This window comes from Streptomyces sp. R-07, assembly GCF_049913175.1.
Classification (GTDB): Bacteria; Actinomycetota; Actinomycetes; order Streptomycetales; family Streptomycetaceae; genus Streptomyces.
In genome coordinates this window covers 8,477,496-8,590,855 of record NZ_CP183978.1, presented here as the reverse complement: position 1 = coordinate 8,590,855, position 113,360 = coordinate 8,477,496, and the positions used below count along the sequence as shown (strand labels likewise).

The window sequence follows — 113,360 nt, the reverse complement described above, 5'->3', positions numbered from 1 at the left end:
AGCTGGGCACTTGGCGGCAACGGAAAGGGTAACCGCCCAGGACCAGGTGGGTCGAACAGCACAAGGACGTCCTCGCCGATGCCTACCAGGGGCTCCGGCTGGCGTGTGCCCGAGCTCCTCGACCGGGCCCGGGCCGCCGACGACCTTGTGGTTCGACTCGGTGAGCCGGGTCCCCCTCGGCCACTGGGCCGACCGCCGGATCACGCTCCTCGGAGACGCCGCCTCGTCGGTGTCCCTGTTCGGTGACGGCTCCGCCCTCGCCATGGCGGGCGCCCGTACGCTCGCCGAGGAGCCGGCCGCCGAACCCGCGGGCCACGAGGCGGCGTTCGCCCGCTACGAGGCCCGGCACCGCACGCTCGTCGGCCCCCGGCAGAACAACGTCGCCTCCGCAGGCGGTCGGCTCGGATCCGCCGGGCGGCCGCGGGCCGGTCCGCTACGCCGCCGCCAGCGCCAGGGTCGGTGACTGGCGGGCGGCGCGGACCGCCGGGTACAGGCCCGCCACCGTGCCGATCGCGAGGGTTGCGACGAAGCCGGCCCCGGCCGCCCAGGGCGGGACCACCCACGGCAGTCCGCCCGTGGACGCGTACACGGCCGTCGCCGCCGCGCCCAGGGCCACGCCGGCGATGCCGCCGAGGCCCGACAGCATCAGGGACTCCGTCACGAACTGGATCCGGATCTGGCCTCGCGTCGCGCCGAGCGAGCGGCGCAGCCCGATCTCGTGACGCCGCTCCAGGACCGAGATGATCATGGTGTTGGCGACGCCGACACCGCCCACGAGCAGGGCGATCCCGCCGAGCCCGAGGAGCAGCGTGGAGAACGCGCCCTCCGTCGCCGCCTTCGCCTTGAGTACCTCGGAAGGGTCGCTCACGGACACGTTCTGCGGGTTCTGCGGGTCGATCGTCGGAGCGAGGAGCCGCTGGACCTGCCGGACGGAGGCGTCCGTGGACTGCTCGTACACTGCGGTCGGATGTCCGTCGAAGCCGAGCAGCCGCTGGGCACTCTCCCAGCCGACCAGCGCCGAGCGCTCGATCTCGGGGGCGAGCGGCAGGGGGTCGAGGATGCCGACGACGGTGAAGTACCGGTCGTCGATCCAGACCTGCCGGCCAGGCCGGTCGATGCCCAGCCGTTCCGCGGCGACGTGCCCGAGCACCACGGAGGGGTAGCGGCCGTTGGCGGCGTTCAGCCAGGTGCCGGACGCCGTCGTGCCGCGCAGCACGTCGAGCAGCCCCACGGTCGCCGCCTTCACGGCGATGCCGCCGGTCTCCGCTTCCGGGATCATCTGCGAGCGCCGTACCGTGCGTCGGAGGTCCCCGCTCGCGCCGGCCTCCTCCACGCCCTCGATGCGGCCGACCATGCCGACGGCGTCCTTGGGCAGCTTCACCTCCTGTCCGCTGAACATCCCCTCTCCGGGCCTGGCGACCAGCATGTTCGTGCCGAGGCCGTCGAGCCGCTGGAGCAACTGCGCCTGGCTGGAGGCCGAGATGCCCACGACCGCGATCATCGTGGCGATGCCGATGGCGATCCCGAGCGCTGACAGCACCACCCGCACGGGCCGGCTGCGAAGCCCGGCCGAGCCGACGTGCAGGACGTCGCGCGGGGCGAGCCGGCGGGCTTTGAGTGCGACGGCTTGCCGGTCGGCCGCCTGATACGTCCTCCGCTTGCGCCTGCCGGGCATCAGACCACGACCTTTCCCTGGGCGGAGTCCGCGACGACCTTGCCGTCGCGGATCCGGACCGTTCTCGGCAGGCGCTGCGCGATCTCGGTGTCGTGGGTGATGACCGCGATCGTCGCGCCCTCCTGGTGGAGGGTGTGCAGCAGTTCCATGACCGCCTCGCCCGACGCCGTGTCCAGAGCGCCGGTCGGCTCGTCGGCGAGCAGCAGGTCGGGCTGTCCGACGACCGCGCGGGCGATGGCGACGCGCTGCTTCTGACCGCCGGACAGCTCGTGCGGCCGGTGCCCCATACGGTCGGCGAGGCCGACCCGGGCCAGTGCCTCGGCGGCCAGCTTGCGGCGGCGGGCCCGGGGCAGGCCGGAGTAGAGCAGTCCCTCGGCGACGTTGTCCACGGCGGTGACGCCCGGGGACAGGTGGAAGGCCTGGAAGACGAAGCCGATGTGGCGGGCGCGCAGGGCGGAGAGCCGCCGGTCGGTGAGAGCGGCGACGTCGTGACCGGCGATCGCGACCGTGCCGGCGGTCGGCCGGTCGAGGGTGCCGACGATGTGGAGCAGGGTTGACTTGCCGGAGCCTGAGGGGCCGACGATGCCGACGAGTTCGCCCTCGCCGATCGTGAGGCCGACGCCGTCGAGTGCGCGGACGCCTCCTGCGTACTCCTTGACGACGCCTCTGAGCTCGACGACGGGCACCCGGGAGGGGGCAGCACGGTGGACCGGGCCCTGGGTCGGGCCGGGGTCCTCGATGGATTGCACGGTGCCGGTCATCAGGACGGCACCCCGACCTTCATGCCTTCGCGCAGCCCGTCGCCGCTGATCTCGACCCTGCCCTGTGCGAACATGCCCAGTTCGACCCTGACGTCCCTCGCCGCTCCGTTCTCGACGACCTGGACGCCGAATCCGCCGTCGGGGAGGGCGAGCAGGGCGTTGACGGGTACGGAGAGGACGTCCTGGCGGGTCTGGCCGGTGAGCTCGACGGTGACCGGGGACTGGTCGACGCCCTCGGCCTCGGCCGGGTCGTCGAAGGAGACCGTGATGTCGATCTTCGGGGTCTTGTCCTGCGGATCGTCACCCGCCGTCGCGGTCTTGCCGACCGCCGACACCTTCCCCGGCAGCCGCGTGCCGTCCGGAAGCGTGACCTGGACCCGGGTCCCGGTCTTCGCCGATCCGGCCTCCGAGGCCGACAGCCTGAAGCTCACGACCCGCTCGGAGCCGGTCACCGTGAGGACCGGGGAGCCGGGTGTCACGCGGTCTCCGGGAGCGATCCGGTCCCCGCCGCCCGAGCCCGTACCGGAATCGGAGCCCGCTTCCTTGACCCGTACCGCGCTGCCCGCGAAGACGATCCGGTCCGGGCCCATGCTGCCGGTCTGCTTCAGGTCGTGGGACTTCTGCCAGCGCTTGACCGCCGCGGCGGTCTTCGCCGTGTACTGCTCGTCGACGTCGAAGCCGGTGTACCCGAGGGCGGCGAGGTTCTCCTCCAGCTGCCGTACGTCCTTGCCCTTGTCGCCGGTCTTGAGGGTCCGGTACATGGGCTCGGCCCCGTACATCAGCCGGACGGCCTCGCCGTCGACCTCGAAGAGCCGCTCGTCCCGCTTCACGACGGAGCCGGACGGGGCGAGCCAGGTGAGGGTGCCGCCGGGGCCGCCCGCGTTGATCTTCCGTTCCCCTAGGTGGCCGAGCGTGCCGTCCTGCTGGGAGCTGTCGGCGAGGTCGCCCCGGGTGACGGGAGCCGTGGCGGGCGGCAGCCCCTTGGCGTCGGCGCGGCCGGGCGAGGGCTTCTCCGGGGCCGCCAGGGCGGTGACGGCGACGCCGCCGCCCGCGATGGCGACGACCGTGAGGAGGGCGAGCCCGAGTCGGCGCCGCCCCAGCGGCCGCCGCTCGCCCGTCCGCGGGTCCGCTGCCCCGCCGCTCATCGGGCGACGCCTTCGCACGCCTTGGCAGCCTTCTCGAACTTCTCCTTCTGCGCGCCCTGCGGTATGGGCATGGCCTGCTGTGCTCCGCCGTCGAACTTCGGGTCGGGCATGTTGAAGCCGTTCTCGCGCATGCACTTCGCGTACGCGAGGGCCTTGTCCTTGTCGGCCTGTGTCGGCTCCTTGCCGAACCCGGCGCCGCCGGCCTTGCTCGCGCACGCCTTGAACGCCTTCTCCATCTTCTCCTTCGACATGCCGTCGCCGCCGATGGTGAGTCCCACGCCGTTCTCGCCCGGCTTGGGCTCGGGCACGTCGAGACCGTGTTCACGCAGGCACTTGCGGTGCTCGAAGGCCTGGTCGGCCTTCTTGCCCTCCTCGTTCACGCTCCCGTCGTTCCCGCCCGGGGCAGAGCCCGAGCAGGCGGTGGCGAAGAGGGCGAGGGCCGCGGCCAGGGAGGGGGCGGCGGCCGTCCGGATGATCCGTCGAATCGTCATGCCGGAGACGGTGCCGCGGAGGGATGTTTCGCTTCTCTCAACGGTTTCGTTTACATCGGCGAAAGGTCCTCTTCGGATAGACAAGGGCCATGCGCGTACTGGTGGTGGAGGACGAGGCGTTCCTCGCGGAGATGATCGCCGAGGGGCTGCGCCGGGCGGCGCTCGCCGTGGACGTGGCGGCGGACGGTCTGGAGGCTCTGCGGAAGCTGCAGCTCGGGGAGTACGACGTCGTCGTCCTGGACCGTGACCTGCCCGGGTTGCACGGCGACGACGTGTGCCGCCGGGTGGTCGAGCAGCGGCTCATGACCCGGGTCCTGATGCTGACGGCGGCCGGCACCGTACGGGACCGGGTCGAGGGCCTCGGCCTGGGCGCCGACGACTACCTGACCAAACCCTTCGCGTACGACGAACTCCTCGCCCGGGTCCTGGCCCTCGGCCGGCGCGCCAGGCCCGCGCTGCCGCCCGTTCTTGAGCGGCGCGGGATCGTCCTGGACACCGCCCGCCGCCAGGCCGGCCGCGATGGCCGGCACCTGCACCTCTCGCCCAAGGAGTTCGGGGTCCTGGAGGCCCTGCTGCGGGCCGAGGGTGCGGTGGTGAGCGGCGAGGACCTGATCGAGCAGGTCTGGGAGGAGCACACCAGCTACCGCACCAACGCGGTACGGGTGACGCTCAGCAAGCTGCGGGCCAAGCTCGGCGAGCCACCGGTGGTGGAGACGGTCCCCGGCGCCGGATACCGGATCGCTTCGTGAACGGCGTACGGAAGCTCCTCGCGTCTCTGCAGCTGCACACACGCCCGCCACGGACGCCGGCCCTCGGCGCACGACCCGGCCGCATGCTGCCGTTCCGCAGCGAACGGGCCCGGCTGACGGCCCTCTACACCGGGCTGCTCGTGCTCGCCGGGGCCCTCCTCACGGGAGTCGTGTACGTGCTCGTGCAGGAGGGCATGTACTCGTCGATCAGCATGGCCGTCACCACGGCCGTGCCGGCGCGGCGGCTGGAACAACTGCCGTCCCCCTGGCCGACCGCCTTCGCCACCGGGATGCCGAGCGCCGCACCCGCGAGCCCCGCACCGAGCGCGGGCACCGTCGTCCCTAGCGAAGCCCTGGCGATCACACGGACGATGAGCGACGCGGCCGAGTCCGCCGCCCTCGACCGGCTTCTCACCGTCTCGGTGACCGTCCTCGTCTGCTACGCGGTTCTGTCGGTCGCGCTCGCCTGGTGGACGGCGGGCCGGGTACTCCGGCCGATCGCCGTCATCACCGACACCGCCCGCCGCCTCTCCGGCGAGAACCTCCACGAAAGGATCGCCCTCGACGCGCCGCCCGGCGAACTCAAACGACTCGCCGACACCTTCGACGGCATGCTCGGCCGCATGGAACGGCTCGTCTCCGCCCAGCAGCGGTTCGCCGCGAACGCGGCGCACGAGCTGCGCACCCCCCTGGCCGTGCAGCGGGCGGCCGCGGAAATCGGGCTCGCCGGCGATCCGTCCCCGCAGCGGGTGGCACGCATGCGGTCGAAGCTGATCGAGGTCGCGGACACCAGCGAGCGGATCATCGAGGGGCTGCTGCTGCTCGCCGCCTCCGAACAGGGCCTCAAGGAACGTCGCAGGGTCGCGGTGGACGAGCTCGCCCGGCGGGTTGCGGCCGGGCTGGCCGACGAGGCGGCGGAGCGGGGCGTGCACGTCACCGTCCGAGCCCTCCCGCTGTCCATCGAGGGGGATCCGGTGCTCCTGGAGCGTCTCCTGCACAACCTGGTCGCGAACGCGGTGCGGCACAACGTCCCGCAGGGACGGGTCGACGTGCGCACCGGCCCGGACATCGGCGTCGAAGTGAGCAACACCGGGCCGGTCGTGCCATCCGACACAGTCTCGCTGCTCTTCGAGCCCTTCCGCCGACTGAACGAACGCACCCACGCGCCCGGGGAGGGCACGGACCTGGGCCTGTCCATCGTCGACGCCGTCGCCCGGGCACACGGAGCCAAGGCAACAGCATCAGCCAACCCGGAAGAAGGCGGCCTGACAGTGCGGGTGGTGTTCTAACGGGCCGCCGGTGCCGGCCACCGCGCCGGGCCGGACATCCCCGCCCGGCCCCGCTGACCGGATCACGCGTGGACTCAGGCCCCCGTACGGCATCCCGAAGACGCCGTCTCGACGGGGTCTGCGTGTTTCCCCTGCTGTCGCACCGCCTTGTTCAGCGTGCGGTTGGTGTCGCGCTCCTTCTCGGTCCGGAGGTCTTCGCCCTGCACGGGTCCTGGCCGAGGTTCGCGGTCAGGACCTGTCGCCCCCTCCCACCGCCGGGAATCACCAGGGCGCGTGGCTGTTCGTGGGCCATGCCGCCGCTCGTCCCTGACCCGCGTCGGCCGTTCACCCGAGTCCTGACGAGAACGGCCTGGTCTTGGGTGTGCCGTGGATGGCGTAGTGTTGTGCCTACCGACGCGGGGTGGAGCAGCTCGGTAGCTCGCTGGGCTCATAACCCAGAGGTCGCAGGTTCAAATCCTGTCCCCGCTACTGAAGTGGCATGAGGCCCGGATCCTATGGATCCGGGCCTCATCCGTGCTGCGGCGCCCGGGCCAGGCGGCACTGCTGACGGTGGTCGGCACCCCGGCCGACAAGACAGGGCGGCGGATCGTGGGCTCGTACCGCTCTCGCCCAGGGTGTGCAGGTGTCGGTGACACCGGCATGAGTCCATCAGAGGTTGATCGACTGGGACATCGAGGCCAGGGCCCGTGCCGCACCATCCCCACCACCTCGGTGCGCAGGGATGGCACCTGGCGCACATTGATCACGGCTGGTGATCTCCATGTGACACGTTGTCAGTGGTGGGTGCTTTCATAGGCCGGTCGCGCGGGGAGGCGTGACTCGATTGATGGGGGACCCGGCCGTGCCCGTGATCGAGCAGTACGTGAAGTCCGACGGGACCGTGGTCAGGGAGCACACGCGCCTCCCGGCAGGCGCCCGGCGGCAGACGGCGATCGCAGGGGTGATCGTCGCGGCGGTGTTCCTGTTCGGCGGCGGCAACACGACCTCCGGCGCGGGTCCCCAGCCGGGACAGAACCGGTTACCCCGGCCGCAATCGACGGTGGTCTATCCGATCAAGTGGCCGGGATGGGAGAAGCCGGCGGTCCGCCCCGCGCCGACCGTCTCGTATCCCATCGTCTTCCCCACCGCGGAGAGCGGCCGATGAGCCGCCGCCCGGCCCGGCGCCGTCGCAGGACCAAGGGCCAGATCGACGCCTGGCTCCTCGCATGCGTGGCGCTGGTGTCCGTGAGCCTGGTCATGGCGCTGGTGTCGTGGCTGGCCGCGCACCCCTGGGTCGTCCTTCTGGGGCTGCGGGTCGCGGCGGCCGCCGGTGCGCTCTGGCTGCACCGGCGGCAGGAAGCCGCGCGTTGGGAACGAGTTCGCGCACAGAGCCTGCGGTCTGCGGTCGAGCACCTCGACGGCTTCCACCGCACCCAGTTCGAGTACGCCGTTCGTGATCTGATGCGCCGCGACGGCTGCCCGGACGCCCGGCAGGTCGGCGGACGCGGTGACAACGGCGCCGACGTCAAGGCCACCGACCCGTTCGGGCGGCGCTGGGTGATCCAGTGCAAGCACCGCAAGGCGGGCTGGTCCGGTTCCGCCGTCGGCACCCCCCGACCTCCAGGTCCTCAACGGCACCGGACGCCAGATCCAGGGCGGCGATGTCCTCGTCATGCTCACCAACGGCCGCTTCTCCCGCCCCGCCCTCGACTTCGCCACGTCCCAACGCCTGCATCTGGTGGACCGCCACCTGCTCGTCCAGTGGGCCGCCGGCTCCACTCCTCTCTGGGAGTTGCTGCGGGCCGTACGACCACCGCGTCGACCCACCTCACTGTCCTGAAGTCAGCGCCAGCCCTCGAGCGCGCCGAAGGGGCGGTGCTCGCAGTGGAATCGGGTGTAGAGCGTGCCCCACGGCCCATAACCCTCATGCACATCCCGCCAGGACGTCCCGGTCCGAAACCAAGGAGGAGTTCCCCGCATGACCGACGAAACCACCGACTTCGCCACCGTCGGCACCGACTTCGCCAGCGTCGGCATCGACTACGCCGCCTACAACGAGGGCGGGCGCGGGCGGCTGCGGCATGAGATCGTGACGCGACGCGTCCTGGAGGAGCTCGGCGACGAGCCGGCCCGCGTCCTGGACGTCGGCTGTGGTGACGGCGAGATGGTCCTGCGCCTTGCCGCGGCCGGCCACCGCATCATCGGGACCGACGTCTCCTCCGACATGCTCAAGCGCGCGGAGGAGAAGGTGGCCGCGGCCGGCCTCGACGACCGCGTCAGACTCATCGAGGCCGACATCTACGAGCTGCTCTTCGAGAGCGAGGCCTTCGATGCGGTGTGCTGCCACGGCGTCGTGATGTACCTGCCCGACTCCGCCGAGCCCATCGCCAACCTCGCCCGGCTCGTCGCGCCCGGCGGCATCCTCAGCGTCCTGACGAAGAACGCCCTCTCCGTCGGAGTGCGCGAGGCCCTGCGGGGCGATTACGACTCGGCGCTGGCGCAGATCGAGAGCGGCCGGACGGCGAGCATGGGCAACCTCGGCATGGTCACCCGCGGCGACACTCCCGAGCGCCTGGACCAGCTCGCCCGTGACAACGGCCTGACCCCGCTGCCGTGGCAAGGCGTACGGATCTTCCACGACCACCTCGGGAAGGATTGGCGGCCGGAGGAGGACGTCTTCAACAGGGCGCTGGCCGTGGAGCGAGCCGCCTCCATCCGCAGCCCCTACCGGGAGCTCGGCCGTCTCGTGCACGTGGTCGCCCGCCGCGAGGGGACCACGTGAGCAGGCTGCCTGTCAGGCCTACGAGACGCCTGCCGCGCTGTGGATCCGCTCGGAGGACCGCCCGCTCCGGACGACCGAGCGGCTGCGGGCCCCCGCCCTTCGCACTGCCGTACGACTCGCTCACGGCGACATGCAGATGGCAGTCCCCGCCCGCCGACTCGTACCGCGTGTACTGACTCGCGACGAGGCGATCGTGCGCCGCGCCCCTGAGCCTTCTTCACCGATCGCAGCCCGGCGCCTGGTGAAGCAAGGGCTGGAGGGACTGACCAGCATGCCGCAGCGACGCTCTCCTCAGGCGCCTGCCCGCCCCACGCGGGTCGTGCTCCTCGATCGTCGGCGTTTCGGCCAAGCGGCCCCATCGTCGTCCTCTTGTGCCGCAAGGGTCGGTGCACCCACCACGAACGCGCATGCGCGCTGCCACGGGATTCGCACAGCGTCCGAAACACATGTGTTCGACCTGGCCGACCTGGTCGTTGAGCCCGATGAGACCAAAGCCACTTCCTCCCGGAGAACGCCATGCACCCCACCCATCCTGGTGAATTCGCTTCCCAGGCACCGTGCTGTCCCCAGTCCATCTGGTCCGACGGCCTCGGGCCGCCTGCCGTGTCCACCCCTCCCTCCACCCGACCGCGCGGATAGCCGAGTTGGCTGCGCCGCCCATCAGCCCTCCCCATGCCCGCTTCCTCAGCCCGCGAGGTTCTGACATGCCACCCTCTCTCCCTCACATTCGCGCCCTGGTCACCGCCTACTTGGATCGACGCCCCGGTGAACGGGACGGCCTCGAGGAACTCCTGGCCGCACTGGACGCCGACGCCGGCCCCGACGCGGATCCGACGAGCCGCTCCACCGTGCCCGGACACATCACCTGCAGCGCGATGGTGATCGACCGTGACCGGCGGGTCCTGCACGTTCGACACAAGGCGACCGGAGGAAAGGTGCTAGCCCCCGGCGGGCACGCCGAGGCCGACGACCGGACGCTGCTCGCCACGGCTCTTCGAGAAGTCGGGGAGGAGGCCGGTATCCCCGCTTCCTCCCTCGTTCTGACCTCGGAGTTCGGGGACCGGCCGATCGACATCGACGTCCACGACATCGGCCCCGACCCGGTGAAGGGCGAACCCGCCCATCGCCACTACGACTTCCGCTTCGTCTTCCACCTCGCCGACAACGCGCCCGCGCTCTCCCTACAGGCCGAGGAGGTCACGGGCGCGGTCTGGCTGCCGTTCGACGAGGTCTCCTCCCCCACGCTGCGGGCCAAGCTCTCCGACTCCGGCCTGGACGGCGTGATCGTGCCGCTCAACGCCTCGGCGATCATCCACGACGGCCACGGCCGCTACCTCCTGCACCTGCGCGACGCGAAACCGGACGTCTGGGCGCCGGGATGCTGGGATCTGCCCGGCGGCGGCCGGGAACCCGAGGACGCGACCCTGCTCGACACGGTCCGGCGCGAGCTGCGGGAGGAGGCCGGCCTCACCGTTGCGGGCCTGGAGCCGTACAGCGTCGAGAGCGTCACCGGCACCGCCGGGACCCGCGTGCCGATCCAGCTCTACACAGGCCGCTGGAACGGAGACCCGGCGAGACTTCCCCTCACCGAGGGCGTGATGCTCGCATGGGTCGAGCCCGAGAAGTTCCCCTTCATGACCATGCTGCCGTCGACCAGGTCGTTGCTGGAGCGACACGCGGCCGAGCACCCCGCACTGCCGGGCGGCGCCCGCGGGGTCGGGCCCGCCTCGGCGCAAGCGCCCTCCGGGACCGTACTGAACGTGGTCGGCGTCCACCTCTACCTGGAGCGCGACGGCATGGTGCTGCTGGGGCAGCGGCATCCGGACTCCGCGTACGCGGGCGGTTTCTGGCACGCCCTCGCGGGGCACTGCGAGGCGGAAGCGGCGACCGCGTGCCTCGTGCGGGAGGCGCATGAGGAGGCCGGCCTGGTGATCGACCCGGCCCAGGTCGAGCTCGTCCACATCGTGCACATGGTGGACCGGCCCGGCGACCAGCCCCGCATCGGGCTGTTCTTCCGCGCCCGCCACTGGGAGGGCACACCCGAGCTCCGCGAGCCGGACAAGTGTGTCCGCTGGGCGTGGTGGAACGCCAAGGACCTGCCCGAGCCGATCGTCCCCTACACCCGGGCGGCGATCGAGGGCATCCAGGCCGGGCGCACCTACACCGAACTCGGGTGGGCACGGTGAACGGCTTCGACACCACCGGCCTCACCTACGCTGCCCACCCGGACATCGCGCGCCGGCGACTGCGCCACGACCCGGTCACCCGCCTGGCCGGCCTCATCGCTCCCGGCGGGCAGCTGAGCATCCTCGCCGAGAACCGCCGGCCCATGGGTGCGTGCGAGGCCCTGCGCAGCGACCGCCCGACCGCGTACCGGCTCGTCGAGTACGTGAGATGTCGGCCGGCTGCTGCGGTCCGCTCGGCCCGCCGCCTGACCACCACGCCGACGCCCGCTCCGCCACCAGCGAAGAATGCCCCTCATGTCCCTTGACCTCCACGCAGCGACGAGCCGTCAGCGCGCCGACATGGTCGACCGGCTCAAGGCCGATGGCATCCTGACCGACCCACTGCTGCGCGACGCCCTGCTCCGCGTGCCCCGCGAGGCCCTGCTCCCTCACGCATACGTACGGGTCAGCGGCCCAGGAGCGGACCTGATCGACTGTCGCCTCCTCGACGGCTCCCACCCCGAAGACCAGGAGGCGTGGCTCGAGCTGATCCACAGCGACGAGTCGATCCTGTTGCAGCCCGACGGCGATCCGCTTGACGCGCTCCCCCGCGGGCCGGTGACCGGCGGCCACATGACCTCCATGTCCACCTACACCCCCGCCACCATCGAAGTCCTTCAAGCCCTGGGACTCGCCCAGGGCCACCGCTACCTGGAGCTGGGGCCTGGCCCCGGGGTCTCCCTCGCACTCGCCGCCGCCGTCACCGGGCCTGGGCGCGCCATCGGCGTGGAGCGAGACCGGCACATGGCGGCCTTCGCTCAGCGGAACCTCGACAGGCTCGGACTCGGCGCGGCCGTTGTCGAGGACGACGCGCTCCAAGGGCACCAGGTCGGGTCGTTCAGGCCGAGCGAGGACGGCGGGCGGTGCTTCTTCTTCACGAGCAGGTGCGGGTCGCGTCCGGCCAGGCGCCAGGAGAAGGAGGGGTTCTGGAGTGCGAGTGCGTGCTGGACCAGCTCGGCGACCTGGTCGTGGTTGAAGAGCAGGTGCGGCGGGAGGTCGATGCGTATCTCCTAGAGAAGATCCGCGTGCCCAGGCCAGGGCCGGACAGGCCCCGCAAGGGGCCAAACAGTCTCGCGGCCGACAAGGCCTACAGCAACGGGCCGTGCCGCGATGACCTCCGGCGGCGCGGTATCCCGGCGCACGATTCCGGAGAAGACCGACAGCCAGGCCGCCCGCCTGCGCAAAGGCTCACATGGTGGACGCCCGACCGGCTTCGACGAGGACCGCTACAAGAATCGCAACACCGTCGAGCGGGCGATCAACCGCCTGAAGCAGTCCCGGGCCGTCGCCACCCGCTACGACAAGCGCGGCTACGTCTACCTCGGCACCGCGACCGCGGCAGCCCTCACCATCTGGCTACGAACTTGATCGGCCGGACAAGCCCTAGGGCGTGTATCGGAAGCGGATCATGCGCATAGGGTGTCGGCATGTCGCTGAGCCACATAGCCCTCTCGTCCGGTCGTTCGATCGAACTCACCGAGCTGCGGATGTCTACGACCTATGGGGGGATGCTGGAGGGCTATCCGTGCCAGCGCGTCAACGACATGAAGGTCAGCGGCCTCCTGCGACAGGCCGAGCATGCGTTCTCCTTCGCGCCAGTTCATCTCGTTCCGCCCTCCCGCGAGTACCCGGACCAGACCGCCGGCGCCTTCGGCCCCGTTGAGGTGCTGCCTTCCGTGGCTTGCATCGGTGTTTTCGGCTCTACAGCGGTCGATCCTGAACTCGACGCAGTGCTGCACCGCTCCGCTCTCATCGTGGCCTGGTTCCAGGCCACCCCGGATGTCCCGTCGGGCGAGAACGCTGATCTTGCTCTTCGCAGCATTCGCTGGGAAGAGCTGGCCCAGGACTACGAGCTCTAGGGACACGTGCTGATCACAGCCACTCGTTGATGGCCGCTACGAGGACAGTGGCCTCATAGCGGACCGCGAGCTTGTCGTAGCGGGTGGCCACGGCCCGGCGCCTCTCGAGCCGGTTGATCCCGCACTCGACCGCGTGGCGCTCGCGGTAGTCGGCCGGGTCGAAGTGCGGTGGTCGGCCGCCGCAGGAGCCGAGCTTCTGGCGGTTGCGTGCCTGGTCGGCCTTGTCGGGGATGGTGCAGCGGATTCCGCGGCGGCGCAGGTAGGCGCGGTTTCTACGGGAGGCGTACGCCTTGTCCGCGCGGACTCGGTTGGGGCGGACGCGTGGCCGACCCGGCCCGATGCGGGGCACGCGGACCTTCTCCAGCACGGGTTCGAACTGCGGCGAGTCCCCGCGCTGCCCGGCCGTAATCACGATCGACATGGGCCGCTGACCTTGCTCGACGGCCAGGTGCAACTTGGTGGTGAACCCGCCGCGCGAGCGTCCCAGTCCGTGATCTCCGGGCTCGGTGAACACACCGCCCGGCGGTTCCTTCTGCAGATCACCCTGCTTGCGGGCCCCGGCCGCATGCTGATGAGCGCGGCACACCGTGGAGTCGACGCTCAGGTCCCACGTGATCGCACCCTTCGCGTCCGCCAGAGATTGTAGCCGCGTGAAGATTCTGTGCCAGATGCCGTCCCGCTGCCACCGGCGGAACAGGTCATAGATCCGACCCCACGGTCCGTACTCGACGGGCACGTCCCGCCACGGAACACCGGTCCGGACCCTGAACCGTATGCCGTCGATCAGCCGTCGCCGAGGCCAGACGGGCGGCCGCCCCGGCTTCCTCTCCTTCGGCAACAACGGCTCCAGCACCGCCCACTCTTCGTCCGTGAGATCTCCCCGCCCCATGAACCGTGATCATCCAACGCTCAAGATCCACTTTCGACACAAGCCCTAGTACTCCGGGATCGACCGGCGCGCGGGTGCCTGCGCCCCGCCGAGAGCGAACATCCTTGGATCCGGGCCATGTTGTGTGAAAGCTGGGAGAGACACATCCCTGACCCCGGAGGCCTCCTTGAGCGCCGAGCACACGAACACCCTGTACGAGGCCGTGGGCGGCGCAGGTGCGCTGCGTCGGCTCTCCGAGACGTTCTACGAGGGGGTCCTCGCCGATCCCCTCCTCGCACCCGTCTTCGCCGACTTCACCTCCACCCATGTGGAGCACGTCGCCGTGTGGCTGGCCGAGGTCTTCTCGGGACCTGCCGGGTTCACTGCGGAGCACGGCGGGCACCAGGCCCTGCTCCGTGCCCATCTCGGGCTCGGGATCACGGAGGAACAGCGGCAGCGCTGGATGGAGTTGATGACGGCGGCTGTGGAGAAGGAGCTGCCGGACGACGCCCTGCTGCGCCGCCGGGTGATGGAGTACTTCGACTGGGGCACGCGGATCGCCAAGGACGTCTCGGCCTCGGCCCCGGGTACCGACCTCGGCGACCCCGGCCCCACCCCGCGCTGGGGCTGGGACGGGCTGGCCTGACCCCGACACCGGACCAGAGCTCCGGCTCGGGCTCCGGTTCAATGGGCCTTCTTCACGGCCGGGCTTCTTCGGCTTCGGCATCTCGTACATGGCTGTCTCGCCCCCCCCCACGCCGGAGCCGTCTCGCCGCAGCGCTCGTGAGTTATGGGTCGCGGACTTCTCCGGCGCGGCCATCGGGCCGACGACCTGTGCCTCCCTGCCCGGGGGCCAGGGCGTCACCGCCTGTACCGCTGTGCCACTGCCATGAAGGCGGCCTTGGGTTCCCAGTCCATGTCGGGGTAGGTCTGACCCCGGCGCCCTTCGAGGAGCTTGACGATCCCCAGGCCGGCTCGGTCCAAGTCGTCCCTGGGGTCGCCGTCCGGGCGGTGCGGGTAGCCGGGCAGGGCGAACAAGAACACGAACGCGCTGTCCACACCCTCGCTCTCGAAGATCTCCAGCAGTTCGCTCAGGTACGCGGCCTGGCCGGCTTCGTCGCGCTCGTACATGCCGTTCAGCCGTACGGGGGCCTTGGTCTGCGGGTCGTACTCGACCACTTCCAGCACCCGTCCCCCGCGGTCTCCCGCGCCGCGGTAGGCCGCGGTGCCGAATCCGGTGATGGCGAGCGGCTTCGGGCCCTGGGCCAGGGTGCGTACCGCGTCCCGGAAGCGGTCGGCGACCTCGGCGGAGCGGATCAGTTCGAACGTCACGATGTCGAAGGGGGTCCAGTCGACCTGCTCGAACTGGATGGACGCGTAGGTGAGTTTGCCCTGGAAGCGTTCGCGGACCGTGGCCGCGGCGTCGCGGAGGAACGCGTTGATACGCGAGCCGAGTTCGCGGATCGCTTCGGCTCGCCGTTCGGGTCGGCTCATCAGCTGCTCGACCCGTTCCTCGGGAGTGTGTCCGGGCAGGAATCCGCGGTTCATCACGCTCAGCTCGACGCCTGCGACGAACACGACCGTGGCCCCCTGCCGCCGGAGCCGTTCCGCTCGCTCGGCGCAGTCGCGGAAGAGCGTGAGGATCTGCTGCGGATCCAGTTCCAGCGGGTAGGGCGAGAACCAGATCTCCAGGCCGAGTTCGGCGGCGGCACTGGCTGCGAGCTCCAGTCGGTCGGGGTCACCGCCGATGATCTGGACCGCGTTGCAGTGCAGGTCGTCGCGGATGACGGCGAGCTCGCGCCGGACCACGGCGGGGTCGAAGTGCTCGCGGGATGTTCGGCCGTGGACGACGAATCCGGTGTCGTAGGTCATTCCTCTTGCTCGCATGGTGATGTCCTCCCTGTCGTTCCGCGCCCCTGGGAGGGGGCCGAGGCTGACAGGAAAAGTGCGTGCACGCAAGTTTGCGTGCACGCAGTTCTGTGTGGAACGCTGGCACCGTGACGACACCACCACCAGGGCTGCGGGAGCGGAAGAAGCAGGCCACGCGTGAGGCGCTGCGCGAGGCTGCGCTGCGTCTGGCCGTGGAGCGCGGACCGGACCAGGTACGAGTCGAGGACATCGCCGAGGCGGCCGGGGTCTCGCCGCGCACGTACAACAACTACTTCGCCAGCCGTGAGCAGGCGATCGTCTCCGCTGTCACCGCGGACCGGGAGGCGCGGATCGTGGCGGCGGTCGCGGCCCGGCCCGCGGGAGTGCGCCTGGCCGACGCCGTCACCGAAGCGGTGGTCGAGCAGTACACGAACACCGGCGAGCACGGACACCAGGCGCTGCTGCTGATCACGACCCGTACCGCCCTGCGCGAGGCGTTCCTCGATGCCACCGCCGGCATCGAGCCCCCTCTCACGGCGGTGATCGCCGAACGCCTGGGTGACGCCGGAGCGCCCACCGCCCGCGTTCTCGCGGCGAGCGTGGCCGCGGCGGTTCGCATCGCGCTGGAAGGCTGGCTCCGGCCGGCCGGGAACGGGCCGGCCGCCGGGGGCCTCGGCGCCGGAGGGCTGGTCGTGCCCTCCGGCTCACTGCCCGACCAGCTCCGCGCGGCGCTGGCCCCGCTCGCCCCGGCGTTCGACGCGGCCGAGCGACGCCCCCAGCCGTGAAGTCGGCCCGACTACGGCATCCGCTGGACAAGTAGTTGCTCCGGAACGTGCCGTTGCGTCCGGCCGTCGTCATCCTCATCCCGATCAGCCGATTCGACTTCGGCATGGAGGACGCCGCGCCAAGTCGCGCTCCGCGGCTGGAGTACGAGGTGCCGTGCGGCCGGCACAGCGCTGTGGGTGACGTCAGGGGCCGGCGCTTCAGCATGACCGCGCGGGGGTCGAATGCAGCGGGCGCTGGACGCGCGGCTTCGAGTGGGGCGCGCTGTCGTACGTCATCGGGTACCGGCTCCGACGGGGGTCCGCCCCGCCCCGGGGGGCCACAACGGCGGGGCGGGCGGATGCTGGGTGGGGTCAGGCGCCGATGCCGATGGAGGAGGCGTGGGCGTAGGCGTTGCAGTCGGAGTCGAGGTCGCTGATGACGTCGTCCCAGATCTCGTCCCCCGTGTCCTGGTCCTGCGCAGCCCACGCGCCGACGAGGTCGCCCCAGACGTAGCGGACCGTGATGGACCTCTGCTGGAGGCCAGGGCGGGAGCGTTCGGCTGGGACCTGGCTCCGGTCGACGGGGTAGACCTCCATCCGGCGGCCGCTCCCGTCGTTGTCGAGGTGCCGCTTGAGCCAGCCGGAGCGGACCACGTCTCCTGCCGCCGGATCCAGTTCGCATGGACGATGCGGGGTTGAACCCTCTGAGGTGACCCCGTCCTCAGCCGGACCGCGCCCGACCAGATGTTCTGGATGCCGCGAGACGCTGTACGAGCACCCCGCCCCGGCACGATGAGACCCTGCCCCCCCCTGCCCCGGACCGCGGGCGGGGCCGTCAGTGAGCGGGCGGGACGGTGATCTCGGGGGCGGTCCAGCTGCCGAGGAGCTCCAGTGCCCGGGCGGTGTCGGAGCCGGGTTCCACGCTGTAGACGCACAAGGTCTGCTCGGCGTCGCCCGGCACCTGGAACGACTCGTACGAGAATTCGAGCTCACCCACCACCGGATGGACGTACCGCTTGGCGCCATGAGTGCGGCGCAGCACCCTGTGGTCGTTCCACCACGCGGAGAACTCCGGGCAGGATAGGGTGAGTTCGCCGACCAGATCGGCCAGACGGCGGTCGCCCGGGTAGCGGCCGGCCTCCAGCCGCAGGACGGCCACCGTCTCCGCCGCGATCCTCTCCCACTCCCCGACCCGTTCGCGGGCCTCAGGGTCCAGGAGGTAGTAGCGGGCGAGGTTGCGCCGAGTGGCCGGCAGGGCCTCGAAGTCGGTGAGAACCGCCCGGGCCAGGTGGTTGGCCGCCAGCACGTCGGTCCGGCGCCCCAAGATGAACGCCGGTACATGCCGCAGCGTCTCCAGCATCAGATACAGACCCGGACGCACCCGCTGGGGCCGGCCCGGGCTGCGGCGTGCCGCACGCGGCTCGGGCAGCAGCAGATCGGTGAGATGCTCACGCTCGGACGCGTCCAGCTGGAGGGCCTGGGCCAAGGCCGCGACGACCTCGCTCGAAGGGCTGCCGGCCCGGCCCTGTTCCAGGCGGGTGTAGTACTCGGTACTCACCCCCGCCAGGCGCGCGACCTCGTCCCGGCGCAGACCCGGCACACGGCGCACCCGCCCGTCGACGGGAAGCCCGGCCCGGTCGGGACTGATCGCGGCCCGGCGGCCACGGAGAAAACCGGCGATCTCTTTGCTGCGGTCCATGACCCCAGTGTGGAACAACGCCCACCCCGCCCGAAGCCGCCAAGGTAGCCCTGCCAGTACCAGCCGGAGCAGGGCCAGCTTCAAAGCCCTTCCGGGTACGGCGGGCTGGTGTGCTTGAGCCGTGCCCGGAACACCGGACGGCACGAACCCACACACCATTCACTTCCCCCGGAGGGAACCGCCATCATGTCCACACAGCACACCGCCAAGACGCTTCAGGGCCGCATCGCCGTCATCACCGGAGCCTCCAGCGGCATCGGCGAGGCAACCGCCGAGAAGCTCGCCGACCTCGGAGCCCAGGTCGTCGTCATCGCCCGCCGCGCCGAACGGCTCACGGACCTGGTCGCCCGGATCCAGAAGAACGGCGGCAGCGCCCTGGCCATCGCCGCCGACGTCACCGACAAGGCGGCCGTACGGGCCGCGGCCGACCGCGTCGAAACCGAACTCGGCGGCGCGGACCTCCTCCTGAACAACGCCGGCGTCATGCTCCCCGCCCCCATCGAAGAGCTCGCCACCGACCAGTGGCAGCACCAGATCGACCTGAACATCACCGGCCTGATGAACATCACCGCCGCTTTCACCCCGCAGCTCGTCAGGGCCGCCCGGGAGCGCGGCGTGGCCGACCTGATCAACACCTCCTCCATCGCCGCCCAGAACATCTTCCCCACCTTCGCCGTCTACTCCGCCACCAAGGCGTACGTCACCCACCTCTCCCGCCATCTGCGTACGGAACTGGGCCCGAAGAACGTACGTGTGGCGGCGATCGAGCCGGGCATCGTCGGCACCGAACTGCAGAGCCACGTCACGGACGAGGGCGCGCAGACATGGCTGACCGATTCGAAGAACACGATGGAGTGGCTGACCGCACAGGACATCGCCGACACCATCGGCTTCCTGGCCTCCCTGCCGCCGCGGGTCAACCTCCAGCAGGTCACCATCATGCCGACCCGCCAGCTGAGCTGACCCCGCGACCGTGAAACCCCGAACGCGACGGCCAGGAAGCCGGGCAGGGGGACCACAATCTCCGTCTCTGACGGAGAACGGGCCGGCGTCGAGCGCGCCCTGAAGGCGCAGGCGGCCGCGGAGTAGACCCGTACGGAGAAGGCGAAGGGCCCCGGACGTGTCCGGGGCCCTTCGCCTTCTTCTCGTCAACGGTCGCGTCAGCCCAGGGCCTTCATCCACTGCCAGCCGCCGGTGCCGATGGTGACCGGTGTGCCGAGCCCGGTGGAAGTGCCCGGCAGGAACTCCAGGTTCTCGGCAGTGCCCGCAGTCCGGGTCGTCCACAGGTCGGGCGTACCGTCGCCGGTCACGTCGCCGGCCGTCACAGCCAAGCGGCGGTCGGCCGGCGGAAGCGGCCCGGCGTCGAGGGTGCGGGGCGTGGCGAGTTCCAGGGCCCCGTTGGAGCGGTACTCCTTGAGCTCACCGGTGGCGCGGTCGCGCGCCCACAGGTCGGCGCGGCGGTCGTGGTCGACGTCGCCGGGGAGGAGTACGTCGTACCCCGCCCACTCCGCCTTGCCGATCTGGACGGCGGCGCGCGGGGCGAAGGTGGGCGCGCCGTCGACGGCCGCCCCGCCTCGGTGCAGCCACAGCCCGGTGACGCTCCTGACCACGACGTCCGGCAGTCCGTCGCCGTCCACGTCGCCGGCGGCGAGCGGGGTGGCGTTCGTCCAGCCGGTGGGCCGGCCGCCCATGGCGATACGGGTGCCCAGCTCGCCGCTGCCCGTGTTGGGGTAGACCCAGAGGGTGTCCCCGATCTTCGCGAGGACGTCCTCGCGACCGTCGCCGGTCCAGTCGCCGCGATGGCTGATCACCGCGTCGGCCCAGCCGCCGGTGCCGATCTGGCGCTGGACTCCGAGGCTGCCGCCTCCGGTCCCGGAGTACAGCCGCAGGTTGCCGTCGTCCTTGGCGGCCAGCAGGTCGGGGCGGCCGTCGCCGGTGAGGTCTCCGCCGGCGCCCGAGCCCGCCCGGGTCTCGGGGTACGCGGCGGCGCGCAGCAGCTTGTGGTCGGAGAGCCCGGGTTCGATCGCGTCGGCGCGTACGGTGTGGAAGTCGCGGGCGCTGAGGAAGACGTGGTCGAACTTCACGCCCTCGGCGGTGGTCGGCTCGCCGGAGTGGCAGGTGGACGCGCCGGCCTGGAGACACTCGGCAGTGAAGTGGTCGATGTCGTTCTCGTCGGCCTCGGCGAACGGGCCGGTGCCGGGCAGACCGTCGCGTATCGGGTTGAGCATCGGGTCGTAGGTCGGTCCGGGGCCCGCGTTGAGGTCGCCGCCGAGGATCACCGGGATCCCGGCCGCCCACGTGTCGATCTTGGCCATCACCTGGGACGAACCGTTGTCCGGAACGATGTACTGGGCGAGGTGCGTGGTGCAGAGCAGGGTGGTGCGGCCGTCGACGGGTGCGCGGGCGCACAGCACCGAGCGGGCTTCCTTGTCGGCGGGCACATCCAGCTGGGCCGTGTACTTCTGGACGGCCGGGGCCTTGACGAACAGGCCCTGGCCGAAGCTGGTGTCGGTGGTGGACCAGTGGGCGCAGCCCGTGGTGGTGGGCTTGGTGCTCGCCCACACGGCGGTGTAGCCGTGGCCGGCCAGCTCGGTGCGCAGGGCGTCGTACTGCCCGGAGCACAGCTCCTGGAGCATGACGGCGTCCGCGTCCCAGGCCAGGACCTCGTCGCGGACCTTCGCGGTCCAGTCGGGGAGTTCCAGCTTGCTCTGGCAGGTGGAGGACTGGCCGCAGACGTTGTACGTGATCGTGCGCACCGGCGGCGCGGTGGCCGGGTCCACGGTGTCGGCCGCGGCCACGGTCACCGTGCCGGCGAGCAGCGCGAGGACGGCGGTGAGCCTAACTCCCCAGCGCAGGGCGGTTCTTCGAAGACGGGTCATTCGGATCAGCGTACTGAGGCGTTTTCAGCGTTGCCTCTCCAGGTGAGGGCGGCTTGGGTGATGACGGTCATGCGGTCGGGGCTGATGCGTGATCTGCGGAAGATCTGCCACGACTTCAGCCGTGCCATGCCGCGTTCGACCGCTGCCCGCGCCGTGGCCAAGGCCCGGTTGACGGTGCGCAGGGCCAGGGTGAGATCGCCGCCCGGTGGGCCTTTGAGGCCGGTGGCGACCCAGGGGCCGGCGCCCTGGTAGGTGCGGTCGGCGAGGCTGGGGACGCCCTGGCATGCGCAGATCCTGATGATGTGGTGGGTGCGGGCCGCTTCAGGTCATCGGTGCGGGCCGCGTCAGGTCGTCGGTGCGGCCCGGCAGCGCGGGCGAGATCCACAGCATCTCGCCCGCAGGATCGGTGATGAACTGGACGTTCACGCCGTGCCGCCGGTGCTTGGCTGGGTAATCGACCTGACTGTCGCCGACGTACCGCGACGCGGTCGCATTCGGCGCAGTTGTTCTGACCGTCCGCCGGGGCCGGTCACCCCTGTCCCGGCGGACGCCGTCGGGACGGTCGCCCCGCCCGCCTTGCCAACGCGCACGGGTCCTTCCCGCCCCACGTGGTCGCGAGGGCGGCAACTGCGCCCGGGGCGTGAGCACCCCGGACGGACCCGGACCAGTGCCTCGCCCTCCCGCACGCGCTGGAGGACGAGGACGTCCGGGTGGCGCCAGGTCGGGTCAGAGGATCTTGTCGTAGATGCCCCAGCCCCAGCCGATCTGCCTGCGGGTCGGCGACGGGACAAGGCCGCCGCCGGCGCGGTCCACACCTTCGTAGAGCCAGAGGTAGCCCTGTGCGTCGCGGGCGAGGAAGTCGCTCTCGGAGGAGCCGCTGAGCTGCCCAGCGAGCGCGATGCGGTCGTAGACGTTCCAGCCGCCGCCCACCCGCACGCGCGGTGCGTACTCAAGCCCCGGGAAGTCGCCTCCCGGTATCGGGTAGTCGAAGCCGTACGACCACAGCACGCCGGCCCCGTCACGCGCCACGGCGGTGAGATCGCTCCAGTTCCCCACGAGGGCGGTGTAGGCGTTCCAGCCGCCGCCGATGTTCTGGCGGGGGTCGAAGGGCGCCCGGGGGGCGTCGTGGCCGGTGGCGTTGTAGTGCCAGAGGACGCCCGCCTTGTCCCGGGCCACGAGGCCGCCGGCGCGGCTGGTGATCGCCGTGTACGTGTTCCAGCCGCCGCCCACGCGGACGCGCGGCTTGAAGGGGGCGTCCGGGTTGCCGGAGCCCTTGTAGAACCAGAGGACACCGGCCTTGTCCCGGGCCACGAGGTCGCCCTCGCCTGCCGCCGTCCGGTGCGTGAGGGTCGTGATCGAGGTGTAGGCGTTCCAGCCACCGCCGATGCGCTCGCGGGCCTTGAGCGGCATGTCGGGGCGGCCCGTGCTCTCGTACTGCCAGAGCACGCCGGCCTTGTCGCGGGCGAGGACCGTGGTCCGCCGGTAGTTCTCAGGGGTGCCCTCGGCGAAGCGGAAGGCGACGGGTCCGCTGCCGATGACGGCCCCGGCCCCGTCGGTCACTCGAGGGTGGGTGTCAGGTTTCCCATCACGGCGGCACGGCTGTCGGCGTCGACCCGGATGTCGTAAGTGAGCGTCGTGGCGGCCTCGGCGGCCGGGAACACGACCTCGTTGCCCGGGCTGTCCCACGGACAGGGCCAGAAGACACCGCCGTTGACGGCACAGGTCGGGGTGACGGGTTCGTAGGCCGGCGTGTCGAAGTCGGGAAGCTCCCATGTCGGCTGCGGCAAGAGCAGCCGCGCCTTGACGGGGCCGGTGAGGCCCGCCGGGAGCGTGACCCTGATCCGGGTCGTGACCGCCCCTTCCTCGCCGGAGGGCACCACCAGCGGGCCGCCCTCCTGGACGATCGTCGCGGTCCCCATCGCCGCCATGGCCGTCAGAGGCGCGGCGACGGCCGCCGTCCCGCCCAACACCGCGGGTGCGAAACCGACGGCCAGAGCCGTCGCGATCGCCAGAGTCACACGCTTGCCCGTCACGAATCTCCCCAGGAGCCTTGTGGACGTGAGGGGGAGCGAACGCGCTCCCCCGGACATCCGGGTCACCTCTTGGACCCTCGAACGGCCCGGAGGGTTGTGCCCGGAGGGTTGTGCCCGGACGTGGATCCGGCCGTCGCCGGGTCAGAGGATCGTGTCGTAGATGCCCCAGCCCCCAAGCGCCGCACCAAGATGCGCGCCGGAGCGGGTGAAGGTCGTTGACCGCATCGGGCTGACTGCCACACTGAGCGGTTCAGCGTGGCCAGTGATCGGGTGACGCCGGTCAGGTCGAGGTGAGGGCCGCAATGCACAAGGCTCCCATGCCGTTGGTGGAGGTGTTCGCAGTCTCAACCCATCGGCACAGGGGACCTGTTGGTCCCCCATCCCGCCGCACTCGACCTGCCTCATGCTCTGGTCGAGTGGGTATCCCTGCTCATCGTTACCCGTGAGGGTGACCGGCGCTGCAAGCTGCCGCCTGGTCTATCTTCGCCGCCACGACACGCTCACGCAGATCGCGGCCGGCTTCGGCATATCTGTCGGCACCGCCCACACCACTGCCGGATTCGGACGAGCTCGCCGAGAGCGGAGCCGTCGCCCTCCCCGACGGCAGAAACCACGTCTTCGCGCGCATGCAGACCTGGAAAACCCTCCGAGACGGCCGCCTCAAAAGTCACGGCGTCCATCCCGCCACGCTCGACATCGCCCGGATGCATAGCCTCGCCCTCGCCGGTAAGACCGGCGGCGGCCACAGGGCGGCCAAGCACGCCCGAGAGACCTGCAGATCATTTACGGGACAACGCTTGGGCCCCACACTCGAGTGGCGTCAGCCTCAGGCCCGCGAGACCATGACAGTTGAGGGGTTCAGCGCGCTCGCCTGGGGGATTCAGAGCACTCGACGCTTTGGAGCATCGCCATGAACGCCAAGTCGGGATGTGGGCCGCAAAGCGACCCCGAGTTCTTCGACGCACTGAACAGGCTGTTCGCCCAGTACCCCGAAGCGGCCGACAAGTACGCGATCAAATGCATGACCATGGAGCTCGACATCCTGAAGATCGACTTCAGGAAGCAGGAAGGCGTGTCCCACATCGAAGACGGCCGCATCATCACGGAATACGTCGACCGAGACCCCACACGAAGCGGCAGCTGCTGCGGATGGCGGCACGGCGAATGCATCCTGAAGTGCGACCCCCCGCCGCTATGACAACCACATCAGGGCTGTCCCGTAAATGATCTCTGGGTCGTCTCGGGCTGTCAGGCCGCGGTACGGTCCACCGCCGATCCGGCGAGGGCAGTCCGGTGCCCGGGCAGCCACCGCCGGCGATCGTGAGGGTCTTCCCGATGGCATCCCTGGCGCCTGATTCCTCCCATGCCTTGCAGTCGTTGCGGTTTGCGGCGAGTGGCCGGTCGGCCACCACGATCAGGCGGGTGTCGGCGTCGATGACGACCTGATGGTTGGTGGAGTAGCGGGCATCGGGCCGAGATGGTCGTTGATCCGATCCGCCGCCGGCTTGGACACCCTGAACAGCGGCGCGAGCTGGCGCGTGGTCAGGTTCGTTCGCCAGTAGGCCGAGACCAGCAATGCCCGGTCCTCCAGTGGAAGGCTCCACGGCGCGCCCTTGCGGACCGTGTCAGCGACCCTGGCGGCGCAACACCGTCACCAGCTTCCCGAAGGCGCGCGGGCTCAGCCCGAGAACGGCGCCTTCAGTACCTGTCCGGCCCCGGTTTGCGGCGGGTCACCAGCACGAACGCGGGTCTGGTACGTGCTCTGGCGAGTGCCGGTCCTCTCCCCTGCCCAGGCCGGTCCGGACCAGGAAGCCGGGGTCCGCTTCCCATGTCGGGGCAGCGATGTGCACCCGCTGGGTGCCGGGGACGCCCACCTCGACGAGGACTCCGTCGCGGAACATCCACAGACCGAACAGGTCGTCGTCCTCGTCGTGCAGCATGACCTGCACGCAGGCGGGGTCGTTCCACGGCAGGGACTCCAGGTCCTTGAGGACACCGCGGCGCCGGTTCCATCGCTCGAACTCGATGTACCAGCCCCCTACAAACCAGAGGATCTGCACGAAGCAGCCGTGCCAGGTGCGGGCCTCCTCCGGCCGCGTCAGCGGCTCCATCACCTCGTCCTCGTATCGTGCCGACACGATGACCTGCGCCATTCTGCTCATGCCCACATGTCACACCGTGCCGGGTGCCGAGGGCAATCGGGTTGGGGCCCAGCCGTCGGGGCTCCTTCCGTACGCGGAGTTCGCCGCCCACGACTTGCCCGAGAGGTCACGTTCGGAGCCGGATGGTGAGGGCTGCGACGGTCGCGGTGCCGAGGCACCCCGGTCCGCACCCGGTGAAGAATCCCGTTGCCCACCTGCAGGTGATCACGCCACCGGCCGCAACGCCTGTTACCGACTGGCGGGAACGGCCGCAGTCGTTCCCACTCTGCATCACTCAGTTCACCCCGCCCCATGTCCACCTGAAGCGACGCGTGGCCGGAGCAGTCACGTGATCGACCTGGAGTGGCTGGGGCCGATCAGGGGATCACTACTCAGGCGGGCCGCTGACCGACTGACCGATCTGCTCCGCCAGCCAGGAAGCGTGCCGTTCCTCGGACCCGTCGCGATTCCTACGGCGTACGTGGACGAGGACGGTGAGGTGGTCGGAGCGCTGGTCGAGGCCTTGAGTTCGGCAGTTGAACAGCAAAGAGACCCGGGCGTTGTTGGCTTCGCCGCGGATGTCACGGTCCGGTACGTCGGGCCAGATCAAGCTGGACCACCAGATCTCGCCGACGTTCGGGCCCACCAAGGCAGCGAAGTCCTCCTCGACACTGCCCACGGGCCGGTAGTCCATCGACGCCCAGAGCGGCAGGTGCGAGGAGAGGAGTCCCGATCGGTGGAAAGCTCGGGCGCGTGGACTCCGCCGTGCAATCCCGTCGGGTCGGAAGGATCTCGCGCCCACTCCTCGACATCCGTTTTCCGGAACCATGCACCCGGCAGCGCCTCGCGTATCCGCAACCCTTCCGGGACGGTGCACAGCTCGACGCCCAGGGACACCTCCGCGTCCTGCCGGTCGCCCACTGCCACAAGCTGACGCGCCACGTGCAGCGCCAGTACCGGGTCGGTTGTGCGGAAGATCGGGTACGCGATGGGGTTGGACGGTTCACCGGGCAGGTGTTCCACAGCTCCCCCGGCCGTGATCAATTCCAATACCGCGCGTTGCTCGTCGGGAGTCCGCGCGGAGCACTCGCCGCCGAACAGCTTCTCGTAGGCGCTGCCATGGACCGCGCTCTGCCGGGGCAGCCGGCGGACCTCACCGACCGGCGGCCACGGCGACGATCGCCCGCACCTGGGCGATGATGTCGAGTCGGTTCCGTACGAACTCCGCGTCTGTGACCGTGCCCGTCGCCGGGTTGGTGTTTCCCGGGGCGAACTCTAGGACCGGCGTGTGCACATGACCGCCCGGCAGCCTTGTCAAGCCGAGGCGGTCGCGCAGCAGAGTGGCCCGGTAGGCGACCTCGTTGGAAAGGTAGTTCCCGCCCCCGCCCGCCCGGGCGACGGAGCCGGGCGTCGGCCCGCCGGGGCGGACCACGGGCGTGTCCGACCCAGTCGGCAGTTCGGTGACCGAAGTGTTGTCGTACACCGGGAAACGGCCGGTGGACGCCGCCGTGATCGCCGCGTACGGAAGGGTGGTCGACGTCCACTGGGGTTGCGTGGCCGGATCGGTGACGGGCACCGTCTCCGTACGGGACAGGTTCTCGTTGTCGGGGAAGCCGCCGCGCCAGGCTCCGTTGGTCCGCTCGATGTCGAAGCGGCCGGGCCTGCCCTGGCTCACTGTGGTGAAGAGGTCCACCTCCGGCAGGTGCGGCCGCAGGGTCCGCTCGACCGTGCCGTCGGCGAAATCCTGCCAGCGCACGGGGAAGACGGCCGTCTCGACCCGGGCGAGGGAGCCGTCGGAGGTGCGCAGCCAGGTGCCGTCCAAGGCAAGCGCGGTGGCACCGGACGGGTTGCTGGTCCGGGTGTCCCGGTCGAGCGTGAACGGGTCGAAGCCGGTCAGCAGGATCCGCTTCACACCCTTTCCGGCCGGGTAGCGTATCGAGTCCTGGCCGCGTGAGGAGCGTTCGAGCCGGTCGAACAGTCGGGCCCGGCCCTCATCGGTGATCGCGAACCCGGGCTGCCAGGCGCGTAGCTCACGGGTGAGCGCGAGTCGCGACCAGTACAGGGGGCGGTCGTCGTCCCGCGAGAGGTCGCCGCCCGCGTCTCCCCGACCCTGCGCCCTGTCCACGGCCCGCCTCCAGAGCCCCGATCCGTACCGGCCGACCGTCCGCTCGGCCGCGGCGAAGGAGTCGGCGCCGGCGAGGGCGTCGGCGAACTCCGGTGCCAGGGAGGCGAATCCACTGCGCCGCAAGATCTCCTGGGGTGCGGCCCGGTCGAGCCGGAGCTCCTCGACGGAGGCGGTGGTCGTCCCAACCGCTGAGGCGGGCGGGGTCGCCAGGACCAGGGAGGCGGCGGCGAGAGGAAGGGTGAGGGCGCTACGTATCGAGGGCACCGGAGTCCTTTCGTACGAACATGGCGTTCCGTCAGAAGTGGACCGTCACAAAGGAATCCATGCTACGACGCAGTCGTCATGCCCGAGGGGAGTTCCACGACTGGCCTGTCGAAGTCCCCGTCGCTACAGGTCAAAGGAGCGAGGGTGAACCGCCTCGCTCCGCAGTGGACCTAGCCTGACCGCTCGGCGACTGACCCCAGGTCCGTGATCCTCTCCCCGCGCCTGCCCGGCGGGTCACCACCTCGCCGACATCGTGCTCAGGTCCACTGCTCGGACGGCTTGACGCCCGGCAGCGGCTTGCCGATCAGGGCGAGAGGGACGAAGAAGTTGACCTGTCCGATGGCCAGGGCGAGGGTCGTGAGCGCCTTCTCGTCGTAGACGGCGGCGGCCCTCGCGTACAGCTCGTCGGAGACCCGCTCGGCCCCGGGCGCGGCGGGCTGGAGCACGGCCTCCACGAGTGCCAGGGCGACGGCCTCCTCCTCGGTGAAGTACGCGGCGTCCTGCCACGAGGCGACGGCGGTGATCCGCTCCTCGGAGACCCCGTCCTTGCGGAGGCTCTCCGTGTGCATGACGGTCAGGTACGTGTTCCCGACGATCTGTCCGGCGCGCAGCTGGAGAAGGTCGATCGTGGTCTTCGGCACCGAGCCGTTCCCCGTGGCCTTGTACAGCGCCCCGGCTACGGCCCCGAGCTCGGGTACGAGGCGGACGGGGTTGGACAGGCGGGAGGTGTTGGTGGCCTTCATGGTGGTGTCCCTTCGGCGTGTTCTTCGCGGTCCGTCGTGGTTCGTTGCGGTCTGTCGTGGTCCGTCGCGGTCCCTCGTGGTCCGTCGCGGTCCCTCGTGGTCTTTCGATGCACTGACGGAGCCCGAGGGACGTGTGTGACAGCCTCGCCGCACCTTTTTCCTCGGCGCGCCGCCGCTGACGTCCACCGAACGCGATCCGTGCGTGGATCGCCCTGCGGGGCGGGCGACGGGGCCGAGCCGCCGGCCCCGTGCCGAGCACCGCCACTGGCGTGCCAAGGGCGACGGACAGCCGCGCCCCGTGCCGCGCTGGGCACCTCCCGCGGACGTGCTCGAGGGCTGGTACGACGGGCGTCTTGTCGCCTCGCCCGTCGGTGGCCATCGACGAGTGGCGGTGATCAGCGGCCGGCACCGACGCAACCTGGCGCTCGGTTACGAGCCGCCCGCCGACGCGTTCGTGCCGGCTCCCCCGATGCGCAGGCCCGGCCGAGGGCCGAGGTCCGGGACGGGCGCCGGACCGCGCGGGCCGGGACGACAGCGGGCCCTCACCATGCCAGACTTGATACAGGGGAGACGCACGAGCGAGGGCCGTGACCGGCCCCCAACGGCTCCCTCCTCCCCCCAGCACACCCGCCTTCGCCCGGCACGCCGCCGGCGTGCTCCCGGCTGCCACAGGGAGGAAAGCTGTGATGACCACCACCAACAACCGCGTCAAGCGCGGACTCCCGCCACGGGCCAGCACCACCATGGACCTGGGTAACGACCACGCACTGCAGATCCTCGACTTCCCCTCCGGAATGCGGGCCATCGTGGAAGGCGGACGATCCGTCGCCCAACTCCCCGCCACCACCGGCGACATCGCGGCCCCTCCCGACGCAGGAACACACTCGGTCGGCGAACGCGAGGGCTACAGCGAAGCAGCCATCCGCACCACTGACGAACAGATCTGGTTCAAGAACAACTTCTGCAACGGCGCCCAGGCCTGCGTCCAGGGCTGGGACTGGGCCATCTGCGGCACCGACCACGCCGTCGGCTACGGAACCGGAATCGCGATGGTCGGATCAGAAGGCACCCGCAACGCCACCCTCTTCGTCGACGTCTGGGAGTGCATCTGCGTCGGCCCCTTCTGCGTAGGCGGCCACGAGTGCTTCTGGGTGGAGAACTGGCACGGCGCCGTCGTCCCCGGACACTGGCTCTCCGTCGGCACCAACGCCCCCGATCGCAAATGGCTCCGCTGGCGGCTCGAAGGAGCCGGAGGCGACACCCAGGTCAGCCTCGCCGCCAAGTACTGACCCCACCAAGTCATCGACTGCCGCAACGCCGTCGCAGCTTCATCCAGGAGGCGACGTCGGCCGTCGTCGAGGAGGCGACGTCGGCCGTCGTCCCCGCGCGCCCGAACCCACCTCGCGCCAGTCCTCCGGGTCTTCGTCCGTTCCGTCCCGCCCGCCCCTGATCACGTGGCGGACCGTGCCCTCCGGGCACGAGGGACGATGGGGACGGAAAGACGGAGCACGAGGGCAGGAGCTTCCATGGCGAAGCGCGTTCATCAACCCCGCGAAGACGCGGAGTTCGATTTCATCCTCAGGATGAGCGGAGTCCCTGTCCTCGCGTACTTCACCGGGACTTGGCCCAAGGCGATCGAGGCCTGCCGGGCGATGGACCTCGTCGTGGGTGGCGTCGCCGACGAGTACACGGGCCGTCTGACGTCCGTCCGCGCCGACATCACGCGCTGTCCGGCCGCAACCCGGCGATACGGGATCACCGGAGCCCCGTCCTACGTCCTGCTGAAGGACGGGGAGGCGGTGGCGCACGGGTCGGGCCCCATGACCACCGCCGAAGTCGGAGCGTTCCTCGACAGCCACCTCTGACACCCCCTGCAGTGGGTCCGGCAAGGACGGCCCGGGTTTCAGCCCTTCGCCCGCCCCGCGATGCCGTCCAGGACCCGGTCGAGCCCCCACGCGTACTGCTCGTCGGAGACGAACCGCGCGATCGTGTCCGCCGCCTCGGCCGTACGGGGGTAGCGGTCGGCGGGGACGGCGCGGAGCTGCTCCCGGCGGGTCGCCACCCGCTCGACGATCGGTGGGGCCGGTGCGGGTGAGGGGAGTTCCGCGGCTTCCAGGGCGATCGCTCCGAGGACCTGGACGATCAGCAGGTACGAGGCACGGGCCGCCTCCGTCGGATCGAGGCCGGCGTCCGCGAGGACCGCGAGGAGGGCCTCTCCGAGCGCGAGGGCGTGAGGGCCGTCCATCGGGCCGGATAGCAGCAGGTGAACCGCTCCCGGGTGGGCGAGCAGGCGGTGCCGCAGATCGGCGGCGAGCGCGTGGATACGGTCCCGCCACGGCGTGTCGCGGACGGTGAGGGCCGCGAGGTCGGTCTCGCCGAGCAGGTGCTCGACGACCGCGCCCACCACTGCGGCACGGTCCGGGAAGTACGTGTAGACCGCGTTCGGCGCGAGTCCCAGTTCGGCGGCGATCCCCCGGATGCTCACCGCCTCGGCGCCACGGGCGCCGAGCAGCCGCATGGCCGCCGCGACGACCTCGCCCTCGCGGACCGCCCGCTTCCGGCCCCTCTTCGCCGGCGACGCGTCCTGTGCCATCCGTACGCCTCCTCACCTGTCCCGACTCGAAACCTTGACGAGCCATTTTTGCACGGCGTACATTAATTGCACAGCGTACAGAAATTGGAGGCGGTCCTCATGCACGTCCCCTCGCCCGTCCCCACCCGCGGCCCCGAGCGCCCCGCCCTGCGTGTCTGGATCCGTTGGACGGCCGGGTTCCTGGCGTTCCCGATCGCCGGGCTCGCCGGCCGCGCGGCGGCCGGTCCGGTCGACGACGCGATGAGCGCCCTGGCCGGCGGGGTCGTGACCGGGGCCGTGATCGGCGCCGGGCAGGCGCTCGTCTCCTCCGGCCGGCTGGACCCGGCGCGATGGTCGGCGGCCACCGCCACCGGCAGCGGACTCGGGCTCCTGCTGGGTGCCGCTCTGGTCGACTACCGGACCGACCTCGGTTCACTGGCGTTCATGGGCGCCGTCGAGGGCGTCCTGCTCGGTACCGCCCAGGCCTGCGCCCTCCCGCACACCGCGCGCCTACCGTGGCTCTGGGCGGTGGCGATGCCGGTCCTGTGGGCGGCGGGCTGGACGGTGACCACGCTCGCCGGCGTCGGCGTGGAGGCGCGGTTCACCGTCTTCGGCGCCACCGGCGCCCTCACCTTCTCCGCCCTCTCCGGCATCCTGCTCCACAGACTCCTGCCCGCCAGTCCCCCCGGCCGGACCACCGGCCCGGACTCCCCACGCGAGGTCGACGCATGAAGCACACCACCACCCCCCGTCACGTGATCTTCGGCTCCGGCGCCGTGGGTACGGCCGTCGCCGAGGCACTGGTCCGCCAGGGCGAGTCCGTCCGTGTCGTCAACCGCTCCGGCCGCGCGGACGTCCCCGACGGTGTCGAGGTGGCCGCCGGCGACGCGGCCGACCCCGCGTTCACCACCGCGGTCGCGGCCGGCGCGGCCGTCGTCTACCAAGCGCTCAACCCCGCCTACCACCGCTGGCAGCAGGAGTTCCCCGCACTCCAGGCCGGCGTACTCGCCGCCGCCGAGGCCACCGGCGCCCGCATGGTCTCGATGGACAACGTCTACAGCTACGGCGAGCCCGGGGGCCGCCCGTTCACCGAGGAGACCCCCGACGCCGCGACCACGCGCAAGGGCCGCCTCCGCGGCCGGATGACCCAGGACCTGCTCGCCGCGCACAAGGCCGGTCGCGTGGAGGTCGCGATCGGCCGCGCCTCCGACTACTTCGGGCCTCGCGGCGGCGCCCAGTCCAACCTCGGCGACCTGGTCTTCCCCGCCCTCCTCGCCGGCCGGACCGCCACCGTCCTCGGCGACCCCGACCAGCCCCACACGTACACCTTCATCCCCGACATCGGCGAAGCACTCGCCCTCCTCGGCCGCCACCCCGACGCCGCGGGCCGCGTCTGGCACCTCCCCAACGACCCGCACACCCGCACCACCCGCGAACTCATCGGCCTCGCCCACCACGCCACCGGCCGCCCCGGCGCCCCCCGGCTGCGCCGGATGCCGACAGCGGCCCTGTACACGATGGGCGCGTTCAACCGGACCGTGCGCGAACTCATCGAAATGCAGTACGAGTTCGCGGAGCCGTTCGTCGTCGACTCCAGCCTCATCCGCGACCGCCTCGGCGCCGAGGCCACCCCGGCCGAAGAGGCGCTCGACCGGACCGTCGCCGCCTACCGCGCCCTCGGAAAGTGAACTCCCCCTCCGGTGGGTCGGCCTCCTCAAGGGGGATCGCGCAGCTGGAACCCGGTTCTGATGCACTCGGCACCCAGGCGTAGCCGTGGGCGGCCGCCACGCGCGTGGCGTGCTGACGGTCATGGAGCTCCGGTGGGGGCCCGACGGAACAGGCGGGCCCGCCCTCGCATGCGAGGGTGGGCCGTTGCCGCAGGCCGTGCGCGGGCACGGATGCGGGGGTCGTTCCGAGCGCTACCGGTTGCCGGACGCGGACACAGGTCAGTGGACGCCGAGGTAGGCGAACTCCGGGCCCTCCTCCCAACCCGCGTCCGAGCAGGAACCGGTGAAGATCGTTCCGTACACGGCCGGAACGCCGGTCGTCGCGCAGTGGGAACTGAAGCCGGAGCCACCGCCGGAGAAGTTCCCGGCTCCGACGCCGTCGTGGGCGAGCGCGGCACCGGCACCGCCGAGCAGAATTCCCACGGCCAGGACAGACGCGGCAAGAGAACGCATGACTACTCCTCAAGTGTGCGAATGACGTGCCAGAAAGTGACCGTCGCACGGTCAAACGGCATATGTAGCCGCGAGACACGGCGTCTCACTCCAATGCCGGACAGCGGATCACGGTGCCCGCGGAGGCGCAGAAACGATGCTCTCCAGTGGCCCGTTGAGAATCTTCCTCACCGCAGTGACCTGGCGTTCGCCAGCCGCTGAGGCCACTCCCAGCTCCTCGACCAATACGGCGGTCAGGGTGCGTCGCCCTGCCAGTCCCAGCGGTTGCGCTCGCCCGAGCGCGGCTCGTACAGGGCTCGGCCGCCGGGGCCGAACCGGCCGATGTCGGTCATCAGCGCGACACCGGTCTTCTCGTCCGCCGTCCAGCCGGTGACGTCGAGGAGGAGACCGTCCAGCGGCCCACCCACCAGCTCGGCGTAGACGTGGCCGGGCTTCGGGCCCGGGTCGGGATCTTCGTGGTCGCTGCCGTACACCCGGCCGCGCATCAACTGCTCGTCACCGTTCACTGGTCCAGCCTCCCAGCCACCACTGACAGTCGCCGGGCCGCGGGCGGGCTGGGGGCGGGCCCCCCGGGCCGGGAGCGTCGGGTCCCCCAGAGGGCGGCGGGCGGCTCGCGGCGGTGCCGCGTCCGTCGCCCGGGGAAGCGGTGCCGGAGGACTGCGGGCTTCAGGTGGCGGTGGGCCAGGTCCGCAGCAGGGCGGCGATCCTCCCGGCAGTGCAGGCGGGGTCGAGGAGCAGATCCCTCAGGGCGATGGCGTCCTGGCGGGCGGGCGTGACGGGGATTCCGGCGGCCACGAGGTACATGACGCCGGTAGCGGCGGCGACGGCAAGATTGGAGCGCTCCAGCCAGCGACACCGGCCCAGGGTGTGCACCAGGGCGGCGGCTTTGGCGTAGGGACCGTCGTAGACGGGCTCCTCGAACAGTTCCGCCCGGTGGCGGGCGACGGCCGAGATCGGAACGCCGTAGTCGTCGGGGGACGGGTCATTCGCTCCGGCGACCTCGGCGACCTGCAGGATCCAGGGAACGTCGATATGCAGTTCCATCAGGCCGCGTGTGCTCCCCGGGGCGTCTGCTCGCCTTCCTCGGCCTCGTCGAAGACCGTCTGGTGTTCTGCCAGGAAGCGGGCGGCAGCGTCCACCGCGCGGGCGCGCAGGCCGCTGGCGTCGTCCTGCACCAGCCGGGCCAGGTAGTCCCCGACGCTGAGCCCCAGGTCCGCGGCGCGCTTCTTCGCGAGCTCCGCGACGTCCTCGTCCACGCGCGCACCCAGCTGTGTCTTCGCCATACGAGGCATGGTAACAGCCGTTACCATGCCTGCCAAGGCTTCGAAGCCCAGAGCTGGGAGACCACTCCAGTCGGCTCGAGCGGTGCTCTGTCGTCGCGCTCCCCGCGGCCTGGAGCCGCACGCCCGGCGGTGGCGGATCCTGCCCTCGCGGCACAGCTGCTCCGGCCGGCCTCATGCAAGGGAGGCGATACGGGCACCCCGCCTCGGGCCCGCGCCGCCACGTGCCCGACCCGGCCACGTCATCGGCGCCAAGGGCTACAGCCGCTTTCTGCGCGTCGTCGCGGGTGGCCGGGTCCGAGAGAGTCCTTTGGAGAGGAACTTCACCTCCGGGAAGGCCGTGCTGGGGCCGTCGAGCAGGTGCCCACCACGATGCCGCAGGTGCCGGTCGAAGAAGGGGGCGTGGTCCGGTGGGCCCGGGCAGCACGAGTCGAGACGCGCCGGAGGCGGTCGCAACCGCCCACGCCTGGCGCGCTGCGCTGAGCGGCACGGCGCTCCCGACCCCCGCCGCCAGCGCGGCCGTGAGCATGCGACGGCGCGTCAGGTCCATGCGGGTGGTCGATGTGTTGGTCACGTGTCCTCCCCGGAGATTCTTTGACGGTGTTCGGCGTCCGGCTGCTCGGGGTTGCTCTCCGGACGCCGGTGGGCGCCGCTCACGGCTCACCACGGCGTGCCGGCGTCCGGATCAGGACTCCGTGGTCGAGCCGCCTTGTTCGATCTGGTGGATGAGTCGTTTGAGCTGGGTGACCTCGTCCTGCAGTGCCCGGGAGCCGGGCGGGGTGAGGGAAATCCAAGTGCGGGCCCGTTTGCCCTCGTAGCCCTTCTCGATGTCGATCAGTCCGGCCTTCTCCAGGACGGTCAGGTGCTGGCTGAGATTCCCGGCGGTGAGTCCGAGCGCCGTGCGCAGGAAGCCGAACTCGACGCGGCGCGCCTGGTGGGCGACCGTGAGGATGCCGAGGCGGACGCGCTGATGGACCACGTCGTCGAGGCCGGTGACGGGGTGCGGATCAGGCTGATCGGTCATGATGCGCTGCGCCGCGGCAGTTCGGCCAGGGCGAATCCGACGGCGCCGAGCAGGAGGAGCGCGCCGGGGACCGCGAAGTGGGGCAGGGCGGGCCAGGGAGAGTCGACGGACATCCCTGCCCAGCCGCTGGTGAGCGGCACCAGCTCGACGGCCAGGTACGCCGCGGTGAGCAGCAGCAGGGCAAGGCTGCGCTCCACCCAGGACAACACCAGCAGTGGCAGCCCGACGGCCATGGCGTTCCCGGCGAGTCGTTCGATGAACTGCGTCACTCCGGAGGCCGGATCGAGGTGCAGGCCCCAGAAGTCGATCTGGTCGCCGGGCTGCGCCACTCCCTGCCGGAGGCTCCAGTACGCGGTGGCGCTCGCCATGCCGACCAGGACGATCCCCGTGAGGATGTACGGCCGGATCCGGGTGCCTACGCCGCGCTTGCGGGAACGGCGGACGTAGAAGAACGCCGTGGCGGCGTAGGCCAGGGCCAGGCCGACGGGCCAGTAGACCGGCGAGCCCTGCCTGATCAGGGTGCACCCGGTGCCTGCCGCAGGAGCGGTCACCGGACAGGGAACGGTCTCGACCGTCAAGGTGAAGTGGCTGACCAGGATTCCGCCCAGGGTGAGCAGGCCGAGCAGCAGGAGGGGAAACCAGGTGCCGCGCTGGGCGGCACGGACCTTGCGGGTCAAGTCGCCCAGGTCGGCGAGGACTTCATGGGGCGTGCCCGGCGAGGGCATCGATGTGTCTGCCATGACGGCAGCTTTGCATCACAAACTAGTTGTGGCAAGAGAGTGGGCGGGTCGGCTACCCCATGCCGGGTGTGGCCCCGAGGTCCCGCAGGCTCCTGCTTGACGTGACGGGACGGGAAACTTAACTTCTCGGGACCGAGTACCTGGAGTACGCCATGAGGCCCCTTGTCCGCACCGCAGCGCTGAACGGCTACGTCGAGCTGAGCCGCTCGCTCGGCGTCGACCCTCAGGTGCTGATGAAGCGCGTGGGGCTGGACACCGCGGACCTCGCCGTCCAGGACCGATGGATATCCGGCACGGCCGCGGTCCAGCTCCTGGAGCTCTCCGCGGCCGCGTCACACCACGACGACTTCGGCCTGCGCATGGCGGAGCTCCGCCGCTTCTCCAATCTCGGCCCCCTCAGCCTGGTCGTCCGCGAGGAGCCCGACGTACGCAGTGCGCTGGGACTGCTGCTCCGGCACGAGCACATGTACAACGAGCTCCTGCACACGCGACTGTCGGAGCGGAACGGTCTGGCCACCCTCAAAGTCGACCTGAGACTCGGCGACACGATGCCGGCCCGGCAGGCGACGGAGCTGGTCGTGGGCGCCTTCACCCGCATTCTCCGGGGATTCCGTGACGCGCGGTGGCAGCCGCTCTCCGTCTGGTTCGCCCACCGGGCTCCGGCGGACCCCGGCAGGCATCGCCGCCTGTTCGGCCCCGGCCTCGAGTTCGACCGCGAGTTCAACGGCATGGTCTTCTACGCCGACGACCTCGACGCCCCCAACGCCATGGCGGACCCGCAGCTCCGGAACTACGCCCGGCAGTACTTCGACACCATCGCCGCGACCCCCCGGGACACCTCGGTGGTGGACCGGGTGCGCGAGCTCATCGAGGCCCTGCTGCCGACCGGCAGATGCTCGATCGAGCAGGTCGCCCGCAGCCTCGGTGTCGACCGGCGCACCGTCCACCGCCACCTGGCGCTCTCGGGAGAGACGTTCTCGTCACTGCTCAACGCCACGCGGATGCGGCTCGCGGAGCAGGTCGTGGCCAGTCCCCGCCGTTCACTCACGGAGATCTCCGACCTCCTGGGCTTCTCGTCCCTGAGCGCGTTCTCCCGGTGGTTCCGCGAGCAGTTCGGGCGCAGCCCGAGGGAGTGGCGCAAGGAGAAGGGCCAGGAGCAGGAGCAGGACTCCGGCCGGGGCTGACGCCCACGGCAGGACGACGGTCGGCCGGCGCCTCTGCCGCAGGGCCCGCTGTCCCGAAATGACAAGTCCCCCGTCACCACGGGTCAAGCAGCCGCGTTCACCCGCCTCTACTTTGGCTGCACCGCCTACAAGGTGGTCGCCCCCCGGAGGGGAAGCCGGGCCGCTCCCCCGCAGCACGCTCCCCTCCGGGCCGGTCGATCACGACCGGGCCTGTGCGCCCGACGTCACCGACGTTCACGACGTACTCGACGTTCCCCCCGACCCGCTCCAGCCCCTGGCGCCCGAATGCTCCGACATCACGGACGTCGGTGGTCACGGTGGGTCGTCACCCGCACACGAAGGAGAAGGACCGTGCATTTCCACGACGACTCGCTCTTCCCCGAGAACCAGGACAAGCTGGTCATCCAGGCTGCCCCGTACGGGCCGGAGTGGCTGCCCGGCGACGCCGACGACCTGCCCCTGACCATGGACGAGCACGTCCAGGCGGCCGTCGACTGCTACAACGCCGGCGCCACGGTGCTCCACATCCACGTGCGCGAGCTCGACGGCAAGGGCTCCAAGCGGATGTCCATGTTCAACGAACTCCTCGGCCGACTGCGCGAGGCCGTGCCGGACATGGTCCTGCAGATCGGCGGGTCGATCTCCTTCGCACCCGAGGGCGAGGGCGCCGACGCGAAGTGGCTCAGCTACGACACCCGCCACATGCTGGCCGACCTCACCCCCGCGCCGGACCAGGTGACCATCGCGATCAACACCAGCCAGATGAACATCGTCGAGATCATGACGGACGAGGACCTGGAGGGCACTTCGATCGCGAAGCCGGAGTACTACCGGGCCTACCGGGACATGGTCGTCGAGGCCGGCCCGGATTTCTACCTCGAACACCTCAGGCGCCTCAAGGAGAGTGGCATCCAGCCGCACTTCCAGCTCGCCACCATGGCCCAGTTGGAGACGGTCGAGCGGCTCATCCGCGCCGGCGTCCACACCGGGCCCCTCGTCCTCAACTACGTGGCGATCGGCGGCGGTTTCGCCGGACGGCACCCCGCCGATCTGATCGAGTTCATCCGCCGCGTCCCGGACGGTGCGGTCCTCACCATCGAGAGCTCCATGCGCGCGGTGGCGCCGATGAACGCGATCGCCATCGCCCTCGGGGTGCACGTCCGGGTGGGCAACGAGGACAACCTGTGGCGGCGCAAGGGCGAGCGGATGTCGTCCGTGGAGCAGGTCGAGCAGATGGTCCGGATCGCGGACGCCGTAGGACGCGACATCGCGACCGGTCCGGAGGCCAGGGAGATCTACAAGATCGGCGAGTCCTACGCCGACGCCGACGAGACCCTCGGCCGTCTCGGCATGGTCCCGAACCGCGTGCCCGGCCGGCGCGGCTTCATGCTGCGCGACCTCGAGAGCTGACCCGGCAACCGCCGCCGTAGCCGAGAATTCCCACCCACGAGCATCCGGAGCAAACCCGTGGCACACGCCGTCCGCTTCTACGAGACCGGTGACCCCGACGTCCTGACATGGGAGGAGGTCACCGTCGGCGACCCCGGTCCGGGCGAGGTGCGCATCCGGCACGTCGCCGTCGGCCTCAACTTCGCCGACACCTACTTCCGTACCGGTCTCTACCCGGTCCGGCTGCCCGACGGCATCGGCGTCGAGGCGTCCGGCGTGGTCGAAGCCGTCGGCGAGGGCGTCACCCACGTCACCGAGGGCGATCGCGTGACCTACACCGGCAGCCCGCTGGGCGCCTACTCCACCGAGCGGGTCATGCCCGCCTCACACCTGATCAAGCTGCCTGACGAGATCAGCTGCGAGACCGCCGCCGCCATGACCATGCGCGGGCTGACCACGGCGTACCTGCTGCGCCGGATCCACCCGCTGAAGGCGGGTGACACGGTGCTGCTCCACGCGGCGGCGGGGGGCGTCGGCCTGATCGTCTCGCAGTGGGCCAGGCTGCTCGGCGTCACCGTGATCGGAACGGTCTCCAGCGAGGAGAAGGCAGAGATCGCCCGGGCCCACGGGTGCGAGAACATCGTCTACTACCGGCGCGAGAACGTGGCCGAGCGGGTGCGGGAGCTGACCGACGGTACCGGAGTGCCGGTCGTCTTCGACAGCGTCGGCAAGGACACCTTCGCCGGCTCGCTGGCCTCGCTCCAGCGCCGGGGTCTGCTGGTCTGCTTCGGCACCGCGTCCGGACCCGTGCCGCCGATCGACGCCATGCGACTCGCCGTCAGCGGCTCCCTGTTCGTCACCCGCCCCGCTCTGGCGGACTACATCGCCGACCCCGCGGAGCGGGACGCCCTGGCAGGCGAACTGTTCGGCCACGTCGCCTCCGGACGCATCAAGATCGAGATCAACCAGCGCTACTCGCTCAAGGACGCGGCCCAGGCGCATCGCGATCTGGAAGCCGGACGGACGACGGGATCCTCCGTCTTCCTCGTCTGAGCGCCCCACGAGGTACCGGGACCGACCTTCATACCCACAGTCGCCTTCACCCGAGAAGCCACCTTCACACCAGGAGTGTGCGCCTTGCCCCAGACCCTCCGCCCCGGCGAACCCGCTCCCGATCCGGTGCGCCCCGGCGTGCTCCGCGCCTCGATCGAGGTCGAGCCGCTGACCTGCATCCTCGGCGCCGAGATCTCCGGCGTGAGCCTCGCCGACGCCGCCCTTGACGACGACCTCTTCGCCGAGATCAAGAGCCTGTTGCTGCGGTACAAGGTCCTGTTCCTGCGCGACCAGGACATCACCCGCGCCGAACACGTCGCCTTCGCTAGGCGTTTCGGCGAGCTGGAGGACCACCCCGTCGCCGGAAGCGATCCCGACCACCCGGGTCTGGTCCGTATCTACAAGGACCTGGACAGTCCCGCCGAGCACTACGAGAACGCGCTGCACGCCGACGGGACCTGGCGCGAGAACCCGTCCATGGGGGCCGTGCTGCGCTGCGTCGAGTCGCCTCCGGTGGGCGGCGACACGATCTGGGTCGACATGGTCGAGGCGTACAAGCGCCTCCCCGAGCACATCAGGGCACAGATCGAGGACCTGCGCGCCCGGCACAGCATCGAGGCGACCTTCGGCGCGATCCTGCCGGAGGAGGAGCGCCACGCGCTGAAGGCCCGGTTCCCGGACGCCGAGCACCCGGTGGTCCGCACCCACCCCGAGACCGGCGAGAAGATCCTCTTCGTCAACGCCTTCACGACGCACTTCGTCAACTTCCACACGCCCCAGAACGTGCGCTTCGGCCAGGACTACGCGCCCGGGGCGAACCTCCTGCTGAACCATCTGATCAGCCAGGCCGCGGTCCCCGAGTACCAGGTCCGCTTCCGCTGGCGGAAGAACAGCGTGGCCATCTGGGACAACCGCTCCACCCAGCACTACGCCGTCCAGGACTACTGGCCCGCCGTCCGCAAGATGGAGCGCGCGGGAATCGTCGGCGACAGACCGTTCTGACCCCTTTCCTCCAGAAGCAGTCGAGGTGATGACAATGGAGTTTCACACCACTGCGGACGCCGCCCCGGGGGCCACGGCCTCCTCGGGGTGGCCGGTGTCCCGACGCTACGCCTGGGTGGTCTTCGCGCTGAGCTTCGGACTCCTGCTGTCCGACTACATGTCCCGGCAGGTGCTCAACGCCGTCTTCCCGATACTGAAGGCCGAATGGCTGCTGTCCGACGCCAGACTGGGTTCGCTCAGCGGCATCGTGGCACTGATGGTCGGCCTCCTCGCCTTCCCCCTCTCGCTGGTGGCCGACCGCTGGGGCAGGGTGAAGTCCCTGGTCGTCGCCGCCATGATGTGGAGCCTGGCGACCCTGGGCTGCGCGGTGGCAGCGAGCTACGGCCAGATGTTCCTCGGCCGACTCGTCGTGGGCATAGGTGAGGCGGCCTACGGAAGCGTCGGCATCGCCGTCGTGTTGAGCGTCTTCCCCGTCGCGATGCGGGCCACCCTCTCCGGCGCCTTCATCGCGGGAGGTGCCTTCGGCTCGGTCCTGGGTGTGGCGATCGGCGGCGCCGTCGCCCAGCAGTTCGGCTGGCGCTGGGCGTTCGGCGTGATGGGCGTCTTCGGGCTGGTGCTCGCCCTGCTCTACGCGGTCGTGGTCACGGAGAGGAGACTGACGCCGCGGGGGCAGTCGGCCGGCACCGGCGACAGCAGCGGCTCACACGGTCGGCTCAAGAGCCTCCTGCCCCGCCTGTTCTCCTCCGTGTCCGTGGTCAGCGCCTACGTCGGCAGCGGACTGCAGCTGTTCGTCGCCGGCTCGCTCATCGCCTGGCTGCCCAGCTACTTCAATCGCTACTACGACATGCCGCCCGCGAAGGCCGGGGCGACCGCGGGCCTCTTCGCCCTGGTCATCGGAGTCGGCATGATCCTCGGCGGGATCGCGTCGGATCGGCTCAGCCGGCGGTTCCCGGTCCGGAAGTGGGCTGTCGCCATCACCTGCAGCCTGGGATCCCTGGTCCTTCTGGTGATCACGTTCCGCCTGCCGTCCGGTCCGGTGCAGCTTCTGGTCCTGGCACTGGGGACCTTGCTGTGCGCGGGAACGGCCGGACCGGGGGCGGCCATGGTGGCGAACCTGACGCCGGCGGCCGTCGCCGCGACGGCGTTCGCCACCCTCACCCTTGCCCAGAGCCTGCTCGGACTCGCCCCCGGCCCGGCCGTCACGGGGCTCCTGGCGGACCGCATCGGACTGCTCCACGCGCTCCAGCTCGTCCCACTCGTGGCGATCGGGGCCACGGCGGCCTTCCTGATCGGCCGCCACTGGTACGAACGCGATCTGCGCCGCCTCATCGGACCCACCCCGGCGGCGGAGCCCGAGCAACCATCGGAGGTGTCCGTATGACCACGCCCCCGCGGCCCACGGTCGTGATCGTCCCCGGCATGCGCGACCACGTCGAGGACCACTGGCAGACCCTGCTGGCTCAGCGGCTCATCGAAGGCGGCCGCACCGTCCGTACCGTTCCACCACCGGTGGAGAACCGTCTGTTCCGCGACGCCCACGTCGCCCTCCTGGACGAGGTCATCGCCCAGACCACGGGACCCGTCGTGTTGGTCGCCCATAGTGCGGGCTGCATCACCACGGTGCAGTGGGCCCGATGGCACGACGCCGACGTCCGTGGCGCCCTGCTGGCCGCGCCCCCGGACTTCGACACACCCCTCCCGGCCGGCTACCCCACCCCGGGCGAACTGAAGAAGTCCGGCTGGACCCCGGTGCCTCGCGGCCCCCTCCCCTTCCCCAGCGTTGTCGCGGCCAGTTCGACCGATCCGCTCGCCTCCCTGGAGCGCGTCGCGGACCTGGCCCGGAACTGGGGCAGCCGCCTGGTCGAACTCGGTGACGTCGGGCACCTCAACCCCGCCTCGGGCCACGGCCCATGGCCCGGGGCCGAGGAACTCGTCGAGGCGCTCGACCACGGCTGGTGCCGTTCGGCACCGAAACCGGCCCCATAGACCGCAGGCCCTCCCGCCCACCACGCAGCCCCCGGAAAGGCACTGATGAACACCGACACCGACCTGTTGTGGTCACCCGGTCGCCGCGAGCTGGAGGACTCCAACATCGCGTGCTTCATGACGTGGCTGGAGGAGGTCCGGGGGCTGCGCTTCGCCGACTACGCCGAGCTGTGGCGGTGGAGCTCCACCGACCTGCCCGGATTCTGGTCGGCGGTGTGGGAGTTCTACGGCCTCGACGCCGTGACCCGCTACGACGAGGTGCTGGCCGACGCGTCGATGCCGGGCGCCTCCTGGTTTCCGGGCGCACGGCTGAACTTCGCCGAGCGGTGCCTGGCCCGGGCCACGGATGCGCGTCCGGCGCTGGTCGCCGTGACGGAGGGCGGCACGCCCGTCGAGATCTCGTGGGAACGGTTGCGCCGAGAGGTCACCGACGTCGCGGGGGCTCTGCGAAGGATGGGGGTGGGGCCTGGTGACTGCGTCGCGGGATATCTGACCAACCTCCCCCAGGCGGTGGTGGCGCTCCTGGCCACCGCCGCCGTCGGCGCCGTATGGACGGCATGCTCACCCGACTTCGGCACGCCCAGTGTGCTCGCCAGACTCGGGCAGGCCCGTCCGACGGTCCTGGTGGCGGCCGACGGCTACCGTCACGGGGGCAAGGAGTACGACAAGCGCCCGGCGGTCGCCGAACTCCTGGACGGCCTGCCGACCGTCCGTCATCTCCTGGTCGTCGAGCATCTCTTCCCGACTCCGGCCGCAGCGTGGTCGGCGCAGGCCGACGTCGATCAGCACGCCTGGTCCGAGCTACCGTCCGCCGAGGAACCGCTCGTCTTCGCCGACGTACCGTTCGACCATCCGCTGTGGATCCTGTGGTCGTCAGGCACCACCGGTGTGCCCAAGGGCATCGTGCAGGGCCACGGCGGCATCGTCGTGGAATTGCTCAAGGCGCTCGGGCTCGGTGCCGACCTGCGTCCCGAGGACCGCTACCTGTTCCTCACCTCCACGAGCTGGATGGTCTGGAACTTCCTCGTCGGCGGCCTGCTCCACGGCAGCACGGTCGTCCTCTACGACGGCAGCCCCACCTTCCCCGACGTCAACGGCGCCTGGCGCGTCGCCGAGCAGACACGGGCGACGATGGTCGGGGTGGGCGCGGCCTACCTCGCGGCCGTGGAGAAGTCCGGCGCCCATCCCGCCGCCGAGTCCGACCTCGGCGCGCTGCGCTCCATCCTCCAGACCGGCTCCGCCCTGGCCCCGAGCACGTGGCGCTGGGTCCACGACCGCCTCGCCCCCGGGGTCCGGCTGCAGTCCATCTGCGGCGGGACCGACATCTGCTCCGTACTGGCCGGCGGCTCCCCGCTGCTGCCGGTACGGGTCGGCCGGATCCAGGGCCCCGCCCTCGGCGTCGCGCTCGCGTCATGGGACGACGCCGGGGAACCCCTCAGCGGCGAACAGGGTGAGCTGGTGGTGACCGCCCCGCTGCCGTCCATGCCGCTCCGCTTCGTCGACGACCCCGACGGCGCCCGCTACCGTGCCAGCTACTTCGACACCTACCCGGGAGTCTGGCGGCACGGCGACTGGGTCACGATCCACCCGGACCTGTCGGTCGTCGTCTCCGGCCGCTCGGACTCCACCCTCAACCGCATGGGCGTACGGATGGGCTCGGCCGACATCTACGCCGTCGTCGAGCAGCTCCCCGAGGTCGCGGACAGCCTCGTCGTCGGGGTGGAACGGGAGGACGGCGGCTACTTCATGCCCCTGTTCGTCGTGCCCGCCGAAGGCTCGGAGCTCGCCGACGGCCTGCGCGAACGGATCGCCGCCGCCATCCGCCACCGCCTGTCCCCGCGCCATGTGCCCGACGTGATCGTGCCGGTTCCCGCCGTGCCGCGCACCCTGACCGGCAAGAAGCTCGAAGTCCCCGTCAAGCGCATCCTGCAGGGTGCGCGCATCGCCGACGTCAGCAGTGAGGGTTCCGTCACCCATTTCGAACTACTCGCCTGGTTCGCCGACTTCGCGGCCCGGACGGCCCACCAGGGCGCCGGCCGGTAGGCGCAGGACGAACCCGCGGGCGCGCCGGCGGTCGGCGGTCGGCGGTCGGCGGTCGGCGGTCGGCGGTCGGCGGTCGGCGGTCGGCGGGATGCGCTCGGCGGTATGCGCTCGGCGGGCGGCAGCCACGGCCCGGCTGTGCCGAGCGCGTCCACCACCGGGCCGTACGGGAACGACTCTCCGTGAACTCGGCCAGTAGCTTCTCGGTGGCGTCGGACATGTGCACACGTCGCCCAGGCGGGTCGTTCTCGTAGAGTGGCTTGCCGCTACCAGCCAGGGGGAATCAGACGTGACCGAAGCCGCTCAGGACACCGGTGCGGCGAGCGCTGCTCGCAACACGCCTGCTCGGATCAGCATCTGGGTCGCCCTGATGGGAGCCGGTCTGATCGCGGGCGTCTTCCTGACGCCGATGTTCTGGCTGCTGTACGGCGGGTTGTACACGTTCCTGGTGTTCGCGTCCGGGGTTGTCGCAATCCCCGCCGGGCACCTCGGCCGCCGTCGAGGCAAGCAGCTGGGCGGCCGCGACCGCGGCATCGCGCTGCTCGGGATCGTGACCGGTTGGATCCTGATCCTCTTCAGTCTGCTGCTGGTCCTGGCCTACGCGGGACTCCTGGCAGGGCTGGCGTACCTCGCCGACTCCACTTCCTGAGCCGCCCCGCTTCCTCGGCGTCCTGCTCGTGCGGATTCGCCGTTGACGTCGTGCTGCCTCCCGGGGACGGGTCATGCGCCTCCGGGCCGCCCTGACGGCGAGCGTGGAACTACGGGCAGGCCTTCAGCCGGACGAGGCGGTCCCGCGCCTGGGTGCGGACCGCCTCGTGCCGTCACGAGCCCGCACCTGGGTGCGGGACCGCCCCGGTCACCCCTGGCCACGCGTACCGCCTGGCCCCGCTCCCCCAGTCCCCCAGTCCCCCAGTCCCCCAGTCCCCCAGCAGAGCCTCGCCCACGCAGAGCTGTCCCATATGCACTATTTGCCCATCACTGGACGTGAGACAGAACACTCTCCGTAAGGCATTGCGCATGGGTCGGGCGGCCCCGGGCAGGCGGCTGAACCGCCGGTACTTCCGGCAGGGGGACTCAAAGGAACGAAGGGCCGTACACGACGTGACCGCAGCACAACAGACCATCCATGTCGGCGGCGAGTGGCGCTCAGCCCTCTCCGGCGCCACGCGCGACCTCATCGATCCCGTCGACGCGACCGCCTTCGCGGTGGTGGCGGAGGGCGGTGTCCAGGACACCGACGACGCCGTGGCCGCGGCACGAGCCGCGTTCGACGACGGCGCCTGGCCTCGTACGCCGGCTCCCGAGCGGGCCGCTCTGCTGCGACGGGTCGCCGCCCTGCTCGAGCGCGATCGGGAGCGGATCGGCGCCCTGGAGAGCCAGGACGCCGGCAAGACGCTGGAGGAGGGCCGCATCGACGTCGACTGTGTCCGCGACGCCTTCCTGTACTTCGCCGACCTCGTGGCGAACGAGGACGGCGGACGCGTCGTCGACGCCGGTTCGGACGAGATCCGCAGTGTCGTCGTGTACGAGCCGGTCGGGGTCTGCGCCCTGATCACGCCGTGGAACTACCCGCTGCTCCAGGCCAGCTGGAAGATCGCGCCCGCCCTCGCCGCAGGCAACACCTTCGTCATCAAGCCCAGCGAGATCACCCCGCTGAGCACCGTCGTCCTGGTCGAACTGCTGCTGGAGGCCGGACTGCCGCTCGGCGCGGCCAACATCGTCACGGGCCCCGGCGGCACCGTCGGCGCCCGGCTCGCCGAGCACCCCGACGTCGACCTCGTCTCGTTCACGGGCGGTCTCGTCAGCGGCACGAAGGTCGCCAGGGCGGCCGCCGACAGCGTGAAGAAGGTCGCCCTGGAACTGGGCGGAAAGAACCCCAACGTCGTGTTCGCCGACGCCTGTTCGACGCCCGAGGGCTTCGACACCGCCGTCGACCAAGCACTGAACGCCGCCTTCATCCACAGCGGCCAGGTCTGCTCCGCGGGCTCCCGCCTCATCGTCGAGGAGTCGCTGCGCGAGCGTTTCGTCGCCGAACTCGCCCGCCGGGCCGGGCACATCCGGCTGGGCCGCGGCACCGACGAGGGCGTCGAGTGCGGTCCGCTGGTCTCCGCGGCCCAGTTGGCGCGGACCGAGGAGTACGTCGCCTCCGCCCTCGACGAGGGCGCGGTGCTGCGCGCGGGCGGCGAGCGGCCGGCCGGTCCCGGCTACTTCTACCGGCCCACGGTCCTGGACCGGTGCCACCGCCGTATGCGGGTCGTCCGCGAGGAGGTCTTCGGCCCCGTCCTGACCGTGGAGACCTTCCGTACTGAGGAAGAGGCCGTGGCCCTCGCCAACGACACCGAGTACGGCCTCGCCGGAGCGGTGTGGAGCTCCGACGAGGACCGTGCCCGACGCGTCGCGGCCCGGCTGCGCCACGGCACCGTCTGGATCAACGACTTCCACCCCTATCTGCCCCAGGCGGAATGGGGCGGCTTCGGCAAGTCCGGCATCGGCCGGGAGCTGGGCCCGAGCGGCCTCGCCGAGTACCGCGAGGCCAAGCACATCTACCAGAACCTCGCTCCGCGCCCCGTGCGCTGGTTCGCGGGCGAGACGCTGAAGGAGCAGGCGTGAACGACCAGCACGTGTACGACTACGTCGTCGTCGGCGGCGGCACGGCGGGCTCGGTGATCGCCTCCCGGCTGACCGAGGACCCGAACGTCAGCGTCGCCGTCATCGAGGGCGGTCCCAGCGACGTCGGCCGCGACGACGTCCTCACCCTGCGCCGCTGGATGGGCCTGCTCGGCGGCGAGCTGGACTACGACTACCCCACCACCGAACAGCCCCGGGGCAACTCGTACATCCGGCACAGCCGGGCACGCGTGCTGGGCGGCTGCTCCTCGCACAACACCCTCATCGCGTTCAAGCCCCTTCCCTCCGACTGGGACGAGTGGGCCGAGGCGGGTGCCGAGGGCTGGGACGCGGCGGCCATGGACCCCTACTTCGCCCGGCTGCGCAACAACATCGTCCCCGTCGACGAGGCCGACCGGAACGCGATCGCCCGGGACTTCGTCGACGCGGCGCAGACCGCGCTCGGAGTTCCGCGCGTCGAGGGCTTCAACCAGCGGCCCTTCCACGAAGGCGTCGGCTTCTTCGACCTCGCCTACCACCCGGAGAACAACAAGCGGTCGTCCGCGTCCGTCGCCTATCTCCACCCGTTCCTGGACCGGCCGAACCTGCACATCGCCCTGGAGACCTGGGCGTTCCGGCTGGAGTTCGAGGGCACCCGCGCCACCGGTGTGCACATCCGCACCAAGGAGGGAACGGAGCACGTCGTACGCGCCCGGCGTGAGGTCCTCGTGTGTGCGGGCGCCGTGGACACCCCGCGCCTGCTGCTGCACTCCGGCATCGGGCCGCGCGCCGACCTGGAGAAGCTCGGCATACCCGTCGTGCACGACCTGCCGGGCGTGGGCGAGAACCTGCTCGACCACCCCGAGTCGGTCATCGTGTGGGAGACGCACGGTCCGATCCCGGAGAACTCCGCCATGGACTCCGACGCCGGGCTGTTCGTCCGCCGGGACCCGGAGTCCGAGGGGCCGGACCTGATGTTCCACTTCTACCAGATCCCCTTCACCGACAACCCCGAGCGCCTGGGCTACGAACGGCCCGCGCACGGAGTGTCGATGACCCCCAACATCCCCAAGCCGCGCAGCCGCGGCAGGCTCTATCTGACGAGCGCCGACCCCGAGGACAAACCCGCGCTCGACTTCCGGTACTTCACCGACGAGGACGACTACGACGGCCGGACCCTCGTGGACGGTATCCGCGTCGCCCGGCAGATCGCGGCGAGCGAACCGCTGGCCGGCTGGCTGAAGCGCGAGGTGTGCCCGGGCCCGGAGGTCACCTCCGACGAGGAACTCAGCGCGTACGCCCGTCATGTCGCGCACACCGTCTACCACCCGGCCGGAACCTGCCGGATGGGGGCCGCCGACGACGAACTCGCCGTCGTCGCGCCCGATCTGAGGATCCGGGGCCTGGACGGCATCCGGATCGCCGACGCGTCCGTCTTCCCGACCATGACCGCCGTCAACCCGATGATCGGCGTGCTCATGGTCGGCGAGAAATGCGCCGACCTGCTGGGAGGCACCACACGATGACCACTACGCCGCACACCACATCGCCGCGGGACCCGGCGGAATCCGTCTTCTCCGTACGTGACCTGTGGAAGGTCTTCGGCCCGAAGGCCGAACGCGTGCCCGCCGACCCGGAGCTCGGAGCGCTCGACGCGACCGAGCTGCGCGAGCGCACCGGCTGCACCGCCGCCGTCCGCGACGTCTCCTTCGACGTCCGCAAGGGCGAGGTCTTCGTCGTGATGGGCCTCTCCGGCTCGGGCAAGTCCACGCTCGTACGCTGCCTGACCCGGCTCATCGAGCCGACCTCGGGCACGATCACCATCGACGGCGAGGACGTCCTGTCCATGGACTCCGGACGGCTCCGCGAGCTGCGCCGGCACCGGGCGGCGATGGTCTTCCAGCACTTCGGGCTGCTGCCGCACCGCTCCGTGCTCGACAACGTCGCCTACGGTCTGGAGATCCAGGGCGTGGGCCGCGGCGAACGGCGCGAGCGGGCGGCGGAGTTCGTCGCGAAGGTCGGCCTTGACGGCATGGAACACCGCAGGCCGAGCCAGCTCTCGGGCGGTCAGCAACAGCGGGTCGGACTGGCCCGCGCGCTCGCCGTCGATCCCGAAGTCCTGTTGTTCGACGAGCCGTTCAGCGCGCTGGACCCGCTCATCCGACGGGACATGCAGGAGGAGGTCGTACGCCTGCACCAGGAGGAGGGACGCACGATGGTCTTCATCACGCACGACCTCAGCGAGGCCCTGAAGCTCGGCGACCGCATCGCGCTGATGCGCGACGGCCGCATCGTGCAGCTCGGGACGCCCGAGGAGATCGTGGGCGCGCCCGCCGACGACTACGTCAGGGACTTCGTCCGGGACGTGCCGCGCGAACAGGTGCTGACCGTCCGCTCGGCGATGCGTCCCGCGCTCGCGGACGAGTACGGCGCCGGGCCCTCGCTCGCGCCGACCGCCACCGTCCACGAGGCGATCGAGGCCGTCGCCCGTACCGGAGCGAACGCCCGGATCGTCGAGGACGGCCGGTGCCTCGGTGTGGTCGACCACGCGGGACTCCTCGGTGTCGTCGCCGGGGTCCCGGTCACGACAGGAAAGGCGGTGGCCTGATGTACGCCCATACGACCTGGCCGCCGCCGGGCGGCACGACCCGCGCCGCCGCCGGGGGAACGCGCCGCACCGGACACGGCCCGGAGTGCCTCGTCGGCCCGCGGCCGGCCCGTGACGCCGGCCGCGGCTCGGCGGGGCCGGCCCACCGGGGAACAGGGGTCTCCGCCCGCCCCGTGGCGCGGACCCGCGGCATGAGCGGGTGGGGTCGATGACCGCCACTGTCACCCCCGCCTCTCCCAGCCCTTCCTCCCCCGGCGCGGCGCCCGGCGTCCTGCGCGTGTTCGTGGGCCACCGCGGTCGGCTGCTCGGCGCCGGCACGGCCGTCGCGCTCGTCCTCGGAGCCGTACTGCTCGGCGGCGGCAGCTGGCCGGCGTCGCTCGTCGCCGATGTGTCCGGGCCGCTCGACCGCGTCGGCGACTGGATCGTCGACAACCGTGACGGCCACCCGCTGTTCCTCTACTTCCTCGGCCACATCAGCAACGCCGTGGTCGTCTCCGTCCGCGCCGTGTACCTCGTCCTGCTGGCTCTCGGCTGGGCCGGCGTCACCGCCGCCGCGGGTCTGGTGGCCTGGCGGGTCGCGGGCGTCCGGCTCGCGCTGACCTCCGTCGCCGCCATCGCCGCATGCGGACTGCTCGGCATGTGGGTGCCCACCCTGCAGACCCTCGCCCTGATGGTCGTCGCCGTCGCCGCGTCCGTGCTGCTCGGTGGGCTCCTCGGGCTCGCCGCCGGCCTGTCCGGCCGCATGCACCGGATCCTTCGTCCGGTCCTCGACACCATGCAGGTGCTGCCGGCCTTCGCGTACCTCCTGCCCGTCGTCCTGGTCTTCGGCATCGGGGTACCCGCGGCCGTCCTCGCCACCGTCGTCTACGCCGCCCCGCCCATGGCCCGTCTCACCGCGCTCGGACTGCGCGGCGCGGACGCCGGTGTCATGGAGGCCGTCGCCTCCCTCGGTGCCACCGGCAGGCAGCGGCTGCTGACGGCCCGGCTGCCACTGGCCCGCAAGGAGCTGCTGCTCGGCCTCAGTCAGTCGATCATGATGGCCCTCGGCATGGCAGTGATCGCGTCCGTCATCGGCGCGGGCGGCCTCGGCGACCGCGTCTACCAGGCGCTGGCCTCCGTCGACGTCGGAGCCGCGCTCGCCGCCGGCGTGCCGATCGTGCTGCTCGCCGTCGTCCTGGACCGGGTCACCGCCGCGGCGGGGGAACGCATCGGCGCCGCTCCGGCCCACCGGGCCGGACTCGGCTGGGCCGTCGCCCTCGCGGTGACCGCCGCCGTCGCCGTGGCCGGTCGCCTGTCCGACCGGCTCTCCTGGCCCGACGGGTGGACGGTGGACATCGCCGAACCCGTGAACGGGGCGGTCGACTGGATGACCGCCCACCTCTACTCCGGCGTACCGCTCGTCGGCGGCACCGCCGACTGGGCCTCGCGGTTCACCACGTGGATCCTGAACCCCCTGCGCGACGGGCTGCAGTGGCTGCCCTGGTGGGCCGTCCTGCTGACCGTCGGCGCGCTCGCACTGCTCATCGGCACCTGGCGCACCGCCGCGACCGCCGTCCTCGCGATGGCGGCGATCGGTGCGCTGGGTGTCTGGGACCCGGCGCTCGACACGCTGTCCCAGGTCCTGGCCGCCGTCGCGGTGACGCTGGTGCTCGGCTTCGCCCTCGGGGTCGCCGCGGCCCGCAGCGCCCGCCTGGGACGCGTACTGCGTCCCGTGCTCGACGTCTTCCAGACGCTGCCGCAGTTCGTCTATCTGATCCCCGTCGTGGCCCTGTTCGGTGTCGGCCGCGCCCCGGCGGTCGTGGCCGCCGTGGTCTACGCGTTGCCCGCGGTCGTACGCATCACGGCGCAGGGGGTGCGGGCGGTGGACCCCGCCGCCCTCGAGTCCTCGCGCTCGCTGGGCGCGACCGGTCGCCAGCAGCTGTTCCAGGTCCAGCTGCCGCTGGCCCGGCCCGCGCTGCTGCTCGCCGTCAACCAGGGTGTGGTGCTGGTCCTCGCCGTCGTCGTCATCGGCGGCCTCGTGGGCGGCGGAGCGCTCGGGTACGACGCGGTCTTCGGTCTCGCCCAGGGCGACCTGGCGACCGGTCTGGTCGCCGGTGCGGCGATCGTCTGCCTGGGCCTGGCGCTCGACCGCGTCACCCAGCCGACGGAACGCCGCGACCTCACCCGGAAGGGGGCCTGACATGGCTCGCACACGCCTCGCGCTCGGCGGCTCCGCGCTCGCGGCCGCCGTCACCCTGACGGCCCTCACCGGCTGCGGCGCCGCCGACATGACCCGTCAGGCGTCCCCGTACGCCGACGCGAAGGACTCCCGCACGGTGACCCTCTCCGTGCAGTCGTGGGTGGGCGCACAGGCCAACGTGGCCGTGGCGCGGTACCTGCTGGAGCACGAGCTCGGCTACCGGGTGGACACCGTCCAGATCGACGAGGTCCCCGCCTGGGACGCGCTCAGCCAGGGCCGGGTGGACGCCATCCTGGAGGACTGGGGCCACCCGGACCAGGAGAAGCGGTACATCGACGACAAGGGGACGATCAAGCGGGGTGGGGACCTCGGGGTGACCGGCCACATCGGCTGGTTCGTGCCGACGTACTTCGCCGAGAAGCACCCGGACGTCACCGAGTGGAAGAACCTGAACAAGTACGCCGACGAGTTCCGTACCGCGGAGAGCGGCGGCAAGGGCCAGTTGCTGGACGGCTCCCCGTCCTACGTCACGAACGACAAGGCTCTCGTGGACAACCTGGGCCTGGACTACCAGGTCGTGTTCGCGGGCTCGGAGGCGGCGCAGATCACGCAGATCAAGCAGTTCGCCAAGGAGAAGAAGCCGTTCCTCAGCTACTGGTACAAGCCCCAGTGGCTGTTCGAGAAGGTCCCGATGACGGAGGTGAAGCTGCCCGAGTACAAGGAGGGCTGCGACGCCGAACCGGAGAAGGTGGCCTGCGCCTACCCACACACCCCGCTGCAGAAGTTCCTCAACGCCCGCTTCGCGGACGGCGGGGGCGACGCGGCCGCCTTCCTGAAGAAGTTCCGGTGGACGACCGACATGCAGAACGACGTCGCCCTCATGATCGCGGACCAGAAGCTGTCGCCTGAGGAGGCGGCGAGCCGCTGGGTGAAGGAGAACGAAGCCACCTGGCGGGAGTGGCTGCCGTCCTGACACGGGTACGGCGGACCGGGCGCCCCACCCCGGTCCGCCGCCTCCTCGCCGGCATCGCCGCAGGAACGCCGGAAGCCGAGGCGATCACCCGCCGCGACCCGGGCCGCAGCGTGCCTCCTGCGCCGCCGCCGGTCAACGCAGCAGGAGCACGCTCCTGACGCCGGCGTGGTCGGAGGGCCACAGGCCTGACGGGGTTCGGTCGGCCTGTGTGTGGCCCACTCGGTCACTCGTCAGTGCGGTGACGCTGCCGCGGAAGAGCACGTAGTCGATGCGCTGGGTGAGGGTGGAGGTGGGGTTGCGCAGGTCGGGGGCCTGGCAGCAGGAGAAGCCGGGGTCGCCGTCGTGCCTGGCGGCCCACGAGTCGGCGAAGCCCGCGGCAAGCAGGTGGTTGTACGTCTGCGTGTCGGTTCCGGGCTGGGCGCCCACTCCGCCGGCGGCCGAGTTGAGATCGCCCAGAAGCATCGTGGGGAGTCCGGTGTTCAGCGGACCGGCGAGCAGTTCGTCGGCCTGTGCCTCCTGGACGGGGCGGGAGGCGGGCTCCAGGTGGGTGGTGACCACCCGTGTGGTGTGGCCGCGCAGGGTGGCGTCGGCGGCGATCCAGCCGCGCTTCACCTGGATGGGCGGATTGGGCGGGCAGCCGAACGCCGGGCGGCAGATGGGTACGAAGTTCTGGTACTGGGCGGCCTGGGCGTGGGTCACGGAGAAGACACGCGCGGGCAGGTCCGTGCGGGCCAGGAGTACGTCCCGGTCGGTGAGTCGGATGTCCTGCAGACCGGTGGGCGTCGATCTCGGGGCCTCGAAGTCGCTGCCGACGGTGACAGTGGCCACGGCGACGTAGTGCTTGCCCCGTGCGGCGAGCTCGTCGAGAAGGATCTGCAGGAAGTCGAATTCGACGTGGGTGGCGCTGCCCGGGCCGGCGGGCGTCTGGCTCCGCCACAGGGCTGCCTCCTGCACCCCGACGAGATGGGGATCGCTGTCGGCGATTTCGTCAGCCAGCGCCTCCGCGCGCTCGGGGAAGTTCGTCGCTTGGACGTTCGCGTACACCGCGGTCACCGCGGCGACGAGGGCTTGTGGGCCGGTGGCCGCGACGACGGGCGCGAGGTCCGCACCCAGGTAGACGTTGCGGGTCATGACCCGCACCTGGGCCGGCGGCTGGACGGCCGAAGCCGCGGCGGGTGAGCCGGGCGCCAGGAGCAGGAGCGCGCCCAGGACGGCTGTGGACCAACGGCGAATCATGAGGTGGACCTCTCGGCGAAGGAGCGGGCGAAGCCCGCGTCTTCGGCGAAATCTAGGAGAACCGGCACGATGTGGCGATCCAGGTGTAGGCCGGTCGGCAGAGTCCTCGCCTGAAGTGGTGCCGGCACGGGGCCTCCTCACAGGGGCTCTGTCCAGCCGTTCCGTACGGCGTGAGCACCCAGCTGCATCCGCGTCCGGACCCCGGCCATGTCCATGAGATGGCGCAGGCGCCGGTGCAGCGTACGCGGTGACAGACCGAGCTGTGTCGCGGCCGTCAGGTCCGTGAGGCCTGCCAGGAGCAGCGCGAGGATTCTGCGGTCGAGCTCGGTCGGGCCTTGGGGACCGACCTCGACGGTTGCTTCGGATTCGCCTCCGGTGTCCGACAACTGAAGAGGATGGGCCGTGCGCCATACCGTCTCGAACAGGGCGTCCAGCGCGTCCAGAAGGCCACTGCGGTGCAACAGCACGGCGCCGGGCTCTCCCGCCGGTGTGACCGCGAGCGGGACCAGGCCCAGATCGGCGTCGGCCAGCACGAGTTTCATCGGCACGCGGTCCGCGACGCGCAGTTGCACGCCGTTGCGGAGGGAGTCGATGGCGTCGCGGACGATGCCCGGCTCGGCCAGCACCTCGCGGTCCAGCACGGCTCGGAAGAGCACTCCGCGGTCGAGGGCGACGGGCTCGGCCGTGTTCTCGTCGGGCGGCAGGGCGACGAACGGTGCGGTGATGAAGGAGCGGACCTCCGTGCGGGCCGCCTGCTGCACCTGGAGGAAGCGGTGACGGATGGCGTCGACGCCCGTGACGACCTCGATCAGGTCGGTGATGCTGCTTCCGGTCATCGCGGCCCGGTGTTCCTCGGCGAAGGTCACCAGTGCCTGTTCGGCGGTACGCAGTCCGTCCCGGCGCTGGCTGATGAGAGCGCCGAGCGCCATCGCCGGCGGTGCGGCGGTGTACCGCTCGTCCGCGGACCTGGTCACCAGCCCCCAGCCGACCAGGCGGCACAGCGCCTTGTCGACGTGGGCCCGTGACAGCACGAGCAGGTCCGAGAGATGCACCGCGGTGGAGTTCGGTCGTCCGAGCAGCGCCCGGTAGACGTGCTCGTCATCGGGTTCGAGGCCCAGAACATCCAGCATCGGCGATCGACTCTCTTCCGCTTGCCGCAGCGGGGAGAGTATGCGCCATGGCGGCAGACCTTGAATAGTGCCTGCTGGGAACGGGTGCGAGGGGAAGGGCCCCGGGGAGTCGCCTCCCCGGGGCCCGATGGTGCGGCTCATCGAAGGCCGTACGCCCGGATGATCTCGTTCTTGACGCTGAAGCCGCTGTCCGTCCCGGCGCTCGCGCGGAGGGAGACGAAGCCGCCGGGCTTCTTGGCCGTCCTGAACGCCCCCGTCCAGGAGCCTTCGGCGCCCTTGGTCAGGGTCACCTTCTGCCAGGTGGCGCCGTCGTCGTACGAGACGTCCAGCTTCACCGTGGTGATCGCGCCCGGCACGGTGCCGCCCCCGCCCATCGAAACCGGCTTGAGCCCGATCTCCTGGGTCGCGTTGGCCTTGACGTCGCCGTGCAGGTCCGACTCCAGCTTGTAGTCCAGGTTCAGCACCGGGAACGGCTCGAAGAAGTCCGAGTCGACCGTGTCGGACATGAACGTCCACTCGGTGTGGGTGCGCGTCGACAGCCGGAACATGTCACCGGGCCGCTCCGCGTCGAGGACGGCGCGGTAGGGCAGGTTGCCCGCCGGAACCTCCACCCACTGCATGTCCGTGCTGTACGGGTTGTCGTCGATCAGCGTGTCGCCCTGGAAGACCTGAAGGTGGGTCGGCGTCTCACCCCACTGCAGGAAGCCGCCCAGCCGCATGGTGTCGCTGGAGGAGGCCCACGCCTGGACGTTCCAGGTCATGTAGTTCCCCCAGCGGGAGTTGTACACGCCGAAGGACTCGCTCTGACCGGGCCGGATCGTCGGAGCGAACCAGTCGAGCCGGGTGGTGCTGCCCTTGGCGTACGTGTTGTCACCCGACACCATCACCCACGGCATGCCTCCGTCGACACCCTGCGCGTGGAACTCCCTCCAGACCTGACCGGGAGTCACCCACTCGGTACGGGTTCCCGGGTGCCACTCGGCCTCGGGGAAGTTGAACGACGGGCTGAGGGTGAAGTCGGACCGGTAGCCCTCGGCCGAGCGGCCGCCCGCAGCCGCGTAGTAGCGGGCGTCGATCCGGGCGAGGTCGTCCTTGGTCGGCTTGTAGACCAGGGCACGGTCCGGCACCTGGCCGGGGTACTCCCGGGTGAGGTCGTAGACGAACGGCGTGTGCTCGGTCTGCTTCACGGTCAGCTTGAAGGTGCCGGCCTTGGCCGTCGTGACGAGGGCCTTGCCCGCGTCACGGTGCACGGTGGCGACCGGGATGGCCGACTGGCCGACGTACTCCATCAGCGCACCGACACCGTCGTTGACCACGATCAGTGCCTTCGCACCGGCCGCGACCGCGGCCTCGGTGCGCTCCTGGGGCGAGACCTCGTCGCTGCGATCGATGACGACGACCTTGCCCTTGGCCTTGACGCTCTCGTATGCGGCCGCCCCGCCGTTGCCGGCGTAGACAGCGTCCAGCGTGTCCGTGGCGGTGCCCAGTGCGCTGCCCGCCTGCACCAGTGTCTCGAACTGGAGTCGACCGCCCACCGTGCTCAGGCCGAGCTTCGGCTCGCCCTTGCGCCAGCGGGTGGTCAGCATGAGCTCGCCCCGCTTCATCGACTCCGTCGGCGCGACGTAGACGTCGTCGTACATCGGCGGCACCACGTACGCGCTGCGGTAGTCCATGAACGGGTCAAGGCCCTCGTAGTGGACGTTGAAGTCGACCTTGCGCTGGCGGTCCTCGGTGCGCTGCGGCGCCTCGGTCTGCAGCAGGCGGGCCTTGCTCGCGTCCAGCACCACCTCCGCGGAGCCGTCCTTGAGCACGGTCTCCGGGTCGACCAGTACGGCGATGCCCGAGCGGTCTGCCTTCTCGCCGGCCACGTCGAGGTAGGCCGCGACGGTGTACTGGCCGGGTGCCATGCGCATCGTGGTCGAGCCGTCGACGTAGAGGTTCCACGGCCAGAAGTCGCCGGCCAGGTTGATCGTGACCCAGCCGGCGGCGGGCTTGCCGTCCCGGCCGACCAGCTTGATGTTCAGGTCGTAGCGCTCCTCCTCCTTCAGCAGCGCCACGGAGGTACGGGTCACCGGCTGCCCGGTGGTCGCGTCGGTGGCGATCACGTAGCCGCCGTTCCGTCCGGCCGGGGCGATCCGCGGGTCGCCGGTCACCGGGACGGAGGCGGTGCCGCCCGCCGGGACGGTCACTGTGGTGGCGCCCAGTGTGAACGGGCCGCCGGCGCCGGTCAGCGCCAGGTTCAGCGTGACGTCGGCGGAGCCGGTGTTGGTGAAGGTCAGGTCCTTCGTGACGGCGACGTCGCTCGGCTCGTGCGGCCACGTGTAGTTGCCGAAGAACAGCGAGCCGGTGCCACGGACCGTGGTGCGCACGGCGGAGGCCACGTCGAGGCGGCCGGTTCCGACTTCGTACGGCGAGTACGCGTCGCCGAGGCCCTTCGCAGTGCTCATCAGGTGTTCCTTGAGCTGCGCGCCGGTCCAGTCCGGGTGCCGCTGGGCCAGGATCGCCGCCGCGCCGACCACGTGCGGCGTGGCCATCGAGGTGCCGCTGAGGGTGCGGTAGAGGCCCTCGCCGCCGTCGGTCATCTCCTGCGAGCGGGGTGCGGTGATGTCCACGCCCGGCGCCGCGATGTCCGGCTTCATGGCACCGGAGTAGGCCAGCGGGCCCGTGCTGGAGAAGGATGCGAGCCGGTCCTGCTTGTCCGTGGCCGCCACGGTCAGCGCCGCGGCGGCCGCGCCGGGGGCGGAGATGCTCTCCGGGCCCGCGTTGCCGGCGGCTATGACGAACAGCGTGCCGTACTGCGCGGAGAGCGCGTCGACCATCTGCGACATCGGGTCGCTGCCGTCCGTGGGGTAGGTGTCGCCGAGGCTCATGTTGACGACGTCGGCGCCTGACTCGGCGGCCCACTGCATGCCCGCCATGACCCAGGAGTCCTGGCCTGAACCCTCCGCGCCGCCCAGCACCTTGCCGACGTAGAGGTCGGCGCCGGGAGCGACGCCCTTGTTCTCACCCCCGGAGGCGGCGCCCGAGCCGACGATCGTGCCGGCCACATGCGTGCCGTGCCCGTTGACGTCGGTGACGGCCTCGCCCGGCACGAAGCTGGTCGTGCCGTCGATCAGGCCGGCGAAGTCGGGGTGGTTGACGTCGATGCCGGTGTCGAGCACGGCGACCTTGACGCCCTTGCCGGTGTAGCCGGCCGCCCACGCCTCGGGCGCGCCGATCAGCGGCACGCTCTCCTTCAGGTCGGCCTTCACGCGGCCGTCGAGCCACAGCTTCGCCACCCCCGCGCTCAGCTTCGTGCTGCCCTGCGGCGCGACGGTGTTCCAGAAGGTGCGGGCCTGCCGCTTCTCGGTGTCGAGTGCGGCACCTCCGATGCCCTTGAGCCTCCGGGTCAGCTTGCTGCCCCGGGGGGCCGACGGCTCGACGGCCGCGCGGGACTTCGGCTGGGTGTACGTCGCGATCAGCGGTACGGCGGTCGACCTGGCGTCGTCGTAGCCCATCTCGATGAGGTCCGTGACGTTGAACAGCCGCCGGTCGAGCTTGCCCGTTCCCAGCAGCGGCCCGGCTTCGTCCGGGATGACGAAGAGGTCGCCCATGATGTCCTGGATCTTCACACCGCCGACGGCGCTGTCCGGCCTGTCGACGTCGGCGATCTGCTTGCCGTCGGCGGTCGTGGTGACCGTGACGACGTCACCTGTGACCAGGGTGACCTTGTGGGTCGCCGACGGCTTGGCGGGGACGGTCGGCTTGCTCGGAGCGCCTTGGGCCGGCGCCTGCGCGACGGCGAGACCCGATGCCAGCAGGGGCACCGCGGTGATGGCCGACAGCAGCTGCCAGCGCCTGCGCCGGAAGGCGGAAGGATGAGAGGGGGAGTACATGGCATGGGTCTATCGACCGGTGAACTCCGTCGTGAAGGCCTCGTGACGGCAAGTCCTCGCCATGGCAAGGGTTTGTCAGCCGCGAACCGCGCGATTCCGGGCGGAAAGACGCCGTACGGACGCGGTCCGGCGGTCCTTTCGCCTCGGCAGGTCACGCGCCGGAGGCGGCGGCGACACCGGCCTGCTCCTCTCGCCGAGGTGCGTCGGCGGACGACGGGAGTCAGATTGGAGGTGTTGGACCCATCGGACGGCGACGTCTCGGTGGGCAGCCGTTGGAGGAGCGAGTCATGACGACCCACACGAGCGCACCCGGTCGGCGAGCGGAAGAGCACAGCAGCGGTTGGCTGGTGTTCGCCGCCGTCATCATGATCTTCAGCGGCGTCATGACGCTGCTGGGAGGCATTTCGGCCATCGCCAAGGACGATGTGTTCCTGGCCACGCGTAACTACGTCTATGCGTTCAACCTCACCGGCTGGGGCTGGATCCATCTCATCCTGGGCATCGTGATCGCGCTCACCGGCGCCGCCCTGTTCACCGGCGCCACGTGGGCCCGGGTCGTCGGCGTGGGGCTGGCCGGTCTCAGCATGATCGCCAACTTCATGTGGATTCCCTACACGCCGTGGTGGGCGCTGCTGCTCATCGCCATCGACGCGCTCATCATCTGGGGGCTGTGTGTCGCGCCCCGGCCGATGAGGGACTGACGTCCGGGACGGCACCCGTGGCACTCGAAACAGCGACAGAGGGGCCGCCGCGGATGGTGCTCGTCGTCGGCGTCGCCGGGTCGGGCAAGTCGACAGTGGGGCGTCTTCTCGCTGAGCGACTGGGCTGGGCGTACCGGGACGCGGACGAGTTCCACTCCGAGGCCAACCGCGTCAAGATGGCCGCCGGTCATCCCCTCACGGACAGTGACCGGGGGCCGTGGCTGGAGGCGATCGGGGAGTGGATGGACCAGGTGATCACGGCCGGCCGGCAGGCCGTCGTCACCTGCTCGGCGCTCAAGCACGCCTACCGGGACACGCTGCTGGCAGGGCGCCCCGAGGTTCTGCTGGTGTATCTGCACGGCTCGCGCGAGCTGCTGGAGTCCCGCCTGGCAGCACGGGGCGATCACTTCTTCCCGGCGGACCTGTTGGACAGCCAGCTCGCGGTTCTCCAGGAGCCGGGGGCCGACGAGCACCCCTTGGTGGTGGAGATCGACCAGTCTCCGGAGGCCGTCGTCGCAGCGGTGCTGTCGCTGATGCCCGGGGAGGCCGCCGCCGTGTCCGACCCGGTCACCGGTGTGCCGATTGCCCGTGACGGCCCTTCCGCGTCCCCCAGCTCCACGGGCACCTCGTGGCGGTTGGTCCGGGGGGACCAACGCGCGGTCGTGGTCCAGCTGGGCGGCGCCCTGCGCGACTACGTCGTGAACGGACGAGCGCTGCTCGACGGCTTCTCCACGGGGTCCGCCATCACGGGCGGGCGGGGCCAACTGCTCGTCCCCTGGCCGAACCGAGTGGGCGGCGGACAGTACCGCTTCGACGGCAGGATTCTGCAACTCCCCTTGACCGAAGTGGAGAAGGGCAACGCGATCCACGGACTGCTTCGCTGGGCCCTGTGGAAGCTGCTCGCCCGCACCGAGGACTCGGTGTTGCTCGGCACGACCCTCTGCCCCCAGCCGGGATACCCGTTCCTCCTCGACGTCCGTGTCGAGTACCGGCTGGATTCGGACGGGCTCAGGACCGCCGTCCACGCCACCAACATCGGTACGGAGCCGGCTCCGTACGGAGCGGGGCAGCATCCGTATCTGACGGTCGGCACGGACCTCGTCGACAGCGCGGTGCTGACCGTCCCCGCGCGGTACCTGGTGCGTACCGACGACAGGGGCCTGCCCGTCGGCCGGGAGCCCGTCGACGGCACGCCGTACGACTTCCGCACCGCCCGCCCCATCGGCGATCTCCGACTGGACACCGCCTTCACAGGGCTCGACCGCCACCCTGACGGGCGGGCGGTCGTGCGGCTGGCCCACCCCTCCGAGCCGCGAGGCATCGATCTCTGGCTCGGCGAGGGAACCCGCTACGTGCAGGTGTACACGGGTGACACCCTGGCCGAATCCGAACGGCGGCGGGGCGTCGCCGTGGAGGCGATGTCCTGCCCGCCGGACGCCTTCCGCAGCGGCACGGACCTCACCGTCCTGCAGCCGGGCGCGACTCATGTGCTCCGGTGGGGTCTGAGCCCATGGGGGTACTCATGACACCGTCCGTGCCTCCGGCGACAGCGGGCGGTATGACCGCGGACGATTTCCGGGAGCTCTACGAGCGCCTGCGGCGACTGGCGGCGGGGCCGATGGAGGACACCCGGCGTGGGGCACTCCGTCATCTGACTCCCGAGCGGGTGGCGGCGGCCGCCGCCGAAGTCCGCATCGGCCGCACCGTGTCGCTGGCCGCTCCGATCGAGACCGCGCGGGGCCCCGACGATCCCGAGCCGGCGGTGCACCGGATGACCGGACCGAGCCCGAACGACATCGGCTCGGACGCGCTGCACTTCGCCACGGACCGCTTCGCCATGAACGTGCACGGCGACGCGGACAGCCATCTCGACGCCCTCTGTCACGTCGTGTTCGACGGCGTGCTCTACGGAGGGGTACCCGCGAGCACCGTGACGGCCGAGGGTGCCCGCCGGCTCTCCGTGGACCTGCTCGCCGACGGAATCGTCGGCCGAGGTGTACTGCTGGACATTCCGCGGTTGCGCGGCGTGCCCTGGCTGGAACCGGGTGACCACGTGACCTCGGACGATCTGAGGGCCGCCGAGGCCGCGCAGGGAGTACGCGTCGGAGCGGGCGACCTGCTGTTCGTGAGGGTGGGACACCGTCTTCGGCGCATCGAACTCGGGCCGTGGAACGCCGCCGAGGCACGCGTGGGTCTTCACCCGACCGCCGTGGAGTTCCTGGCCGAGCGCAAGGTCGCGGTCATGGGCGGAGACGGCAACAACGACACCGCACCCAGCGCGGTGCGGGAGATCGCCTTTCCCGTACACGTCCTGGCCATCCACGCCATGGGCATCCACCTCATGGACTATCTGCAGTTCGAGGACCTCGCCCCGGTCTGCGCGCGGACCGGCCGCTGGAGTTTCCTCTGTGCGGTGGCCCCCCTGCGGCTGGCCGGAGCCACGGGGTCGCCCGTGAACCCGATCGCCGTGCTGTGACCCGGCCGCGCAGCGGGGACGCACTCCGGTCGCCGTCCACGGGCAAGGCGGATACTTTCGAGGGAGGTGGGACCGCTGGACCCTCGCCCAGCGGGGCGCCAGGCGCCTGACAGCAGGTCGGGGCCCTGATCCCAAGGACGGTGGTCGCCGTGGGCGACGCCCCTCACTATGACGTCATCATCATCGGCACCGGTGCCGGCGGAGGGACTCTCGCCCATCGCCTCGCCCCATCGGGCAAACGCGTCCTGCTCGTCGAACGCGGCGGCTACCTGCCGCGTGAGCGGGACAACTGGGACTCGACGGCCGTGTTCGTCAAGGGCAAGTACCGGGCCCCGGAGTTCTGGCTCGACAAGCACGGCACCGAGTTCCCGCCCGAGGTCAACTACTACGTCGGCGGAAACACGAAGTTCTACGGTGCCGCCCTCTTCCGGCTGAGGCCCGAGGACTTCGGCGAGCTCCGTCATCACGGCGGCATCTCTCCCGCCTGGCCGATCCGGTACGAGGACCTCGAGCCGTACTACACCCAGGCCGAGCACCTGTACCTCGTCCACGGACGGCACGGAGAGGACCCCGGCGAGGGTCCCGTCAGCGCGCAGTACGCCCATCCGCCCGTGGAGCACGAGCCGCGCATCCAGCAGCTGAGCGACGACCTGGAGAAGCGTGGTCTGCACCCGTTCCACCTGCCGATCGGCGTCAATCTGACCCAGGAGGACGGGGGGCGGCCCACTCACTCCAGCGTCTGCATCCGGTGCAACCGGGTCGACGGCTTTCCCTGTCTGGTGCGCGGCAAGTCCGACGCCCAGGTGATCTGCGTCGAGCCGGCTCTGGAACACCCCAATGTCGAGATGGTCACGCACACGCAGGTGGTGCGCCTGGAGACCGACGGGCGTGGGCGCAGTGTCAGCGCCGTCGTCGGCCGGCTCCCCGACGGTTCCGAGGTCCGGTTCACGGCGGACGTCGTGGTCGTCTCCTGCGGGGCGGTCAACTCCGCCGCGCTGCTGCTGGCCTCGGCGAACGAGCACCATCCAGGTGGTCTCGCGAACAGCTCCGACGTGGTCGGCCGGTTCTACATGCGGCACAACAACCTGGCCCTGATGGCGGTGTCGAAGGAACCCAACGACACGCAGTTCCAGAAGACCCTGGCCCTGCACGACTGGTACTTCGGCGCGGACGACTGGGACTTCCCGCTGGGCGGCATCCAGATGCTCGGCAAGTCGGACGCCGAACAGATCCACGGCGAGGCGCCCCGGTGGGCGGGCGCGGTGACACCCGACATGCCGTTCGAGGTACTGGCCCATCACGCCGTCGACTTCTGGCTGTGCGGCGAGGACCTGCCGATGCCCGACAACCGGGTCACCCTCGACGGTGACGCCCGCATCCGGCTCGCTCTCGACGAGAACAACAACATCGAGGGCCTGAAGCGCCTGCGACACAAGCTGCAGGGAATGCTCGGCCACCTGGGCATGCACGAGCACCATCTGCTGTCCCACAGCATCTACCTGCACAAGGGCATGCCGATCGGAGCGACCGCGCACCAGGCGGGCACCGTGCGCTTCGGCGCCGATCCCGCCGCCTCCGCGCTGGACGTGAACTGCAAGGCCCACGATCTCGACAACCTGTACGTCGTCGACACGAGCTTCTTCCCGAGCATCGGCGCGGTCAACCCGTCCTTGACGGCCATCGCCAACGCCCTCCGGGTCGGCGACCACCTCCTGGCCCGGCTGGGCTGAGGACGAGGTCGACACTGCTCCGTCCGGACGAAGATGCTGAATCCAACGGCCTAACGGCGAATTGGAGGAGATGCCGACCGCCTCATCGGGTGATTGCGTGACGATGCCCGGCCCCGAGCCGGCGCCGGGCACAGCGCAACCGCGCAGCGAGGAGGCAGGACGGCATGGATTCCACGGTGGGAGCGCCGCAGGGTGTGATCCCTGCGCGATTGCTGCACGGCCAGAAGGCTCTGGTCACCGGCGCCAATTCGGGCATCGGCAAGGCCACGGCGATCGGCTTGGGCCGAGCCGGCGCCGATGTGGTCGTGAACTACGTGGCGGGTCGCGAGGCCGCGGAGGAGGTGGCCGCGGAGATCGCCTCGTTCGGGGTGCGCTCGGCGGCGTACGAAGCGGACGTGTCCCAGGAGGACCAGGTCGTCGCCATGATGGACCGGATGGTCCAGGAGTTCGGCACCGTCGACATTCTCGTGGCCAACGCGGGACTGCAACGTGACGCCTCGGTCACGGAGATGACCCTCGCTCAGTGGCAGAAGGTCATCGACGTCAATCTCACCGGTCAGTTCCTGTGCGCACGGGAGGCGGCCAAGGAGTTCCGGCGCCGGGGTGTGGTCCCCGAGGTGTCCCGCGCCGCCGGGAAGATCATCTGCATGAGTTCGGTGCACCAGATCATCCCCTGGGCGGGTCACGTGAACTACGCGTCCTCCAAGGGCGGCGTGCAGATGATGATGCAGACCCTGGCCCAGGAGCTCGCGCCGGAGAAGATCCGCGTGAACGCGGTCGCCCCGGGGGCGATCAAGACGCCGATCAACCGCGCGGCCTGGGAGACGCCCGAAGCGCAGAAGGACCTCCTGAGGCTCATCCCGTACGACCGGGTCGGGGACCCCGACGACATCGCCCACGCAGTCGTCGCACTCGCCTCCGATCTCATGGACTACGTGGTCGGAACCACCCTGTACGTCGACGGCGGCATGACTCTCTTCCCCGGATTCGCCACCGGCGGATGACCCTCCCCCGACCGTTCACTCCCCGATACGACGAAGGCGCGTATGCCCACCTCGCTCCACCTGCTGGCGGATGCCCCGGCCCAACTCCTGCCGGCCCGGGAACTCATGGCCTTCACCCTGGCCTCCCACATCATCCTGGTCCCCCTCGGCGTGGCGTTCCCCCTCATCACCCTGGTCATGCACTACCGCGGGCTGCGCCGGAAGGATGCCACGGCGCTGCTCCTGGCACGGCGCTGGTCGGCCGTCATGGCGGTGCAGTTCGCGCTCGGCATCGTCACCGGCACTGTGCTGTCGTTCGAGTTCGGTCTGCTGTGGCCCGGTCTGATGGGACGGTGGGGTGACGTCTTCGGCGTGGGATTCGGCGTCGAGGCCTGGGCCTTCTTCCTGGAGGCCGTGCTGATCGCCATCTACCTGTACGGATGGCGGAGACTGAAGCCGCGGACGCATTTCCTCCTCGGGCTGCCTCTGCCGTTCGCCGCGCTGCTCGGTGCGTTCGGCATCCTGGCCGCCAATTCCTGGATGAACACGCCCCAGGGCTTTTCGCTCGACTCCGGGGGCAACCCGGTCGACGTGAACGTCTGGAAGGCGATCTTCACGCCGATGTTCGGGCCGCAGTACTGGCACTTCGTCGTGGGGATGGTGCTCACCGCGGGCTTCATGGTGGCCGGCGTATACGCCACCGGCTGGCTGCGCGGCCGCCGGGACCGCTACCACCGGCTGGGCTTCGCCGTGCCGTTCACCATCGCCGCCGTCGCCGCACCGGTGCAGTTCGTCCTCGGGGATTCCATCGCCCGGTCGGTGTTCCACAAGCAGCCGGTGAAGTTCGCCGCGATGGAGATCGTCTGGAAGACCGACACGCGGGTGCCGGAGTACCTCTTCGGGCGCCTGCAGGAGGACGGGACCGTCAAAGGTGGCATCAAGATCCCGCTGCTCGATTCCGTCCTGGCCGGATTCAGCCCCGACACCGAGGTGGTGGGGCTGACCTCGGTACCGGCCGACCAACGGCCGACGGCCACTCAGGCGACCATCGCACACTGGGCCTTCGACATCATGGTCCTCATCGGGTCCGTGCTGGTACTGCTCGCCCTCTGGTACGGGTTCGTCTGGCTGCGGCACCGCCGCCTGCCCGCCTCGCCGTGGTTCTACCGCTCCGCGGCCTGTGCCGGCGTCGGCTCCGTCGTGGCCGTCGAGTGCGGCTGGATCGCCACCGAGGTGGGACGCCAGCCCTGGATCGTGTACCAGAACATGCGGGTCGCCGAGGCCGTGACCTCGACCCGCTCCACCAGCCTGTGGATCATGCTCGGTGTGGTGATGGCGGTGTACGTGTTCCTCTTCGGCTCGTTCCTCGTCGTTCTGCTCAAGATGCGCACGCGCTGGCGGCTCGCCGACGAGCAGCAGGCCACGGCAGCGGGCGTCCACACGCCGGAGGCCGACATCCCGTATGGACCGCGAGCCTCGATTCCCGCGGGTGACGTGCCCGCCGCCGGTCCCGGAGCCGGCCGATCCGGGGGTGATGGCCGATGACCGCCGACCTCATCGCCGTGGTACTGCTCCTGGCCGTGACCGCGTACGCCTGCGCGGGCGGCACGGACTTCGGGGCCGGTTTCTGGGACCTGACGGCCGGCGGGACGGAACGCGGCCGGCGTCCCCGGTGGCTCATCGACCACGCCATGGCTCCCGTGTGGGAGGTGAACAACGTCTGGCTGATCTTCGTTCTCGTCATCATGTGGACCGGCTTCCCCGTCCTGTTCCAGACCGTGTTCTCCGCGATGTGGCTCCCTCTGGCCCTGGCCGCCGTGGGCATGGTCCTGCGGGGTGCCGGTTTCGCCCTGCGCAAACCCACGCGACGGCTCGCCGGCCGACGCCTGTACGGTGCGGTGTTCGCCTCGGCCTCGGTCGTCACGCCGTTCTTCCTCGGTGCCGCCGTCGGCGGAGTCGCGTCGGAACGCGTGGCTCCCGGCACCGAGGCCTCGGCGGACGTCTGGACCAGCCCGACGTCCCTCGTGTTCGGACTGGTCGCCGTCGCGACCACGGCGTTCCTCGGGGCGGTGTTCCTCACCGGGGACGCCCGCAGGTTCGAGGCGCCCGACCTGATCGGCTACTTCAGGCGGCGGGCGCTGGGCGGTCTCGCCGTGCTCACCGTCCTGGCGGTGGTCACCGGGTTCATCACCCATGAGGACTCCCCCTACGTGTGGCACGGACTCACCCACGGCCTGGGGCTGTTCTTCGTCATCCTGGCCGGAGCCGCCGCTCTCGCGACCGCATGGCTGCTCCTGCGGACGCCGGGAACGTGGGTGCGCGTCACGGCGGTCGGAGTCGTCGCGTCCGCCGTCGTCGCCTGGGGCATGGCCCAGCGCCCCTACCTGCTCCCCACCTCGCTGACCGTGGCCGACGCTGCGGGCGCGCCCTCTACGCTGACATGGCTGGCGATCGTCACCCTGGTGGCCCTGTTGGTCGTCATGCCGGCCGTCGTCCTCCTCTACTGGCTGGACACCCACGGTGAGCTGGAGGAGCTCACCGACTCCGAGCTGAGCGGAGGAAGCGGCACCCCCGGTGACGGAGCGGTACGCGACAGCTGATCGCCCGCTCGTGTCCGGTCCGGACATCCCCTTCGCGCCCGGCCCCCGACGGAGGAAGCCGCTGTGACCGAAAACGAGATCCTTCTCGGCCTCGCCCTGACGGTGGTGCTCGCCACCGGCTCGCAGATCCTGGCGAACAAACTGCGCGTCCCGGCCCTGATCGTCCTGCTCCCCGTGGGCTTCGCCGCCGGCGCGATGACGGACGTCATCCACCCGGACAAGCTGCTGGGGCCGGACTTCTCGGACCTGGTGTCGCTGTCGGTCGCCGTGATCCTCTACGACGCCGGTCTGGGACTCGACCTGCGCAAGCTCGCCCACCACAACCGGGGGATCGTGGGCAGGCTGCTCGTGTACGGCGTGCTGCTCACCGCCCTCGTCGTCTGGGCGGTGGCACCGGCGATGTTCGACATGGAACTGCGCGTGGCCGCGATGCTCGGTGTGATCCTCGTCGTCTCGGGGCCCACCGTCGTGGGGCCGATCCTCGACTTCGTGCGGCCGAGCGACAAGGTGCGTCGGATCCTGATCTGGGAGGGGACCCTCACCGACCCGATCGGCGCCATCCTCGGCGCGCTGACCTTCCACGCGGTGGCCTCGTCGAGCCACGTCGACATCGGCCGGGGATACCAACTGGGCCAGTTCCTCCTCAGCCTGGCCGTCGGGCTGGTCGGCGGGGTCGTGGGAGTCGCGCTGCTGTGGTTCACCCTGCGCACCCTCCGGCTCGGCGAGACCTTGGGGACGCTGGCGCAACTCGCCATCGTGATCGGCGTGTCGGCGGGATGCGACATCGTGCGCGACGACACGGGGCTCATCGCCGCGATCGTGGCGGGGCTGGCCGTCGCCAACATCCGCGGCTTCGACATGCCCGCGCGCAGGCCCTTCTTCGAGACGCTCGTCCAGCTGATCATCGGGCTGCTGTTCATCTCCATCTCCTCCACGGTCAGCCCGTCGTCCGTGGTGCCGGTGCTCCTTCCCGCGCTCGTCCTGATCGGGATCCTCGTCCTGGTGGTCCGGCCCCTCGTGGCCTGGGGCGCGGCGGCGCGTACGGATCTCTCACGAGGGGAGCGCGCCTTCATCGGATGGATGGACCCACGCGGCATCGTCGCGGCGTCCACGGCATCGGCCTTCTCCTCCGGCCTGGTCGAGCGGGGGGTGACCGGAGCGGCGAAGATCCTTCCGGTGACCTTCCTGGTGATCGTGGGAACCGTTCTGCTGTACGCGCTGACGGCGGCGCCGGTGGCCAGACGGCTGGGCGTCGTCAAGGCGGCGGGTACGCGGGTGCTCCTGGTGGGCGGCGAACCTTGGGTGGTCGACCTCGGCAGGGTCCTGCGCTCCGCCGGCCTCGAAGTGATGATGTGGGCGGGACTCGACGAGGAGCGGGAGAGGATCAAGGGAGCGGGTGTCGACCTGGCCAAGGGCGATCTGCTGGCCACGGCCATCAACCCCGGCGCGCGGCTGGAGGGCGTGACCGCGGTGTTCCTGGCCACCGACGACGACGACTTCAACGCCCTCGCCTCGATCGTGATGCAGGACAACGTCGACGGGCCCGTCTACCGGGTGGGGCCGCCTCACGACAGTCACGGCGTGGTCGCTCCGTACACCGGCGCCAACATCCTCTTCGGCCGCTCCCTGGTGCGCCACGTCCTCGCGGAGCGCTACGCGCGGGGCGCCCGGTTCGTGGTGCAGCCGGCCACCGACCCGCTGCCGCCCGAGCACGACACGCTTTTCGTGGTGCGGGCCGACCACCAGCTGGATCCGGTCACGGAGAGGCGGGAGAACGCACCACGGGACGGGGACGCTCTCGTCCTCCTCGGGCCCGCGCCTAACGTTCCTCCCGGAGAATCGAGTCCAGGGTGATCGCCGCGTCGATCAGCGCCAGGTGCGTGAACGCCTGGGGGAAGTTGCCCAGCTGCCGGCCCGTCAGATCGATCTCCTCGGAGTACAGGCCCAGGTGGTTGGCGTACGTGAGCATCTTCTCCAGCACCAGCCTGGCCATGTCGGTACGTCCGGCCCGTGCCAGGGCGTCGACGTACATGAACGTACACAGGGAGAACGTTCCCTCGGAGCCACGCAGCCCGTCGGGGGACGCCTCGGGGTTGTAGCGGTAGACGAGGCTGTCGCTGACCAGCTCCCGGTCCATCGCGTCCAGGGTGGACTTCCACATCGGGTCGTCCGGCGTGATGAAGCCGACCGTCGGCATGCGCAGCAGCGCCGAGTCGAGCACGTCGTCGCCGTAGTGCTGGACAAAGGCCTTCTTCCCCGTGTCCCACCCCCGGTCATAGACCTGTGCGTAGATCTCGTCCCGTGCGTCCGCCCACCGCCCGCCGGCCGCGGGACGGCCGTCGTCGTGCGCGATCCGCAGGGCGCGGTCGAAGGCCACCCAGGACATCACGCGACCGTAGGTGAAGTCCTTCCGGCCGCCGCGTGTCTCCCAGAGCCCTTCGCCGGGCTGGTCCCAGTGGTCGACCAGCCAGTCGAGCAGGGTGTGCAGGGCCTTCCAGCCCCCGTGGTCGAGGTGCATGCCGTGCTCGTGCGCGAAGTAGATGCTGTCGAGCGCCTCACCGTAGATGTCCAGCTGGAGCTGGCTCGCGGCCCCGTTGCCGATGCGGACCGGGGCGGAGCCGCGGTACCCCTCCCAGTGGTCCAGGGTCTCCTCGACGAGGTCGGCGGAGCCGTCGACCCGGTACATGATGTTCAGCGGCCCGGTACCGTTCCCCTGGCCGGCTTCCTGCTTCACGCGGTCGTGCAGCCAGTTGATGAAGGCGGACGCCTCTTCCGTGAAACCCAGGCCCAGCAGGGCGTACACCGAGAACGAGGCGTCGCGGATCCAGGTGAACCGGTAGTCCCAGTTGCGCTCTCCGCCGAGTTGCTCGGGGAGTCCCGCCGTGGGGGCGGCGACCAGGGCCCCGGTCGGCGCGTACGTCATGAGCTTCAGCGTCACGGCGGAACGTTCCACCGCCTCCCGCCAGCGGCCGGTGTAGGTGGACTGTCCCAGCCACGAACGCCAGAAGCGCACGGTCTCGTCGAAGAGCCGCTCGAACTCCTCAACACGGACCTCGTGCGGGGGCCCTCCGGGGGAGGACTCCATGACCAGGCCGCGCTGCTGCCCCGCTCGCAGGCTCAGGGAGAAGCGCAAGTCGTTGTCGTCGACCGAGAGGACGTTCAGCAGCCGTTCGTCCTGCGGCTCACGGACGGCGTGGACGGCGAGGTCCAGGCCCTCCGAGGTGAACAGGGCCCCGTGCTCCGTGAGGTGCAGCTCGTGCGGCTTGCGGCCGTAGTCGAAGCGCGGAGCGATCTCTCCTTCGAAGGTCATGCTGCCGCGGACACAGCGCAGCATGCGGACGATACGGTGCCGGTCGGTCGCGGTCGTTCCGGTCACCGGCATGAAGTCGACGACCTCCCCCGCCCCGGCCTCGGTCATGAAGCGCGTCACCAGAACGGCGGTGTCCGGGTGGTAGAGCTGTTTGGTCGTGTACGTGTCCGCCACCGGCCGCACGGTGAAGTGGCCGCCCTTGCTCCGGTCGAGCAGGGCGCCGAAGACACTGGGCGAGTCGAACCGCGGACAACAGAACCAGTCGATCGTCGCATCGGTCGTCACGAGGGCCGCGGTCTGCAGATCACCGATCAGACCGTGGTCCTCGATCAGGGGATAGCCGTCCATGGTGACCCCTTTCAGCCCCGTTCGACCGCACTCGGGGCGCCATCACGCCCCGGACGAGGTGGACCGGGGCGGCACCCGATCAGCTTAGGCCGACGACAGCGGGCCGTCCTGGCGAGGGCGTCGCCCAGGTGGTGGCGGTGCTGCCGCTGCGCCGGTCCGGGAAGCGCCCTACCGTGAGGTGATGGCGGTCCCGTCGAGCGAGCCCCTCTCCTGTGCCTCAAGAGCACCTGATTCCTCCGGTGAAGGGGGTGTGGCGTGGGTGTCATGACGTCCTGGGCGGACAGGTTCAGGTTGCGGCAATACGTCAAGGCGAGCCTGTGGATCGTGCCGATGATCGGTCTCGTCCTCGGCGGCCTGCTCGCCGAGCTCGCCCTCGCCGCCGAAGGCACGGATTGGCCCAGCGGCTGGCACTACTCCGCCACGACGGCGAGCGGGGTGCTCACCGCCATCGTGGGCGCGATGGTGGCGCTGCTCGGGTTCGTCGTCACCATCGGCGTGCTGGTGGTGCAGCAGGCCACGGGAACCCTCTCCCCCCGCTACATGCGCCTCTGGTACCGGGACCGGCTGCAGAAGGCGGTGCTGGCGACCTTCACGGGGACGTTCGCGTTCGCCTTCTCCCTGCTGCGCAGCGTCGAGTCCACGTCGGTCCCCGACCTCGGGGTCACCCTGGCCGGCGGGTCGGTGGCCGTCAGCCTCGTGCTCCTGCTGATCTACCTCAACCGGTTCACCCACCGTCTGCGACCGGTTGCCATCGCGGAGCTGGTCGCGGGCATGGGAGAGTCCGTCTTCACGAGCGGCGCCGCCGCGATCCGGGGCGCCGCGCCGCGCGAAGCCGAAGCTTTGCCGTCCGACGGTCCGGTGGTGCGCATCCGCACCGTACGGGGTGGCGCCATCCAGGCCTTCGACGTGCGGGGGATGGTCGCGGAGGCGGCGCGACACGACTGCGTCTTCGTCGTGACCCGGCTGATCGGGGACTTCGTACCGCCCGGCACCGTGCTCGTCGAGGCCCACGGGGGCGCGTCCCGACCGGACCCGGTCCGGGTGGCCGGTCTCGTCGCCCTCGGGGCCGAGCGCACCATCGATCAGGACCCCGCCTTCGCTCTGAGGGTCCTCGTCGACATCGCCATCCGGGCGCTGTCCCCGGCGGTGAACGACCCCACGACGGCCGTACAGGTGATCAACTACATCGAGTGGTTCCTGCACACGGTCGGCACGACGCACCTCCCCGGTCGTTTCGTTCTGGCCGACGCTCACGGGGACGCCCGGCTCGTGCTACCGGGGCGTGACTGGGACAGCTACCTTCAGCTCGCCGTCTGCGAGATCATGGAGTACGGAAGCTCGTCCGTGCAGATCTGCCGACGGCTCCGGGCCATGCTCGAAGGCCTGCTCGAGGACCTGCCACCGCAGCAACACCCCGGGGTGCAGGCGCAGTTGAGCCTGCTGCAGGAGTCGGTCGAGCGGGCGTTCACCGATCCGGCCCGCCGGGCCATCGCCCAGCGGGCCGACCTCCAGGGCATCGGCGGGCAGTCCTTCTCCTGAGGCCCCCACCCATCGGTTCTCCAGGTCGGCCACCGTGCGCCGAGACGCCCATGGGAGCGAGCCGCCCTGGAGTCGGCCGCTGGAGGACCGTGTCCTTCCGGTCGCCGCGCAGTCCGGTTCCCTCCACGTCACCCGTTCGGCGGACTCGCCGCGCGGCGGGCGGACGGCCCTCATAGCGTCGGGCCCGAACGGGGTTCGCCGTAGCACCTGGGAGAAGCCGATGACGCAAGAGTCGACGGAGAAGCTGGCCACCGAGGCATGGCTCTATGGGTACCCGCTGGTCACAGCGGCCATGACGAAGCACGCCATGACGGCGGTTCCGGCCCGGGACGACCCGCGCCGGAAGGCCCCGGTCAACCAGTTCTGCTACATGCGCACCACCCCGGACGCGTCCTTCACCGAGGTCGTCTCGCCGAACGCCGACACCCTGTACTCCAGTGCCTGGCTCGATCTGTCCGACCAGCCCCTGGTGCTGGCTCTGCCCGAGTTCGGCGACCGATTCTGGATGGTCCCGATCCTGGACGCCTGGTCCGATGTCTGCGCCGTCGTCGGCCGACGCAAGAACGGCCCGTCCGCCGGCCCGTTCCTGATCGCCGGGCCGTCCTGGTCGGGACCGGTCCCGTCCGGCCTGACCCTGCTGAAGTCCCCCACCGCCGTGAACTGGATCATCGCCCGGTACGCGACGAGCGGCCCGTCGGACTTCCCGTCGGTCAACCGGCTCCAGGACGGCACGCGGCTGATTCCGCTGTCGGAGTGGACCGGCGACCCCGGTGACTACACCCCTCCGACCGACGTCCCCGTTCCCACCGGCGCCGACACCACGACGCCGCCCGTCGACAGGGTCCACGCTCTCAGCGGCCGCGAGTACTTCACCCTCCTCAACCAGATGATGGTGGACAACCCTCCCGACCCTGCCGACGCCCCGTTCCTGGGCGGCATCGCCAAACTCGGCATCGCACCCGGCGCGAGCCTGGACGACCTGTCCGCCGAGGAGCTCGCCATCCTGGACGCGGGTGCGCAGCGCGGCCCGGAGACCCTGCGCGCTCTGATCGCCCGGGCGGAGTCCGCGAGCGCCGGTGGGTGGACCGTGCACCGTGGCCTGGGTGACTACGGAACCGACTACGCCCAGCGCGCGGTCATCACCCGGTTCGGGTACGGAGCCAACCTCGACGCCGACGCCCTGTACCCGCACGCCACCACGGACGCCGACGGCCGGCCTCTCGACGGTGCCCATACCTACGTACTGCACTTCGCTGCCGGGGAGACCCCGCCCGTCGACGGCTTCTGGTCCCTCACGATGATGAACGAGCGTCAGCTCTTCGCCGACAACCCGCTGAACCGCTATGCGATCGGCGACCGCAGCGGCATGCGGACCAACCCCGACGGCTCCCTGGACATCTACGTCCAGCACGACAACCCCGGCCCCGACCGTGAGAGCAACTGGCTACCCGCACCCGAGGGCGGCTTCAACGTCTTCCTGCGCCTGTACTGGCCCCAGCAGCCCGCCCTCACCGGCGACTGGACCCCGCCGGCACTGCGACGCACCGACTGACCCGCAAAAGGGGCGGCCGGCCGGCACTTCACCGTCGTGGGCCGCCCCGGTCAGGCGCCGGGCCGGGAGACGAAGACCCGTTCCAGCAGGGCGTACAGGGAGTCCCGGTCCTCGTGGCCGAGTCTGTCCAGGCCGTCCTGCGTGGTGCGCATCTTCGCGCGGATCGCGTCGGTGACACGCTCACCCTCAGCGGTGAGGATGACGTTCTTGACGCGCCGGTCGAACGCGCCGGCTTCGCGGCGTACGAGGCCGCGCTTCTCCAGCCGGTCGATGATCCCGGTCATGTTGGAGGCGTCGCACGTCATGGTCTCGGCCAGAGCGCGCATCGCGGCGGGCCCCCGCCGCAACACGGTCAGCGCCTTACCCTGGCTCGCCGTGAGGTTCTCGCTCGCCGCCGCGACGGTGAAGTCGCCGTAATAGACGCCGAGCGACACCGAGAGCAGCTCCATGAGCTGGGCCGTGTCGACGGGCGCTGCTGTGCGGCGAGCTTCTGTCATGGGAGCCACTCTACCGCGAGAAACTTGACTACCTCAAATATCTACCTCTACCTTCCTTCCATTGCGTGAAGTTCTCAAGCATCAAGGTTGTCAAGTAAAGCTATGAGGAGCGCCCCTGTGACCGTCACCGAGTCCCCCGCCTCCCGCGCGGCCGAGATACTGTCCCGGCCCGTGGCCCTGAACGGCCTGACCGTCCCGAACCGCATCGCGATGGCGCCGATGACGCGCATGTACTCCCCCGGCGGCGTTCCCGGCGAGGACGTGCGGTCGTACTACGCCCGCCGCGCCGCCGCCGGCGTGGGGCTGATCGTCACCGAGGGCACCTACGTCGGCCACGAGTCGGCGGGACAGAGTGACCGTGTGCCGCGGTTCCACGGCGAGGAGCAGCTGGCGGGATGGGCGAAGGTCGCCGAGGACGTGCACGCGGCGGGCGGCACGATCGTGCCGCAGCTGTGGCACATCGGCATGGTGCGCAAGCAGGGGCAGGCCCCCTACGCCGACGCCCCGGCCATGGGCCCCTCCGGCATCCGCCCCGACGGCACCGAGGGCACGGGCAAGGCGATGACCCAGAGCGACCTGGACGATGTCATCGGGGCCTTCGCCGAGGCCGCCGCAGCAGCCGAGCGCATCGGCTTCGACGGCGTCGAACTGCACGGCGCCCACGGCTACCTCCTCGACCAGTTCCTGTGGGCGGGGACGAACCGCCGTACCGACGAGTACGGCGGCGACCCCGTGGCCCGTACGAAGTTCGCGGCCGAGATCGTGGCCGCGGTGCGCGCGGCCGTCTCGCCCGACTTCCCGGTGATCTTCCGCTACTCGCAGTGGAAGCAGGACGCCTATGACGCGCGGCTCGCCGAGACCCCGGAGGAGCTGGAGGCGATCCTGACCCCGCTGGCCGCGGCCGGCGTCGACGCATTCCACGCCTCCACCCGCCGCCACTGGATCCCCGAGTTCGACGGCTCGGACCTGAATCTGGCGGGCTGGACCAAGAAGCTCACCGGCAGGCCCACGATCACCGTCGGCTCGGTCGGCCTCGACGGCGACTTCATCCACGCCTTCGCGGGCGAGGGCGCGCCGGTTCAGGGCATCGACGACCTCCTCGACCGCCTGGAGCGCGACGAGTTCGACATGGTCGCCGTCGGCCGCGCGCTGCTCCAGGACCCGGAGTGGGCGGCGAAGGTCCTCGCGGGCCGGACCGACGAACTGAAGCCGTACGACGCGGCCGCGGTGAAGACGCTGAGCTGAGGGCTGTCCCGTGGATGCGCGTCCGTCCGGCCGCGCGCGGCCGGACCCGGCGGCCGCTGCCGTCGGCGCGCACCCGGGGCTCGCGCAACCCTCGGCTCAGCGGGGCCTGATGGCGGCCGACCCGTCCGGTGGCCGAGGGTCACCACGGCCTGGCCGCCACGACCGGGGGAACGACGCGTGTGACCCGGCGGGGACACGCCGCAAAACATGGGGGCTCAAGGCTTTGAGGCCGGGTGCGTGGCTACATTGCCAGGGTGAGCACACGCGGGTCCCGGGGGCCCTACGCCAAGACCGCTGCCAGGCGACAGAAGATCCTCGATGCCGCCCTCGCGGCGTATGCCGAGGCGGGGAGCAGGGGGGTGTCCGTACGGGACATCGCCCAGCGGGTGGGGATGACCGACGCCGGGGTACTGCACCACTTCGGCAGCCGTGAAGCCCTGCTCACCGCGGTGATCGAAGCGCGGGACATCGCGGCCCAGGAGGTGCACACCCCGGAGACCGTGCTGTGGCGTACCGAGGCGCTCGTCGAGAACGCCGCCACACCCGGGCTCGTCAAGCTCTTCCTGGACATCGCGGCGGCGGCCGCCGACCCGGACCACCCCGGCCACACGTTCTTCACCGAGCGCTACCGGGGGCTGCGCGAGCAGATCGCGGCCCTGCTCCTTGCCGGTCCGCCCCCTGGGCTCAGGTCCGCCGGCCCCATGTCCCGCTGTGACGCGGACTGGGGCGCCCGCGTCCTGCTGGCGGCGACCGACGGCCTGCAGATCCAGTGGCTGCTCGAGCCGTCGATCGACATGGCCGGGGACCTCGGACGCCTGCGGGAGGTGGTGCTGGACGCCCTGGAACGCGAGCGTCGCACCAGCGGGGAAGGCGACGGGCCGGATTCCGGTCCTCAGCCGAGTGTGTAGTCCGCGCCCTGCGGTTCCGGCTCGCCCTCGGTGCCGGGAGCCACGGTCACGGCCACCCGCGTCCCGCGTGCCGTCCGTACGACGGCGCAGTCCAGGGCGTAGGCGCGGACGAGGCCCAGGCCTCGGCCGGAGCACGCGTCCATGTCGTCGCCGGGCAGGCGCGGGCGTCGGGGGCGCCACCGGCCGGTGTCCTGGACCTGGACGGCGAGCGTTCGCCTCGTGGTCGTGAGGAGGACGGCGACATCGAGGCTGCCGCTGTGCCGCACGACGTTGGTGACGAGCTCGGTCACGATGACGGCCAGGGCCTCGTCGGCGTGGCCGTCGAGGCTCCAGTGGCGTGCCGTGTCCCGGGCGAAGCGACGCAGCAGCGGCACCGCCTCGGTGGTCGCCGGCATGACGCACAGGGCGCGCCGGGTGCCCAGGCCCGGCTGGTGAGGGATGGCGTCCAGGGAACCGCTTCGCGGGAGGCTCTGCGCGGTGGCGGCGGAGGAGGAGGCGATGGACATGGGGGCTCCTATGCGCCTGGTGTGGGGGGCGGGGCGCGGTGGACGACTCGCGGCCGTCCGGTTCTGCCACGGTAAGTCCGAAAACCTTGCATGTCTAGGGTTTCACCTCGCATGGCACTGCGCCTCCGGCCGTGGGGGGAGCCGGAGGCGCAGGTCAGGGCAGTACGGGCGTCAGCCGGTGGGTGTCCAGCGCTGGCTCGCGGAGCCCGAGCACGTGGCGAGTTCCAGCTTGGTGCCGTTGGCGGTGCCGGATCCGACCGGTGCGAGGCAGCGGCCGCCGCTGGTCACGCTCGACTGGGCGCCGAGCTGCCACTCCTGGCTCGCCGAACCGTTGCACGGCTGCACCGTGACGGTCGTGCCCGAGCCGTCGAGGCAGACGCCGTCCTTGCCGGTGAGCGTGCCGGCGGCCGTGAACGTCCAGCGCTGGTTGGTCCCGCCGTGGCAGGTGTACAGCGCGGGTTCCGTGCCGGCGGTCGTGGAGCTGTACGGCAGGTCGACGCAGCTCGCCGAAGCCCCGTTCACGAGGGTGACGTTCGCCGGGAGCGGGGTGGCCCTTCCGGTGGCGGAGATCTCGGCCGCGAGCGAGTCGCCGGACATGAACTGACCGCTGGTCTGGTTGCCGCGGGCGACGGGGTCGTCCGGGTATTCCAGGACCATCGCGCGGACGGTGGGCGTGCCGGTCTCGGTGGCGACGCGGCTCGCCGAGTACAGGTACGGCATCATCCGCATCTTCAGCTTGAGGTACTTGCGGTTGATGGAGAGATACGGGTCGGAGAACCGCCAGGGCTGCTTGTCCTGGTAGCCGGCCTCCGGGCCCGTGGCGCCCCAGCCGGACATCGTCATGAAGGCCGGAGTGAGAGCCTTCCACTGGAGGTCGCGGACGTATGTCTTCGGGCTGCCCTGGAAGATGCCGTCGACGTCGCCGGAGGCGTAGTTGAGGGCGGACAGTCCGGCGCCGGTGATGGCGGGGACGTGCCAGCGCATGGCGTCCCAGGTGCCGGAGGTGTCGCCGGTCCACACGACGGCGTTGCGCTGGGTGCCGGCCCAGCCGTCGACGGTCCAGACGTAGCGGCGGGCGTCGGAGTTCTTCTCGATGCCGTCGACCGCCTGCCGCACACCGTCGAAGGCGTACTTGTAGCCGCCGCCGATCCACGCCGCGTCGGTCTTCACGCCCCGGGAGCCGGCGGTGCCGACCTCGGTGCCGATGTTCGACAGGCCGGTCGAGGTCCACGGACCCGTCTGGAAGCCCTTGGACTTCAGCGCGTCGACCGTGCTCTTCAACGGGGTGGTGTAGCCGCAGCCGTAGCCGTCGTTGGGCAGGAACCAGCCCGAGGGCATGTCCGCCGCGCGGGCGTCGGTGGCGTAACCGACCACGTCGGGCGTGGTCTGGTGGCGCAGCCGGTTGTGGTCGCCGGTGTAGTCGGGGGTTGGACGCGTTCCAGCAGTCCGCGTTGCCGAGCTCGAAGCCCCGTGCGGGTGCCAGGAACGGCTTGCCGGTGACGTCCGTGTAGGCCGTCCAGGACGCCCTTGAGGGAGTCGCCGACGAAGTACCAGGCGTCGAAGCGGCTCTCGTTGTGCGTGAACGTGCCGGGCGCGCCGAAGGTGTACATGCCGGGTGCCCAGGTGTTGCGCATGACGCCGTAGCCGTTGGTGGACGTGTAGAACGGCGCCGGGCTGGCGTTGGTGTTCTCCTTCCACGTGTTGGCCACCGAGACCGGGACGGTCTTGCCGCGCAGCGCCCACTCTCCGAGCCTCAGACCGGTGCCGTAGAACTGCTCGTCGGCGCCCTGGGTGAGGTACTGGCTGGTCTGGGTGCCGGTCCAAAATAGGGGCTGGGACTCGGACCAGACGAGCGTGGTGTTGTCGACGCGGTAGACGGAGAAGCGCAGGGGCGACTTGTCGACCCGGATGTTCAGCGCGGGGGTGGCGATCCGGAAGTAGGAGCCGGCGTCGGTCGCGGCTACGGCACCGAGGCATCGATCCCGACACTGCAGTACAAAGTGCTACCTGAGGCCGCCCCCTGACAGTGCGTGGGTGTCAGCCCTTGGGGGCCCAGGGGATCGTGGGAGGTTCGGGGCCCTCCAGGGCGTTGCGGAGCTTTTCCTTCAGGGTTTTGGGCGGGGCCGGCTTCTCTTCGTGTGTGTGGACGAGGCGGGCTGTGGTCACGCGTACGTGGCACTCGCGATGGTGCTGCTCGAGCAGGACCAGCCAAGCACCGTCCGGGGCGAGGAAGGCGCGGCGGGCCGGGGTGTCGCCGGGTCGCGCGTGTCGGGCCAGGACGGCAGGCACGTAGTTGAGAGCGGCGTCCTCGGCGACGGCCAGCGCCTGCGTCTGCGTGCCGCTGACCCGATGGGTGGCCACCAGGGTCCAACGGTGCAGTTTCAGCTCGACCCCGTCGGCGCGTTTGGTCACACGGGTGTCCTCCTCGATGAGGACGTACCAGTCATCAGCCATGCAGGGAGCCTAACCACCGTGCCCTGCCTGAGGCGGATGGGCTCTCTCTGCAGGGGCTGGGAGGTCGAGGTTCCTGGCGGGGGAACAGGAGTTGCCGAGCGGCGACGGGTGGGACGGTCACGCCATCCCATCGGTCCGGGGTCTGCGGGGACACCAGAGCGGTGTTCCATGATGGTCGACGATCAGGTGGTGCTCGGAGCCGGGGCGGGCGCGGTCGACGGGTGAGGGACCGACGTGATCCCGAGGGCCTGTCACGATGGGTTCCGTGAGCGCACAGGGTGAACTGAACGGCAAGGATTCCGGCGGGGCGGGGCGGGAGCGGCGGTGGCGGCGCGATCCGGAGCGCACCCACGCGGTGCTGGTGGACGCGCTCCTGGAGCTGGTCGCCGAGGGTGAGCAGGAGCCTCCCCGCAGGGCGATCGCCGAGCGGGCCGGGGTGTCCGAGCGGACGGTGTTCGTGCATTTCGCCGATCGTGAGGCGCTGTACGTCGCCGCTGCCGAGCGGCAGGCGGAACGGTGGCGGGCGCTGGCCGAGCCGGTGCCGCCCGAGTGGCCGACGGCACGCAAGGTCCGGGTGCTGGTGGCTCAGCGCGGCCGGATGTACGAGGTGATGACGCCGATCCGCAAGGTGGGGCTGGGACTTGAGCCGACGTCAGAGGGGCTTCGCCTGGTGATGGCGCGGGGAGACGCCTGGTTCCGCGAGGATCTGGCCGCGATCTTCGCGCCGGAGCTGCGGCGGGTGCCGCGGGCGCGGCGGCCCGGGGGGCTGCTGGACGCTCTGGAGGCCACCTCTTCCTGGGCGGCCTGGGATCACCTGCGTACCAGGCGTGGGCTGGACATGCCGGCCGCCGGTTCGGCGATCCGGCGAACCCTTCAGGCGTTGCTGGACGCCGTGGCGAACTGAGCGCCGGTCGAGCGGCGCGGGCGCCTGCGCAGACCCTTGACTCGTATTGCAGTCCTACTGCAATAGTGACCTGGTGCGGCGCGGTCACGGACACGGCCGGTGAGCGTGCAGGCGTGCCGACGGGAAGGGTGTGTACTGCAATGACCTCGATGGACCGGCGCGGCTTTGTTGCCGCAGCGGTGGGCGCCGCGGCGGCCGCCGTATCGCTGAACCCGCAGACCGCTGAGGCACTCTCCGGACACCACCGCCCCGGAACACCGTCGCCGACACGTACCGACGGGCTGCCCTACGACGATGAAGCCGACTTCGCCGACGCGGACCGGGGGTTCATCGCCGCGTTCACCGAGGGGCCGATCACCACCACCACAGGACGGGTTGCCTGGGACCCCGGCGCGTACCGCTTCCTCGCCGATGCCGAGGCCGCGGGCGGCTCGCCCGACAGTGTCGACCCGAGCCTGTGGCGGCAGGCCAGGCTCCTGTCCCGTCAGGGGCTCTACGAGGTCACCGACCGCATCTACCAGGTCCGCGGCCTCGACCTGTCCAACATGACGATCGTCGAGGGCGACACCGGCATCATCGTCATCGACCCGCTGATCTCCGTCGAGACCGCTGCCGCCGCGCTCCGGCTCTATCGCGGCCATCGCGGTGACCGCCCGGTCAAGGCGATGGTCTACACCCACCCTCATGTCGACCACTTCGGCGGCTGCCGTGGTGTCCTGCCCGACGGCGCCGGCGACGTACCGGTCCTCGCCCCGCAGGGGTTCATGGAGCACGCGGTGAGCGAGAACGTCTACGCCGGCCCCGCCATGGCCCGCCGCGCCGCCTACATGTACGGCGCCAAGCTCCCCACCGGCGCCGCCGCCCAGGTCGGTTGCGGCCTTGGACTCACGGTCTCCCTCGGAACCGTCGCTCTGATCGCCCCCACGCAGTACATCGGCGCAACCGGTCAGGAGGTCACCCTCGACGGGGTCCGCATCCGTTTCCAGATGACGCCCGGGACCGAGTGCCAGGAGGAGATGAACTTCCTCTTTCCCGACCTGCGCGCGGTCTGCATGGCGGAGAACGCCACCCACACCATGCACAACATCCTCACCCTGCGCGGCGCGCAGGTCCGCGACGCCCACGCCTGGGCCGGATACCTGACCGAGTCCATCGGCCTCTACACCGGCGCGGCCGACGTGGCGTTCGCCTCCCACCACTGGCCCACCTGGGGCAACGAGAACATCGTCGCGCTGCTCACCCACCAGCGGGACCTCTACGGCTACCTGCACGATCAGACCGTCCGCCTGATCAACCAGGGCCTCACCGGGACCGAGATCGCGGAGACGTTCCGGCTTCCGCCCCAGCTGGAGCGGGTGTGGGCCAACCGTGGCTACTACGGCTCCCTCAGTCACAACGTCAAGGCGGTCTACCAGCGCTACATGGGCTGGTTCGACGGCAACCCCGCGCACCTGTGGGAGCACCCGCCGGCCGAAGAGGCCCGACGCTGGGTCGAGTCCCTCGGTGGCCAGGCCGCCGTACGCGCCCGCGCCCGGCACTACGCCGACGGGGGCGACCTGCGGTTCGCCGTCACCCTGCTCAATCACGCCGTCTTCAACGACCCGGACGACGCCAAGGCCAAGCGCCAGCTCGCCGGCCTCTACGCCCGTCTCGGCCAGGCCGCCGAGAACGCGGTCTGGCGCAACTTCTACCTCACGGGCGCCCAGGAGCTCACCCACGGCGTCACGGCCAGTACCAGCGCCACCCTCGGTCCCGACATGTACCTCGCCCTCACCGTCGGGCAACTCATCGACGGCCTCGCCGTCCGTGTCGACGGACCGAAGGCCTGGTCACTGCGCATCGCCCTCGACTGGCACATCGGCGACCAGTACTGGCACTTGCGCCTGGCCAACGGACTGCTCACCTGGACCACCGACAGCGATCCCGCCCCGGACGCGGGCCTGACCATGACGATGACGAAACCCCAGCTCCTCGCCCTGCTCGCCGGCAAGGGAACCGCCGGCATCACCATGAACGGCGATGCCGAACTGCTGCCCCGTCTCCTGTCCGTCCTGGACGCCCCCGACACGGACTTCCCGATCGTCACGCCCTGAGGTCGCGGTGGATCCCGGCGCCGACGGGACGGCGCCTGGATCCTGGCACCCCATGCTGCGCTCGCGCGGGCCTGGGGTCACCGCTCCGTCGCGAGGCGGGTGAGGGGGTACGGGCGGCGGGTTCGTCGCGGGCCTGGCGGTAGGCGTTGCCTGCCCACAGATGCGGGGTAGCCGAGCGGGGCGGTCGGCCTGCCCCACCCGGACATCGTCCGGGCGCTCCAGGACGCGGGCCGCCTCGACCGGCGGCCGGCGGCCACTCGGACCGCTCTGCCCTTGCGCGACAACCGTTCTGCCAGCCGCGGCCACCGCCACCGTACGGATGAACCGGCTTCAGCCGTGTCACCACCACTCGGCACGGTTCCTGAGCCTCCACCTCCACGGCGACAGGCCACTGAGCACCTACAGTAGCCGTCTGCGATCGAAGGGTGACACCACGTGTCCCTCTCACCTCGTCGGAGTCGCCATGGCCTCGCGCTCACCCTCACCCAGCCCACGCCGCTCCAGGGTGTCGCTCCTGCCGGTCCTGATTCCCCTTGCGGTCCTGATCGTGGTGGCGGTGTCCGTCGGGTCCCGGCTGCAATTGACCGAGCGGCAGGCAAACGACACGGTCCACACGGCCGGATCCCGAGCCGCCGACCGGGTGGACGTGGAGGCCGTCGTCCAGAGCGTCGACGCCGCGGCCAGAGAGCTCGTCCTGCGGGTCAGGGTCATCCCCCGTGGGGCTCTCGGTGAGGAGGAGGGGACCGCCCCGGTGGACGATCTCAGCCTCCAGACCTCCGTGGCGACCCTCAGCGATCTGGAGTTCAAGGCGCACGCGCGGCTCGCCCCCAAGGACGTGCAGGTCGCGATCACGGGTGGATCGATCGGCGACTACCCGTTCGACACCTACGGGACGGACATCGAGTTCTGGGCACTGCTGGGTGGCAAGGAGGTGCCGGTCCGAATGCTCTTCTCCAACAACGACACGCGCTTCTCCGTCTCCGCGACGCCCCCGGCCTCCGGGCAGGACGCCGTCGTCGAACTGTGGCTGTCCCGATCGACCAGCCTGCTGGTCTTCGCGGTCTTCATGATGGTCGTGATGTGGGCGCTGGCATCGTCCGTGCTCCTCGGAGCCTGGTACCTGACGACCCGTGGCGAGGGTGTGACCTGGCCCGCCCTCGCCTGGATGGCGGCCACGCTGTTCGCTCTCTCGGCGTTCCGCAACACGGCTCCCGGCACACCCCCGATCGGCTGCGTGATGGACTGGTTCGCCTTCTTCTGGGCCGAGACCGTCATCGCCCTGTGCCTGATCGCCGCGGTCACCACCGGCGTCCGCGTCGCCATCCGCTCAGAGGGCGCCCACCGTACCTAGGAATCGCCCGAGCCCGATGGCCTGCGGGCTGCGTTTGCCGCCCCCATGCTGCGAGGCGATCCGCCGCGGGTCGGCCCAGCGGAAGCCGGCCGAGGAGATGGGCCTCCAGCCGCTCCCGAACGACCAGCACCTCCCCCGCCACCGCCCAAAGTCCCAGGCGGGCATGGAGAGCAGAACATCCTCCGCTACCTCAGCCGCCTGCACAGTAGGGGCGCGGCCCACCGCAGCGTCTGCCCCGTGCAGGGCCGACGTACGAGAAAGGCAAACCCACGCATCTGCGGTAGTTCCACTGGCCCAGCCGCTACACCCCGCACACGGACCAGGAAGCTCCCATGAACCATCCCCGCGTACGCGCACGGCTCAGGGCCCTCGCGATGTTCCTCGGGCGCGAGACCGTTGGTCTCCCCGAACTGGCAGCACCGCGCGACGCGGTCGTCGAAGCCACCCTCCCTGAACCCACACTCCGCCGCGCCGCACCGACCGGTCCGTGAACCTGACCGATGGTCAGGGACCACGACTGTGATGTCAGTCCGCTGAAGTATCCTTCCCGCCACCGCACACCGACCGGGAGGACCAAGAGAATTGTCTGGCCTGTCCGCTTTCCCGCTGCCCTTTCATGCTTCGCGTTCCATATCGTTCGCGACACCCCGAACGCTGCGCGAACTCCAGATGATGGAGTGCAGCGCACACATTCGGGCGAAGGCGGGGTGGTTCGACAAGATGAACGATGCCGACATCGTCGCCAGGTGGACCCAGGAGGCAATCGCCCAGGGCCTCACCGAAGCGCAGGTTCGTTACGTGCTTGCCGAACTCGTGCATTACGCGGCGCTGCGAGACGAGCGAACCGGCGTCGAGGTGTCCGCCGTCGATGGGGTGTGGCAGTCGGACACGCTGATCGACGACAAGCTCAGGTCTCGGCTGCGCGAGGCGGTCCAGGTTCTGGAACAGGTCCCCGAAGCAGAGAAGGACTGGCATCCCGGATCCGACGGGCAGGTACTGGATCTGGTTCACCCCTCACTGTTCTGCCTGGTGAGTGAGGTGAGCGGCGCGCCCGAGCGGGCTTGGCAGAACCCGACGGACCACTACTCGAAGCATGAGTTCTCGGAGAGGTTCCAGTGGCTGCCCACGGACATCGACATCAGTGACGACGGCGACGTCGCCTTCCGCTCGTACGTCAACAACGTCCACCCCGAGACTCATCACGAACTGGCCTCCGTCCTCCCGGACTTGTTCGCGCGCATGCGCCCGCTCCTGGAGAACGTGCTCACCGATCTGCGCCACCCGCGGCCCCTGCGGATCGAGGCCGATCCCTTCGGGTGGTACGACTCGGAGCCTGAGTATCCGGACAAGGCCTCCTACAGTGATGACGAGGCTTACGTAGAAGCCCGTCGCGCATGGGAAGAGGCCCAGGACGACTGGTGGGAGAACCGCCGCCCGGTCATCCCGGACGCCCCGGTCTTCACCCCGCCCGAGTTGCCCGAGGCATCCGCCCGAGTCGACCTGCGCGGCCGCCGTCTTCAGGTCATCGTCAAGCTCGCCACCATTCATCTCACCCCGGACAAGCCCGAGTACCCCGGTGGTTCCTGGCACGTCGAGGGGATGATGAACGAGCGGATCGTCTCGACCGGCATCTACTACTGGGACAGCGAGAACATCACCGAAAGCCGGCTGAGCTTCCGGGCGGCACTCGACGACCCGGATTACGAGCAGAACGACGACAACGGTCTGCGTGAGGTGTACGGACTGGAGGACGAAGACGCGCTGAACCAGCTCCTGGGATCGGCATCGACCCCAGCGGGCCGCTGCCTGGCGTTCCCGAACATCCTGCAGCACCGCGTCGGCCCGTTCCGCCTCTCGGACGCCACCCGCCCGGGATACCGCAAGATCCTCGCGTTCTTCCTGGTCGACCCGTCGGAGAGGATCGTCTCGACATCCGATGTGCCACCGCAGCAACCGTGGTCCGACACCTCGACCATGACGCTCGAACAGGCCAAGGACTTCCGCGAACAGCTCATGCAGGAGCGCAAGTTCTTCATCGACGAACACAATGAGCAGCTCTACGAACGAGAATTCTCCCTCTGCGAGCACTGAACCTCATTCATCCCCCACACGCACAGGCCAGGAGGCTGGGTTGGCTGTTCGCCGCGGTGGGAGTGGTTGAGCGGCTGGCGCCGGACGGATTATGGGAGTTGTTCCAGCGGGTGGTGCCGGAGACGCCGTCGCGGCCGCAGGGTGGTGGCCTGCGTCGGCACGGCGATCGGGAGGTTCTGGCGGCGATCGTGTTCGCAGCGACGTCGGGCTGCACGTGGTAGCAGCTGCCCGCGGCGTCGTTCGGGCCGTCCGGTGCGACGGCCCACCGCCGGTTCACCGAGTGGACGAAGGCCGGGGTATGGGCCAAGCTCCACCGCCTGGTCCTCGACGCACTCGGTGCCCGCGGCCACCTGGATTGGTCCCGTTGTGCGATCGACTCGGTGAACATGCGGGCCCTGAAAAGGGGGACCTCACGAATCCGAATCCTGTCGACCGGGGCAAATACGGTTCGAAGATCCATCTGATCACCGAGCGGACCGGTCTTCCCCTGTCCGTCGGCATCTCTGGCGCCAACGTCCACGACAGCCAGGCCCTGATCCCGCCTGTGAAGGCGCATTCCCCCGATCCGGTCCCGCCGAGGACCTCGCCGACGCAAGCCCGGCAAGCCCGCCGACAAGGGCTACGACTACCGCCACCTGCGGCAATGGCTGGCACGGCGAGGCATCCGGCCCCGCATCGCCCGCCAGAGGCGTCGAGACCTCACAGCGGCTCGGACGACACCGCTGGACCATCGAACAGACCATGGCCTGGCTCGCCGGCTGCCGCCGACAACACCGCCGCCACGAACGCATGGCCGAGCACTTCCGCACCTCCACCAGCCTCGCCTGCACCCTCAGCTGCTACTGAAACTTGAACGGGTGATGTCGGGGCCGTCCGCCTGACGGCGGCTGATCCGCTCCGGTAGCCCTGGACCGTGAGATACGCGCAGGGCGGCGGTTTGACCGACGCCGGGAGGGCCGTGAGGGAGCGGGTCCGGCTGCAGGCCGTGGAACGCTTCGAGACTGGCAGAAGAACAGGGAGATCGCTGCCGCGCTGCGGGTCAGCGAGCGGTCCGTGGAGCGGTGGCGCCGCCAGTGGCGCGAGCGCGGCGAAGCGGGGGTCCTGTCGATGGCTGCTCGCCGGTGGTCCGGGTCCGTGGCCGGGGGCTCGGGCCGGGTGTCCATGGCCGGGCTGACCTGCAATATGCCGGGGAAGCGGTCAGGGATGTTCTACTCGGTCCGCGAGTAACGGGGCCCGCAAGGACGAGGCGAAGGGCATCGGCTGGCACGACCTGCGCGACCTGCTGGTCAGAGCGCACATCCAGCTCGGCAGCCCGATCGTGCTGGTCTGGGACGACCTGCGCATGCACCTGGTCGAGCCACTGCGCGAGTTCATCGCCGACCACGCGGAGTGGCTCACAGTCTTTCAGCTTCCGAGTTACTCACCAGACTTGAACCCGGAGGAGGGCATCTGGTCGCTGGTCAAGCGCGACATCGGCAACCTCGCCGCGGCCGACCTCGGCCAGATCACCCGGGCCGTCAAGCGCAAGCTCAAGATGTTGCAGTACCGGCCGGAGGTCATCGACGGCTGCCTCGCCGGCCACCGGCCTGGCCCTGGACGCGTGAACGCAATGGCTGGCCGATCGGCGATTGGCCGGCACGGTCAAGTCAAAAGTTGCTGGTCAGCTACGGTGACGGAATGACCGAGAGCCTGCCTGCCGACGTAGCCGACGTGCTCGCGGCAGTCCTGAACACGGACAGTCCGGCTCATGTCGCGCTCCGAAAGCAGGTTCCGTACCTCAGCGTGCGAGGTCGGTGCACATGCGGGTGCGGAACCGCCTATTTCGAACTCGACACCAGCAAGGCGGAGCCCGCGCCCACTGGTCCCAGCACTGTCGTGGCGGCCGAAGCGCAGCTCGTCACCGAGGCTGGCGAGCGCCCCGGCGAGGTCCTGGTCTTCACGCAAGGCGGCTACCTGTCGTGGCTGGAAGTCTGTTCATGGAGCGACGACGTCGAGGTGACCCTGGCTGCCGCGCGTCGCTGGCTGCAGACACGCCCTTGATCTCGAACGGCCAGAGTTCAGCGGTCTCTGCGACACGACCGACATCACGAGTTCACGTTCAGTACCGCAGACTCACAACGACTCCACGCGTTGTGAAAGCTGCGCCATCATGGCCAGCGTGAGCAAAGCGACTGTGCTTGAGGCCGTAGCACGCCTGTACCAAGAGTTCATGAGATTTCCCTTTCCTCCCAGATTGGCTGGCGCGGACCGGGCCGGCTTCGACCTGGTGTTGCTGGACTCAAACACCGCGGCCTGGGTTTCTATCTGGATCAAGAACGGCGGCGAGCTCGATGCGCGAGGTCGAAGCGGTCTGCTTCGCTGCATCGCCCGCCTGGACCGGGTCATACCTGTGCTCAGTGAAACGGACCACCCTGATTACTGGCACCACCTGCACGAGATGGCTCGCCTTGTCGCGGATTCCCCACAGGTAGCCACCAAATGAAGTGACCTCCAAAGCGTGTTACGAGAGGCTGCGGTCGGGCATTTCCCTTGCATGGGTGGGGTGCTGAAGGCTGAGCCGTTGTAGGTGGGGACGTTCCCCGGGCTGCGGCTGCGGCAGTTCGGAACCTGGCACCGCTTCTTTAGACGTCATCTCATTTCGTAAGTCTGTGCAACGATTCGTCGGTCAGTAGGAGGCCACGAGTGGGGGCGAAGGCCGATGCAGTACGTCAATCTCGATGCACAGGTTGGCGACCTGTCAGGGGTCTTGGATCCGGCTCGCTACCTGAGCCACCTGCCCTCGATCTCCAGCGATCTGCCGCCGGGCGCCCGGGCTTTCGCCACTGATGCGGACCACTACGACTTCCGCAGCAGGCGATGCGTGAAGGACCTGATGCTCCGGGCCGTCCGGGGCGCCGGCGGTGAGGAGATGGAGGTCGAGTTCCAGCACAACTGCTGGAAGCATGACCAGGACCTGCTGATCCGCTACGTAGGGGTGTCCAGTTTCTTCATCGATCCCGCCGACGAGGACCGAGGAACGGACCTCGGGACTGTGGTTCTCGACGAGATCCTGCCGCACAGGGACGGCTGCAGCCACGAGATCGCCTGCCGGGACGGCACCCTCGTCCTTGTCTGCCGTGACTTCCAGGCGACCTGGATCGAGACCACCTGCTCAAGCAAGTCGTAAACGCGACAGTTCATGAGGATTGTTGAACGGCTGGTGCCGGATGAGCTGTGGGGGGCTGTTCCAGAAAGTGGTGCCGGAAGCGCCGTCGCGACCCCAGGGCGGTGGTCGGCGTCGGCATGGCGACAGGGAGGTGCCGGCGGCGATCGTGTTCATGGCCACGTCGGACTGCACGTGGCGGCAGCTGCCGACAGCCTCCTTCGGCTTGTCAGGGGCGACTGCCCACCGACGGTTCAGCGAGTGGTCGAAGGGCCGGGTGTGGGCGAAGCTCCACCGCGTGGTGCTCGACGAGCTCGGTGCCCGCGGAGAGCTGGACTGGTCCCGCTGCGCGATCGACTCAGTCCGACGCGGCATCCGCTGCACGATCCCGCAGAAGAAGGACCAGATCCCGAACCGCGAGAAGCGCGGCTCCCACGGAGGCCGCTCGCCGACATTCGACAAGGACGACTATCGCGAGCGCCACGCGGTGGAGTTCGGGATCGGCCGCCTGAAGCGCCACCGCGCGGTGGCCACGAGGTACGACAAGCTCTCCGTCCGCCACGAAGCCCCCGTCCTGATCGCCGCAATCGACGAGCGGCTCTCATCGCTACCGCTTGCGGGCCAGCAACTGCACTGCCTGCGACCGGTGGCCGTTCATCGTGGCGACCTCGATCCGGCGCTCGTCCACCAGGTCGAAATCTGACAACAGAGTACGCAGCTCCGCGATGTCGTGGTGCCGACACACCGCACCGTCGTCAGTGGCGAACACCCCGTACGGCGTGCCGAATTGCCCGGCATGGGTCACGTAGCGGCTGTGGTTTCGTTCATCGTCCTGCAGGACCATGTCGCTGACATAGAGCAGCCCACCGGGTGCCAGGACGCGGTTCAGCTCGTCGATCAGCGCCCGCTGAGCATTGCCGTCCGGGACGCAGGTCAACACGGCGAACAGCAGGACGACATCGAAGCTCCCCGACGCGCCAGTCAGGGCCGGCGGGGACTCCAGGACGGCGAAGCGCAGGTCAGGCCGCAGCTGACGGCCCCGCTCGATCAGCACGGGAGACAGGTCCACGCCGGATACGTCACGGAAGCCGTGGTCGCTCAGCTCGGCCGTGACACGGCCGTATCCACAGCCGTAGTCCAAGACCCGAGCGTCCGGACCCACCTTTGCCAGCCAGTCGAGATTCACCGGATGAGTGAACGTCTTCGTTGCGCCGACGCCGTCCCAGTACGCGATTTGCCTACCAAGATCCTTCATGCGAGTGCAGCATACGGCCCCCTTCCCGTTGCCTCACGTCATTCCTTGATCCACTTCTGAAACAGACCCCGAGTTTGTTCTTTCACCTCGCGCCGCGTCGAACGGTCGCGCGGTGGGGAAAATTTCGGTGCGTGTCTGAGGGAGACTGGTCAGACTTGCGGGCATGACAGCGAAGATCAGCCGCATCAACCCCGAGCAGTTGCATGAGACGCCCGGCTACCACCACATCACCGTGGTGGAGACCGGTCGAACGGCTTACCTGGCGGGGCAGTGCCCGCTCGACCAGAGCGGCTCCCTCGTCGGCCCGGACTCCCTCGAGGTGCAAGTCGACCAGGTCGTCCTCAACGCACTCGCCGCCCTCGTGGCGGTGAATGCCCAGCCGCAGCACGTGGTGCGTTCGGTGGTCTACGTGCGGAGCGACGACAGGGAGGACCTGGGCCTCGCCTGGCACCGGCTTGCCGCTTCCGCCCTCGGGCCGGCGTTCACGTCCGCCAGCACGCTCTTGGGGGTTACGCAGCTGGGCTTCGCAGGGCAGCTGGTCGAGGTGGACCTCACCGTCGCACTGCCCGACTGAGCGGCCCTCACGCCTCGAACAGCGTGACACAGTCCGGCTCGGCCCGGCCGACGACGCCACGGCAGTCACTGCCGCCCAGCTCCGCGACGTCGTCGACCGCTCATCGCCGCGGGGCAGTGACAGCCCGGCGAGCCGGACATCGTCATCGTCACGGACGCCGGATGCGACGTGAGCCGCCCGGCCTGGGCCCTGCGGGACCTGCCCGTCGAGCTGACCGGGCGGATCCGCGGCGACCGCGTGCTGCGATTGCCGAAGCCGCCACGGGTCTACGACCCCAAGGGCGGCCGACCGCCCAAGCACGGTCCGGAGTTCCGCTTCGCCACACCGGAAACCTGGCCCGACCCCGTGGTCACCACGAACTACGGCAAGGCCGTCACACAGGCGTGGGACCGAGTCCACCCGCGGCTCACCCACTGGGCTGCCCGGCTGGACACAAAGGCGAACTTCCCCTGATCGAGGGGATTTTGATCCGGCCGGAGGTCGAGCACCTTTCGAAGGACAGTGAGGCGCCGGCGGTGTGGCTGTGGTCCTCGAGGACGGGCTCCAACCACGCAGGCGTCGACCGGGCCTGGCAGGCGTTCCTGCGACGCTTCGACCTGGAGCACACATTCCGGCTGTTCAAGCAGACCCTGGGCTGGACGGAGCCTCGACTGCGGGAGCCGGAGGCGGCCGACCGATGGACCTGGCTGATCATCGCCGCATACCCCCAGCTCCGGCTCGGCCGCCCGCCGGCCCGCGACCTGCGGCACCCGTGGGAGAAGCCTGCCGCACCGAGACGGCTCACGCCTGCCCGGGTCCGCCGAACGTTTCGGGACCTCCGCCAGCACATGCCCTGTCCCGCCAGGGCGCCGAAACCCCACCGGCCGGGACCTGGACGACCAGTCGGCTCCAGGAACACCCGCCGGGCACCCCGCTATGACGTGGGCAAAACCGTCCGCCGCGAGAAGACCCATATCGCCCTACAGCGGTTGAAGGGTCAAAGATCAGGCTGAGCCACCGAGGGCTGGTTCAACCCGCCCCCACACCGCAAGCACTCGGCTCGGTCCCACCACCGGCTGAGCGAGGCGGCGGCGTCCCACCGCTCCCGCGCCGCTGCGGCAGGAGAGCGCCGGGCGTCCCGGGAGGGCCGGTGCACCAAGGTCACACAGGCCGTCCCTTTTGGCGTGAATGCATTGACCGCCATTCCCCCTACAAGGTACATTTACGACGTATCTGCCCACGATAGACGTGGTTGACATCCCGACCGATCTATAGCTTTTTGCCGGACACGAGTATGAGGTTGGCCCGCCCTTCTCCTGCGGTTGCGCGGTGAGGAAGGGGGCCAGGAATCCTCCCCATCGCCGGTCGAAGCCGGCGACTGATGCCGCAGCAGGACGGACGTCCCCCGTGCGGGCGCTCCGTACGCCGTCCGCCCGATGCGTGATCCGGCGCTCTCGCCAGGTCCTGCAAGAGGGCCCGAGGGCGGCTCGGCGGAACGCGCAGTCGTTCTGGAAGGCAGGACCCTGTCGTGGTCCACAGAATCCTTTCTCTCAGTCTTACGTTCCGGAACCTGATCCTCGGTGTCGCAGCGGCCGTGATGGCCCTGGGCCTCTTCCATCTCCCACGGGCGGCGTCGGCAGACGTCTTCCCGGAGTTCGCTCCGACACAGGTACAGATCCAGACCGAAGCGCCGGGCCTGTCGGCGGCCGAGGTCGAGCAGCTCATCACCGTCCCGCTGGAGCAGGACCTGCTGAACGGCGTGGCGTGGCTCGACCAGATCACCTCCGAGTCGGCCCCCGGTCTGTCCTCCGTCGACCTGGTCTTCGAGCCGGGCACGAACGAGCAGAAGGCCCGGCAGGCCGTCCAGGAGCGCCTGATCCAGGTGGGCGGTCTGCCCCAGGTGGGCAAGCCGCCGGTCATGATCCAGCCGCTGTCGTCGACGAGCCGGGTGATGATGATCGGGCTCTCCTCGAAGGACGTCTCCCGCATCGACATGTCCGTCCTCGCACGGTGGAACATCAAGCCGCGTCTGCTGGGCATACCCGGCGTGGCGAACGTGATCATCTGGGGTGAGCGGGACCGCCAGCTGCAGGTCCAGGTCGACCCCGATCAGCTGCGCAGCCGGGGCGTCTCACTGGACCAGGTGGTCCGCACGACGGGCAACGCGCTGTGGGTGTCGCCGCTGACCTTCGTGGAGGCCTCGACGCCGGGCACCGGCGGGTTCATCGACACTCCGAACCAGCGCATGGCGATCCAGCACGTGCTGCCCATCGCCAAGGCGCAGGACCTGGCTTCCGTGGCCCTGGAGGACACCGCCGAGAAGCGGCTGCGCATCGGTGACGTGGCCACCGTGGTGGAGAACCACCAGCCCCTCATCGGCGACGTGATGCTGAACAACGGCCCCGGGATCATGCTGGTGGTCGAGAAGTTCCCCGACGCCAACACCCGTCAGGTCACCCACGCCGTCGAAGAGGCGATGACCTCACTCCAGCCCGGACTGTCCGGCATCACCGTCGACACCCACGTGTACCGGCCGGCGTCCTTCGTCGACACGGCGCTCGACAACGTGGGTCTGTGGGCGCTCGTCGCCGTGCCCGCCGTCTCGGTGCTGCTCGGCCTGTACTTCCTCTCCTGGCGCGTCGCCCTGATCAGCCTCGTCTCGATCACCATGGCGGAGATCGCCGCCCTGTGGGTGCTCTATCTGCGCGGCTCGACCTTCAACATGATGGTCCTGGCCGGCCTCGCGATCGCCCTCGGCGTCGTCATCGACGACATCGTCATCGGCTTCGACCGCATCCAGAGACAGTTCCAGCGCGAAGGTCAGCCATCCGGCGAACGCCGGTCGGTGGCCGACGTCGTGGTCGACGCCACGGCGGCGGTGCGGCGGCCCGCCTTCTTCGCCACGCTGATCCTGCTCCTCGCCGTGGTGCCCATCGTCTTCCTGAACGGCCTGGGCGGAGCGTTCGCCCGGCCGCTGGCCCTGTCCTACGTACTCGCGGTGGTCGCCTCCACCGTCGTCGCCCTGACCCTCGCGCCCGTACTCGCCGCCATGCTGCTGGCGCGCACCAGGCTCGGGCACCACCGCAACCCGGTGCTCGGGTGGCTCCACCGCGGCTTCGACCGGCTCAGCCCCAAGACCGTGCTCCGGCCGGGCCCGGCGGTGGTCGCGGTCGCCGTGCTGGTCGGCGCGGGCTTCGCGGTGTGGCCGCAGCTCGACGGCGCGTCCCCCATCCCTGCCCTGCACCAGCGTGAGCTGCTGATCCACGTGGACGCGGCGCCCGGTACGTCGTTGCCGGAGATGAACCGCCTCGGCCAGGCGGCCGCCGACGACCTTCGCGCGCTGCCGGGCGTCGAGAGCGTGGGAGCCCACGTCGGCCGCGCCAGGGAGTCCGACGAGGTCGTCAACGTCAACTCCGGCGAGTTCTGGGTCAACCTCAGGAGCTCGGCCGACTACGGCAAGACCGTCGCCGCGATCAACCGCACCATGAACGAGCAGGCCGACCTCGACAGCGACGTGCTGACGTACCAGCAGGCGCGACTGGACGAGGTCCGGGCCGAGAACGGCGACGGCGCGCCCGTCGTCGTCCGCGTCTACGGCAACGACCTGGGTGTGCTGCGGCAGCAGGCCGAGCAGGTGAGCAAGGCCCTCTCGCAGGTCACCGGAGTCGTCCGGCCGCAGATCCCGGACGTGGTCGAGGAGCCGACCCTCGAGGTCAAGGTCGACCTCGGGGCGGCCCAGGGCCACGGGATCAAGCCCGGTGACGTCCGCCGCACGGCCGCCACCTACTTCTCGGGCCTGCCCGTGGGCAGCCTCTACGAGGAGCAGAAGGTCTTCGACGTCGTGGTGTGGGGCTCGCCCGCGACACGCTCCGCTCCGCAGAACGTCCAGAACCTGCTGATCGACACGCCGAACGGCGGCCATGTGCGCCTCGGCGATGTCGCCGCCGTCCGTGTCACGCCGTACCCGACGGTCATCGAGCACGACGCCACCTCGCGCAGCCTCGACGTCGTCGCCGACGTCAACGGGCGTGACCTGAACTCCGTACTCGACGACGTCAGGAGCCGCGTCCAGGCCATGCCGATGCCGTACGAGTACCACGCCGAGGTGCAGAGCGACGTCGCGCACCAGCAGAGCCAGGATCTGCGCATCGCGGGGCTCGTGGTCGCCGCGCTGCTCGGCACCTTCCTCCTCCTCCAGGCGGCCTTCGGCAGCTGGCGCGCGGCGACGCTCGTCCTGCTCGCCCTGCCGCTGGCCGGCGTCGGCGGTGTGCTGACCGCGTTCGCCGTCGGCGGTGTCATGTCGATCGGCGCGCTCGGCGGCTTCCTGCTCGTCCTGGGCATCGCCGTGCGCAATCTGGTACTGCTCGTCCGCGGCTACCAGGAGACCGAGCCGCGCGCGGACGGAACCGTCGACCCGCAGCGCATCGTCGACGCCACGCGCGACCGGGTCGGCCCGGTCCTGCTGACCGCGCTGGCCACGGCCGTCGCGGTGCTGCCCGCGGTCGTCCTCGGAACCGTCGAGGGCATGGAGGTGCTGCACCCGCTGGCCGTCGTCGTGCTCGGCGGCCTGGTCACCTCGACCCTCGTCACGCTGTTCATCGTGCCCGCCCTCTACATCCGCTTCTACTCCGCCCCCGGCGGCGTGGGGCGGCGTCACCACGGTCCGGAACCGGAACCGGGTCTCGCGACGGCCGGCCCCACCCCGGACGCGGCAGCCGCGGACGACGGCAGGACGGAACGGCGAGTGGCACCCCACAGCGGGCCCGGCCGCCGTCTCACCAGGCGCCGGTGGGCCGTGGGCCTGTCGGTCGCGGGGCTGCTGCTCGCCGGTGGAGCGGGCCTGTCGGCCTGCGCCGACTCGAACCCCTCCTCGGCGTCGGCCGCCGAACACTCCGAAGACCCGCCTGCCGAGATCGAGAAAGTCGCGGAGGGGAAGATCCCCCACCTGACCCTGGCCGAGGACACGGCCATGCGGATCCACATCACGACGGAGCCGCTGCGGCAGGCGCCGCTGGACGGCACGGGGCCGCCGCGGACGCTCATCCCGCTGAAGGCGGTGGTCTACGACCCGGAAGGCAAGACCTTCGCCTTCACCAACCCGGAGCCCTTCGTCTACATCCGGACCCCCGTCGAACTGGGGCAGTTCGGTAAGGACGACGCGGTCGTGAAGTCCGGCCTCCCGAAGGGCACCCCCGTGGTGACGGTCGGGGCCGCCGAACTGCTCGGCATCGAGTACGAGACGGACGGCGAGCACTGATGTCCGGGGACCGTAGCACTCTGATGCGCTGGATCGTCCGGTCCAGCCTGCGCTTCCGCTACCTCGTGGTCGCCGCGGCCGCGGTGATGATGGTCGTGGGCATCACGTCGCTGCCCCAGCAGCGGGTGGACGTCTTCCCCGAGTTCGCCCCGCCGCGGGTCGAGATCCAGACGACCTGCGTCGGCCTGGCCACGGGCGACGTCGAGTCCCTGGTCACCGTTCCGCTCGAACAGTCCCTCAACGGCCTCGCCGGACTCGACGACCTGCGCTCCGAGTCCATCGCGCAGCTCTCGTCGATCCAGCTGATCTTCCACGAGGGAACCGACATCTTCAAGGCACGGCAGGAGGTCCAGGAACGGGTGCAGCAGGTCTCGCACTCACTGCCGACCTGGGCGGCCCCGCCGGTGATCATGCCGCCCGTCGCGGCGACCAGCCGTGTCATGAAGATCGGGATGTCCTCGGACGACCACTCCGACAAGGCCCTGATGAACATGTCGATGACGGCGTACTGGGAGGTCAGGGCTCGTCTGCTGCGGGTGCCCGGCGTCGCCAACGTGAGCATCTTCGGCGAGCGGCTGAAGATGATGACCGTGCAGGTGGAGCCGCTCAAGATGCAGGCCCAGAAGGTCAGTCTCGACGACGTCATGGAGGCGACCGGCGAGTCGGTCGACTCCGGTCTGCTGAAGTTCACCACCGGTTCGCTCATCGGCACCGGCGGCTGGATCGAGACCCCCACGCAGCGGATCGGCATCCGGCACGTCCTGCCGGTCGTGACGCCCACCGACCTCTCCCAGGTGCCGGTGGCCGCGGCGGGCGACCGCACCGTCCGGCTCGGGGACGTGGCCCGGGTGACGGAGGCCCACCAGCCGCTCGGCGGCAGCGCCATCGTCGGCGGCGACCCCGGTCTGCTGCTGATCGTCGAGAAGCTGCCCTGGGGCGACACCCCGGAGATCACCAGGAACGTGGAGAAGGCGATCGAGTCCCTCGAACCCGGCCTGCCCGGCATCCACTTCGACACGACCATCTTCCAGCAGCAGGACTTCATCCACACCGCGATCGACAATCTGACCCAGGCCCTGGTGCTCGGCTTCCTCCTGGTCGTCGTGGTCCTCGCGGCGTTCCTCTACGAGTGGCGCGTCGCGCTGATCAGCCTGCTGACGATCCCGCTGTCCCTCATGGCGGCCGTGCTGGTGCTCCACTGGCGCGGGGACACCATCAACACGATGGCCCTCGCGGGACTCGTGATCGCACTGGGCGCCGTCGTGGACGACGCGATCATCGACGTCGAGAACATCCTCAGACGACTGCGCGAGCACCGGGAGGCCGGCGGTGACACGTCGGTCGCGAAGATCATCCTGAACGCCTCGCTGGAGGTCCGGAGCCCGATCGTCTACGCGACGATGATCATCGTCGTGGCCACGGTGCCGGTGTTCCTGCTCCAGGGAGTGGCGGGCTCGTTCTTCCGTTCGCTCGCCGTCTCCTACACGCTGGCCATCATCGCCTCCATGGTCGTGGCCCTGACGGTGACCCCCGCCCTGTGTCTGATCATGCTGCGCAAGGCCAAGGTCGAACGCCGGCGGTCCCCGCTGCTCCGCCGGCTGCAGAACGGCTACACGGCGGGGCTGCGGCGCATCGTCAAGCGGCCGATGAACGCCTACCTGGTGTCCGGCGTGCTCGCGGTCGTCGCCGCCCTCCTCGTGCCACAGCTCAGCCAGTCCCTGCTGCCCTCCTTCAAGGAGCGGGACTTCCTGGTGCACTTCATCACCACACCCGGCACGTCCGTACAGGAAGAGCAGCGCATGGTCTCCCAGCTGAGCCGTGAGGTACGGGCCATCCCCGGAGTGCGCAACGCCTTCGGGGCCCACATCGGGCAGGCGTTCCTGGGCGACGAGATCGCCGGGGTCAACTTCGGCGAGGGCTGGATCAGCATCGACCCCAAGGCCGACTACGACAAGACGCTCACGGAGATCAAGGAGACCGTGGCGCGGTACGCCGGCATGGAGCAGGACGTCCAGACGTACCTCAACGAGCGCGTCGACGAGGTCCTCACCGGCTCCAAGTACCCGGTCGTCGTCCGTCTCTACGGCCAGGACCAGAAGATCCTGCGCGAGAAGGGCCTGGAACTCCAGGAGAAGATCACCAAGATCGCCGGCACCTCCGACGTCCACGCCGACCTGCAGGTCGACGTCCCTCAGGTCCAGGTGAGGGTCGACGTCGACAAGGCGGCGCAGTACGAACTGAAGCCCGGTGACGTGCGCCGCGCCGCGTCCACCCTCGTGGCCGGCGAGGAGGTCGGGGACATCTTCCGCGACGGCAGGGCCTACGACACGGTGGTGTGGAGCACCCCCGAGACCCGCGGCAACGTGGCGGCCATCAGCCGGCTCCCCATCGACACGCCCACCGGCACCACGGTACCGCTCGGCGACGTCGCCCAGGTGTTCATCGAGCCCCAGCCGAACGTGATCGCGCGTGAGAACGGCTCGCGTCACCTCGACGTGAACGCCTCCGTCTCCGGACGCAGCCTCAGCGCCGTCGTCTCGGACGTCGACAAGGCGATCGCCTCCACGGACTTCCCCCGCGGCTACCACACGGAGCTCCTCGGCGAGCACCAGGAACGGCAGGCCGCCCAGCGGGTCCTGTTCTACAGCGCGATCTTCGCGGCTCTGGCGATCTTCGTGCTGCTGCAGGTCTCCTTCCGCAGCTGGCGGCTCGCGCTGCTGTCGTTCCTGACCCTGCCGATGGCCCTGGTCGGCGGTGTCCTCGCGGTCTGGATCGCCGGCGGGAACATCACGCTGGGTTCCCTGGTCGGCTTCTTCACCGTGCTCGGCATCGCCGCACGCAACGGCATCCTGATGATCAACCACTTCCAGCACCTGGAGGAGCACGAGGGCATGGCCTTCGGGCCCGCCCTGGTGCTGCGCGGTGCGCGGGAACGGCTGTCCCCCATCCTGATGACCTCCCTGGCGACCGGACTCGCGGTCCTGCCGCTGGTCTTCCTCGGCAACCGGCCGGGCCACGAGATCGAGTACCCGCTCGCCGTGGTCATCGTGGGCGGTCTGGTTACGTCCACCCTGCTGAATTTGCTCGTCGTGCCCTCCCTGTACCTGCGTTTCGGCAAGGGCTTCAGGCGCCACAGGCCGCAGCATGAAGCGGCCGCCACGCACTGAGGCAGGCGGCGGACGGGGCCGCCGCCTCCCGGTGGAGCCCCACCCTGGCTCCACCGAGAGGATCAAGCTGAATGCCCCGTCGCTTGCGCGCATCCGCTGCCCTGTTGAGCCCGATCGTCGCCGCGCTGCTGCTGGCCCCCGGCGCGGCGGCCGAGGACAAACCCCAGGCCCCCTCCCCCGCAATGGCGAAGAGCGGCTCGCGCGCGCAGAACGGCTGCGGAAACCCTCCCCCGCTCCGCCGGTACATGTTCCCCGCCCTCCCGAGGGTGACCAACACGTTCCTGCCGCTGAAGCCCGGGACCCGCTTGACTCTCCACGGCGACGTCGCCGGTGAGGACCACACCGTGGTGACGACGGTGACCGACCTGACCAAGTTCGTCGACGGCGTCCGCACCGTGGTGGTGTTCGACCAGGACCTCAGCGGCAACAAGGTCCAGGAGTCGGAACTGGCGTTCTTCGCCCAGGACTGGCGCGGAGCGGTCTGGCGCCTCGGCGAGTACCCGGAGATCTACGAGAACGGCCGGCTCACCGGCGCCCCCGACACCTGGATCTCCGGCGTACAGGACGCCAGGGCGGGCATCGCCATGCTCGCCAGGCCGCACGTGGGCTCCCCCACCTACACCGAGGGCCTGGCACCCGAGATCGACTTCCTGGACTGCGCCACGGTGTCCCAGACCGGCCAGAGCGTCTGTGTCGAGGCCGGCTGCTTCGACAACGTCCTGGTGACGGACGAGTTCGCGCCGCTCGACCCCGAGGGCGGCCACCAGCTGAAGTCCTACGCGCCGCACGTGGGCAACATCAAGGTGGTGCCCGTGGGCGAGGAGAACCCGGAGACCCTGTCCCTGACCGAGTACACCCGGCTCAGCGCCAAGGAGATGGCGGCCGTCCGCAGGGAGGTGCTGAAGCAGGACAAGCGCGGCTACCGGATCAGCCCGGACGTGTACGGCACCACGCCGCCGGCGGAGCCCGCCCTCGTGCCGGGCCTCGTGGCCGCGTCGTAGACGGACAGGCCCCGGCACACGCGCGCCGGGGCCTCTCCCCCGGCACCGCGCGCCCTTCAGCTCCGGTTCAGGTGACGGGGGTCACAATCAGGACATGCGCGTTCTGATCGTGGACGACGAGGAGCGCTTCGCCGAGGGGCTCCGCAACGGCCTGGAGGCGGAGGGCTTCGCCGTCGACGTCGCCCTGGACGGTACGGACGGCCTGTGGCGGGCGCGCGAGCACGCGTACGACGCGATCGTCCTCGACATCATGCTCCCGGGCCTGAACGGCTACCGCGTCTGTGCCGCCCTGCGCGCCGAGGGGAACTGGACCCCGATCCTCATGCTCACCGCCAAGGAAGGCGAGTGGGACGAGGTGGAGGGACTCGACGCCGGCGCGGACGACTACCTGACGAAGCCCTTCTCGTACGCCGTGCTGCTGGCCCGGCTGCGTGCGCTGCTGCGCCGCGAACCGCGCGAGCGGCCCGCCGCCCTCACCGCCGGTGACCTGCGGCTCGACCCCGCGGCCAAGGAGGTGTCGCGGGGCGGGGTACGGGTCGAACTGACCGCCCGTGAGCTGGCGCTGCTCGAGTTCCTCCTGCGCCGGCGCGGCGAGACCGTGTCCAAGCAGGAGATCCTCGCGCACGTCTGGGACGACGCCTTCGAGGGCGATCCGAACATCGTCGAGGTCTACGTCGGGCACCTCCGGAACAAGCTGGACCGGCCCTTCGGCCGGGCGTCCATCGAGACCGTACGGGGCTGCGGCTACCGCCTGGTCCCCGACGGAGGGTAGGCGGCCATGGGCGTGCGGATCTGGTCGGCCGTGGCGGCCGTCGTCGTCGTGGCGGTGGGCCTGGTCGCGGGAGCGGTGGCCCTGATCGCGCTTCTGCGGGCCGAACTGACCGACGACGTACGGCAGTCCGCGCGGACCCGCGCCGAACAGGTGGCAGCCGTCATCGAGTCGGGGCGAGGGGTGCCGTCGCTGACCGTGAGCCAACAGGACGAACAGTTCGTCCAGGTCCTGGACGCCCGGGGCGACGTGGTCGCCGGCAGCCCGAACGTCAAGAACCTGCCGGCCCTGGCCGACCCGCGGCAGGGCTCAGAGTCCACTGTCACGACGCCACTGGACGAGGACCGGTTCCTGGTGGTGGCGGTGGCCGCCGAAGGGCCCGGCGAGGACCGGACCGTGCTGGTGGGGCAGACCCTGATCGGGGTCGAAGAGGCTGCCCGGATCGTCACTCGGCTGCTGATCACGGGGCTGCCGCTGCTGATGCTCGTGGTGGCCGGCGCTACCTGGATGGCGGTCGGTCGGGCACTGGCGCCGGTGGCGGCCATCAGATCGGAGGTGGAGGCGATCTCGGCGGCGGAGCTGCACCGCAGGGTGCCGCTTCCGCCCGGCCGCGACGAGATCGCACGCCTCGCCATCACGATGAACCGCATGCTGGACAGGCTCGAACGGGCGCAGAGCGCCCAGCGCCGGTTCATCTCCGACGCCTCGCACGAACTTCGTTCCCCGGTGGCGTCCATCCGCCAGCACGCCGAGGTCGCGCTCGCCCACCCCGACCGGCTGACGGACCGGGCGACGAGCGAACGGCTGGCCAGGACCGTGCTGAGCGAGGACCTGCGGATCCAGCGGCTGGTCGACGACCTGTTGCTGCTCGCCCGGGCCGACGAGGACGCGCTGCGTCCCCGGCTGCGGCCGGTGGACCTCGACGACCTGGTCCTGGACGAGGTGCGCCGACTGCGCCGGGCGGCGCCCGGGCTGCGGATCGGTACGGCCGGCGTGTCGGCGGCTCGGCGCCTGGCGGACCCACGGGGCCTGGGCAGGGTGGTGCGCAACCTGGGCGACAACGCGGCCAGGCACGCGCGCTCCGAGGTCGCCTTCGACCTCGCCGAGCAGCCGGACGGCCGGGTGGTGCTGGGTGTGGAGGACGACGGTCCGGGCGTGCCGCCGGCGGACCGCGAGCGGGTCTTCGAGCGGTTCGTACGCCTCGACGAAGCGCGGTCCCGTCGGCCGGCCGACGGGGACGACGCCGCCGGCAGTGGACTCGGGCTCGCCATCGTCGCCGAGCTGGTCGCGGCGCACGGCGGTACGGCCACGGTGACCGACGGGCGGCTGGGCGGGGCCCGCTTCGAGGTGGTGCTCCCGCCGGACCCGGGGCCTGAGACCCGGGCCCACGGTTCCTGAAGGCCGGTTCAGCTCCGTTCAGGCTCCCTTCAGCACCCGGGTGGAAGCGTCGGTGTCACGGCGGAGGAGGCAGTCATGAGGAACAGATATCCGGCGGCCGCGGTGAGCGCGGCCCTGGCCGCGACCCTCGCGACCGGCGCCTGCAGCGCCAGCGCCCTCGGCGGCGGAGCCGGGAGCAGGGCCCACGTGCCAGGCACCGGCTGCGTACGGATCGTGGAGGAAGGCGGCCAGAAGACCGACGCGTGTCTGCCGCTCGCCCCCGAGCAGGACCGGGTCGACCGGGGAACGCCCGTGTTCAGCCATCCGACCGACGTCACCAACCCGCTCCACGCCAGTTCGCGGATCCAGCAGGTGATCTACGACGGTCACGTCGACGGGAAGCCCTTCCGCACCGAGCTCACGCTGCTGCCCGACATCAAGACCATCACCGTGAACGGCGAGCAGGTCCGGGCACGCTCGCTCCAGTACGTGTCCTTCTCGGACGGGCGGGTCCAGGAGGTCGCGACCGACTGGTTCGCGCAGGCCGACGACGGATCGGTCTGGTACCTCGGCGAGGACGTCTTCAACTACGAGGACGGAGTGGTCGCGGACACCGGCGGCACCTGGCGGGCCGGGAAGAGCGGACCGGCCGCGATGATCATGCCTCATGAGCCGAAGGCCGGTGACGTGTTCCGGCCGGAGAACAGCCCGGGTGTGGTCTTCGAGGAGGTCACCGTCAAGGCCGTCGGGCAGACGGTCCCCGGGCCGTACGGACCCGTCGAGGGCGCGATCACCACGACCGAGATCAACCTGGACGGCTCGCGCGAGGACAAGGTCATCGCCCCCGGGTACGGCGAGCTCACCATCGACGAGCACGGCGCCGACCTGGAGGCGATCTCGCTGGCCGTACCGACGGACGTCACCCCGGGCCCCGTACCCGCCGAGCTCGCGGCCCTCTCGGCCGCGGTCCGCGCGGCACACGCCGGGCCGACCGACGCGACCGTGGCGAAGGTGCGCGCCACCTGGGACGCGTACCGGGCCGCCGACCACGTGCCCCAGCTGCTCGTCCAGCAGATGGACCGGGACCTCGACTCGCTCACGGCGGCCGTCAAGGCACGCGATGCCGCGCTCGTCCGCGGTGCCGTGCTCCGGGTCGCCCAGAACGACGTCGACCTGCACCTGCGCTACGAACCGCTCGCGACCGTCGAGGCGGCCCGGATGGCGCTCTGGGCGCGCCAGTCGACGCTGGACAGCGCCGCCCGGGACGCGGGCGCGATCGCCGGTGACGTGACCAGCCTCGAACTCACCTGGGACCGCGTCCAGCACGACACGGCCCCCGCCCGGGCGGCCCGGATCGACGCGTCACTGAAGGCCTTGCGTGACGCGGCTGACCGCGAGGACGCGTCGGTCGCCCAGCAGGCGACGGCCCGGCTCACGTCCGCCCTGCACAGCCAGGGATCTTGAAGGGTCACATCCCGGAGTTCCGCATCTGCCATCTGAGATTCCCATACACCTAGCAGATGTGTGGGCGTTGGGCTGTTAGAGTCCGCATGCGCCACCCGGTACTGGGTGGCGCAATGCCGGTACGATCCCCTGGCCTGCCCCTGAGCGGCGTACATCCGCGTGGCAGGCAGCCGTTGTGATGCCGTGAAAACCTGGGTGCCGTAATGGTCCTGGCAGTGCCGGGAGCCGCCTACGCCAACACCGTGAGCGTGACCGTGAAGACGCCCGGGGCCACCAGCGGCCCCGCCACCGCCAACTCCGAGATATCGACGCACGCGGACTGCGCCGCGGGCCTCGTCTCCGGTGGCGGGATCAACCAGGCCATCGGCACCGGCGCTAGCGTGAACGGCAATCACGTGAACGGCACCGCGCCGAGCTCCGACGGCACGAGCGAATACACCGGCTCCGCCTCGATCCGCGACTTCGCCGCCGGCGTCGCGCACCGCGGCCGGCCGCGGACCCCTGTCGGGTGAATGACGGCCTGTCGCCTTGCATCGGCCGCACCCCTGGCCCGAACGTTTCCTCGCTGCGACCGTGCGCCTGATCGGAGACCCCCTGTGGACGCCCCGTCGACCATGTTGTTCGGCCCGGACCGGTCGGCCGAGCGGGTGGTCCGGCCGCGGCGCGCCCTCCGCGCGGGCGCCGCTCAGGTGACCGCGGCGGCCGTGGGGCTCGCGCTGGGACTGGCCCTCCCACAGATCAGCGGCGGGTACCAGGTCACCGCCCTGCGGGCCGTCGACGTCCTGAAGGTCATGGGCGTGGGGGTGCTGAGCGTCGCGACGCTGATCTTCTCGCTGCTGTTCCTCGTCGTGCAGTGGGCGGCGGGGAACTTCAGTCACCGGCTCGTCCTGTTCCGGTACGACCCGGTGGTGTGGCGGGTCTTCGCCCTCGTGGTGGGAATCCTGGTCTTCTCGGTCACGGCGACGCTGGCCATCGGCTCGCACCGCACGGTGTCCGTGGCCGTTCCCATCACGGCGCTGGTGCTGTCCGGCGCGGCGATCGTGCTGGCCCGGCGGCTGCAGTTGATCGCCCTGCGCTCCATCCAGCTCTCGCACGTCCTCGCCGACGTACGCGAGCGAGGGCTCGACGTCCTGCAGGCCCTGTACCCGTCGGCCGGCCGCGCGGACGGCGCCACACGCGACTACGGCGGGGCACGCCACCTGCCGGAGGTGATGTCGACCGTCGTCTGGGCCGGTGACACCGTCCTCGTGACACAAGTGGACCTGCTCCGGCTGGTGCGGGTGGCGAGGCGGGCGGACGCGGTGGTGGTCCTGAAGGTACCGGTGGGGACCACTCTCTACCCGGGGGACGTGGTGGCCGAGGTACGCGGTGGCCCCGTGCCCGACTCCGATGTGCTCGCGACGGTGATCGGAGGCCTTGAGCGTACGTTCCACCAGGATCCGACGCTGGCCTTCCGGCTCCTGTCCGACATCGGGCTGCGCGCCCTCTCCCCCGCGATCCACGACCCCGCGACCGCGGTCCAGGTCCTGGACGCCGTCGAGGGCCTCCTCCGGCTGATCGCGTCGGCGGACCTGGGCGACCGGACGATCGCCGATGAGGCGGGCGCCGTCCGTGTGGTGATGCGCCTGCCGTCCTGGGAGGACTACCTCCGGGTCGGGTTCGACGACCTGTGCCGTGCGGCCTCGGACGCTCCGATGGTGCTGTCCCGCGCCCGGCAGTTGCTCGATCGGCTGCGCGCGACGGCACAGCAGCGACGCCATCGATCCCTGGAGGAGCGGTTGGCCTGGGTGGATGAGGAGTTGACCGCACGTCACCCCCCGTTCCTGCGTGACGCCGCCGGACGCTGAACCAGAAGGGGCGTGACGGGGCGGTGGCGGCGGTCCGCCCGTCCGGGTGGGGATGGGATGTCCCCACGGCGGCTGTCAGTCGGCCTCGGCGCGGGCCTCGATGTCCTCAAGGCCGGAGGGGCGGCCGGCCCGCACCCAGCGAAGGTAGAACACTCCCGCGATGAGCAGCGTGGCGACGAGGGACAGGACGGGCCAGCCGCGCAGCAGGTTCACGACGAGGGTGAACGCCACCGCCGCGGCAGCCGTACCGTTCAGCCACGCGAGTGCGGACTTGTGCTCGGCGCGGGCGAAGCGGGTCATGGCCAGCAGTCCGACGAGGAAGCTGACGAAGACGGCGACCGCGTAGAAGAGGACCAGTTCCTGCTCCTCACCTGCCGCGGCCACGATGATCACGGCCGCGGCCGCCAGATAGACCACGACGGCCCAGTAGGGGGTGTGGTGCCGGTTGGTCCGGCCGAGCACCGGGGGCAGTACACCGGGCCGGTCCGGTGTACCGGCCAGTGCCTTCAGCAGGCCGGGTCCGGCCTGGAAGGACGAACTGGCGGCGGCCAGGAGCAGCAGCGAGCTGGTGAGCTGGAAAGCCCCGTAGAGCCAGCCGGATCCGGTGGCGGCCCGGGCGATGTCCGCGATCTGGGTGGAGTCCTCTCCGGGGATGCCGACGCGCAGTTGCACGGCGAGGGCGGTCAGCGCCAGGGTCAGGCCGCCGACGATGACCAGCAGCAGGGCGAGGGTGCCGCGCCCGAAGCGGCGGCGGTGGGTGTCGTCGAGCTGGCCGAGCTGGGCGATCGCGGTGGAGGGTGCCTCGACGCCCGTGGCCAGGGCCATGGCGACCGGAAAGGCCAGGACCACGGCCAGGACGGCTGACCGCCCCGGGTCGGTCGAGGCGGGGGCCGCACCCGACGCATGGGGTGAGACGAAGCCCTGGATGAGGACCACGACCGAGACCAGCACGAAGAGCACCGTCATCACGGCGAACAGCAGGCGTCCGCCGTGCCCGAACCAGGTCAGACCCGCCACCACGAGCAGGAGGAGCAGAGCGAGCGGGATCCGCCAGGCCGCCAGTCCGGGGAAGAGCGCGATCACGGCGCTCGCCGCTGCCGCGATGGAGATTCCGATGGTGAGGACGAAGTCGACGACGAGCGCGCCGACGGGGACGAAGGTCCAGCGCGGCCCGAAGGCCCGACCGGCCGCTGCCGCCGCTCCTCCGCCCTTGGGGAACCGGCGGACCAGCTGCCAGTAGTTCGCGGTGACCACCACGACCAGACCCACGACCAGGGCCATCGTCGGCAGGAGCAGAGCGAGGTCGCCGTGGAGGGCGCGCAGCGCGGCTTCGATGGCGTACGCGACCGAGGAGACGGGGTCGGCGATGACGGCGAACGCGAACGCGAAGAACAGCACGGAGCGGCGGGGTCCGCGCCGGCCGGAGGGCTCCGGCGCGGAGGCAGGCACAGCCGGCTGCTGTATGGCGGTCATGAGGGATGCCCTTCGGGTGAGAACCGGGCTCATGGACAGACCCATGGACACCCGGCCGCCGACCAGACTTCCCGGCACACCAGGCATCAAGATTACGTCAGCGGAGCGTCCAGGAACAGTCGAAATGCGTTGCGTGTCAGGGAACTTGTGAGCAGGGAACTTGCGAGCGAGGGCTCCGTGCCCGTCCCGACCCGGGTGCGTCGCCCGCCCCGGCACGGAGGGACGTCTCCGTACGGGAAGGCCCGGCCACTCTCGGTGGCGCGCCGGCCGACCATGCACCGGTGCCACGGCTCGGCCGCACCGTGCGGACGGCGGAGGGTGTCGTCGACGTCCGGACGGGTCTCGGTGCCCATGAAGACGCTGTCTGACGGACAATCCTTGTGGGGGCGGGTACCACCCACCGACCGCGGGAATAGCCATGACCGATCTGCCGGCAGCCGACGCACCGACGCGGGTCTTCCTCGTCGACGACCACGAGGTCGTCCGCCGGGGCCTTCGTGACCTGCTCGACGACGAGCCGGACCTGGAAGTGGTCGGGGAGGCGTCGACGGCGGAGCAGGCCCTGGCCCGGGGGCCCGCGCTGCGGCCGGATGTCGCGGTCCTCGACGTGCGGCTGCCGGACGGCGACGGGATCTCCGTCTGCCGGGAGCTCCGCTCCCGGATGCCCGAGCTGGCCTGCCTGATGCTGACCTCGTTCGACGACGAGGACGCCCTGCTCGACGCGATCATGGCGGGGGCGGCCGGGTACGTCCTCAAGCAGATCAAGGGCTCCGACCTCGTATCGGCGGTACGGACCGTGGCGACGGGGCAGTCGATGCTCGATCCGGCCACCACCGCCCGGCTGATGCGTTCGTTGCGGGACCCCGAGACGGCGAAGCCCCCCGAGGACGAACGTCTCGCGGTGCTGTCCGAGCGGGAGCGCTCCGTCCTCGATCTCATCGGCGAGGGACTCACCAATCGGCAGATCGCCAAACAGCTCTATCTGTCGGAGAAGACCGTCAAGAACCACATCTCCCGGCTGCTCGGCAAGCTCGGCGTGGAACGCCGCGTGCAGGCCGCCGTCATCGCCGCGCAGGCGCACGAACACGACAGCACGGACAAGTAGGGGTCGGTGCCTCACTCCCCCTGCTCCGGCAGGGGGATCCGCCACTCCAATACCGTCCCCCTGCCCGGCTCCGCCCGCGCGCGGACCGACAGGGTGCCGCCCAGTGGCTCAGCCCTTTCGCGGAGGTTCCGCAGCCCGCTCCGGGCGCCGTCCGCCGGGATGCCGACGCCGTCGTCACTCACCGCCACCGTCAGGACGCCGTCGTCGGCGACGACCGACACCTCGACCCGGCGGGCCCGTGCGTGCCGGGCGACATTGGTGAGGGCTTCGCCGATGACCGCGACCACCTCCTCGGCCGCCTCGGTCGGGACGTCCGTGTCGAGAAGGCCCTCCATACGCAGGGCCGGGGCGAATCCGAGTACGGACGCGGCCTCGTCCACCGCCTTGACCACGCGGCTCCTCAGCTTCGGCGCGGTGCCTGGGGGATCGTGTTCCCGGAGTCCGAAGATGGTCGACCTGATGATCTTGATGGTGGCATCGAGGTCGTCGATCGCCCGGGTCAACCGGTCAGCGGCCTCCGGGTGCTCGACGAACCGGCGGGCGCTCTGCAGCGTCATGCCGGTGGCGAAGAGCCGCTGGATCGCGAGGTCGTGCAGGTCACGGGCGATCCTGTCGCGGTCCTCGAGCAGGCTCACCTGCTCGGCGTCGCGACGCCGGTCGGCCAGTTCGAGGGCCAGTGCGGCCTGTCCGGCGAATCCGGGGAGAGCAGCGATCTCGGCGCCCGCGAAGAGCGACCGCCCCCGGCGTCGTGCGAGGATCAGGACACCGCTCAGCCGTTCCTTCGTGCCGACCGTGACGGCGACGGCCGGTCCGAAGCCCTTCCAGCGCTCCGGCTGTACCGTGACCCGCTCGTCGCTCTCGACGTCCGCCACCGTGACCAGGCCGTCCTGCGCGAGGGCGGCCTCGGCCAGGGTTCCTTCGCTCGTCGGCAGGACCACACCTCGATGGGCCTCGGCCCCCGTGCCGCGCGCCAGCGAGCCGCGCAGCTCGCCGCCGACACCCACGAGGTAGAACACCCCGATGTCGGCAGCCGCGATGTCCACGGCCTGCTCCAGCATCGCGTCGAGCACCTCGGTCTCCTCCGCGCCGGACAGAAGGGCGCTGGTGAGGTCGGAGCTCGCGGCGAGCCACCGCTGCCTGAGGCGGACCTCCTCGTAGAGGCGGGCGTTCTCGATCGCGATGCCGGCCGCGACCGCCAGGGTCGTCACCACCGCTTCGTCCTCGGCGTCGAAGTCGGCCCCTCCGCGCTTCTCAGTGAGGTAGAGGTTGCCGAAGACCTCGTCGCGGACCCGGATGGGCACGCCGAGGAAGGTGTGCATCGGCGGGTGGTGCGGCGGGAACCCGTACGAGGCGGGATGTTCGGACAGCTCGGAGAGCCGCAAGGGCTGCGGGCTGCGGATCACCTCACCGAGCAGTCCGTGCCCTGAGGGCAGGTCGCCGATCCGAGCGCGCAGGTCGTCACCGATGCCGACGGGGAGGAACTCGGAGAGCCTCTTGTCGTCGCCGATGACTCCCAGAGCGCCGTACTCGGCATCCACGAGGGACACCGCCGCCTCCACGATCCCCCTGAGCACCTGCGGCAGGTCGAGCTTCCTGCCCACGGTCATGACCGCTTCCAGCAACCCGTTGAGCCGGTCCCTGGTGCCCCGCACCTCGTCGATGCGCACCTGAAGCTCGTCGAGCAGCTCGTCGAGGCGCAGCCGCGGAATCCTGCTGTCCGCCTGCCCCGGCCTCTCCCGCTCCATCGCCACCTCCGACCGCGTCGAGCGCGGGGGCCGCTCGTGACCGGCTCTCCTTCACGGTAGCCCCGATGTGCCGGACGCTCCTGCCACGTGGGCCGGACGGACGGCGGTGCGGGCCCGCTTCCAGGTCGGTGCGGTGCACGGTGCGTCCGTGCCGGCCTGCCGACGTGCCAGGTGACGAGGGGCGATGCGTGTCACGACGTGCTCCCGTGTCCGGGCCCTCGCCGAGGGATGAGTTCCACGGGGCAGTGGGCGTGCTGCAGCAGGCTGAGCGTGGTCCGTCCGATGGTGGGTCCGAGATATCCGGGCGACCGTCGGCCGCCGATGACCAGGAGGTCGGCGTGGTGCGACGCGTCGATCAGGGCGCCGGGCACGCTGTGGCTCTTGCGGCCCTCGGCGTGGACGGTCAGTTCCGGGAATTCCTCCCGGAGCCGCTCGGAGATCTCCGCCGTCACCCGTGCGTGATCGCGGGCCTTCTCCTCGCCACCGTTGCGCAGGACGACCCGTGGGTCGGCCGACCGTGCCACGCCCCAGATGTGCAGCAGCTGCAGAGGCATCTTGCGCAGCAGGGCTTCACGGGCCGCGGCACGGGCACAGCCCATGTCGGTCTCGTCCCGGACCGCTGCCAGGACGACGCCCTCCTCGGCGGGCTCGACGGCCCCGCGGACCACCACGACGGGGGTGGTCGCGGCGGCCGTCACCTCCAGACCGACCGATCCGAGCAGCAGTGCGGAGAAGCCGCCGACGCCCCGGTGTCCGACGACGATCGTGCCGGTCAGGGCGGCGGCGCGGCGCAGACCACCCGGGGCCGGGCCGTCGGCGAGTTCCGTGACGACCGTCAGGTCGGGGTGGCGCGCCGCGACCTCCTCGGCGGTCCGTGCGAGGAGGTCGTGCCCCGCTCGCCGGCTCGCGGCGGTCTCCGCCGGGGGCAGGAACGGTGCCGGCGCGTCCGCGGCGTGGACGAGGCAGAGGGTGCTGTCCCGCAGGTCCGCCTCCGCCGCCGCCCAGCTCACCGCTGTGCGTGCGGACGGTGATCCGTCGACGCCGACGACGACCCTGCCGAGGCCGGTGCGGGCTGTGGATCCGTCCATGGCTCCTCCTCACGCGGTCCGAGGGACTGCTTTCCACCCTCGCAGCCGGTCGGGGACCGCCGGAGGGCCGCAGGGGCCAATGACGGGGCCCAAAGGTCCCACCCGGCGGGCAGAGCTCGGACCGGGCCGTATCGAGCCCGTTCGGCCCCGACCGTGGACCATTCGGCCCTCGCCCGGACCCGGGCGCGCGTCGGAGGGTGGTGATGCGGGACAGACAGCGCACCGTCCGAACCCACGAGCAGGAGGCGTGGCGATGAAACACATGAAGGTCGGCGGTCTCATGACCGACGATGTGGTCTTCGCCATCCCCACGACGTCGGTCAGGGAGGTGGCGAGAATGCTCGCCGAGCACGACATCAGCGGGGTCCCCGTCGTGGACGAGGACGATCGTGTCGTCGGAGTCGTGTCCGAGAGCGACCTCCTGACCCGCGCCGAACTGACCGCGCGCGAGCTGATGAGCAGACCGGCGGTCACGGTGCACGCCGAGGAGAGCGTGGCGGACGCGGCACGGCTGATGGTACGTCGCGGGGTCGAGCGCCTTCCCGTCGTCGACGAGGAGGAGCGGCTGGTGGGCATCGTGACCCGCCGGGATCTGCTCCGTGTCCACCTCCGCCCGGACACGGAGATACGGCGCCGCATCCGCGAGGACGTCCTCACGGATGCCATGCACCTGCCCGGGGACGCGGTGGACGTCCACGTCCTCGAGGGCGTGGCGACGCTCGCCGGTCGTGTTCGCCGGCGTAGCCAGACCCTGACGCTCGTCGAACTCGCCGAGCGGGTGGACGGCGTCGTCGCCGTCATCGACCGGCTGTCCTTCCGCGAGGACGACACCCGTTTCGTTCCCACCCGGACTCCGCACGACATCTCTTGGTGACCCATCTCAGACAGGACGAACCCGTGTCCACCACCGCCCTGACCCCGTCGCTCGTGACGTCGCTGGTCGAAGACGCCGTCACGGCTCCCTCGATGCACAACGCACAGCCCTGGAAGTTCGTCCTCAGGACGGGCACCGGCACCATCGAGCTCCACGGCGATCCGCTGCGCGCGATGCCGCACCAGGACCCGGACCACCGTGCCCTCCACCTCGGCTGCGGCGCCGCCCTGTTGGGGCTGCGGGTCGCCGCCGCGCACCGGACCCTGCGTCCCGTGGTCCGGCTGCTCCCCTCCCCCGACGATCCCTGGCATCTCGCCGACATACGGTTCGACGGTCCGGACGACACGGACAGCGATCTGGCCCTGCTCCACGGTGCCCTGTCGCAACGGCACACCAGCCGCTTCCCCTTCACCGAGGAGCGGATCCCGGCGGAGGTGGTCGACGGGCTCCGCGCCGCGGCACTCCTCGAAGGCTGCCGACTGGTCGTACCGGGAGAGTGGCACACCGACACCGTCATGGATCTCATCCACGCCTCAGAACTGTTCGAGGCCGCGGAC

99 protein-coding genes, 1 tRNA gene and 10 pseudogenes (1 of these 110 only partly in view) are annotated in these 113,360 nt (G+C 70.5%); 71 read left to right on the top strand and 39 right to left on the bottom strand.

What is annotated here, in order from left to right; all coding sequences use genetic code 11:
* The first annotated feature begins 160 nt into the window (after positions 1 to 160).
* Positions 161 to 463 carry a hypothetical protein gene (locus ACN9M0_RS39245; protein ID WP_426405238.1) on the top strand — a complete coding sequence of 101 codons (303 nt, stop codon included), beginning with the start codon at positions 161 to 163 and terminating at the stop codon, positions 461 to 463.
* On the opposite strand, the gene ACN9M0_RS39240 is transcribed toward ACN9M0_RS39245, so the two are convergent.
* The 4 genes from ACN9M0_RS39240 to ACN9M0_RS39225 are packed head-to-tail and all read right to left on the bottom strand — an operon-like array spanning position 434 to position 4,072.
* Positions 434 to 1,675: an ABC transporter permease gene (locus ACN9M0_RS39240; protein ID WP_426405237.1), complete on the bottom strand. Its 1,242-nt coding sequence runs from the start codon at positions 1,673 to 1,675 to the stop codon at positions 434 to 436. The genes ACN9M0_RS39245 and ACN9M0_RS39240 overlap by 30 nt on opposite strands.
* Positions 1,675 to 2,439, bottom strand: a complete 765-nt coding sequence (locus ACN9M0_RS39235; RefSeq protein WP_426405399.1) for an ABC transporter ATP-binding protein — start codon at positions 2,437 to 2,439, stop codon at positions 1,675 to 1,677. The genes ACN9M0_RS39240 and ACN9M0_RS39235 overlap by 1 nt, the downstream gene beginning before the upstream one ends.
* Positions 2,436 to 3,581 (bottom strand): peptidoglycan-binding protein, encoded by a 1,146-nt coding sequence (locus tag ACN9M0_RS39230; protein WP_426405236.1) that lies wholly within the window; start codon positions 3,579 to 3,581, stop codon positions 2,436 to 2,438. The genes ACN9M0_RS39235 and ACN9M0_RS39230 overlap by 4 nt, the downstream gene beginning before the upstream one ends.
* Entirely contained in the window at positions 3,578 to 4,072 is a 495-nt protein-coding gene (locus ACN9M0_RS39225; protein ID WP_366041022.1) for a hypothetical protein, read from the bottom strand. Before ACN9M0_RS39225 ends, ACN9M0_RS39230 begins: the two co-directional genes overlap by 4 nt.
* A gap of 89 nt (positions 4,073 to 4,161) precedes the next feature.
* Between ACN9M0_RS39225 and ACN9M0_RS39220 the strand changes: the two genes are divergently transcribed.
* From ACN9M0_RS39220 to ACN9M0_RS39170, 11 genes and pseudogenes are all read left to right on the top strand, one after another.
* Entirely contained in the window at positions 4,162 to 4,821 is a 660-nt protein-coding gene (locus ACN9M0_RS39220; RefSeq protein WP_426405235.1) for a response regulator transcription factor, read from the top strand.
* A gap of 83 nt (positions 4,822 to 4,904) precedes the next feature.
* On the top strand, positions 4,905 to 6,110 hold the full coding sequence (locus ACN9M0_RS39215; RefSeq protein WP_426405234.1) for an ATP-binding protein: 1,206 nt from the start codon (positions 4,905 to 4,907) through the stop codon (positions 6,108 to 6,110).
* A 394-nt stretch (positions 6,111 to 6,504) separates the two neighbouring features.
* Positions 6,505 to 6,578: transfer RNA gene (locus ACN9M0_RS39210), tRNA-Met, on the top strand.
* 373 nt (positions 6,579 to 6,951) lie between these two features.
* Complete coding sequence (locus tag ACN9M0_RS39205; protein WP_426405233.1) at positions 6,952 to 7,254, top strand: hypothetical protein; 303 nt, start codon at positions 6,952 to 6,954, stop codon at positions 7,252 to 7,254.
* A pseudogene (locus ACN9M0_RS39200) lies at positions 7,251 to 7,929 on the top strand (restriction endonuclease). The gene ACN9M0_RS39205 and the pseudogene ACN9M0_RS39200 overlap by 4 nt, the downstream one beginning before the upstream one ends.
* Positions 7,930 to 8,067: 138 nt before the next feature.
* Positions 8,068 to 8,871 carry a methyltransferase domain-containing protein gene (locus ACN9M0_RS39195; protein ID WP_426405232.1) on the top strand — a complete coding sequence of 268 codons (804 nt, stop codon included), beginning with the start codon at positions 8,068 to 8,070 and terminating at the stop codon, positions 8,869 to 8,871.
* A 704-nt stretch (positions 8,872 to 9,575) separates the two neighbouring features.
* Positions 9,576 to 11,057, top strand: coding sequence for an NUDIX domain-containing protein (locus ACN9M0_RS39190; RefSeq protein WP_426405231.1), 1,482 nt, complete (start codon positions 9,576 to 9,578; stop codon positions 11,055 to 11,057).
* A complete protein-coding gene (locus ACN9M0_RS39185) occupies positions 11,045 to 11,362 on the top strand; it encodes a hypothetical protein (RefSeq protein ID WP_366041030.1) in 318 nt (105 codons plus the stop codon). Before ACN9M0_RS39190 ends, ACN9M0_RS39185 begins: the two co-directional genes overlap by 13 nt.
* Positions 11,352 to 12,110, top strand: coding sequence for a hypothetical protein (locus ACN9M0_RS39180; protein WP_426405230.1), 759 nt, complete (start codon positions 11,352 to 11,354; stop codon positions 12,108 to 12,110). The genes ACN9M0_RS39185 and ACN9M0_RS39180 overlap by 11 nt, the downstream gene beginning before the upstream one ends.
* A 96-nt stretch (positions 12,111 to 12,206) precedes the next feature.
* Positions 12,207 to 12,464 (top strand): hypothetical protein, encoded by a 258-nt coding sequence (locus ACN9M0_RS39175; protein WP_426405229.1) that lies wholly within the window; start codon positions 12,207 to 12,209, stop codon positions 12,462 to 12,464.
* A 59-nt stretch (positions 12,465 to 12,523) separates the two neighbouring features.
* Complete coding sequence (locus tag ACN9M0_RS39170) at positions 12,524 to 12,955, top strand: hypothetical protein (RefSeq protein ID WP_426405228.1); 432 nt, start codon at positions 12,524 to 12,526, stop codon at positions 12,953 to 12,955.
* A 13-nt stretch (positions 12,956 to 12,968) separates the two neighbouring features.
* Here ACN9M0_RS39170 and ACN9M0_RS39165 read toward each other — a convergent pair whose 3' ends face one another.
* Positions 12,969 to 13,844 (bottom strand): IS5 family transposase, encoded by an 876-nt coding sequence (locus tag ACN9M0_RS39165; RefSeq protein ID WP_426405227.1) that lies wholly within the window; start codon positions 13,842 to 13,844, stop codon positions 12,969 to 12,971.
* A 166-nt stretch (positions 13,845 to 14,010) separates the two neighbouring features.
* Here ACN9M0_RS39165 and ACN9M0_RS39160 point away from each other — a divergent pair, with 166 nt between their 5' ends.
* Positions 14,011 to 14,469, top strand: a complete 459-nt coding sequence (locus tag ACN9M0_RS39160; protein ID WP_366041039.1) for a group II truncated hemoglobin — start codon at positions 14,011 to 14,013, stop codon at positions 14,467 to 14,469.
* 215 nt (positions 14,470 to 14,684) lie between these two features.
* Here ACN9M0_RS39160 and ACN9M0_RS39155 read toward each other — a convergent pair whose 3' ends face one another.
* Complete coding sequence (locus ACN9M0_RS39155; RefSeq protein ID WP_366041047.1) at positions 14,685 to 15,695, bottom strand: hypothetical protein; 1,011 nt, start codon at positions 15,693 to 15,695, stop codon at positions 14,685 to 14,687.
* 125 nt (positions 15,696 to 15,820) lie between these two features.
* Between ACN9M0_RS39155 and ACN9M0_RS39150 the strand changes: the two genes are divergently transcribed.
* Positions 15,821 to 16,477, top strand: coding sequence for a TetR/AcrR family transcriptional regulator (locus ACN9M0_RS39150; RefSeq protein WP_366041040.1), 657 nt, complete (start codon positions 15,821 to 15,823; stop codon positions 16,475 to 16,477).
* 351 nt (positions 16,478 to 16,828) lie between these two features.
* Here the strand turns inward: ACN9M0_RS39150 and ACN9M0_RS39145 are convergent, their stop codons facing one another.
* Both ACN9M0_RS39145 and ACN9M0_RS39140 read right to left on the bottom strand, forming a co-directional pair.
* The gene (locus ACN9M0_RS39145) at positions 16,829 to 17,110 is read right to left on the bottom strand and encodes a hypothetical protein (protein ID WP_426405226.1); all 282 of its coding nucleotides are present in this window, start codon (positions 17,108 to 17,110) and stop codon (positions 16,829 to 16,831) included.
* A gap of 181 nt (positions 17,111 to 17,291) precedes the next feature.
* A complete protein-coding gene (locus tag ACN9M0_RS39140) occupies positions 17,292 to 18,155 on the bottom strand; it encodes a helix-turn-helix domain-containing protein (protein ID WP_366041042.1) in 864 nt (287 codons plus the stop codon).
* Between the two features lie 186 nt (positions 18,156 to 18,341).
* Between ACN9M0_RS39140 and ACN9M0_RS39135 the strand changes: the two genes are divergently transcribed.
* A complete protein-coding gene (locus ACN9M0_RS39135; RefSeq protein WP_426405225.1) occupies positions 18,342 to 19,118 on the top strand; it encodes an SDR family oxidoreductase in 777 nt (258 codons plus the stop codon).
* Positions 19,119 to 19,315: 197 nt separating this feature from the next.
* On the opposite strand, the gene ACN9M0_RS39130 is transcribed toward ACN9M0_RS39135, so the two are convergent.
* From ACN9M0_RS39130 to ACN9M0_RS39115, 4 genes and pseudogenes are all read right to left on the bottom strand, one after another.
* On the bottom strand, positions 19,316 to 21,034 hold the full coding sequence (locus ACN9M0_RS39130; RefSeq protein ID WP_426405224.1) for an FG-GAP-like repeat-containing protein: 1,719 nt from the start codon (positions 21,032 to 21,034) through the stop codon (positions 19,316 to 19,318).
* A 24-nt stretch (positions 21,035 to 21,058) separates the two neighbouring features.
* A pseudogene (locus tag ACN9M0_RS39125) lies at positions 21,059 to 21,508 on the bottom strand (transposase family protein); the annotation flags it as partial.
* Positions 21,509 to 21,760: 252 nt separating this feature from the next.
* Positions 21,761 to 22,594, bottom strand: coding sequence for a hypothetical protein (locus ACN9M0_RS39120; RefSeq protein WP_426405223.1), 834 nt, complete (start codon positions 22,592 to 22,594; stop codon positions 21,761 to 21,763).
* Complete coding sequence (locus ACN9M0_RS39115) at positions 22,591 to 23,067, bottom strand: hypothetical protein (protein WP_426405222.1); 477 nt, start codon at positions 23,065 to 23,067, stop codon at positions 22,591 to 22,593. Before ACN9M0_RS39115 ends, ACN9M0_RS39120 begins: the two co-directional genes overlap by 4 nt.
* 369 nt (positions 23,068 to 23,436) lie before the next feature.
* Between ACN9M0_RS39115 and ACN9M0_RS39110 the strand changes: the two are divergent.
* The 3 genes and pseudogenes from ACN9M0_RS39110 to ACN9M0_RS39100 all read left to right on the top strand — a co-directional run.
* Positions 23,437 to 23,614, top strand: a pseudogene (locus tag ACN9M0_RS39110) (transposase family protein); the annotation flags it as partial.
* 64 nt (positions 23,615 to 23,678) lie between these two features.
* Positions 23,679 to 23,795 (top strand): annotated as a pseudogene (locus tag ACN9M0_RS39105) (IS5/IS1182 family transposase); the annotation flags it as partial.
* 182 nt (positions 23,796 to 23,977) lie between these two features.
* Positions 23,978 to 24,265: a hypothetical protein gene (locus ACN9M0_RS39100; protein ID WP_366042192.1), complete on the top strand. Its 288-nt coding sequence runs from the start codon at positions 23,978 to 23,980 to the stop codon at positions 24,263 to 24,265.
* 70 nt (positions 24,266 to 24,335) lie between these two features.
* On the opposite strand, the pseudogene ACN9M0_RS39095 reads toward ACN9M0_RS39100, so the two are convergent.
* From ACN9M0_RS39095 to ACN9M0_RS39070, 6 genes and pseudogenes are all read right to left on the bottom strand, one after another.
* Positions 24,336 to 24,749: pseudogene (locus ACN9M0_RS39095) on the bottom strand (helix-turn-helix domain-containing protein); the annotation flags it as partial.
* A 48-nt stretch (positions 24,750 to 24,797) separates the two neighbouring features.
* Positions 24,798 to 25,229, bottom strand: a complete 432-nt coding sequence (locus ACN9M0_RS39090; protein WP_366042193.1) for a hypothetical protein — start codon at positions 25,227 to 25,229, stop codon at positions 24,798 to 24,800.
* Positions 25,230 to 25,381: 152 nt separating this feature from the next.
* Positions 25,382 to 25,522: pseudogene (locus ACN9M0_RS39085) on the bottom strand (IS5/IS1182 family transposase); the annotation flags it as partial.
* A 74-nt stretch (positions 25,523 to 25,596) separates the two neighbouring features.
* Positions 25,597 to 25,887: a hypothetical protein gene (locus ACN9M0_RS39080; RefSeq protein WP_399694683.1), complete on the bottom strand. Its 291-nt coding sequence runs from the start codon at positions 25,885 to 25,887 to the stop codon at positions 25,597 to 25,599.
* A 474-nt stretch (positions 25,888 to 26,361) separates the two neighbouring features.
* On the bottom strand, positions 26,362 to 27,597 hold the full coding sequence (locus tag ACN9M0_RS39075; protein ID WP_399694685.1) for a pyroglutamyl peptidase: 1,236 nt from the start codon (positions 27,595 to 27,597) through the stop codon (positions 26,362 to 26,364).
* Between the two features lie 257 nt (positions 27,598 to 27,854).
* Positions 27,855 to 28,340, bottom strand: coding sequence for a carboxymuconolactone decarboxylase family protein (locus tag ACN9M0_RS39070; RefSeq protein ID WP_426405221.1), 486 nt, complete (start codon positions 28,338 to 28,340; stop codon positions 27,855 to 27,857).
* A gap of 686 nt (positions 28,341 to 29,026) precedes the next feature.
* Here ACN9M0_RS39070 and ACN9M0_RS39065 point away from each other — a divergent pair.
* Positions 29,027 to 29,629, top strand: coding sequence for a hypothetical protein (locus tag ACN9M0_RS39065; RefSeq protein ID WP_366042196.1), 603 nt, complete (start codon positions 29,027 to 29,029; stop codon positions 29,627 to 29,629).
* Between the two features lie 237 nt (positions 29,630 to 29,866).
* Positions 29,867 to 30,205 (top strand): thioredoxin family protein, encoded by a 339-nt coding sequence (locus ACN9M0_RS39060; protein WP_426405220.1) that lies wholly within the window; start codon positions 29,867 to 29,869, stop codon positions 30,203 to 30,205.
* A 38-nt stretch (positions 30,206 to 30,243) separates the two neighbouring features.
* Here ACN9M0_RS39060 and ACN9M0_RS39055 read toward each other — a convergent pair whose 3' ends face one another.
* Positions 30,244 to 30,933 (bottom strand): TetR/AcrR family transcriptional regulator, encoded by a 690-nt coding sequence (locus tag ACN9M0_RS39055; RefSeq protein WP_426405219.1) that lies wholly within the window; start codon positions 30,931 to 30,933, stop codon positions 30,244 to 30,246.
* Positions 30,934 to 31,032: 99 nt separating this feature from the next.
* Here ACN9M0_RS39055 and ACN9M0_RS39050 point away from each other — a divergent pair, with 99 nt between their 5' ends.
* Together ACN9M0_RS39050 and ACN9M0_RS39045 are read left to right on the top strand one after the other, a co-directional pair.
* Positions 31,033 to 31,644 carry a hypothetical protein gene (locus ACN9M0_RS39050; RefSeq protein ID WP_426405218.1) on the top strand — a complete coding sequence of 204 codons (612 nt, stop codon included), beginning with the start codon at positions 31,033 to 31,035 and terminating at the stop codon, positions 31,642 to 31,644.
* Positions 31,641 to 32,600 carry an NAD-dependent epimerase/dehydratase family protein gene (locus ACN9M0_RS39045; protein WP_426405217.1) on the top strand — a complete coding sequence of 320 codons (960 nt, stop codon included), beginning with the start codon at positions 31,641 to 31,643 and terminating at the stop codon, positions 32,598 to 32,600. The genes ACN9M0_RS39050 and ACN9M0_RS39045 overlap by 4 nt, the downstream gene beginning before the upstream one ends.
* Before the next feature lie 258 nt (positions 32,601 to 32,858).
* On the opposite strand, the gene ACN9M0_RS39040 is transcribed toward ACN9M0_RS39045, so the two are convergent.
* From ACN9M0_RS39040 to ACN9M0_RS39015, 6 genes are all read right to left on the bottom strand, one after another.
* Positions 32,859 to 33,092 carry a hypothetical protein gene (locus tag ACN9M0_RS39040; RefSeq protein ID WP_366042204.1) on the bottom strand — a complete coding sequence of 78 codons (234 nt, stop codon included), beginning with the start codon at positions 33,090 to 33,092 and terminating at the stop codon, positions 32,859 to 32,861.
* 233 nt (positions 33,093 to 33,325) lie between these two features.
* On the bottom strand, positions 33,326 to 33,577 hold the full coding sequence (locus tag ACN9M0_RS39035) for a hypothetical protein (protein ID WP_366042219.1): 252 nt from the start codon (positions 33,575 to 33,577) through the stop codon (positions 33,326 to 33,328).
* A 181-nt stretch (positions 33,578 to 33,758) separates the two neighbouring features.
* On the bottom strand, positions 33,759 to 34,136 hold the full coding sequence (locus ACN9M0_RS39030) for a fic family toxin-antitoxin system, toxin component (RefSeq protein ID WP_366042205.1): 378 nt from the start codon (positions 34,134 to 34,136) through the stop codon (positions 33,759 to 33,761).
* Positions 34,136 to 34,375 (bottom strand): hypothetical protein, encoded by a 240-nt coding sequence (locus tag ACN9M0_RS39025; RefSeq protein WP_366042206.1) that lies wholly within the window; start codon positions 34,373 to 34,375, stop codon positions 34,136 to 34,138. Before ACN9M0_RS39025 ends, ACN9M0_RS39030 begins: the two co-directional genes overlap by 1 nt.
* Positions 34,376 to 35,057: 682 nt before the next feature.
* Entirely contained in the window at positions 35,058 to 35,396 is a 339-nt protein-coding gene (locus ACN9M0_RS39020) for a winged helix-turn-helix domain-containing protein (protein ID WP_366042207.1), read from the bottom strand.
* Positions 35,393 to 36,136 (bottom strand): hypothetical protein, encoded by a 744-nt coding sequence (locus ACN9M0_RS39015; RefSeq protein ID WP_366042208.1) that lies wholly within the window; start codon positions 36,134 to 36,136, stop codon positions 35,393 to 35,395. Before ACN9M0_RS39015 ends, ACN9M0_RS39020 begins: the two co-directional genes overlap by 4 nt.
* A 152-nt stretch (positions 36,137 to 36,288) precedes the next feature.
* Here ACN9M0_RS39015 and ACN9M0_RS39010 point away from each other — a divergent pair, with 152 nt between their 5' ends.
* The 13 genes from ACN9M0_RS39010 (at position 36,289) to ACN9M0_RS38950 (ending at position 53,157) form a co-directional block, all read left to right on the top strand.
* On the top strand, positions 36,289 to 37,320 hold the full coding sequence (locus ACN9M0_RS39010; RefSeq protein WP_426405216.1) for an AraC family transcriptional regulator: 1,032 nt from the start codon (positions 36,289 to 36,291) through the stop codon (positions 37,318 to 37,320).
* A gap of 351 nt (positions 37,321 to 37,671) precedes the next feature.
* Positions 37,672 to 38,730 carry a 3-keto-5-aminohexanoate cleavage protein gene (locus ACN9M0_RS39005; protein ID WP_366042210.1) on the top strand — a complete coding sequence of 353 codons (1,059 nt, stop codon included), beginning with the start codon at positions 37,672 to 37,674 and terminating at the stop codon, positions 38,728 to 38,730.
* A 57-nt stretch (positions 38,731 to 38,787) separates the two neighbouring features.
* Positions 38,788 to 39,762, top strand: coding sequence for a quinone oxidoreductase family protein (locus ACN9M0_RS39000; RefSeq protein ID WP_426405215.1), 975 nt, complete (start codon positions 38,788 to 38,790; stop codon positions 39,760 to 39,762).
* An 84-nt stretch (positions 39,763 to 39,846) separates the two neighbouring features.
* Positions 39,847 to 40,764, top strand: coding sequence for a TauD/TfdA dioxygenase family protein (locus ACN9M0_RS38995; protein ID WP_426405214.1), 918 nt, complete (start codon positions 39,847 to 39,849; stop codon positions 40,762 to 40,764).
* Positions 40,765 to 40,798: 34 nt separating this feature from the next.
* A complete protein-coding gene (locus tag ACN9M0_RS38990) occupies positions 40,799 to 42,145 on the top strand; it encodes an MFS transporter (protein WP_426405213.1) in 1,347 nt (448 codons plus the stop codon).
* Positions 42,142 to 42,750 (top strand): RBBP9/YdeN family alpha/beta hydrolase, encoded by a 609-nt coding sequence (locus tag ACN9M0_RS38985; RefSeq protein ID WP_366042215.1) that lies wholly within the window; start codon positions 42,142 to 42,144, stop codon positions 42,748 to 42,750. The genes ACN9M0_RS38990 and ACN9M0_RS38985 overlap by 4 nt, the downstream gene beginning before the upstream one ends.
* 45 nt (positions 42,751 to 42,795) lie before the next feature.
* Entirely contained in the window at positions 42,796 to 44,793 is a 1,998-nt protein-coding gene (locus tag ACN9M0_RS38980) for an acetoacetate--CoA ligase (protein WP_426405212.1), read from the top strand.
* Positions 44,794 to 45,079: 286 nt separating this feature from the next.
* The gene (locus ACN9M0_RS38975; protein WP_426405211.1) at positions 45,080 to 45,439 is read left to right on the top strand and encodes a DUF4190 domain-containing protein; all 360 of its coding nucleotides are present in this window, start codon (positions 45,080 to 45,082) and stop codon (positions 45,437 to 45,439) included.
* A 452-nt stretch (positions 45,440 to 45,891) separates the two neighbouring features.
* A complete protein-coding gene (locus ACN9M0_RS38970; protein WP_366041984.1) occupies positions 45,892 to 47,400 on the top strand; it encodes an aldehyde dehydrogenase family protein in 1,509 nt (502 codons plus the stop codon).
* The gene (locus ACN9M0_RS38965) at positions 47,397 to 48,923 is read left to right on the top strand and encodes a GMC family oxidoreductase (RefSeq protein WP_366041985.1); all 1,527 of its coding nucleotides are present in this window, start codon (positions 47,397 to 47,399) and stop codon (positions 48,921 to 48,923) included. The genes ACN9M0_RS38970 and ACN9M0_RS38965 overlap by 4 nt, the downstream gene beginning before the upstream one ends.
* A complete protein-coding gene (locus ACN9M0_RS38960) occupies positions 48,920 to 50,005 on the top strand; it encodes a quaternary amine ABC transporter ATP-binding protein (protein ID WP_426405210.1) in 1,086 nt (361 codons plus the stop codon). The genes ACN9M0_RS38965 and ACN9M0_RS38960 overlap by 4 nt, the downstream gene beginning before the upstream one ends.
* A 208-nt stretch (positions 50,006 to 50,213) precedes the next feature.
* Positions 50,214 to 52,184 carry an ABC transporter permease gene (locus ACN9M0_RS38955; protein ID WP_426405209.1) on the top strand — a complete coding sequence of 657 codons (1,971 nt, stop codon included), beginning with the start codon at positions 50,214 to 50,216 and terminating at the stop codon, positions 52,182 to 52,184.
* 1 nt (position 52,185) lies between these two features.
* On the top strand, positions 52,186 to 53,157 hold the full coding sequence (locus tag ACN9M0_RS38950) for an ABC transporter substrate-binding protein (RefSeq protein ID WP_366041988.1): 972 nt from the start codon (positions 52,186 to 52,188) through the stop codon (positions 53,155 to 53,157).
* A 132-nt stretch (positions 53,158 to 53,289) separates the two neighbouring features.
* Here the strand turns inward: ACN9M0_RS38950 and ACN9M0_RS38945 are convergent, their stop codons facing one another.
* The 3 genes from ACN9M0_RS38945 to ACN9M0_RS38935 all read right to left on the bottom strand — a co-directional run bounded on the left by ACN9M0_RS38945 (position 53,290) and on the right by ACN9M0_RS38935 (position 59,398).
* Positions 53,290 to 54,393: an endonuclease/exonuclease/phosphatase family protein gene (locus tag ACN9M0_RS38945; protein WP_366041989.1), complete on the bottom strand. Its 1,104-nt coding sequence runs from the start codon at positions 54,391 to 54,393 to the stop codon at positions 53,290 to 53,292.
* 137 nt (positions 54,394 to 54,530) lie between these two features.
* Positions 54,531 to 55,523, bottom strand: a complete 993-nt coding sequence (locus tag ACN9M0_RS38940) for a helix-turn-helix domain-containing protein (protein WP_366041990.1) — start codon at positions 55,521 to 55,523, stop codon at positions 54,531 to 54,533.
* Between the two features lie 137 nt (positions 55,524 to 55,660).
* Entirely contained in the window at positions 55,661 to 59,398 is a 3,738-nt protein-coding gene (locus ACN9M0_RS38935) for a S8 family peptidase (protein WP_366041991.1), read from the bottom strand.
* A gap of 287 nt (positions 59,399 to 59,685) precedes the next feature.
* Here ACN9M0_RS38935 and ACN9M0_RS38930 point away from each other — a divergent pair, with 287 nt between their 5' ends.
* The 8 genes from ACN9M0_RS38930 (at position 59,686) to ACN9M0_RS38895 (ending at position 69,742) form a co-directional block, all read left to right on the top strand.
* Entirely contained in the window at positions 59,686 to 60,099 is a 414-nt protein-coding gene (locus tag ACN9M0_RS38930) for a DUF7144 family membrane protein (protein ID WP_366041992.1), read from the top strand.
* Positions 60,100 to 60,152: 53 nt separating this feature from the next.
* A complete protein-coding gene (locus ACN9M0_RS38925; RefSeq protein WP_426405208.1) occupies positions 60,153 to 61,625 on the top strand; it encodes a gluconokinase, GntK/IdnK-type in 1,473 nt (490 codons plus the stop codon).
* 32 nt (positions 61,626 to 61,657) lie between these two features.
* A complete protein-coding gene (locus tag ACN9M0_RS38920) occupies positions 61,658 to 62,575 on the top strand; it encodes a cyclase family protein (protein ID WP_366041994.1) in 918 nt (305 codons plus the stop codon).
* A gap of 149 nt (positions 62,576 to 62,724) precedes the next feature.
* A complete protein-coding gene (locus ACN9M0_RS38915) occupies positions 62,725 to 64,305 on the top strand; it encodes a GMC family oxidoreductase (RefSeq protein ID WP_366041995.1) in 1,581 nt (526 codons plus the stop codon).
* A 164-nt stretch (positions 64,306 to 64,469) separates the two neighbouring features.
* Positions 64,470 to 65,309, top strand: a complete 840-nt coding sequence (locus tag ACN9M0_RS38910) for an SDR family oxidoreductase (RefSeq protein WP_366041996.1) — start codon at positions 64,470 to 64,472, stop codon at positions 65,307 to 65,309.
* 42 nt (positions 65,310 to 65,351) lie between these two features.
* The gene (locus ACN9M0_RS38905) at positions 65,352 to 66,833 is read left to right on the top strand and encodes a cytochrome ubiquinol oxidase subunit I (protein ID WP_366041998.1); all 1,482 of its coding nucleotides are present in this window, start codon (positions 65,352 to 65,354) and stop codon (positions 66,831 to 66,833) included.
* Positions 66,830 to 67,888: a cytochrome d ubiquinol oxidase subunit II gene (locus ACN9M0_RS38900; protein WP_426405207.1), complete on the top strand. Its 1,059-nt coding sequence runs from the start codon at positions 66,830 to 66,832 to the stop codon at positions 67,886 to 67,888. The genes ACN9M0_RS38905 and ACN9M0_RS38900 overlap by 4 nt, the downstream gene beginning before the upstream one ends.
* A 63-nt stretch (positions 67,889 to 67,951) precedes the next feature.
* Positions 67,952 to 69,742 carry a cation:proton antiporter gene (locus ACN9M0_RS38895; protein WP_366042001.1) on the top strand — a complete coding sequence of 597 codons (1,791 nt, stop codon included), beginning with the start codon at positions 67,952 to 67,954 and terminating at the stop codon, positions 69,740 to 69,742.
* On the opposite strand, the gene ACN9M0_RS38890 is transcribed toward ACN9M0_RS38895, so the two are convergent.
* Entirely contained in the window at positions 69,708 to 71,546 is a 1,839-nt protein-coding gene (locus ACN9M0_RS38890; protein WP_366042002.1) for a glycoside hydrolase family 15 protein, read from the bottom strand. The genes ACN9M0_RS38895 and ACN9M0_RS38890 overlap by 35 nt on opposite strands.
* Before the next feature lie 264 nt (positions 71,547 to 71,810).
* On the opposite strand from ACN9M0_RS38890, the gene ACN9M0_RS38885 reads away from it, so the two are divergent.
* Positions 71,811 to 73,085 (top strand): DUF2254 domain-containing protein, encoded by a 1,275-nt coding sequence (locus tag ACN9M0_RS38885; protein ID WP_426405398.1) that lies wholly within the window; start codon positions 71,811 to 71,813, stop codon positions 73,083 to 73,085.
* A gap of 220 nt (positions 73,086 to 73,305) precedes the next feature.
* Positions 73,306 to 74,637, top strand: a complete 1,332-nt coding sequence (locus ACN9M0_RS38880) for a DUF1254 domain-containing protein (RefSeq protein ID WP_426405206.1) — start codon at positions 73,306 to 73,308, stop codon at positions 74,635 to 74,637.
* 50 nt (positions 74,638 to 74,687) lie between these two features.
* Here the strand turns inward: ACN9M0_RS38880 and ACN9M0_RS38875 are convergent, their stop codons facing one another.
* Positions 74,688 to 75,134, bottom strand: coding sequence for a MarR family winged helix-turn-helix transcriptional regulator (locus ACN9M0_RS38875; RefSeq protein WP_426405205.1), 447 nt, complete (start codon positions 75,132 to 75,134; stop codon positions 74,688 to 74,690).
* Positions 75,135 to 75,251: 117 nt separating this feature from the next.
* Between ACN9M0_RS38875 and ACN9M0_RS38870 the strand changes: the two genes are divergently transcribed.
* Together ACN9M0_RS38870 and ACN9M0_RS38865 are read left to right on the top strand one after the other, a co-directional pair.
* Entirely contained in the window at positions 75,252 to 76,379 is a 1,128-nt protein-coding gene (locus ACN9M0_RS38870; protein ID WP_426405204.1) for an NADH:flavin oxidoreductase, read from the top strand.
* Between the two features lie 254 nt (positions 76,380 to 76,633).
* A complete protein-coding gene (locus tag ACN9M0_RS38865; protein WP_399694719.1) occupies positions 76,634 to 77,287 on the top strand; it encodes a TetR/AcrR family transcriptional regulator in 654 nt (217 codons plus the stop codon).
* Here the strand turns inward: ACN9M0_RS38865 and ACN9M0_RS38860 are convergent.
* The 5 genes and pseudogenes from ACN9M0_RS38860 to ACN9M0_RS38840 all read right to left on the bottom strand — a co-directional run.
* Complete coding sequence (locus ACN9M0_RS38860; RefSeq protein WP_366041187.1) at positions 77,272 to 77,793, bottom strand: ATP-binding protein; 522 nt, start codon at positions 77,791 to 77,793, stop codon at positions 77,272 to 77,274. The two genes, ACN9M0_RS38865 and ACN9M0_RS38860, sit on opposite strands and share 16 nt — an antisense overlap.
* A gap of 171 nt (positions 77,794 to 77,964) precedes the next feature.
* Positions 77,965 to 79,167 carry a TIM-barrel domain-containing protein gene (locus ACN9M0_RS38855; protein ID WP_426405203.1) on the bottom strand — a complete coding sequence of 401 codons (1,203 nt, stop codon included), beginning with the start codon at positions 79,165 to 79,167 and terminating at the stop codon, positions 77,965 to 77,967.
* Positions 79,071 to 79,703, bottom strand: a complete 633-nt coding sequence (locus tag ACN9M0_RS38850; protein WP_426405397.1) for a hypothetical protein — start codon at positions 79,701 to 79,703, stop codon at positions 79,071 to 79,073. Before ACN9M0_RS38850 ends, ACN9M0_RS38855 begins: the two co-directional genes overlap by 97 nt.
* Before the next feature lie 127 nt (positions 79,704 to 79,830).
* Positions 79,831 to 80,247, bottom strand: a complete 417-nt coding sequence (locus ACN9M0_RS38845; RefSeq protein WP_366041189.1) for a hypothetical protein — start codon at positions 80,245 to 80,247, stop codon at positions 79,831 to 79,833.
* Positions 80,248 to 80,403: 156 nt separating this feature from the next.
* Positions 80,404 to 80,487, bottom strand: a pseudogene (locus ACN9M0_RS38840) (IS5/IS1182 family transposase); the annotation flags it as partial.
* A 25-nt stretch (positions 80,488 to 80,512) separates the two neighbouring features.
* Between ACN9M0_RS38840 and ACN9M0_RS38835 the strand changes: the two are divergent.
* The 11 genes and pseudogenes from ACN9M0_RS38835 (at position 80,513) to ACN9M0_RS38785 (ending at position 90,531) form a co-directional block, all read left to right on the top strand.
* Entirely contained in the window at positions 80,513 to 81,151 is a 639-nt protein-coding gene (locus tag ACN9M0_RS38835; RefSeq protein WP_366041190.1) for a TetR/AcrR family transcriptional regulator, read from the top strand.
* A 140-nt stretch (positions 81,152 to 81,291) separates the two neighbouring features.
* Complete coding sequence (locus ACN9M0_RS38830) at positions 81,292 to 83,244, top strand: alkyl/aryl-sulfatase (protein WP_426405202.1); 1,953 nt, start codon at positions 81,292 to 81,294, stop codon at positions 83,242 to 83,244.
* A gap of 556 nt (positions 83,245 to 83,800) precedes the next feature.
* On the top strand, positions 83,801 to 84,595 hold the full coding sequence (locus ACN9M0_RS38825; RefSeq protein ID WP_399694724.1) for a DUF4436 family protein: 795 nt from the start codon (positions 83,801 to 83,803) through the stop codon (positions 84,593 to 84,595).
* Positions 84,596 to 84,927: 332 nt separating this feature from the next.
* Entirely contained in the window at positions 84,928 to 85,086 is a 159-nt protein-coding gene (locus ACN9M0_RS38820; protein WP_426405201.1) for a hypothetical protein, read from the top strand.
* 91 nt (positions 85,087 to 85,177) lie between these two features.
* Positions 85,178 to 86,686 carry a DUF4246 domain-containing protein gene (locus ACN9M0_RS38815; RefSeq protein ID WP_426405200.1) on the top strand — a complete coding sequence of 503 codons (1,509 nt, stop codon included), beginning with the start codon at positions 85,178 to 85,180 and terminating at the stop codon, positions 86,684 to 86,686.
* A 56-nt stretch (positions 86,687 to 86,742) separates the two neighbouring features.
* Positions 86,743 to 87,532: pseudogene (locus ACN9M0_RS38810) on the top strand (IS5 family transposase).
* A gap of 67 nt (positions 87,533 to 87,599) precedes the next feature.
* Positions 87,600 to 88,290: pseudogene (locus tag ACN9M0_RS38805) on the top strand (transposase).
* A gap of 73 nt (positions 88,291 to 88,363) precedes the next feature.
* Entirely contained in the window at positions 88,364 to 88,726 is a 363-nt protein-coding gene (locus tag ACN9M0_RS38800) for a hypothetical protein (protein ID WP_426405199.1), read from the top strand.
* Between the two features lie 118 nt (positions 88,727 to 88,844).
* Positions 88,845 to 89,168 (top strand): hypothetical protein, encoded by a 324-nt coding sequence (locus ACN9M0_RS38795; protein ID WP_426405198.1) that lies wholly within the window; start codon positions 88,845 to 88,847, stop codon positions 89,166 to 89,168.
* A gap of 216 nt (positions 89,169 to 89,384) precedes the next feature.
* On the top strand, positions 89,385 to 89,852 hold the full coding sequence (locus ACN9M0_RS38790) for a hypothetical protein (RefSeq protein WP_426405197.1): 468 nt from the start codon (positions 89,385 to 89,387) through the stop codon (positions 89,850 to 89,852).
* Positions 89,853 to 89,864: 12 nt separating this feature from the next.
* Positions 89,865 to 90,531, top strand: a pseudogene (locus tag ACN9M0_RS38785) (transposase).
* On the opposite strand, the gene ACN9M0_RS38780 reads toward ACN9M0_RS38785, so the two are convergent.
* Complete coding sequence (locus tag ACN9M0_RS38780) at positions 90,436 to 91,083, bottom strand: class I SAM-dependent methyltransferase (RefSeq protein ID WP_366041199.1); 648 nt, start codon at positions 91,081 to 91,083, stop codon at positions 90,436 to 90,438. The pseudogene ACN9M0_RS38785 and the gene ACN9M0_RS38780 overlap by 96 nt on opposite strands.
* A 163-nt stretch (positions 91,084 to 91,246) precedes the next feature.
* Between ACN9M0_RS38780 and ACN9M0_RS38775 the strand changes: the two genes are divergently transcribed.
* From ACN9M0_RS38775 to ACN9M0_RS38730, 10 genes are all read left to right on the top strand, one after another.
* Positions 91,247 to 91,657, top strand: coding sequence for a Rid family hydrolase (locus ACN9M0_RS38775; RefSeq protein ID WP_399694728.1), 411 nt, complete (start codon positions 91,247 to 91,249; stop codon positions 91,655 to 91,657).
* A 161-nt stretch (positions 91,658 to 91,818) separates the two neighbouring features.
* The gene (locus tag ACN9M0_RS38770; RefSeq protein WP_426405196.1) at positions 91,819 to 92,649 is read left to right on the top strand and encodes a hypothetical protein; all 831 of its coding nucleotides are present in this window, start codon (positions 91,819 to 91,821) and stop codon (positions 92,647 to 92,649) included.
* A gap of 515 nt (positions 92,650 to 93,164) precedes the next feature.
* Positions 93,165 to 96,893, top strand: coding sequence for an efflux RND transporter permease subunit (locus tag ACN9M0_RS38765; protein WP_366041201.1), 3,729 nt, complete (start codon positions 93,165 to 93,167; stop codon positions 96,891 to 96,893).
* Positions 96,893 to 100,060 (top strand): efflux RND transporter permease subunit, encoded by a 3,168-nt coding sequence (locus ACN9M0_RS38760; protein WP_366041202.1) that lies wholly within the window; start codon positions 96,893 to 96,895, stop codon positions 100,058 to 100,060. Before ACN9M0_RS38765 ends, ACN9M0_RS38760 begins: the two co-directional genes overlap by 1 nt.
* 104 nt (positions 100,061 to 100,164) lie before the next feature.
* The gene (locus ACN9M0_RS38755; RefSeq protein WP_426405195.1) at positions 100,165 to 101,061 is read left to right on the top strand and encodes a hypothetical protein; all 897 of its coding nucleotides are present in this window, start codon (positions 100,165 to 100,167) and stop codon (positions 101,059 to 101,061) included.
* 94 nt (positions 101,062 to 101,155) lie between these two features.
* Positions 101,156 to 101,833 (top strand): response regulator transcription factor, encoded by a 678-nt coding sequence (locus tag ACN9M0_RS38750; protein ID WP_366041204.1) that lies wholly within the window; start codon positions 101,156 to 101,158, stop codon positions 101,831 to 101,833.
* 6 nt (positions 101,834 to 101,839) lie between these two features.
* A complete protein-coding gene (locus ACN9M0_RS38745; protein WP_399694735.1) occupies positions 101,840 to 103,228 on the top strand; it encodes a sensor histidine kinase in 1,389 nt (462 codons plus the stop codon).
* 75 nt (positions 103,229 to 103,303) lie between these two features.
* Positions 103,304 to 104,671, top strand: a complete 1,368-nt coding sequence (locus ACN9M0_RS38740; protein WP_426405194.1) for a hypothetical protein — start codon at positions 103,304 to 103,306, stop codon at positions 104,669 to 104,671.
* Positions 104,672 to 104,874: 203 nt separating this feature from the next.
* Complete coding sequence (locus ACN9M0_RS38735; protein WP_426405193.1) at positions 104,875 to 105,183, top strand: hypothetical protein; 309 nt, start codon at positions 104,875 to 104,877, stop codon at positions 105,181 to 105,183.
* 84 nt (positions 105,184 to 105,267) lie between these two features.
* On the top strand, positions 105,268 to 106,518 hold the full coding sequence (locus ACN9M0_RS38730; protein WP_426405192.1) for a DUF2254 family protein: 1,251 nt from the start codon (positions 105,268 to 105,270) through the stop codon (positions 106,516 to 106,518).
* A 75-nt stretch (positions 106,519 to 106,593) separates the two neighbouring features.
* On the opposite strand, the gene ACN9M0_RS38725 is transcribed toward ACN9M0_RS38730, so the two are convergent.
* Positions 106,594 to 107,991, bottom strand: a complete 1,398-nt coding sequence (locus tag ACN9M0_RS38725; RefSeq protein WP_366041209.1) for an amino acid permease — start codon at positions 107,989 to 107,991, stop codon at positions 106,594 to 106,596.
* Positions 107,992 to 108,409: 418 nt separating this feature from the next.
* Between ACN9M0_RS38725 and ACN9M0_RS38720 the strand changes: the two genes are divergently transcribed.
* Complete coding sequence (locus tag ACN9M0_RS38720) at positions 108,410 to 109,096, top strand: response regulator transcription factor (RefSeq protein WP_366041210.1); 687 nt, start codon at positions 108,410 to 108,412, stop codon at positions 109,094 to 109,096.
* 11 nt (positions 109,097 to 109,107) lie between these two features.
* Here ACN9M0_RS38720 and ACN9M0_RS38715 read toward each other — a convergent pair whose 3' ends face one another.
* Positions 109,108 to 110,841, bottom strand: coding sequence for a sensor histidine kinase (locus ACN9M0_RS38715; protein ID WP_366041211.1), 1,734 nt, complete (start codon positions 110,839 to 110,841; stop codon positions 109,108 to 109,110).
* Positions 110,842 to 111,032: 191 nt separating this feature from the next.
* A complete protein-coding gene (locus ACN9M0_RS38710) occupies positions 111,033 to 111,929 on the bottom strand; it encodes a universal stress protein (protein WP_426405191.1) in 897 nt (298 codons plus the stop codon).
* Positions 111,930 to 112,182: 253 nt separating this feature from the next.
* Between ACN9M0_RS38710 and ACN9M0_RS38705 the strand changes: the two genes are divergently transcribed.
* Together ACN9M0_RS38705 and ACN9M0_RS38700 are read left to right on the top strand one after the other, a co-directional pair.
* Positions 112,183 to 112,803, top strand: a complete 621-nt coding sequence (locus ACN9M0_RS38705) for a CBS domain-containing protein (protein WP_426405190.1) — start codon at positions 112,183 to 112,185, stop codon at positions 112,801 to 112,803.
* 23 nt (positions 112,804 to 112,826) lie between these two features.
* Positions 112,827 to 113,360: the 5' portion of an Acg family FMN-binding oxidoreductase gene (locus tag ACN9M0_RS38700; RefSeq protein WP_366041214.1), read on the top strand. It continues 465 nt past the right edge of the window; 534 of the gene's 999 nt are visible here — the first part of the coding sequence; its start codon is at positions 112,827 to 112,829; its stop codon lies beyond the right edge, outside the window.

Excerpts from the sequence above, each read along its gene's own strand:
- ACN9M0_RS39240 (WP_426405237.1), bottom strand. The coding sequence starts at position 1,675 with ATGCCCGGCAGGCGCAAGCGGAGGACGTATCAGGCGGCCGACCGGCAA.
- ACN9M0_RS39230 (WP_426405236.1), bottom strand. The coding sequence starts at position 3,581 with ATGAGCGGCGGGGCAGCGGACCCGCGGACGGGCGAGCGGCGGCCGCTG.
- ACN9M0_RS39225 (WP_366041022.1), bottom strand. The coding sequence starts at position 4,072 with ATGACGATTCGACGGATCATCCGGACGGCCGCCGCCCCCTCCCTGGCC.
- ACN9M0_RS39220 (WP_426405235.1), top strand. The coding sequence starts at position 4,162 with ATGCGCGTACTGGTGGTGGAGGACGAGGCGTTCCTCGCGGAGATGATC.
- ACN9M0_RS39215 (WP_426405234.1), top strand. The coding sequence starts at position 4,905 with ATGCTGCCGTTCCGCAGCGAACGGGCCCGGCTGACGGCCCTCTACACC.
- ACN9M0_RS39195 (WP_426405232.1), top strand. The coding sequence starts at position 8,068 with ATGACCGACGAAACCACCGACTTCGCCACCGTCGGCACCGACTTCGCC.
- ACN9M0_RS39190 (WP_426405231.1), top strand. The coding sequence starts at position 9,576 with ATGCCACCCTCTCTCCCTCACATTCGCGCCCTGGTCACCGCCTACTTG.
- ACN9M0_RS39180 (WP_426405230.1), top strand. The coding sequence starts at position 11,352 with ATGTCCCTTGACCTCCACGCAGCGACGAGCCGTCAGCGCGCCGACATG.
- ACN9M0_RS39175 (WP_426405229.1), top strand. The coding sequence starts at position 12,207 with ATGACCTCCGGCGGCGCGGTATCCCGGCGCACGATTCCGGAGAAGACC.
- ACN9M0_RS39170 (WP_426405228.1), top strand. The coding sequence starts at position 12,524 with ATGTCGCTGAGCCACATAGCCCTCTCGTCCGGTCGTTCGATCGAACTC.
- ACN9M0_RS39165 (WP_426405227.1), bottom strand. The coding sequence starts at position 13,844 with ATGGGGCGGGGAGATCTCACGGACGAAGAGTGGGCGGTGCTGGAGCCG.
- ACN9M0_RS39155 (WP_366041047.1), bottom strand. The coding sequence starts at position 15,695 with ATGACCTACGACACCGGATTCGTCGTCCACGGCCGAACATCCCGCGAG.
- ACN9M0_RS39140 (WP_366041042.1), bottom strand. The coding sequence starts at position 18,155 with ATGGACCGCAGCAAAGAGATCGCCGGTTTTCTCCGTGGCCGCCGGGCC.
- ACN9M0_RS39135 (WP_426405225.1), top strand. The coding sequence starts at position 18,342 with ATGTCCACACAGCACACCGCCAAGACGCTTCAGGGCCGCATCGCCGTC.
- ACN9M0_RS39130 (WP_426405224.1), bottom strand. The coding sequence starts at position 21,034 with ATGACCCGTCTTCGAAGAACCGCCCTGCGCTGGGGAGTTAGGCTCACC.
- ACN9M0_RS39100 (WP_366042192.1), top strand. The coding sequence starts at position 23,978 with ATGAACGCCAAGTCGGGATGTGGGCCGCAAAGCGACCCCGAGTTCTTC.
- ACN9M0_RS39090 (WP_366042193.1), bottom strand. The coding sequence starts at position 25,229 with ATGAGCAGAATGGCGCAGGTCATCGTGTCGGCACGATACGAGGACGAG.
- ACN9M0_RS39070 (WP_426405221.1), bottom strand. The coding sequence starts at position 28,340 with ATGAAGGCCACCAACACCTCCCGCCTGTCCAACCCCGTCCGCCTCGTA.
- ACN9M0_RS39065 (WP_366042196.1), top strand. The coding sequence starts at position 29,027 with ATGACCACCACCAACAACCGCGTCAAGCGCGGACTCCCGCCACGGGCC.
- ACN9M0_RS39060 (WP_426405220.1), top strand. The coding sequence starts at position 29,867 with ATGGCGAAGCGCGTTCATCAACCCCGCGAAGACGCGGAGTTCGATTTC.
- ACN9M0_RS39055 (WP_426405219.1), bottom strand. The coding sequence starts at position 30,933 with ATGGCACAGGACGCGTCGCCGGCGAAGAGGGGCCGGAAGCGGGCGGTC.
- ACN9M0_RS39050 (WP_426405218.1), top strand. The coding sequence starts at position 31,033 with ATGCACGTCCCCTCGCCCGTCCCCACCCGCGGCCCCGAGCGCCCCGCC.
- ACN9M0_RS39045 (WP_426405217.1), top strand. The coding sequence starts at position 31,641 with ATGAAGCACACCACCACCCCCCGTCACGTGATCTTCGGCTCCGGCGCC.
- ACN9M0_RS39040 (WP_366042204.1), bottom strand. The coding sequence starts at position 33,092 with ATGCGTTCTCTTGCCGCGTCTGTCCTGGCCGTGGGAATTCTGCTCGGC.
- ACN9M0_RS39035 (WP_366042219.1), bottom strand. The coding sequence starts at position 33,577 with ATGCGCGGCCGGGTGTACGGCAGCGACCACGAAGATCCCGACCCGGGC.
- ACN9M0_RS39030 (WP_366042205.1), bottom strand. The coding sequence starts at position 34,136 with ATGGAACTGCATATCGACGTTCCCTGGATCCTGCAGGTCGCCGAGGTC.
- ACN9M0_RS39025 (WP_366042206.1), bottom strand. The coding sequence starts at position 34,375 with ATGGCGAAGACACAGCTGGGTGCGCGCGTGGACGAGGACGTCGCGGAG.
- ACN9M0_RS39020 (WP_366042207.1), bottom strand. The coding sequence starts at position 35,396 with ATGACCGATCAGCCTGATCCGCACCCCGTCACCGGCCTCGACGACGTG.
- ACN9M0_RS39015 (WP_366042208.1), bottom strand. The coding sequence starts at position 36,136 with ATGGCAGACACATCGATGCCCTCGCCGGGCACGCCCCATGAAGTCCTC.
- ACN9M0_RS39010 (WP_426405216.1), top strand. The coding sequence starts at position 36,289 with ATGAGGCCCCTTGTCCGCACCGCAGCGCTGAACGGCTACGTCGAGCTG.
- ACN9M0_RS38990 (WP_426405213.1), top strand. The coding sequence starts at position 40,799 with ATGGAGTTTCACACCACTGCGGACGCCGCCCCGGGGGCCACGGCCTCC.
- ACN9M0_RS38985 (WP_366042215.1), top strand. The coding sequence starts at position 42,142 with ATGACCACGCCCCCGCGGCCCACGGTCGTGATCGTCCCCGGCATGCGC.
- ACN9M0_RS38980 (WP_426405212.1), top strand. The coding sequence starts at position 42,796 with ATGAACACCGACACCGACCTGTTGTGGTCACCCGGTCGCCGCGAGCTG.
- ACN9M0_RS38960 (WP_426405210.1), top strand. The coding sequence starts at position 48,920 with ATGACCACTACGCCGCACACCACATCGCCGCGGGACCCGGCGGAATCC.
- ACN9M0_RS38955 (WP_426405209.1), top strand. The coding sequence starts at position 50,214 with ATGACCGCCACTGTCACCCCCGCCTCTCCCAGCCCTTCCTCCCCCGGC.
- ACN9M0_RS38950 (WP_366041988.1), top strand. The coding sequence starts at position 52,186 with ATGGCTCGCACACGCCTCGCGCTCGGCGGCTCCGCGCTCGCGGCCGCC.
- ACN9M0_RS38945 (WP_366041989.1), bottom strand. The coding sequence starts at position 54,393 with ATGATTCGCCGTTGGTCCACAGCCGTCCTGGGCGCGCTCCTGCTCCTG.
- ACN9M0_RS38940 (WP_366041990.1), bottom strand. The coding sequence starts at position 55,523 with ATGCTGGATGTTCTGGGCCTCGAACCCGATGACGAGCACGTCTACCGG.
- ACN9M0_RS38935 (WP_366041991.1), bottom strand. The coding sequence starts at position 59,398 with ATGTACTCCCCCTCTCATCCTTCCGCCTTCCGGCGCAGGCGCTGGCAG.
- ACN9M0_RS38930 (WP_366041992.1), top strand. The coding sequence starts at position 59,686 with ATGACGACCCACACGAGCGCACCCGGTCGGCGAGCGGAAGAGCACAGC.
- ACN9M0_RS38925 (WP_426405208.1), top strand. The coding sequence starts at position 60,153 with ATGGTGCTCGTCGTCGGCGTCGCCGGGTCGGGCAAGTCGACAGTGGGG.
- ACN9M0_RS38920 (WP_366041994.1), top strand. The coding sequence starts at position 61,658 with ATGACCGCGGACGATTTCCGGGAGCTCTACGAGCGCCTGCGGCGACTG.
- ACN9M0_RS38910 (WP_366041996.1), top strand. The coding sequence starts at position 64,470 with ATGGATTCCACGGTGGGAGCGCCGCAGGGTGTGATCCCTGCGCGATTG.
- ACN9M0_RS38905 (WP_366041998.1), top strand. The coding sequence starts at position 65,352 with ATGCCCACCTCGCTCCACCTGCTGGCGGATGCCCCGGCCCAACTCCTG.
- ACN9M0_RS38900 (WP_426405207.1), top strand. The coding sequence starts at position 66,830 with ATGACCGCCGACCTCATCGCCGTGGTACTGCTCCTGGCCGTGACCGCG.
- ACN9M0_RS38890 (WP_366042002.1), bottom strand. The coding sequence starts at position 71,546 with ATGGACGGCTATCCCCTGATCGAGGACCACGGTCTGATCGGTGATCTG.
- ACN9M0_RS38885 (WP_426405398.1), top strand. The coding sequence starts at position 71,811 with ATGACGTCCTGGGCGGACAGGTTCAGGTTGCGGCAATACGTCAAGGCG.
- ACN9M0_RS38880 (WP_426405206.1), top strand. The coding sequence starts at position 73,306 with ATGACGCAAGAGTCGACGGAGAAGCTGGCCACCGAGGCATGGCTCTAT.
- ACN9M0_RS38875 (WP_426405205.1), bottom strand. The coding sequence starts at position 75,134 with ATGACAGAAGCTCGCCGCACAGCAGCGCCCGTCGACACGGCCCAGCTC.
- ACN9M0_RS38860 (WP_366041187.1), bottom strand. The coding sequence starts at position 77,793 with ATGTCCATCGCCTCCTCCTCCGCCGCCACCGCGCAGAGCCTCCCGCGA.
- ACN9M0_RS38845 (WP_366041189.1), bottom strand. The coding sequence starts at position 80,247 with ATGGCTGATGACTGGTACGTCCTCATCGAGGAGGACACCCGTGTGACC.
- ACN9M0_RS38830 (WP_426405202.1), top strand. The coding sequence starts at position 81,292 with ATGACCTCGATGGACCGGCGCGGCTTTGTTGCCGCAGCGGTGGGCGCC.
- ACN9M0_RS38820 (WP_426405201.1), top strand. The coding sequence starts at position 84,928 with ATGAACCATCCCCGCGTACGCGCACGGCTCAGGGCCCTCGCGATGTTC.
- ACN9M0_RS38800 (WP_426405199.1), top strand. The coding sequence starts at position 88,364 with ATGACCGAGAGCCTGCCTGCCGACGTAGCCGACGTGCTCGCGGCAGTC.
- ACN9M0_RS38790 (WP_426405197.1), top strand. The coding sequence starts at position 89,385 with ATGCAGTACGTCAATCTCGATGCACAGGTTGGCGACCTGTCAGGGGTC.
- ACN9M0_RS38780 (WP_366041199.1), bottom strand. The coding sequence starts at position 91,083 with ATGAAGGATCTTGGTAGGCAAATCGCGTACTGGGACGGCGTCGGCGCA.
- ACN9M0_RS38775 (WP_399694728.1), top strand. The coding sequence starts at position 91,247 with ATGACAGCGAAGATCAGCCGCATCAACCCCGAGCAGTTGCATGAGACG.
- ACN9M0_RS38770 (WP_426405196.1), top strand. The coding sequence starts at position 91,819 with ATGCGACGTGAGCCGCCCGGCCTGGGCCCTGCGGGACCTGCCCGTCGA.
- ACN9M0_RS38760 (WP_366041202.1), top strand. The coding sequence starts at position 96,893 with ATGTCCGGGGACCGTAGCACTCTGATGCGCTGGATCGTCCGGTCCAGC.
- ACN9M0_RS38750 (WP_366041204.1), top strand. The coding sequence starts at position 101,156 with ATGCGCGTTCTGATCGTGGACGACGAGGAGCGCTTCGCCGAGGGGCTC.
- ACN9M0_RS38745 (WP_399694735.1), top strand. The coding sequence starts at position 101,840 with ATGGGCGTGCGGATCTGGTCGGCCGTGGCGGCCGTCGTCGTCGTGGCG.
- ACN9M0_RS38740 (WP_426405194.1), top strand. The coding sequence starts at position 103,304 with ATGAGGAACAGATATCCGGCGGCCGCGGTGAGCGCGGCCCTGGCCGCG.
- ACN9M0_RS38735 (WP_426405193.1), top strand. The coding sequence starts at position 104,875 with ATGGTCCTGGCAGTGCCGGGAGCCGCCTACGCCAACACCGTGAGCGTG.
- ACN9M0_RS38725 (WP_366041209.1), bottom strand. The coding sequence starts at position 107,991 with ATGACCGCCATACAGCAGCCGGCTGTGCCTGCCTCCGCGCCGGAGCCC.
- ACN9M0_RS38720 (WP_366041210.1), top strand. The coding sequence starts at position 108,410 with ATGACCGATCTGCCGGCAGCCGACGCACCGACGCGGGTCTTCCTCGTC.
- ACN9M0_RS38715 (WP_366041211.1), bottom strand. The coding sequence starts at position 110,841 with ATGGAGCGGGAGAGGCCGGGGCAGGCGGACAGCAGGATTCCGCGGCTG.
- ACN9M0_RS38710 (WP_426405191.1), bottom strand. The coding sequence starts at position 111,929 with ATGGACGGATCCACAGCCCGCACCGGCCTCGGCAGGGTCGTCGTCGGC.
- ACN9M0_RS38705 (WP_426405190.1), top strand. The coding sequence starts at position 112,183 with ATGAAACACATGAAGGTCGGCGGTCTCATGACCGACGATGTGGTCTTC.